The sequence below is a fragment of the Pseudomonas sp. Marseille-Q7302 genome (genome assembly GCF_965111925.1).
The window spans coordinates 3,146,820-3,259,113 of the sequence record NZ_CBCOPK010000001.1; the positions used below are offsets into that span (position 1 = coordinate 3,146,820).

Consider the following 112,294-nt stretch of genomic DNA (forward strand, 5'->3'; position numbering starts at 1 on the left):
TCAGTCGGCTCATGGGCGCAGGCTCCGGGTCTTGAGTTCGCATTCGAAGAGGAATTCGAAGGCTTCCACATGGCGCAAGGCATCGGCCATGCGCGGGCCCCAAGTATAGAGGCCGTGTCCGCGGATCAGGTACCCCACGCAGTCGGGGTGCACGTCCAGCCAGGTCTGCACCTGGTCGGCCAGGCGCGGGATGTCCTGGTCGTTATCGAACACCGGGATCTCCACCCTGACGTCATGGGTGGTGACGCCGTGCAGGGCTTTTTGCAGCTCATAGCCATCCAGCAGCAGACGATCGCCTTGGAGCTGGCGCGAGAGCACCGTCGAGTTCACCGAATGGGTATGCAGCACCGCGCCGATCTCCGGCTGCCAGCGGTAGAGCTGGGTATGCAGCGCCGTCTCCGCGGAAGGCTTCTTGTCCTCCAGCGGGGTACCGTCGAGATCCGTGGCGAGGATGTCGTCCAGCTCAAGTTGACCCTTGTGCTTGCCGGAGACGGTCAGCAGCAGGCGGCTGTCGGACAGCCGTACCGAGTAGTTGCTACTGGTGGCCGGCGACCAGCCGCGGCCATAGAGGAAGCGACCGGCGTCGATGATTTCCTGGGCCAGTTGCTCACGCTGCTGGATCATGGAGGGTTCTCCTAGGTTCTGTACGAAAAGTCGCCGAGCGACGGTCAGGCGAGGCGCAACGACCAACGGGAGTAACAGCCAACGGCTGGCCCAGAGGGTGAGCGCCAGCGAATCAAAACGCTGAGGAAGCGGAGTTTACGAGAGGTAAATGAGCATTGCGACCGGGCTGGCGATCCAGGTGTTTTTCAACGAAGCATCACCGAGCGCAGGCACTTTTCGTACTGGACCTAACGGACAAGAGGATGAGGAAGGCCCCTGCCAATGCCGCCAAGGAGGCACCGGCAAAGGCGGCAAGGGCGCCGGATACCTGCCAGGCATAGCCAGCATACAGCGCGCCCAGCGCACCGCCAGCCCCGGAAAGTGCCGCGTAGAGCGATTGGGCCTGGCCCTGGCGGCGGCGGTCGAAATGGGATTGGACGAACTGAATGGCGGCGGCGTGAAAGCAGGCGAAGGTGGCCGCATGCAGGAGCTGGGCGAACAATAGCACTGGCAACTGGTCCGCCAGGGCGCCCAGCAGCAGCCAGCGCCCGGCAGCGATCAGGAAGGCGCCGACCAGCAGGGTGGTCAGGGCGATCCGCGCCAGCAGCTGGGGCATGAACAGGAAGATCAGCACCTCGGTGATCACCCCCAGGGACCAGAGCTGGCCAATGACGCCGCGGCCATAGCCAAGGGCTTCCAGGTGCAGGGTGAAGACCGTGTAGTAGGGCCCGTGGGACAGCTGCATCAGCGCCGCGGCAGCGAAGAAGGCCAGTACCCGTGGTTGCCGCAGGGTGGTCAGGAAGGGCTCGGCCGGCGCCTCGGGGCGCTGGCCGGGATCCACCGCCACCCCGGGCACCGCCAGCGAGGCGAGCAGGATGATCGCCATCACCAGCAGCAGATAGGCCGGATAGAGATCCAGGCTGACGTATTCGAAGGCCCAGCCGAGTCCGGCCACGGCAGCGATGAAACCCACCGAGCCCCAGAGGCGGATAAGCGCATAGCGCTGGGGCTGGTCACGCAGATGGGCCAGGGTGATGGCTTCGAACTGGGGCAGCATGGCGTGCCAGAAGAAGGCATGGCCCGCCATGATCAGCGCCAGCCAGGCGAACCCCTGGCCCAGGTAGATGCCGGAGAAACACAGCAGGGTACAGGCGGCGCCCAGGCGGACGATGCTCAACCGGCGCCCGGTACGATCGGCCAGCCAGCCCCAGAGATTAGGCGCCAGCACCCGCATCAGCATGGGAATGGCCACCAATTGGCCGATGGCGGTGCCGGAAAAGCCCAGGTGGTGGAAGTACAGCCCCAGGTAGGGCGCCGTGGCACCCAACAAGGCGAAGTAGGCAAAGTAGAAGCCTGACAGTCGCCAATAGGGAACCGGCATCATCTGCCCGGTGCCTGGCGCGCGTTCAGGATCTCGCGAGCTAGAGGCAAACAAGGCGAAAATGCCTGAGGAAGCGGAGTTTACAAAAGGTAAATGAGCATTCCGAAGGCATTTTCAACGCCGTTTGGCCGACGCGCAGCTGATCATGAACAGGTGCTCAGAGCTGGGGCAGGACGGGCGTGGAGACCCGCACCTCGGCGTTCTGCGCGCGATGGCGCAGGAGGTGATCCATCAACACCAGGGCCATCATGGCTTCGGCGATGGGAGTGGCGCGGATGCCCACACAGGGATCGTGGCGACCCTTGGTGATGAGTTCGACCGGATTGCCGTGGACGTCTATGGAGCGTCCTGAAGTGGTGATACTGGAGGTGGGCTTGAGCGCCAGATGGGCAACGATGGGCTGGCCGGACGAGATGCCGCCCAGCACGCCACCGGCGTTGTTGGACAGGAAGCCTTCCGGGGTCAGCTCATCACGGTGCTCGGTACCGCGTTGGGCGACGCTGGCGAAGCCGGCGCCGATTTCCACGCCCTTGACCGCGTTGACGCTCATCAGCGCATAGGCCAGTTCGGCGTCGAGGCGGTCGAAGATGGGCTCGCCCAGACCGGGTGGCACGCCGTCGGCGACCACGGTGATGCGCGCACCCACCGAGTCCTGGTCGCGACGCAGCTGGTCCATGTAGGCCTCCAGCTCCGGCACCTTGGCGGGGTCGGGGCTGAAGAAGGCGTTCTCTTCCACGCTATCCCAGGTCTTGAAGGGGATCTTGATCGGACCCAGCTGGCTCATGTAGCCGCGCACCCGGATGCCCTGGGTCGCCAGGTACTTCTTGGCGATGGCACCGGCCGCCACACGCATGGCGGTTTCCCGCGCCGAGCTGCGACCGCCGCCGCGGTAGTCGCGCAGGCCATATTTATGGTGGTAGGCGTAATCGGCGTGGGCCGGGCGGAACAGGTCCTTGATCGCCGAGTAGTCCTTGGACTTCTGGTCGGTGTTGCGGATCAGCAGACCAATCGGCGTGCCGGTAGTGACCCCTTCGAAGACCCCGGACAGGATCTCCACCTCGTCCGCTTCCTGGCGCTGGGTGGTGTGGCGGCTGGTGCCGGGCTTGCGCCGATCCAGGTCGCGCTGCAGGTCGGCGGTATCCAGGGGCAGTCCGGGTGGGCAACCGTCGACGATGGCGACCAGTGCCGGGCCATGGCTTTCGCCGGCGGTGGTGACGGTAAACAGCGTGCCGAGGGTATTGCCGGACATGCGAGGGCTCCGCGCTACGGGTGAAAGGTATAGATTCAAAATGGGAATGGGCGATTTTACACGCGCCGTGGTCTTTTACACGGATTGTGTGCGGGATAGGCCCCCACACCCCAGCCCTCGGTGCCCTCCTCGTCATGCGTCTGCTGTTCTCCCTGCTGCTGTGCCTCGCCCTGCCCGCCCTGGCCAAGGCCGCCGATCCCGTGCTCTTTCGTCCCCTCCAGCTCGACACCGGCAGCGGCGTGCTCAAGGGCAGCCTGATCCTGCCCCGCAGCGAGCGTCCGCAACCGGTGGTGCTCTTCGTTTCCGGCTCGGGCCCCCTCGACCGCAATGGCAACGCCCCCGGCGCCCGCAATGCCGCCCTGCAGCGCCTGGCCGAGGCCCTCGGCAAGCGGCGGATCGCCAGCGTGCGCTTCGACAAGCGCGGCGTGGCGGAGAGCCGCAGCGCCGAGCCGGACGAGAGCCATTTGAGCGTAGAGCGCTATGTCGACGATCTGGTCGGCTGGATCCGGCTGCTGCGCGCCGATCCGCGCTTTTCCCAGGTGATCCTGCTCGGTCACAGCGAAGGCGCCCTGATCGCCAGCCTGGCCGCCGACCGGGTGCCGGTCGCGGGCGTGGTGACCCTGGCCGGCAGCGGCCGCCCGATCGACGTGGTGCTGCGCGAGCAGCTGGCGGGCAAGCTGTCGCCCGCGGCCCTGGCCAGCGCCCAGTGGATCATCGACCAGTTGCTGCGTGGCACGCCGGTACCCGAGGTGCCGAAGGAGCTGCTGGTGCTGTTCCGCCCCAGCGTCCAGCCCTATCTGATCTCGCTGTTCCGCCAGGATCCGGCCAAGGCCTTTGCCGGCATCCAGGCACCGGCGCTGATCATCCAGGGCACCCACGATGTCCAGGTGGAGGTCGATGACGCCCGGGCGCTGCACCGGGCCAAGCCGGATGCCGAACTGGCGATCATTCCCGGGATGAACCACGTGCTGCGCATCGCCCCGGCGGACTTCCAGGCGCAACTGCCCACCTATGACAATCCCAACCTGCCCCTGGCCCGCGAGTTGATCGAGCGCGTAGCCGCCTTTGTCCAGCGCTCAGGTTCCCCGCACACCGGCCGATAAGCCGTAAAGGCGCCCAGGAGGCGCGCCAGCTGGAGCCTGCCCGTGGAAACCCCTGACCAAGAATCGCCGGCCGTCGAGGCTGCCCCCCATGAGCCCCATCCCTGGGCCAGCCTGCCGCCCGAGCGTTTCCAGCTGCTGCGGCTGATGCCCCAGCCGGCGGATCGCCGGGTTGGGTCACGCCCCCTGCGCTTCGTGCAACTCGGCCTCGTCGAGCGCCATGGCGAGGAGGAAAGCCTGCTGCGGCTGACGGTGCAGATTCCCGGGCAACTGTTGCACCGGGAGGTCAACGTGCTGGAGGTCTGGGTCGACCATCGCCTCGGCGAAATCCGCCTGGGCCCCGAGCGGGGTCTGCAAGTCGAGCCGGAAGAACGCGGCCTGGGACGCTTCCTGCTGGCCCGAGCGGCCGCCTGGGCGCGCCTGCGCTGGAACCACTACCGGGTACAGGACCTGCCCCTGGCGCGCCGCGACACCCTCGACGAAGACAGCCGCAAGCGCCGTGACCACGTGCTCAGTGCCCAGGGCTTCACCGTCGAGACGGCCGCGGACGACGAGCGCCAGCAGCTCTGCCGGGCGGCACGGGTCAGCCAGCTGCGCGAGGACTGGAATGCCGACAAGGTGCAGCTGCTGTCGCTACTGGACGGCGCTACCCTGCTGGAACAGTGCGATCGGGTGATCGACGAGCGTGACGCCAGCCTGAGGCAGCTGGAGGACCGCATCGCCCTCTATCGCCGCGATGACATCTCGCTGCGTTTCGCCATCGGCTGCCTGGCGGTGTTCTGCCTGTTCCAGGCCGCGCTGCTGATCTGGATGGCCCTGCGCTAGGTGGCAGGCCCGGACGACCTGTCGGCAGCGCCCAGGCGCCACCCCTCGCCAGAGGCTTGCTCCCCCCGTGGACCCTGCTAACGTAGCCACCCGTTTGCATCCATCCGCTCGGAGTGCCCGCTGTTCATGGTCTCGTCTCTTCTGTTTCGCCAGCGCGCGCCTCTGCGCCTCGCCACCCTCGGCCTGCTGACCGCCCTCGCCGGTTGCCAGTACTTCGCCGAGGAGCAGCCGACACGCAGCCAGCCGCAACTCAAGGGCAGCCTGCCCCTGCGCGGCCTGGCGCAGACCGCTTCGGTGCGCCGTAACGCCGATGGCCAGCCGTTGATCGAGACCACCACCTTCCACGACGCCCTCTTCGCCCTCGGCTATGTTCACGCCAGCGAACGCTTGGCGCAGATGGTCGAGCTGCGCCTGCTGGCCCAGGGCCGATTGGCCGAAGCCTATGGTGACAGCCGGCTGGATACCGACCGTTTCATGCGCGCGGTCGATCTGCGCAAGGCTGCCCAGGTGGCTTACAACAACGCCTCGCCGCGCATGAAGACCTTTTTCGAGGTCTATGCCCGAGGCGTCAATGCCTACCTCTATCGCGCCGGCGAACGAGTCGAGCTGGATGGCAACGAGTACCGCGCCGAGTACTGGAAGCCGGAAGACAGTGCCCTGCTCTTCGAACTGCTGAACTTCGCCCAGGCAGTGGACCTGCGCAAGGAGACCGCCGCGCTGGCACTGGCCGCCCAGGTCGGCCCCGAGCGCCTCGCCTGGCTGCTGCCCACCTATCCGGACGAACCCCTGCCCGAGGAGGAGACGGCCAAGCTGCGTGGCTTGAATCTGCGGGGCCAGTTGCCCGGCCTCGACGCCCTGCTGGACGTCCAGCGCCAGCTGGCTCAACTGGCGCCCTTCGGTGGCCCGACCGGTACCGCCTGGGCGGCCACTCCGGGCCACACCCGCAGCGGCCGCAGCCTGCTCGGGGTGGACAAGGTCAGCGCCTTCAATGGCCAGTCGCCCTTCACCCTGGTGACCCTAAGAGCGCCCCGTTTCGAAGCCGTGGGCACCACCCTGCCCGGCCTGCCGCTGCTGCTCGATGGCTACAACGGCAAGCTGGCCTGGGGCGCCGCGACCCTGATGGGCGACAGCCAGGACCTCTACCTCGAGCGCCTGCAACGCCAGAGCGGTCGCCTGCAGGTGCAGAGCGGCGGCCAGTGGCAACCCGCCGGCGAACGGGTGGAAACCTTCTTCGTGCGCGGCGAGAAACCGCGTCGCGAAACCCTTTACACCAGCCCGCGCGGCCCCCTGCTGAATCTGGCGCTGGCGCCGGACGCCAACGGCTATGGCCTGGCCTTGCGTAGCAGCCGTCTGGAAGACGACAAGAGCCTGGACGCGCTCTTCGACCTGTCCCGCGCCAAGGACGTGGAACGCGCCTTCGAACTGGCCCGCGAGCTGCGCGCCAGTGACTGGAACCTGGTGTTCGCCGATGCCGAGCACGTCGGCTGGCAGGTGACCGGGCGCTATCCCAATCGCCGCAGCGGTTTGGGGCTGCTGCCCTCGCCTGGCTGGGACGAGCGTTACGCCTGGGACGGCTACGCCGATCCCATGCTGCACCCCTATGATCAGGACCCGGCCCAGGGCTGGCTGGGCGCCGCCAACCAGCGTGTGGTGCCGCGCGGCTACGGCATGCAGCTGTCCAGCAACTGGTCGGGCCCCGAGCGCCAGGAGCGCCTGGCGCAACTCGCCGGGCGCTCGGCGCGCCTGGACAGCCGCGACGCCATGGCCCTGCAGCAGGACCAGACCACGACTCTCGCCGCCAAGCTGAAGACGCAACTCGATGCCCCCGGCTTCGCCGCCCCGCTGCGCCAGGCCATCGCGGCGCTACCCGCTGCCCAGCGCCAGGCGGCGGAAGAAGCCCTGCGGCGTCTGCAGAACTTCGACGGTCGCCTGGCCGCCGGCTCAGCCGATGCGGCGCTCTACGAGGCCTTCTTGCAGGCCTTGGCCGAACAGACCTTCGCCGATGAACTGGGTGGCACCAGGAGCAAGGCCTGGCAGGCCTTCACCACCCTTAGCGACACCGGCTACAACGCCATCGTCGATCACCTCCTGGCCCGCGACGATAGCCCCTATTGGGATGACGTCAGCACGCCCACCCGCGAAGACAAGCCGGCGATCTTCGCCCGCGCCCTGGCCGGGGCCATCGCGACCTGCGAGGCCAAACTCGGCAGCGATCGCGCCGCCTGGCAGTGGGGCCGCCTGCATCGTCTGGACGGCAATGCGAGCGGTGGTGACGGCTCGACCCTGGACCTGACCGCCAGCCACTGGGGCGGTAACGATCAGGTCTGGCTGGCGCCTGCACTGCGCCTGGTGGTGGACTTCGGCCTGGCCGAACCCCTGCAGGCGAGTCAGGCCGGCACCCCGGGCAAGGGGTGGGCCCAAGGGCAGTACCGGAGCCTGCCGCTGCAGCCGCAGAATCTGGAGCGCGTCTATGGGCGCGACCGCCTGCTGTTGATCCCGCAGAAGTAGACTTCTCCGCCGGCAACCCGCGACTTGGCGCGGGTTTTGCCCCTGCTCTGGCAGACCTCAGCCGGCGTCATCTCCTTCCGCTGCGCCGCGGACCGCTGTAGAGGCGCGGTCCCGCAGGTGCCTGGCAATGGAAGCGCCCGGTGATGGTGCCGTGCCTGTCACCACAATGGTGCAGGCCCTAGTCGAGACGTCCATAGCGGTGCACAGAAAGGTGCCCTGGCGTCCGTCAGCTGCCGGAGACACCATGCCTGCCCAGTTTCCTCCTCACGCCGCGCATCTCTGGGTCGCGGGTTCGGATGCCCCGGAAAAGCCCGAGCTCAATCTGGGCTTTCTCCCGCTGAGCGACGCCGCCTCGCTAATCGTGGCGGCGACCCAGGGCTTTGGCGAGCCACACGGCCTGACCCTGAACCTGCACCGCCAGCCATCCTGGTCGGCCCTGCGCGACAACCTGCTCAACGGCCACCTCGACGCCGCCCACTGCCTCTATGGCCTGGTCTATGGCATGCACCTGGGACTGGGCGGCACTCCCGCCACCGACATGGCGGTGCTGATGGGTCTCGCGCAGAATGGCCAGAGCCTCAACCTGGCGCGCAGCCTGACCCGGGAAGGGGTCCAGGACACGGCCTCGCTGGTCGAGCGGATCCGCCAGCCGGGCACCAGCCCCCTGACCCTGGCGCACACCTTTCCCACCGGCACCCACATTTTCTGGCTCTACTACTGGCTGGCTGCCCAGGGCATTCATCCGCTACGGGACGTGCGCACCGCGTTGGTACCGCCACCGCAGATGCCCGAGCACCTGGCCGCCGGCCGGGTCGATGGCTTCTGCGTCGGCGAGCCCTGGGGCGCCGCCGCCGTCGCACGCGGCCAGGGTTTCACCCTGACCACCACCCAGGCGATCTGGCCGGACCATCCGGAAAAGGTGCTGGCCTGCACCGGCCGCTTCGCCGAGCGCTATCCCAATACGGCCCGGGCGCTGATCCGCACCCTGCTCGATGCCAGCCGCTTCATCGAGGAAAGTCGTGAGAACCGCCTCGGCACCGCCCAGCTGATCAGCGATGCCGCCTACGTGAACGCCGATCCGGCGTTGCTGGCCGGACGCTTCCTCGGCCACTACGAAGATGGCCTCGACCGCCGCTGGGAGGACGAACATCCCCTGGCCTTCCATCGCCAGGGCGCGGTCAACCCGCCCTATCTCTCCGACGGCCTCTGGTTTCTCACCCAGTTCCGCCGCTGGGGCCTGCTGCGCGAGGACCCGGACTACTTGGCCATCGCCGAGGCCGTGCAATGCACCGAGCTGTACCGCGAGGCTGCCACCGAGCTCGGTCTGGCGGTACCGCCGCCCCGGCGCAGCAGCACCCTGTTCGACGGTCGCACCTGGGACGGCAGCGATCCAGCCGGTTACGCCCGCAGCTTCGCCATCCACGCGCTCAGCGATCACTAGGGAGAACGACCTTGCGCATTCTGCTCATCGACGACACCCCCAAGCAGGTCGGCCGCCTGAAGAGCGCGCTGATCGAAGCCGGTTTCGAGGTCATCGAGGAATCCGGCCTGACCATCGACCTGCCGGCGCGCATCGAGACGCTACGGCCGGACGTCATCCTGTTCGACACCCAGTCACCCGGTCGCGACGTCATGGAACAGGTCTGTCTGGTGACCCGCGACCAGCCGCGCCCCATCGTCATGTTCACCGACGAACACGACCCGGCGGTGATGCGCCGGGCCATCCAGTCCGGGGTGAGTGCCTATATCGTGGAGGGCATCCAGACCAGTCGCCTGCAGGCCATCATCGACGTCGCCCGCGCCCGCTTCGAGACCGACCAGGCACTGCGCGCCGAACTCCAGGCCCGCGAGCAGCAATTGCTGGAGCGTAAGAAGGTCGACCAGGCCAAGGGCCTGCTGATGAAGATGCGCGGCTGCAGCGAGGACGAGGCCTATACCCTGATGCGCCGCCAGGCCATGAGCAAGCAACAGAAGCTGATCCAGGTGGCTGACCAGATCATCGCCATGAGCGAATTGCTGGGCTGAAATACTCTGTAACATTCTGGCAATCCGCGTGGCGGAAAGTGAAGCTTTCTCGTCATGGAAAGCTCTAGCATGCGCCTTGCAGTTTTCAGCCTTACCTGCTTCTTGCTCACGCCTATGGCCCAGGCGGCCAGTTCGTCGCCCCAGACCTTTCTCGCCGAGCTGGAGCAGGCTGGCAAGAGCGGGCCCTTTGCCCAGTTGCAGCAGCGTCAGCGCGAGCTGCTGGTGCAGCGCCTGCATCGGTCCGCCCAGCCTTTCGACCAGAGTGGCATCGAGCACGTCCGCCAAGGTGCGCCCCTGGCGGACGAGACCTGGCTGGCCGCTCAGGGTTACGACTTCGCCAAGGCGCAGTTGCAGCAGGCCGACATCCAGCTACTGGAAGGCTTCCGCACCTTGCCCGCCAGCCTGCTGGCAGCCAGTACCGCCACCGTTGCCCAGATCAACCACGGCGCCACACCAGCGCTGCAGGACCGGGCGGTGCTGGACGCCGAGGGCATCGCCTATCTTTACTACCTGGCCGATGCCCTCGGGCCGCGCCTGGGCAGTGCCTTTCTCAAGGCCTACGAAGAGGGCAAGCTGGGCAAGGCCGCAGCCCTGATCAAGGCCTCGGAGGTCAGCACTGCGCCGGCCAAGCAGCATTTCGATTATCCACGGCCTTTCCTGCGCCTGGAAAAACCGGTGATCCTAGTGGCGGATCGCGTGGTGGTGGCCAATGGCAAACCCTACACCGCGTCGGCGGGCGCCTTCCCCAGCGGCCATACCACCGTGGGCTATACCGACAGTCTGCTGCTCGCCGCCATGCTCCCCGAGCGTGCAACGACGCTGCTCGCCCGCGCCGCCGGCTATGGCTACTCGCGCCAGGTGCTGGGGGTGCACTATCCGCTGGATATCATTGGCGGACGCATGATCGCCCAGTACAACGTCGCCCATTACCTAACCGATCCCGCCTATCGCCGGCTGTTCGACGAGGCCCGCGACCAACTGCGCACCGCTTTGACCGAGACCTGCGGCGTGGCCCTGGTGCAGTGCGCCGCGGAGGCTGGTGGCGCAGACCCCTGGAGCAGCGCTCCTGCCCGTACGTTCGCACGCTACACCCTGGACTATGGCCTCCCCGCCACTCGGGCTGGCGGTTATCCCGTCACCGTACCCCAGAACGCCCCGGTACTCGCCGAACCGCTACTACCGCAGCTGTCACCGGTACAGCGCCAGGAGCGCCTGAGCCAGGCCGACAGCGCGGCCGAACTGGGACTGGATACCGGCGCGGAAGGCCAATGGCAGCGCCTGGATCTGGTCGGCGCCCTCGCGCACCCGTAGGCCCCGGCCAACCGCAGTAAAAATCCTCGACAAGCGCAGCGGCCTGCGGCTAATGTCCGCTGCAGGTCACCTCCTGTGACCCACGTCGCTCGGACGGTTCCGGGCGCTTACGTACTTCGAGGAACGCATGACTGATTCCAGTCCCGTGCGCCGCTTTGCGCGCATCGATCGCCTGCCCCCCTACGTCTTCAACATCACCGCCGAACTCAAGATGGCCGCGCGCCGTCGGGGTGAGGACATCATCGACCTGTCCATGGGCAATCCCGACGGCCCTACCCCGCCGCACATCGTCGAGAAGCTCTGCCAGGTCGCCCAGCGCGAAGACACTCACGGCTATTCCAGCTCCAAGGGCATTCCCCGCCTGCGTCGCGCCATCTCCCACTGGTATCGCGACCGCTATCAGGTGGAAATCGACGCCGACAGCGAAGCCATCGTCACCATTGGCTCCAAGGAAGGCCTGGCGCACCTGATGCTGGCGACCCTGGATGCCGGCGACACCGTACTGGTGCCCAACCCCAGCTACCCGATCCACATCTATGGCGCGGTGATCGCCGGGGCCCAGGTGCGCTCGGTGCCCCTGGTGCAGGGCATGGACTTCTTCGCCGAACTGGAAAGAGCCATCCGCGAGAGCATTCCCAAGCCGAAGATGATGATCCTCGGTTTCCCTTCCAACCCCACCGCCCAATGCGTGGAGCTGGACTTCTTCGAGCGCGTGGTGGAATTGGCCAAGCGCTACAACGTGCTGGTGGTGCACGACCTGGCCTATGCCGACATCGTCTTCGACGGTTGGCAGGCGCCCTCCATCATGCAGGTGCCCGGGGCCAAGGACATCGCGGTGGAATTCTTCACCTTGTCCAAGAGCTACAACATGGCCGGCTGGCGGATCGGCTTCATGGTCGGCAATCCCGAGCTGGTCGCCGCCCTGGCGCGCATCAAGAGCTATCACGACTACGGCACCTTCACCCCGCTGCAGGTAGCGGCCATCGCCGCCCTGGAAGGCGACCAGCAGTGCGTGCGCGACATCGCCCAGCAGTACCAGCAGCGGCGTGACGTGCTGGTGCGTGGCCTGCACGAAGCCGGCTGGATGGTGGAGATCCCCAAGGCCTCCATGTACGTCTGGGCCAAGATTCCCGAGCCCTACGCCCAGCTGGGCTCGCTGGAGTTCGCCAAGAAGCTGCTCGCCGAGGCCAAGGTCTGCGTCTCGCCAGGTCTGGGCTTCGGGGACTATGGCGACGACCACGTGCGCTTCGCGCTGATCGAGAACCAGGACCGCATCCGCCAGGCGGTGCGCGGCATCAAGCAGATGTTCCGCGCCGATGGCCTGCTGCCCAAGGTTGCCTCGCGTAAAACGGGGGTCGAACCGGCCTGAGTCCTCGCCGCGCCCTCGACCGGCGGCGCGGCGAATCCTTGCCGGTTCTGGTGTTCCAAGCTATAAGCGCCTAGTGCACCCTCGGGATATCGTCATGCTGAAAGGCCTGTTCAACCTGCTCAAATCGCCCTCCGCGGACGACCTCAAGCTGGCCGCGAGCATCAACAACTCCTACAAGTCCATGCGCGTGGTCGGCCGCGGCACCCTGCGCATCGACCCGGCGGAGGTCTTCGACTCCCCCGAATTCAAGGAAGACCTGGACCGCGCCCGGCGGCTCATCAACCGCTGATGTTCCTGCTGCTGCTCCTGCCGATCCTGGTCAGCGGTTTTCTCGTCTGCCACAAGCATCCGCTGTACTTCTATCGCCTGCATCGCTACGAGGGCCAGTACCTCTATCTGCAGAGCGCCCGCTTCGGTCTGTTCTGCACCCTGCTCGCCGTGAGCCTGCACCTGGGCATCGCCCAATTGCTGCAGGGGCGCAGCTGGTCATGGGGTGATCGGACCTTTTCCTTCGACTATTTCGCCGGTCTCGCCGAGTTGTTGCGCCGTACCGGTACCCTGGACGATCCGCTGCAGGCCGCCTGGATCCTGCTGGTGACAGTGACCGCCTTGCTGATCCCCACGGCCTGGGCAGCACTGGCTCGCGCGACCATCAAGCGCAAGTACGGCCTCACCGAGGACAACTACCGCACCTTCATCCTGGCCGGCATCCTCAAGGACAGTCCGCTGGACGATCTGCTGATGACCGCCTCGATCAACCGGGAGACGCTGATGCTGACCCTGGAAGAGCGCAAGGTGTATGTCGGTCGCATTACCACCCTGGGCGAGCCGAGCGAAACGGAAGGGGCCGACCAGGACGTCTGCATCAAGCCGATCATGAGCGGCTACCGCGACAAGGACAAACTCTGGGTGACCTTCACCACCCATTATGCGGACAAGGGCAAGGACATCTACCTGACGCTGAAACAGAGCCAGATCGTCTCGGCGACGCGCTTCGATTTCGACGCCTATGAAGCGTTTCGCTCAAGCGTGAGCCGCAATTGATAGGGTTTGGCGACGCTTTCGCAGGGAACGTATGACTTTTTAGGCAGGTCCCATTTTGCAGGCGCATTCACTGCCACGCGGTGACGCCCTTTCCTAACTGCCTAAGAAATCAGGAGCACGTCCATGACGCCCATGCTGAAGAAAGCCTCCAGCCTGTCCCTCGCCATCCTGCTGGCTGCCGGTGCCGGTCTGGCCCAGGCCGCTGACAAGCTGTCTCCGGCCGAATTCGTCGACGACGCCTCGGCCAAGGGCATCGCTGAGATCGAAGCAGGCAAGCTGGCCCTGGAAAAGAGCAAGTCCCAGGACATCAAGACCTTCGCCCAGAGCATGATCGACGACCACACCAAGGCCAACGAGCAGCTCAAGAGCCTGGCCCAGGAGAAGAAGCTGAAAGTCTCCACAGACGCAGAGCTGATGGACAAGGCCAAGGCCATGATCCTGCAGGTGCGTGACGATTCCTTCGATCGCTCCTACGCCAACAACCAGGTCGTCGCCCACGAGCAGACCATCGAGATCTTCCGCACCGAAGCCAAGAACAGCGATGACGCCGCGCTGAAGGCTTTCGCCGAGAAGACTCTGCCGAAGCTGGAACACCACCTGCAGGAAGCCAAGGCGCTGCAGACCAAGTACGCCAAGTAATAGCGTTATCCCGATAGAAAAGGCCGTGGCGAGTGATCGCCACGGCCTTTTTTTGCAGCCTATCGCGGCCAAAGGTCGCTCCTACAGGGGGTTGATGCCCTTGGAGGAGCGGCCGCATCGGGGGACCACCATGGTTGCGATTGTTTGGGCGCAAAAAATCTCAGTCTAAATTCGATAGTCCGCGCGATCTGAGGCGTCGTACACCGAGCGCCAATAGAGGGCGACCTCTCGGACCACCGCCCAATCCTTGGGCGCTGGCTTGCCCCGATACCCATTCCGAATCCCGTCAAGGCCCGTGACTACCGGGCTCGCACGACTTGGCGTCGCTCTTGCAAAGACCTGGGCAGCGGTGGCCAACGGCGGTCACCCCAATCGACAAAGGCGTCAGTTCACCTCCCGGCAACGGGTCAGGGTGACTGGCGCCTTTTTCATGCCCGTGACGTGCCCGAGGTGCCTCCATGAGTCCCAGTTTCTGGAAAGCCGGCCATGCGCCGACCCTGTTCGCCGCCTTCCTCTACTTCGACCTCAGCTTCATGGTCTGGTACGTGCTCGGCCCCATGGCCGTGCAGATCGCCACCGACCTGCAATTGACCACCCAGCAGCGCAGCCTGATGGTGGCGACGCCCATCCTCGCCGGGGCGGTCCTGCGCCTGATCCTGGGCTTCGTCGCTGATCGACTGTCGCCGAAGACCGCCGGCATCATCGGCCAGGTGGTGGTGATCCTGGCGCTGCTGGTGGCCTGGCAGCACGGCGTGCACAGCTATGAGCAAACCCTGGTGCTGGGCCTGTTCCTCGGCTTCGCCGGGGCCTCCTTCGCCGTGGCCCTGCCGCTGGCCTCCCAGTGGTATCCGCCGCAGCACCAGGGCAAGGCCCTGGGCATCGCCGGCGCCGGCAATTCCGGCACCGTGTTCGCCGCTCTCTTCGCCCCGGCGCTGGCCAAGGCCTTTGGCTGGACCAACGTGTTCGGCTTCGCGCTGATCCCGTTGATCCTGACCCTGGTGGTCTTCGTGCTCTGTGCGCGCAACGCACCGGAACGCCCGGCCCCGAAGAAGCTGGCGGACTACGCCCGTGCCCTGGGCGACCAGGACAGCTGGTGGTTCATGTTCTTCTACAGCGTGACCTTTGGTGGCTTCCTGGGTCTGGCCAGCACCCTGCCCGGCTACTTCCATGACCAGTACGCCCTGGAACCGGTGATCGCCGGCTACTACACCGCCGCCTGCGTCTTCGCTGGCAGCCTGATGCGGCCCCTGGGCGGCGCCCTGGCCGACCGCATCGGTGGTATCCGTGCCTTGCTGGGCATGTACACCGTGGCGGCCATCTGCATCGCCGCCGTGGGCTTCCACCTGCCCAGCGCCATGGCCGCCCTGGCGCTGTTCGTGGTCGCCATGCTCAGCCTGGGCGCCGGCAACGGCGCGGTGTTCCAGCTGGTGCCCCAGCGCTTTCGCAAGGAGATCGGCGTCATGACCGGACTGATCGGCATGGCGGGCGGCATCGGCGGCTTCGCCCTCACCGCGGGCCTGGGCACGATCAAGCAGGCCACGGGTGACTACCAGCTCGGCCTCTGGCTGTTCGCCGGCCTGGGCGTGCTCGCCTGGTTCGGCCTGCTGAGCGTCAAGCGCCGCTGGCGCACCACGTGGGGCTCGGCCGCGGTCACGGCGGCACGCGTCTGAGCCAGGACCCGGCGGATCAACCTCGCCGGGTTTCGTCCTTCAAGGGGCGGGACGGACGTAGCTGGTCAGCACATGGTCCCGCCAGACGCCGTCGATTTGCAGATAACGGCGGGCCAGGCCCTCGCGTTCGAAGCCCAGGCTCTGGAGCAAATGAGCGCTGCGCAGGTTGTCCGGCAGATGGTTGGCCATGATGCGATTGAGGCCCAACTCGCCGATGACGAAATCGCGGCCCAACCGTACGGCATTGCGCATCAGGCCGCGCCCCTGCCAGGCCTCATCCAGGCCATAGCCCAAAAAGCAGGCCTGGAAGCCGCCGCGAAAGATCTGGCTGAAATTTACCGTGCCTATCACCAGGGGCCCTGCCCGCAGGACCAGGCGTACTTCACTCACGCCCGGTCCGCCCGCCCGATAGGCCGCTACCTGCCCCTGCCATTGGGCCTGGGTGTAGAAGGCGTCGGAGCGCCGGGGCATCGACTGCGCCAGATGCTGGCGATTGCGCCGATAGTAGTCGGCTACCGCGGCGGCGTCGGCCAGGGTCAGATCGATCAGTTCCACCGCGTCGGTCACGGTGAAGCGGGGTAGATACTGCAGCGGAATGCTCAGAGCGGTCATCACTTCGTCTCCGGCGGCAACTCGTAGACCCAGGTGGCGCAGCGTCCGCCCTCGGGTCCCTCACGATCGTTCTCCAGCACCCGGATGCGGCAAAAGCCGACCCGCTCGGCCAGCCGCTGGCTGGCGGCATTGGCCGCCGAGGTGGTGAGATAGAGCCCCGCGGCGCCGCGCCCTTCGACGAAGTGGCGCAGCGCCGCGGTCATATGGCCCTGCCCCGCGTGACGGCTGTGCGTCCAGTAGCCGATCTCGTAGCGGCGGCCGCCCTCCAGCGGGGTGAGTCCCAGGCAGCCGAGCATCTCGTCACCGCGCACCAGGAAGTAGCGCTTCTCGCCCTGGGCCAGGGTGAAGGCGCCGCGGGCCGCGAGCAGGCTGTCGCGTGCCTGGGCGACCGTGGTGTGCTCCCGGGCCCAGCCGAGGAAGCGGCGATGCTCGGCATAGCTCCAGTTCAGCGCCTCGGCGAAAGCCTCTGCCAGGCGCGGTTGCGGCCACACCAGCTCGAAGTCGGCCAGGGCGATACGGGGCGGAAAGTTCATGGCGCGGGTCCGAAATCCAGCCGCGGTACCGCGGCCAGCAAGCGTTGGGTCATGGCGTGAGCGGGCGCGCGCAGCACCTGCTCGGCGCTGCCCTGTTCGACGATACGGCCGCCGTCCATGACCGCGATGCGATCGGCCAGGTACTCGACCACGCCGAAGTTATGGGTGATGAAGAGATAGGCCAGGCCCATCTCCGCCTGCAGTTCGCGCAAGAGATCGAGGATCTGCGCCTGCACCGAGACGTCCAGCGCCGAGGTGGGTTCGTCGCAGACCAGTACCTGAGGTTCGACGATCAGCGCCCGGGCGATGGCGATGCGCTGGCGCTGGCCGCCGGAAAACTCATGGGGGAAACGCTGCAGGGTATCGCCGGGCAGGCCGACCCGCTTCACCAGGGCCGCGGCGCGGCGCTGGCGCTCGCTGGCGTCCAGCTCCGGCCGCAGGGCCAAAAGCCCCTGCTCCAGGGTGGCGCCGATGCGCATGCGCGGATCCAGGGAGGCGAAGGGATCCTGGAAGACGATCTGGATCTGCCGGCGCAGCCGTTGCAGGGTACGTCTATCGGCGGTGAGGAGGTCGTCGCCGCCCAGGCGCGCGCTACCTTGGATGCGTGGGCCGTCGAGCAGCCGCAGCAGGGCCTTGCCGGTAGTGGTCTTGCCGCAGCCCGATTCGCCCAGCAATGCCAGGGTCTCGCCGGCGTGCAGGTCGAAAGTCACGCCATCCACCGCCTTGACCCAGTCGCGGGTGCGGCCCCAGGCACCGCGGCGGATGGGATAGTGCACGGCCAGGTCCTGCACCTCCAGCAGTCGCTCACCTGGGTGGCGCGCGGGCAAGGCCCGAGGTGTGCCCGCCAGGGTCTGACCGCGTTTGGCGAAGGTGGGGATGGCGGCGAACAGCTCGCGAGCATAGGGATGCCGGGGCACCTGGAAGAAGTCCTCCGCCGGGGCGCTTTCGACGATCTCGCCGTGGCGCATCAGGGCCACGTGATGGGCCACCTGGCGCACCACCGCCAGGTCATGGGTGATGAGCAGGATGGCCATGCCCAGCTCGCGCTGGATGTCGGCCAGCAGGGTCAGGATCTGCGCCTGGACGGTGACGTCCAGCGCCGTGGTGGGCTCGTCGGCGATCAGCAGGTCGGGCTCGGCCGCCAGCGCCAGGGCGATCATGATGCGCTGCTTCTGGCCACCGGAGAACTGGAAGGGATAGTCGTCGATCCGCCGCTCCGGCTCGGGAATGCCGACCCGGCGCAGCCAGTCCACCACCCGGGCTCTCGCGGCAGCGCCGCGCAGCGGGGTATGGGCGCGCAGGGTTTCCTCGATCTGCTCGCCGATGCGCATCACCGGATTCAGGCTGGTGGCGGGTTCCTGGAAGATGGTGCCGATGCGCCCGCCGCGCAATTCGCGCAGGCGGCGCTCCGGCAGGCGATGCAGGTCGGTACCGGCCAGCAGCGCCGCGCCGCGGGTGATACCCAGCGAGGGGGGCAGCAACCGCAGCAGGGAGAGCGCCGTGACGCTCTTGCCGCTGCCGGACTCACCCACCAGGGCAAAGGTCTGGCCACGGGCGATAGCCAGCCCCAGCTGCTTGACCGCCTGGCGCGTGCCCTCCTCGCCTTCGATCAGGATCTCCAGGTCACGAATTTCCAGCACTGGATTCATGGCTGCACCTCACCCTGGCCAGGCCTTCTTCTGAGCCAGGCGGACCTCAATCGGCGACTGCGCGGATCGAAGGCGTCGCGCACGGCATCGGCGAAGAGATTGGCAGCCAGCACCAGCGTCAGCATGAAGGCGAAGGCGCTCAGCAGATTCCACCAGATCATGGGGCTGCGGGACATCTCGGTGCGGGCGTCGTTGATCATGGAACCGAAGGAATTCATGGTCGGATCGACCCCGATACCCAGGTACGACAGCACCGCCTCGTAGAGCACCAGGCTGGAGAACTCCAGAGTCAGGGTGATGAGCACCAGGTAGAAGACATTGGGCAGCAGGTGCCGGCGCAGGATGGTGAAGTGGGAGACGCCAAAGGCACGCGCCGCCTGGACGTATTCCAGCTCGCGCAGCTTGAGCGCCTCGGCGCGCAGCAGACGGCACAGCCCGGCCCAGCCGGTAAGGCCGAGGATCAGGCAGAGCATGAACAACCGCAGGTCGGCGCGCGCCGCGCCGGTGTCGAACAGCTCCGGGTGACGGTCGATGAACACCTGCATCATCAGCACGCAGGCCGCCACCAGCAGCACCCCGGGGATGGAGGTCAGGGTGGTGTAGAGATAGGTGATGATGTCGTCCACCCGGCCCTTGAAGTAGCCGGCGGCCAGGCCGAAGCCGATGGCCGGCGGCAGCATGGCCAGGGTGGTCAGACTGCCGATCACGAAGGCGGTGCGGATGCTCTTGAGCGACTGGTAGAGAACATCGTTGCCGGTGCTGTCGGTCCCCAGCACGTGATAGCCGCTGGCCAGGGCGGTCACGCTGCCGGCCACCAGGCAGACGCCCAGCCAGGCCAGCAGGATGGCGCGCCAGGGGGTGGTGGTATGACCGCGAAGGATCAGCAGGCAGCGCGCACCCAGGCCGCCCGCCTCGCGCAACCGCGCCGCCGCCAGCACAGCGGCCACCAAGGCCACTGCCAGACCGCCGAGAAGCCCCACCAGCAACCGCTGGAACACATCGCCGCGCCACTCTCTAGCAGGATCGGCCAAGGTCGTACCGGCATGCTTGAGGCGTGGGAAGTCGCGTAGCGGCTGGCCATCGGCGGTGGTGCCCAGGGTCTCCTTGGAGAACTGGTGGGTGGCCAGCGGTGCGGAGTAGGTTTTCTCGCGCTGGGTAAGACTGGTCCCGGCCAGCAGGCCGTCGAGGGCCGAGAGCACCGTGGGTGAATAGATAGGCGCCGTCGCGCCAGGCGCGGCCGGCAGTTGCGGACGGTAGTGCACGGAATCCAGCAGGGCGATGGCGACGAAGCTGGCCAGCACCACGGCCGCGCTCATCGCTGGCGCGTCCTGCAGCACCCGTCGCCAACTGGCGCGCAGGGCCGGCTGACGACGGGCACGCCAGGCGTAAAACAGGCTACCGGCCACCAGCAGGTAGAGGGCGATATCGGTCCAGAGCAAGACGAATTTCGGCATGGCGGCTACCTGAAGCGAACGCGCGGATCAGCGAGGGTGTAGGACAGGTCCGCCAGGATCAGCCCAACGATGTAGAGCACCGAACCCAGGAACACCATGGTGCGGACCACGGCGAAGTCCTGGCCGTTGATGGCATCGATGGTGTAGCTGCCCAGGCCCGGGATGCCAAAGAAGGACTCGGCGATCAGGCTGCCCATGATCAGCAGCGGGATGGCCGAGACCACGCCGGTGAGAATCGGCAGCGCGGCATTGCGCAGCACGTGGCGCAGCAGTACCTGGCGCTCGGCCAGGCCCTTGGCGCGGGCGGTGCGCACATAGTCCTTGCCGATCTCTTCGAGAAACAGCGCGCGGTAGAAGCGCGCCTGGCTGCCAAGGCCGGAGATCACCGCCACCACCACCGGCAGCAGCAGGAAGCGCAGCAGATTCCAGCCTTCCTCGTAGCCCGAATAGGGCACCAGCCGCAGGATCTTCGCGAACAGCCACTGACCGGCGATGATGTAGAACAGCGAGGAGATCGACAGCAGCACCACACAGAGCACCACGCCCCAGAAGTCCAGGCGGGTGGCGCGAAAGAACACCAGCAGCAGGGCGAAGCCCACGCTGGCAACCAGGCCGAGCACGAAAGTCGGCAGCGCCAGCGCCAGGCTGGGCCCGGCGCGCTCGCCGATCTCCCGGGCGATACTGCGACCGCTGTCGGAGGCGCCGAAATCGAAGGCCAGCAGCTTCACCGAGCGCTCGAAGAAGAGCGTATCGGTGAATCGCCCCACCCCTTCACGGGTGGTATTAATAAGCAGCGGCTTGTCGTAGCCGTGCTCCGCCTTCCAGTCCTCGATGGCGTCGGCGGTGACGTACTTGCCGCCAATCGCCAGGCGCGCCATGTCGTCCGGGGTGTTGACGGCAAAGAACAGCACGAAGGTCAGCAGGTTCACCCCGATGAGGATGAGCACGCCATAGGCCAGGCGCCGCAGCAGATAGCCGATCATGGCCGCTTCTCCCCTGCCGAATCGCCAAAGGCGGTCTGGCGTTCACGACGCCGGAGGATGCGCCAGGCCGGCCACACCAGCAGCAGCGCGAGCCCCAGCAGCAGCCACAGTGGCCAGAGCACCGGTTGGTTCCACTCCTGGACCTTGCGCTCACGCAGGGCCGGATCCAGGCGCAGGTAGCGCAGTTGGTCGCGCACCATCTGGGTCGGCTTGGCGTTATACACCCACTGCTGATAGGCACCCGCCGACAGGGGATTCCAGCCGAACAGCCAGGGCGCATCCTGTTGCACGATGGCAACCATGCGCCGGATCAGCGCCACCTTTTCGGGACCGTCGTCGAGACTCTTCATCTGCTCGAACAGCCGGTCGTACTCGGGATTGCTGTAGTTGCCGGCATTCTCGCCACCATGCTTGGCCTTGCCCTGGGGGCCGTAGAAAAGGAACAGGAAGTTCTCGGCGTCGGGATAGTCGGCGTTCCAGCCCCAGAAGAAGATCTGCGCCGCGCCCTTGCGCATCTTGTCCTGGAATCGGTTGTAGTCCGAACCGCGCAACTCCAGCTGGATGCCCAGCTTGGCGGTCTGCTGGCGCATCCAATCGAACATGGCGCTGTCGCCACTGCTCTGGGCGTCGTACTGCAGGATCAGCGGCCGCCCGCTCTTGGCATCGCGGCCATCGGGATAGCCGGCTTCGGCCAGCAGCTGCCGCGCGTCTTCGATGGGCCGCCGTTCGGGCTTGCCGTCCACCAACCGGTAGACCACCGGGTTGGTACCGGCCGGCGACGCCTCATAGCCCAGCACACCGGGCGGCAGCGGGCCATTGGCGACCAGGCCGTTGCCGTTGAGGAAGACGGTGATGTAGCTCTCCCAGTCGAAGGCGATGGACAGCGCCTGGCGCAGCTTGCGATTACGCACCTGCTGCTCGGGGGTCGCGCCCTGCCCTACCACCGGATCCAGCCAGTTGAAGCCCAGGTACCAGTTGGAGGCTTCCACCGCGGTGGGTAACTTGAGGCCGCGCTCGCGATAGAGTTCGGCGGAGTCGGCCGAGTCGCCCGCCTTGGTGCGCAGCGCCACGCCATACTCGCCGCGCTCGACCTGCGGGGTGTCGTAGTAGCCCTGGATGAACTTGCCCATCAACGGCACGCCTTCCTTTTCCAGGCTGAATACCGCGCGGTCGATCAGCGGCATGGGCTTGCCGCAGTCGTCCAGCCGACCCTCCTCGCGATCACCAGGCTCACCTTCGCAGGGATAGGGATCGGCGCGGTAGTTGGGATTGCGCTCCAGCACATGGCGGCGATTGGGAATGGATTCGGCCAGGCGATAGGGCCCGGTACCCACCGGCCAGCTGTTGAAGCTGAGGTTGTGCTCGGCCATGCCCGGCTGGCTGTAGAAGCGATCCGCCTCCCAGGGCACCGGCGCGGCAAAGGTCGTGGCCAGCCAGTAGCTGAACTGGGGGTATTTGCCGATCACCCGCAACCTCAGGGTGTGGTCATCCAGCACCTCTATCCCGGGCAACTCGCCCTGGTGCAGGTCCAGCCAGGGCAGCGGCGCGCCCTTGGGCAGGCCCGCGCGCAGGGCTTTGTCGGCGGCCCGCAGGCCATCGCCAAATGCCTGCATGCCCACCAGGTGCTCGGCGAAGATGGCGTAGCTGGGCGAGACCAGCCGCGGACTGGCCAGGCGGCGAAGGCCGTAGGCATAGTCGGCGGCAGTCAGGGCGCGGCTGTCGGTCTCGGGGAAGTCGGGGATCTGGTAGCGATCGGCCAGATCGTCCGGCTTGATTGGGAAGTAACGGTAATTGCCCTGGGCATCGCGGGCAAAGGCCGGATGCGGCGCATAGCGGGCATCACGGCGGATGGGAATGTCGTAGACGCTCTCGGCGATCTGCGCCGGCGGCGCATCGTCCGGCAGTCGTCGGCCCTGGGCATCCAGGTAATAGGGTGCGACCACTCGCTCCGCGCCACGGGCGATCAGCTCATAGGGCCGCTTGAGATAGTGATAGCCATAGAGCGGCTCATAGATGTTGTAGGTGAAGTTGGTCTCGTCGCCGGAATAGGAACTGGCCGGATCCAGGTACTTCGGCGAACGGGTGGTAAAGGCGGTATAGAGGGTATTCTGGCCTTCGGCTCCGGCGCGGTAGGGGCTGTTGATCGGCGTATCGTCGGGTGAACAGCCACCGAGCAGCACCAGGGTCAGCAGTGCGAGGAGTTGTCTGGACAGTCTGGGCATCGCGTTCCTGCACCGAAAGAGACCTGAGGCGGCAGCGCCGGCCTAAACGACTAAGCTTGAGCTATTTTCCCGCGAGGCGCAGCACCCCATGCAATCCCGGAAAGATTTCGACAAGATCGTACACTGGTCCCAGCTCCAGGCCCCCGATGGCCCCGGTTATCCCGACAGTGACGAGCGCTTTTCCCTGGGCGCCGCCTTCGGCCGCCACTTCGGCTTCGCCCGCCTGGGCATCCACCATGAACTGCTGCCACCTGGCCGGCGTACCTCAAGGCCCCATGCCGAGGCCACCGAGGACGAATTCATCTATGTGATCGCAGGCCACCCCACGGCCTGGATCGACGGCCACGCCCACCGACTCGATCCGGGCGATGGCGTAGGCTTCAAGGCCGGCGACGGCGTCGCCCACACCTTCATCAACGAGACCACGGAGCCGGTGGAGCTGCTGGTGGTGGGCGATACCAGCCGGGCGGACAATCGGCTGCACTATCCGCTGCATCCGGAATACACCGCAGGTCTTGGGGACAAGCAGTGGCGGGAGTGTCCCAAGCGAGAATTGGGGCCGCATTCGGGTGAGGCACTGTCGCCACGAGAGGACGACGAATGCCCGTGAATCCGTTGCGACTCCCCGCCTCCATTCGCGCCAACGCAGGACTTCTCACCCAGCTGCAATTGGCGCCCGATACCCGCCTGACCTACGGTGAGCATGAGGTGGCGATCCGCACACCGGATTGCCCCGACTACTACTTCGGCAACTACCTGCTGCTGGACCAGCGCCCGACCGCCCAGCAGGTATTGGCCTGGTACGCGGACTTCGAGCAGCTGCTTGGCAGCCCACAGCCCCTAGGGCATCGTGCTTTCGTCTGGCCAGAGCCGCAGGCCAAGGCGCCACCGGCGGACCTGCCTTGCGGCTACGATTATCAGCGCCTGGTCTGGATGCGTCTGGCCGCCGATGCCCTGCAACCCGCCCCGGTCCTGCCTGAGGGGCTCCACATCAGAACCTTCCAACAGCCTACCGATTGGCAACAGTGGCGTGAGCTCCAGGCAGAGGTGACTCCGGGCGCGGAACATCCAGAAGCGCACCGGCGCTATCTGGATTACCAGGCGCGACGCTATCGATCACTGAGCGACAGCGGCCTGGGCGACTGGTGGGGTGTATTCGATGGCAAGGAGCGGCTGCTGGCCTATCTTGGCCTCTATCGCCTGGGCCGACTGGGCCGTTTCCAAGCGGTTACCACGCGGGTGGACTGGCGTCGGCGCGGACTCTGCCAGGCCTTGCTCGGCACGGTGCTTCGGCACCAACGACATCGCGTGGACGCCTTCGTGATCGTGGCGGAAAGCGAACATCACGCCCAACGGCTCTATGCCAAGGCGGGGTTCGCCGTAGAGGGCGGCATAGGAACCCTGCTGTGGGCAGGTGCCGGCAGAGGATAGCAATCTAGCTCTCATGCCGAGGTAAGCGTGTGCTTCCCTACCCTGATCTATCGCGGCCATGGGCCGCTCCTACAGTGTAGGAGCGGCCCATGGCCGCGATGGCCTACGCACGACTTCTTACCCGGCCGTTGGGCTTCGGCGATGGAGCCGCCTCAACCCAACCTACGAAACCCTACCGTAGGTTGGGTTGAGCGCAGCGAAGCCCAACATGACCTCGGCCAACACCTTTGCGCGTGGAAAACGCTGCGCGGTTTTCCACTCTACACGGGATCTGTGGGAGCACCCCCTCTCCATGTGGGAGAGGGTCGGGGTGAGGGTCGGCGACTCAGGCTTTACGCGCCTGGGCCGCGCTCACCGCCGCACGCAGCGCCAATAGATAGCTGTCCACCCCGAAGCCGGCGATCTGGCCCAGCACGATCTCGGCGAACACCGAGTGATGCCGGAAGCTTTCCCGCGCATGGATGTTGGACATGTGCAGCTCCACCACCGGCACGGTGAGGATCGCCAGGGCGTCGCGGATGCCGTAGCTGTAGTGGGTCCAGGCGCCAGCGTTGATCAGTACCGCGTCGACGCCCTCCTCATAGCCACGATGGATGCGCTCCACCATTGCCCCTTCGTGGTTGCTCTGGAAGCTTTCTACCTCAACACCCAGTTCAGCACCCAGCGCCGTTAGCCTGGCGTCGATCTCGGCCAGCGTCACGGTGCCGTACTGCACCGGGTCGCGCTTGCCAAACATATTGTGGTTGATACCGTGCAACATCAGGATCTTCATGGGTTTGCTCACTGCAGCGGAATGGTCAGCTGGTCGATGACCGGCCGGGTCTCGGGGCGCACGCCGCGCCACCAGGCGAAGGCTTCGGCAGCCTGCTCCACCAGCATGCCCACGCCGTCCGCCAACTGAGGCACGCCCTGCTCCCGAGCCAGACGCAGGAAGGGGGTCAGACCCTTGCCGTAGGCCAGTTCGTAGGCCAGCGCGGCCTGGGCGAAGACCCCGGCCGGCACCGGCGGCAATTCGCCGACCAGACTGGCCGAGGTGGCATTGATCACCAGATCGAATGTCTCCCCTTCCAACACCGCGTAGCTCTTTAGGCTGAGCAGCGGATGGTCGATCTCCTGGGCGAGCGCCGTCGCCTTTTGCCCGTCGCGATTGACCAGCACCAGCTCCGTCGGCCTCGCCGCGAGCAAGGGCAACAAGGCGCCGCGCACCGCACCACCGGCGCCCAGCAACCGCACCCGCTTGCCAGCCAGGGGCTGGCCGAGGTTGACCTCGATGTCGCGCAGCAGGCCGATGCCGTCGAAGTTCTCCGCTAGCACCCGCTCGCCGTCGAACTTCAGGGCGTTGGCCGCCCGGGCCAGACGCGCCCTTTCGCTGGACTCGGTGGCCAGCTGGAAGGCCTGCAGCTTGAACGGCGCGGTCACGTTCAGGCCCTGCCCGCCTTGGGCGCGAAAGCGCTGTACGTCGCCGGCGAAGTCCTCAGGCGAGCCCTCGATGGCGCCGTATTCCAGGTCTTGCCCGGTGGTGGCGGCGAACAGGCCATGGATCAGCGGCGACTTGGTGTGGTTGATCGGGCGGCCAATCACCGCGTAGTGGTCGGTCATGCGCAGGGCTCCTGGCTGAAGAGCACGCCCTCGGCCTGCAGCTGGGCAATCTCTTCCGCGCTGTAGCCCAGGCTCTGGGCCACCACGGCATTGTGCTCGCCGAGATCCGGCGCCACCTGCTGGATGGTGGTGTCGCACTCGGAAAAGCGGAATGGCAGATTGGGCATACGCAAGGTGCCAAAGCGTGGGTGCTGTTGCTCCTGGATCATGCCGCGCGCCTTGATCTGGGGATCCTCGATCACCTCGTCGATGCGCTGCACCTTGGCGCAGGGCACGTCGATCTCATCGAGCAGCGCCAACAGCCGCGCCACCGGATTGGCTCCCACCCAGGCCTTGACGATGGGCAGGATGGCTTCGCGATGGGCGTTGCGGCCGGTGGAGGTGTGGAAGCGAAGGTCACTGCCAAAGCCCGGCTGGCCCGCGTCCTGCTCCACTAGGGCAGCGAAGCGCTTCCAGGAGTCGTCCACCTGGGCGGCGATGACCAGGTCGCCGTCCTGGGCGCGAAACACGCCATAGAGGGTCGAGGTGGGCATGTCATGACCGGTCTGCTGCGGCAGGATCTCGCCGTCGGACAGGGTGTAGCACTGCACCGCGTATTCGTGCATCGATACCAGGGTGTCGTACAGCGCCATGTCGATGTGCTGGCCGCGCCCGCTGGTGACCCGTCCCAGCAGCGCCGCATTGATGGCGGCCACCGCGTGGGCGCCGGTGTACATGTCGCCCAGGGAGATGCGCAGCAGCGGCGGCGCCTCGCCCGGCGTGCCAACCATCTGCATGATGCCGCTCTTGGCCTCGGCGATCAGCCCGAAGCCGGCGCGATGGGCGTCAGTTCCGGTGTGGCCGTAGGCGGAAATCGAGCAATACACCAACCGCGGATTGCGCGCCGAAAGCTCCGCGTAACCCAGGCCGAGCCTGTCCAAGGCGCCGGGTCGATAGTTCTCGATGAAGACGTCGGCGCTGTCGCAGAGCTGCTGCATGAAGGCCTTGCCGCGCGGGTCCTTCATGTTGACGCTGACGCCCTGCTTGCCCATGTTGAGTTGCAGGAAGTAGCCGCTCTGCTGGTCATCCAGGACGAAGGCGTGCTGGCGACCGGCATCGCCGCTGCCCGGGCGCTCGACCTTGATCACCTCGGCGCCCAGCGCCGCCAGGCAGCGCCCCACATAGGGGCCGGCGAGGAAGTGGCTGTAGTCGATGACCCTCAAGCCCTGCAGCGGCAGTGGCTGGTTCATAGCACCCCCTCCCGCCGCGGCACCATCAGCCGGTGCTCGCCGCGCTGGACGACCTCGCCCTTCTGGTTGATCAGTTCCGACGGCAGCACCACGATGCCCCAGCCCGGCTTGCTCTTGCTCGGGCGCATGGACCCCACGCGCAGCCTGACGTGCAATTCGTCGCCGACGCGGATCGGCAGGAGGAAATCCCAGGTCCAGCCCAGCGACATCCCTGGCAGGAAGCGGTACTCGCACTGGGTCTTGAGGCCGTCGGCGATGGACAACCCCATCAGGCCATGGGCGACCAGGCCGCCGAAGTGACTGGCGTTGGCATAGGCCTCGTCGACATGGACCGGGGTATGGTCACCGGTGAGGTCGGCGTAGGCCAGGATGCGCTCCCTGGTGACCTGGTAGCTCGGCGTGAGCGCCTCGTCGCCCTCGCGGGCATCCTCGAAATATTTTTCTGTTACGGTCATGGTCGCTGTCACTCGGATTGGCGGGCGTTGACGGCCAGGGCGTCGTGCACGGCGCGGGCCGGCACGGCCTGGATGAATTCCAGCGCCAGGCCGTCAGGCAGGCGCAGCCAGTTGTGGCCCTGGGGCAGTTGCTCCACCCCCTCGAAGCGCCGGGCGGCGGCCAGGGCGGCATCGAGGTCCTCGCACATCAGCCCCAGATGACCCAAGCGCCCCTCGGGGCCTTCGAAGTCAGGCTTGCTCATGAATTGCATCCCGCCTAGCGTCCAGTACTGACTGGGCTCCTCGACCGTGCCCTGCACCTCGCGCAGGGTCATGCCGAACACCTCGTGGAAGAAGCGGATGTGCCAGTGGATGTCCTTGACCCAGATGGCCACGTGTTCCAGATAGGCCTTGGGAATGCTCATGCTGTCGCGTCCTCTCGTTGTCGGTCGGCCAGGGCGCGCTCGATGCCCTTGATGCAGGCGACCAGGGTGGCGTTGACCGGTGTGGGCACGCGGTACTGCTGGCCGAGCCGCACCACCGCGCCGTTGATGAAGTCGATTTCGGTGATGGAGCCCTTCTGCAAGCTCTGCAGCAGGGACGTCTTGAAGGACGTCGGCAACCCTTCGCGCGCCAGCTCCCAGGCAGCCTGCGGCTCCCGCAGGCCGAGCTCGACGCCGGCCGCGCGCGCCACCGCAATGGCCTCACCCACCGCCTGCAGCGCCACATCGCGCAGCAGCGGCTCGCTGTAGAGCTGGCCATAGGTGAGCTGGGTGATGCCGGTGAGGGCGCCGGTGGCGACGTTGACCAGCAGCTTGTCCCAGAGGGTGCCGAGGATGTTGCCGCTGACGGTGGTGGCCAGTCCCGCGTTGTCGAAGACGGCGGCGACGGCCTGGACGCGCGCCGAGAGCTGGCCATCGAGCTCACCGACGATCGTGCGCTTGCCCACGACCCCGCTGCGGATCCGACCGGGTCCGAGCAGCACGCCGCCGACATAGGTCTTGCCGGCGATCACCCGCTCCTGCCCGACGATCTCCGCCAGCAGTTCTTCGTGACCGAGACCGTTCTGCAGCGACAGCACCAGGGTATGGGGACCGACCAGCGCCCGGGCCTGGCTCATGGCCGCGGTGGTGGCGAAGGACTTGACCAGCACCACCACCAGATCGACCACGCCGACCGCTTCGGCATCCACTGCGGTCCGCACCTGAAGCCGGCGCGTGCCGTCGGCAGTCGTGACTTCCAGGCCATCGTGCGCTATCGCGTCGAGATGGGCATTGGGCCGGTTGAGCAGCCAGGTGTCATGCCCGGCCTCGCTCAGCCAGGCACCAAAGGTGCTGCCCAGGGCACCAGCCCCGAGGATGCAGATTTTCATGGCAGAGGCTCCTGATTAGCGCCCTACCCTAGGCCTGGGGATCCTATTGAGCTATACAAAGACCTCAATCCGCCTATCAGGAAAGCTGATAATGCTCCCCACGGACGGCCTGCCCGAACCCAAGTTGCTGATGCTGTTCGAGGTGCTCTATCGCACCGGCAGCGTTACCCGCGCCGCCGAGCAACTGGGCCAGAGCCAGCCCACCATCAGCCTCTGGCTCGGCAAGCTGCGCCGCCAGCTGCGCGACCCGCTGTTCGTGCGCACCCCGGGCGGCATGAAGCCCACGCCCCAGGCCGAAGCCCTGATCACGCCCTGTCGCGAAGTCCTCGAATCCCTGCGCCGCCTGGTCGCCTGGGAGGTCGCCTTCGAGCCCGCCACCGCCCAGCGGCTGTTTCGCCTCTGCCTGAGCGATGCCAGCCACATCACCCTGCTGCCACAGATACTGGCGCACCTGCGCGAGGTGGCACCCGGCGTACGCCTGGAGGTCGCACGGATCGATGGCAATACCGAACAGGCGCTGGAGATCGGCGAAGCCGACCTGGCAATCGGCTTCATCCCCTGGTTGGGTGGCAGTCTCTATCAGCAGGTGCTCTTTCCCCAGGATTGGGTCTGCCTGGTCAGCGCCAGCCATCCCCGGCTTGGAGCGCGCCTGACGGCGGCGGCCTATGCCCGGGAGGGTCATGTACTGGTGAGTGCCGGAACCGGCCAGAAGCTATTGGAAGCCGGCCTGGTCAGAGCCGAGGTGCAGCGCCGGATCGTGCTGGAATTACCCGGCTTTCTCGGCGTCGGCGCGGTGGTGGGTAGCTCCGATCTCATCGTCACCCTGCCCCGGCATATCGGCACCATCCTCGCGGCCACCTACGGTCTCAAGGTCCATGAGTGCCCGGTGCCGATCGAGGGCTTCGCGGTCAGGCAGCACTGGCATGCGCGCTATCACCAGGATGCCGGCAATCGCTGGCTACGTGGGGTACTGATGGAGCTCTTCGGCCACGGGCGTTAGCGCAGCGGCCGGAAACGAAAAAGCCCCAGCTCAGGGCTGGGGCTTGGGGCAGGACGCCTGGACGATCAGTTGTCCAGGGCCGGGCGCTGGCCGGAGATGGCGATGCGCTTGGGCTTGGCTTCTTCCGGGATCACCCGCACCAGCTCGATGCTCAGCAGGCCATGCTTGAGATCGGCGCCCTGCACCTCGATATGGTCGGCGAGGCGGAAGGACAGCTTGAAGGCGCGTTGGGCGATGCCCTGATGCAGGAAGGTCACGCTCTCGGCGCTGTTTTCGCGCCGGCCGCCCTTGACGGTGAGAACGCCACGCTCGACTTCGATGTCCAGGTCATCTTCCTGGAGACCGGCGGCGGCGATCACGATGCGATACTGGTCGTCACCGTGCTTCTCGACGTTGTAGGGCGGATAGGAGCTGCCAGCGTCGTTGCGCAGGGCGGATTCGAACAGGTCGTTGAACCGGTCGAAGCCAACGGAATGACGGAACAGCGGGGCCAGGGACAGTACGTTGCTCATGGTGAATCTCCTGATAGGTTCAGCAAGTTTCGGTATTGCCTGCGGGACCCGACTTCGGCATCCCGCACGAACCTAGATAGGAATTCCCCAACAAATTTCAAGGCCCAATCCCGACGAACGGTAGTGACGCTATTTCTTCTTCGGCTTGCGCTTTTTCTTCTTGGCTGCAGCCAGCGGCAGTGCCTGCTCGAAGGCCGAGCGCACCTCCTGCAGACGGCGCTCCTTGAGGTCGTGGATGCGCTTGCCGCGCTCGGTAGTGAAGTCGATGAGGTTGCTGTCGTCGCTCATGTGGCTATCCGGCGAAAGGTGAGATTCAGCCGTACCCCGCTGGCTTTGCGGGTCTTGGCGATCTGATGCTGCCAATGATGCTGGGTCGCGCCGCCCATGACCAGCAGGCTGCCGTGACCGAGTTCCAGGGAATGGCCGATGCGGCTGCTGCCCTTGCGGCGAAAATCAAAACGTCGCGCGGCGCCCAGGTTGAGCGAGGCGATCAGCGGATTGAGGCCGAGACTGGCTTCGTCGTCGCTGTGCCAGCCCATGGAGTCCTGGCCGTCCCGATAGCGGTTGAGCAGCACGCCATTGAAGCCGTGGCCACAAGCCGCCTCGACGGCTTCACGAATCCGCTGCAGCAGTGGCGTCCAGGGCAAGGCGACATGATCCAGGCCGGCATAGCCATAGACGACCCCTGCATCGGCGTACCAGGCGACCTGTCGCGGCACCGGATGCCAGCGGTCGAACACCCGCACCTGCGGTTGGCTCCAGGGCGTCTCGGCGTCGAGTTGCCGCAGCCAGGCGTCGGCGGTGTCCGCCGGCAGCCAGTGCGGATGAAAATCCAGCTCGGCATCGGCCAGGTGCAGGACATCGGCCATGGCTAGACGCGCAAATCCACCTGGACGCCCACCTGCTCCGGCTCCTCCAGGACCTGGGCCCGTTCGGCGCCGAGCCCCTGGCGCAGGGCTTCGCGCCGACGGCGCCGGCGGCGGGCTTCGCGATCCAGGGTGGCCTCGTCTTCCAAGGGGGTCTGCCCGGTCTGCGCGGCCGATTCCACCGGCGCCACGGGGGCGACCGGCGGTCGTAACGGCGCCGGGTCCAGCTGGTTGGGCGGGGTTACGCCCACAGGCGGAACGATGGGAATCATGACGGGGACCTCGAATTTGGAGCGGCGCCTGACGGACTGCGGCAAAGAGCACCGCCCTGGGGTTGGGCTTATGACTCCGCTTTCGCTAAAATAGCCGGCTTTTTGATAGCTGGGGAGAAGCTTCTACATGGCGTCACATCAACCGGGACAACGCTGGATCAGTGACAGCGAGGCCGAACTGGGCCTGGGAACCATCCTGGCCCTGGACGGCCGCCTGCTCACGGTGCTCTATCCAGCCACCGGTGAGACGCGCCAGTATGCCCAGCGCAATGCGCCCCTGACCCGGGTGCGCTTCGCCCCGGGCGACGAGGTGACGCATTTCGAGGGCTGGAAGCTCACCGTGCGGGAGGTTTCCGAAGAGGATGGCCTGCTGACCTATCACGGCTTCACCGCGGAGCGCGAGGCACGCAGCGTGCCCGAGGCCCAGCTGTCGAACTTCATCCAGTTCCGCCTGGCCAGCGATCGCTTGTTCGCCGGGCAGATCGATCCCCTGCCCTGGTTCGGCCTGCGCTACCACACCCACGAGCACCGCAACCGCCTGCTGCAGTCCAGCCTCTGGGGCCTGGGCGGTGTCCGCGCCCAACCGATCCCGCACCAGCTGCACATCGCCCGCAGCGTGGCCGACCGCGTCGCGCCACGCGTCCTGCTGGCCGATGAAGTAGGCCTGGGCAAGACCATCGAGGCCGGTCTGGTGATCCATCGCCAGCTCCTCAGCGGTCGCGCCAGCCGGGTGCTGATCCTGGTCCCGGAAAATCTCCAGCACCAGTGGCTGGTGGAGATGCGCCGCCGCTTCAACCTGGAAGTCGCGCTGTTCGACGCCGAGCGCTTCATGGCCAGCGAAGACGGCAATCCCTTCGAGGATGCCCAGCTCGCCCTGGTCTCCCTGGACTGGCTGGTGCGCGACGAGAAGGCCCAGGATGCCGCCTTCGCCGCCGGTTGGGACCTGCTGGTGGTCGACGAAGCCCACCACCTGGTCTGGCACCCCGAGGGCGCCAGCCGCGAATACAGTCTGGTCGAACAACTGGGTGAGGTCATCCCCGGAGTACTGCTGCTCACCGCGACCCCCGAGCAGCTGGGCCAGGACAGCCACTTCGCTCGTCTGCGCCTGCTCGATCCCAGTCGCTTCCATGACTTCGCTGCCTTCCAGCAGGAGTCCCAGCACTACCGCCCGGTCGCCGAAGCCGTGCAGGAACTGCTCGATGCCGGCGCCCTGAGCCCGGCAGCCCAGGACGCCATCGGTGGCTTCCTCGGCCAGGAAGGCGAGACCCTGCTGGCCGCTGCGGCCGCCGGTGATGCCGATGCCCGTGCCCGCCTGGTCCGCGAACTGCTGGATCGCCACGGCACCGGCCGCGTGCTGTTCCGCAACACCCGCGCCGCGGTCAAGGGCTTTCCCGAGCGCGAATTGCATGCCCATGCCCTGCCCTTCCCGGATGCCTATCTGGACGAAGGCGTCATGCCCGGCCAGTCGCTGCAACCGGAAACCGAATTCGCGCCGGAAGACGACAACGATCGCTGGTGGCGCCACGACGGCCGCGTCGAATGGCTGATCGACACCCTCAAGGCGATCAAGCCGCACAAGGTGCTGGTCATCTGCGCGCGCATGGAAACCGCCCTGGATCTGGAAGATGCCCTGCGCCTGAAGTCCGGCATCCCGACCACGGTGTTCCACGAGGGCATGAGCATCCTCGAACGCGACCGCGCCGCCGCCTACTTCGCCGATGAGGAATTCGGCGCCCAGGTGCTGATCTGCTCCGAGATCGGCAGTGAAGGCCGCAACTTCCAGTTCGCCCATCACCTGGTGCTGTTCGACCTGCCGGCCCACCCGGACCTGCTGGAGCAGCGCATCGGCCGTCTGGACCGGATCGGCCAGCGCCACACCATCCAGCTGCACGTGCCCTACCTCGAAGGCAGCCGCCAGGAGCGGCAGTTCCAGTGGTACCACCAGGCGCTCAACGCCTTCCTGGCCACCTCGCCCACCGGCAGTGCCCTGCAGGCGCGCTTCGCCAGCGAGCTGGACGAACAACTGGCCGGTGGCGACGACGCCGCCTGGCAGACCCTGCTGGAACAGGGCGCCGAGGCCCGTGCCACCCTGGAAACCGAGCTGCACAACGGCCGTGACCGCTTGCTGGAACTCAACTCCTCCGGCGCCGGTGCCGGCGAGCAACTGGTCGAGGACATCCTCGAACAGGACGACCAGTTCGCCCTGCCGATGTACATGGAAGAGCTGTTCAACGCCTTCGGCATCGACAGCGAGGACCACTCCGACAACGCCCTGATCCTCAAGCCCAGCGAGAAGATGCTCGACGCCGGCTTCCCCCTCGGCGACGACGAAGGCGTGACCATCACCTACGACCGTAACGTGGCTCTGGTCCGCGAGGACATGCAGTTCCTGACCTGGGAACACCCCATGGCCCAGGGCGGCATGGATCTGGTGATGTCCGGCTCCATGGGCAACACCGCCGTGGCGCTGATCAAGAACAAGGCGCTCAAGCCGGGCACCGTGCTGCTGGAGTTGATCTACATCAGCGAGGCGGTGGCGCCGCGCGCCCTGCAGCTGGGTCGCTACCTGCCACCGCTGGCGATTCGCTGCCTGCTGGACGCCAACGGCAACGACCTGGCCGCCCGGGTGGCCTTCGAGACCCTCAACGATCAACTGGAAAGCGTGCCGCGCACCAGCGCCAACAAGTTCGTCCAGGCCCAGCGCGACTCCCTGGCCAAGCTGATCGGCGGCGGCGAAGGCAAGGCCCTGCCCCGCCACGAGGAACGCGTCGCCAAGGCGCGCCAGGCGTACCTCTCGGGCATGGACGAGGAGATCGCCCGCCTGGAGGCCCTGCGCGCGGTCAACTCCAGCGTCCGCCAGGACGAGATCGACCGGCTGCGCCAGCAGCGCGAAGAAGGCCTGACCTACCTGGACAAGGCTTCGCTGCGCCTGGAAGCCATTCGGGTGCTGGTGGCGGGTTGAGTGGAAGGGCTTCGTTAACGAAGCCCTTTAGCGATACCTGTCGCGGCCATGGGCCGCTCCTACAGAACTGTAGGAGCGGCCCATGGCCGCGAGTGCTTTAACTGGGAATCAATGCTGGGCTTCGCTGGCGCTCAACCCAACCTACGGAACCGCTCAGTCCCGTAGCGTGGAAAACGGCGTAGCCTTTTCCACTGGGCGTCCTAGCCAAGGGCGCCCTCACCCCAACCCTCTCCCGAGGGGAGAGGGAGCTGTCTGAGCGAGCGTTCCGCTTCATCAGCTCCGGTAGGCTCGTGAGTTGCGACGGCCTTATCGTCGAAGCCCAACGGACGGACTCGAACACGCCGCGCTAACGCTCGGCCCAACCTACGAAACGCCTCACGTCGCCAGCCCCGTAGCCAGGAGCCCCCTCACCCCAATCCTCTCCCAAGGGGGGGGGGAGCTATACGAGCAGGCGCTCAGCTGCATCAGCCCCGGCAAGCTCGTGATCGGTCGCCGCGCCTAGCCGTAGGTTGGGCTGAGACGGCCCCACCGTCGAAGCCCAACACACCGCGATCGCCGGATAACTCCTGTTGGGCTTCGCTAGCGCTCAACCCAACCTACGAATCTGCTTCACGCCGCCAGGGTCGCGCCGCCGTCCACCACGATGTCCTGCATGGTGATATGGCTTGCCAGGTCCGAGGCGAGGAACAGCACGGTGTTGGCGATCTCGTCGGGCTGGGCGATCTTGCGCAGCGGGATGCCGAGCTTGAAGTCCTCCGGCAGGCCGTCCACCAGGCGCTGGTAGCCTTCGGGCGAGCCGAGCATGCCGGCCAGCATGGGGGTCGCCGTGGAGCCGGGCGAAACCACGTTGCAGCGCACGCCCGAGCCCGCCAGTTCCAGGGCCACGCAGTGGCTCAAGGACACCAGCGCCGCCTTGGAGGTGCAATAGCCGGCCATCTGCAGGCGCGGCACATGGGCGGCGTTGGAGGCGATGTTGACGATGGCGCCGCGGCCCTGGGCCTTGAACAGCGGCACCAGCTGGCGGAACAGGTAGAAGGGGCCGGAGACGTTAACGTCCAGCAGCGCCTGCCAGTCGTCCAGGCTCAGGCTGTCGCTGGTGCCCAGGCGCAGCACACCGGCGCCATTGACCAGCACGTCCAGGCGCCGCTCTTCGGCCAGCAGGGCCTGGCAGACGTCCTCGACCTGAGCCGCGTCGGCAACATCCAGCAGTTGGGTGCGAAAGGGATAGCTGCTCTCGGCGAATTGCCGGTCGAGGCCGATCACCTCGGCGCCGGCCGCCTGGAAGCGGCGTGCCACCTGCAGGCCGATGCCCTGCCCTGCGCCGGTCACCCAGACGCGCTTGCCGGTGAAATCCAGTTGCGTCATCAAGGGCTCCCTAGGCGCGAGCGCGCAGCAGATCCAGCCAGCCCTGCAGGGTCGGCTGGGCGGCAAGATCGGCGAAGGTGACCGGCAGGCCCCGCTTCTGCCATTCCCCCACCAGGGTCATGACCTGCACCGAATCCAGACCGAAGTCGGTGAGGTTGTCGTCCAGCGCCGGCTCCTCGTCGTCGGCATCCAGCAGCGGCTGGACCTGGGCACGCAGCCAGGCTTCGTCGAGCACCGCCGCACCCGCGCCGGTGACCTGGGCGGTGCTGAGGGTGCTGCCGCAGCGGGTAGCCACGTAGCGCAGCGCCATGCGGTGCTCTTCCTCGCTGAAATCGGCGACGGCGTCGCCGATCAGGAAGGCCTGGATATCCCGCATGAAGGCGTCGGTACAGGTGGTCAGGCAGCCGATGTGGGCATAGACGCCGCAGACGATCAGCTGGTCGCGGCGCCACTCGGTCATCAGGTCCTGCAGGTTGGAGCGGTGAAAGGCGCTGTAGCGCCACTTGGTCAGGACCACGTCATCGCCCTTGGGGGCCAGCTCCTCTACCACCTGCTGCAGCGCAGGATCGGCCTGGGTCAGGCCAGGGCCCCACATGTCGTTGAGCAGGGCACGGTCGGCTGGCGGCTGGTCCGTGGGCTGGGCGGTGTAGACCACCGGCACGCCCTGGGCATCGGCCCAGGCACGCAGCGCGGCGATGTTGGCCACCACCTGGGCGATCAGCGGGCTGTTGTCGCCATAGAACTCGACGAAATAGCGCTGCATGTCGTGGATCAGCAGCACGGCGCGATCGGCCACAGGCGTCCAGGCAACCTTGTTGGCGGGAAAGCCGGCGGGCTGGGGCAAGGGATAGGACGCAAGACGGGGAATAGCCATGGGAAACCTTAGGAACGTTCGGTGGAGGGGGTCTGCAGCTGCTCGCGCAGGCGGCGCTTGTCGATCTTGCCGACTGCGGTGAGCGGCAGCTGGTCGAGGAACTGGAAACGGTCGGGCAGCTTGTATTCGGCCACGCCCTGCTCGCGCAGATAGCGGCGCAGCGCTACCGGCTTGAGTGCCGGATCACTCACCACCAGGCAGGCGCAGCTCTTCTCGCCCATCAGCTCATCGGCGATGGCCACCAGGGCCGCATGGGTGATACCGGGATGACGCAGCAGCAGGCCCTCGATCTCGGCCGCGGCGATCTTTTCGCCCCCGCGGTTGATCTGGTCCTTCACCCGGCCGACCACCTTGAGGTAGCCGTCGGCATCGCGCTGGACCACGTCGCCGGAAAAGTAGAAACCCTCGGCGTCGAACACCTGGGCATTATGCTCGGGGCTGCGGTAGTAGCCGCGGAAGGTATAGGGGCCACGGGTGGACAGCAGACCGGGTTGGCCATCGGGCACCGGCTGGCCGTCTTCGTCGGTGATGCGCACCTCGTCATCCGGGCTCATGGGGCAGCCCTGGGTGGTGAAGATGCGCTCGGGTTCGTCGTCCAGGCGGGTGTAGTTGACCAGGCCTTCGGCCATGCCGAATACCTGCTGCAGCTGGCAACCCAGCTCCGCCGGCACCCGTCGGGCCTGGGCCTCGGCGAAGCTGGCACCGCCCACCTGCACCATGCGCAGGCTGGCCAGGCGGGCACGCTGCTCGGGTGCGGCAGCGGCCTGCAGCCAGAGCGCCACCGCCGGGGGCACCAGGGCCACCCAGTCCACCTGATGGCGCTCGATCAGTTCGAAGCAGCGCAGCGGCTCGGGATCGCGGGCCATGACCACGCAGCCGCCAGCGATGAACACGCCCAGGGCGCCAGGCGAGCTGAGGGTATAGTTGTGCCCCGCCGGCAGGGCGCAGAGAAAGCGCGTCGCGGGGCTCAGCTGGCAGATTTCGACGCTGCGCCTGAGGCTGTAGTAGTAGTCGTTGTGGGTACGCGGGATCAGCTTGGGCGTACCGGTGCTGCCACCGGAGAGCTGGAAGAAGGCCACCTCGCCACCCGCGGTGGGCGTCAACTGATAGCCGGACAGCGGGGTGTCCAGGCGTTGCTGCAGGCTGCGTGCGTCGTCCGCGCCATCCAGCAGCACCTCGCCGAGGCCCGGTGCCACGTCACGCAGCTCACCGAGGAAGCTGTCGTCGCGGAACAGGTTGTGCTCGCGGGAAGCGATCAGCAACCTGGGCTGGATCTGCTGCGCATAGGCCAGCAGTTCCAGCTTCTGGTGACTGAACAGGGCGTTGACCGGCGCGATGCCGGCCTTGAGCAGCGCGAAGAAGACCACATAGAACTCGGCCACGTTGGGCAGCTGCACCAGCGCCGTGTCGTGGCGGCGCAGACCGGCGGCCTGCAGGTGGGCGGCTAGGCGGCTGGAGCGCTCGTCCAGCTCGGCGTAGCTCAGCTGCCGCTCGCCGCAGAGGATCGCCGGCGCCTCGGGCAGCGCCGCGCGGCTGCGGGCCAGGATCTCGGTCATGGGCAGGTCGAGCCAGTAGCCGAGGGCGCGATAGCGGGCGGCCAGATCGTCCGGCCAGGAGGTGAATTCCAGACTCACGTAGGGCTCTCCTCGTCGAGCAAACCACAGGCGGCACGCATGGTGCCCAGTTTGGCGGTGACCTCGGCCCATTCCGCCGCGGGGTCGGATGCCTCGACGATGCCGGCGCCGGCGAACAGCCGCAGCCAGTCGTCCTGCACCGTACCGCAGCGGATGGTGACAACCCACTCGCCATTGCCCTGGGCATCGCACCACCCCACCATGCCGGTGAACAGGCCGCGGTCGAAGGGTTCGATGCGCTCGATCAGCTGGCGCGCCGCGGCCGTGGGATAGCCGCAGACGGCCGGCGTCGGATGCAGGCGGCAGGCGAGTTGCAGCGCCGAGGTGCGACTGTCGGCCAGTTCGCCGTCGATGGCGGTGGACAGGTGCCACATGGCATTGGTGCTGAGCAGCGACGGCGCTTCGGGGACGTCCAGCCGGCTGCACAACGGTGCCAGCTGCTGGCGGATGTCCTCGATCACCAGGCGGTGCTCGTAGTGGTCCTTGCTGGAATCCAGCAGGTCGCGGGCCACCCGCTGGTCTTCCACCGGATCGGCCTGGCGCTTGGCGGAGCCCGCCAGGGGATTGGTGTATACCCGAGCGCCCTGCTTGCGTACTAGCAACTCGGGGCTGACCCCGACCAGCTCACCGCCCTCGGCGGTCGGGATGCGGAATTGATAGCCAGTGGGATTCTGCCGCGCCAGGTTCGCCAGAATGACGTCCACATCGGCGGGTTCGGCCAGACGAATCTCCTGAATCCGCGACAGCACCGCCTTGCTCAGTTCACCGCGACGGAAGGCCTCGATGGCCTCCTCCACCGCCAGGCAGAAGCCGTCCGCGCTGGGCAGGTTGCGCACCTCACGCACCTGCGCCGGTGTGATCGGCGCAGGGCTGACCGGCGCCGAGCGGGCCACCCAGGCATGCTCCCGAGGGACATAGAGGCAAGAGGGCCTGGTGGTATCGAAGGGAATGGCGCCCATGATCACCGGCTCGGCGATGCCGGCCTGGCGGGCACGGGCGAAGGCCTCTTCCACGGCGTGCAGGAACAGGCTGTCCCGGTGCGCGCCGCCGCTGGCCGGTGTCTCGACCCGGGCGCAGATGCCCTGTCCCTGCAGGACGCGATCACCCGACTGGAACAGGAACGCGGCCTGTTCCCGACGATCGGCAGCTACCTGCTCGACCCTCTCAGCCCTCTTGCTCGTCATTTCGATGAACCTCTACACGAATGATAATTCTTATCAATAATCGGAAGCTAACTTTTGTCTGACGAAAAGTCAATTCGTTAGGGACCAAACGATTTTCTCGATGGGCATGCAAGCCCTTGATATAGCTCGTTTATTGCCATCCGGCGATGACTACATAAGCTAGATCCAGTCCGATAGCGGCTGCCCTCTCGGTACCTGATCACTGGAATGGCTTGCCGGCTCCGGGTGCTTCTTTGAAAATGAGAGTGATTATCTTACAACTGGAAGGCGTTCATGTTCAGCTTGTCGTCATTGTTTCGCATTCTCACCACCCTGGCTGTCGCCACCCTGGCGCTGGGTGGTACCACTCAGGCGGCGGACTGGCCGCGAGAGATCAGCGCCGATGGCAGCCAGGTGACCCTGCCCGCCAAGCCACAGCGCATCGTCTCCACCAGCGTCACCCTTACCGGTTCCCTGCTGGCCATCGGCGCCCCAGTGGTAGCCAGTGGCGCCACCTCGCCCAACAACAGATTCGCCGATGACCAGGGCTTCCTCCGCCAATGGGGCGAGGTCGCCAAGGAGCGCGACGTGAAGCGGCTGTACATCGGCGAAGCCAATGCCGAGGCAGTGGCCGCCGAGGCCCCTGATCTGATTCTGGTCAGCGCCGCCGGCAACGACTCGGCCCTGCGTCTGGTCGATCAACTCAAGGCCATCGCTCCGGTGCTGGTGGTGGGTTACGACAATCGCAGCTGGCAACAGGTGGTGGAGCTGCTGGGCCAGGCTACCGGTCGCGAGGACGCCGCCGCCAAGGTGGTCAACGACTTCGCCGGGCGCGTCACCGACCTCAAGGCGCGCCTGCAACTGCCGCCGCAACCGGTATCCGCCTTCGTCTACAGCCCGGCGACGCGGCAGGCCAATCTCTGGACCGCCGCCTCCTCCCAGGGTCAGTTGCTGGAAAGCCTGGGCTTCAAACTCGCCGCGCTGCCAGTCGGTCTCGCCACGGGCCACAGCCAGGGTCAGCGCCATGACATCCTGCAGCTGGCCGGCGAGAACGTCGCCACCGGTCTCAACGGCCAGACCTTCCTGCTGTTCGCTGCGGACGCCAAGGAGGCCGAGGCGGTGCGCAGCAATCCGCTGCTGGCACACCTGCCGGCGGTCAAGGAGAACCGCGTGGAGGCGCTGGGCGCCGAGACCTTCCGCCTCGATCCCTACAGCGCCAACCTGCTGCTGGATCGACTGGAAAAGCGCTACGCCAAGCCCTGAACCGGGCAATCGCGGAAAACGCTACGCCAAACCTTTAGCTATCCGTAGGGTGGACAACGGCGCAGCCTTGTCCACCACTCCCTGCCGTGAACCCCAGTGGAAAACGCTGTGCGGTTTTCCACGCTACGCCAGGCGCACCGGAGCGGATCAGGCGCCGAGGCTTTCAGCTCGACGCAGACCGCTGGCCAGCGCCCAGCACAGGGCAGCCACCAGCATGGCGACCAGACCGAAGACGAACGCTGCCTGCGCCGGCAACATCAGGCTGGCCAGGCCGCCGAACAGCGCCGCGCCGATGGCCTCGCCACCAATATTTTGTGCCGTCCACAGGGCATTGATCCGCCCCAGCAGGCGATCCGGGGTCAGGCGCTGGATCAGCGCGTACTGCACCAGCGAATTGAGGGCGCCCAGGTAGCCGAACAGCACCAGGCACAGCGCGGATAGCCAGAAGCCAGGTAACAGCGCGAAGACCGCTACCGCCAGAAAGGTGGCCACCGCACTCATCAGCAGGGTACGCCCAGGGCGTGGCGCCTGGTTCAGTCGACCACTGGTGAGGGCGCCGAGGGCAGCACCCAGGGGGGCGGCGGCATAGAGCCAGCCCAGGTGACCGGTATCCAGCCCCCAGCTCTCCCCCAGCGCGGGATAGAGCACCCGCACCGCATTGGCCATGGTCACCAGGGCGCCGACCAGGGCCACGGCACCCAGCAGCCGGTTCTCGAACAGAAAGGCAATGCCGCCACCCAGGGCCTGCCAGGGCGATTCGCGCGGCTGCTCCGGCGGCGGCAGCGGCGGTAGGCGCAGCAGCACCAGCAGGGTGATCAGGGTACCGAAGGCCGTCAGCCCGTAATTCCAGACGACACCGCTCTGGGCGATCAGCAGCGTCCCCAGTGGCGGCGCGATGATGGCGGCCACCCGCACGCTGAGCATGTTCAAGGCGCCGGCCTGCACCATGGATTCCCGGCCGACCAGGATCGGTGTCACCGCCAGCAGCGCGGTGACGCCCAGGGCGCCGAAGAAGCCATCCCACAGCGCCAGCAGGTAGATGGCCGTCAACGATGGCTCGGGCAGGCTGGCGTTGATGGCCAGGCCGATGAAGCCCAGGCCGCAAATGGAGCGGGCGGCGAGGATCAGCCGGCGCCGCTCCAGGCGGTCGGCCAGCACCCCGCCGGTGAGCAGGCCAACGAACATGCCGATGCCGGCCATGCTCAGTGCCAGGCCTACCTTGAGCGGCGAGTCGGTCAGGGCCTGGACCTGGATGGGCACCGCCACGGCGAGCAGCCCGAGAGAGAGTACGGACACCAGACGGGCGATGAACAGGGTACGAAAGGCGGCGTGGGACCTGAGCAGGCCGAAGTCGAGCAGAAAGGACGTCTTGGACATGAATCACCGGAAAAACACAGGGGACGCTATCGAGCCGCCGAGGCAAGGCTGTTAGCATGTAATACAGACTATCATGTGTTAATACGCCTTGTTCTCATCCACTCCCTCTCCTGCCTGCCGTCGCGGATGATCATGCGCCGCTTCCTTATCCTCGGCTGTGCGGGTCTGTCGCTGCTCCTGGTGATGGCCGCGAGCCTGGCGCTCGGCTCCACCGCCATACCGCTGGCCGACGTCTGGCAGGCGCTGGGCCACGGCTGCAGCGATCCCGCCTGCCTCATCGTGCGCGAGGCGCGCCTGCCGCGAACGCTTGCCGGCCTGCTCGCCGGCGCGGCGCTGGGCGTGGCCGGCACCCTGATGCAGGCGCTGACGCGCAACCCGCTGGCCGACCCGGGCATCCTCGGCGTCAATGCCGGTGCCAGTTTCGCCGTGGTGCTGGGCATCGCCCTGTTCGGCGCCAGCGGTCCCGAGCATTACCTGGGCTATGCCTTCGGCGGCGCCCTGCTCGCCAGCCTGGTGGTTCTGCTGGCCGGCATCGCCGGTGGCGGCGGCTTCAACCCCATGCGCCTGGTGCTGGTGGGGGTGGCTCTAGGGGCCATGCTCGAAGGCGTCAGCTCCGGTATCGCCCTGCTCGATCCTCTGGTGTACGACCAACTGAGATTCTGGCAATTCGGCTCCCTGGACGTGCGCCAGTTCGAGCTGCTGCGCAGTGCCAGCCTGCCGGTACTGGGGGGGGTGGCTATCGCCCTGCTGCTGGCTCCGGCACTGAATGCCCTGAGTTTGGGCACCGATCTGGCCGTAGCCCTCGGCACCCGGGTCCGCCAGACCCAACTGCTCGGCCTGCTGGCCATCACCCTGCTCTGCGGCGCGGCAGCCGCGGCAGTGGGTCCCATCGCCTTCGTTGGCCTGATGGTGCCGCATCTGGGCCGCTGGGCCATCGGCGAAGACCATCGCTGGCTGCTGCCCTTCGTCCTGCTATTCACCCCCAGCCTGCTGCTGACCGCCGACATCGTCGGTCGCCTGCTGGTGACCAATGAGCTGCGCGTCTCGGTGGTGACCGCCTTCCTCGGCGCACCGCTGCTGATCTGGCTGGCGCGCCGCCAGCGCCAGGGAGGTCGAACATGAACCGCCCTGATCGCCTGCGCCTGCCCGGGGTGCTGCTCGCCCTATTTGGCGGCGCCCTGCTGCTGGCGACGTTCGCCCTGGGCAGCGGCAGCCTGACCCTGAGTCCTTCCCAGGTACTGGCCGCCTTGTTCGGCGAGGCTCCGCGCGGCATCGAGCTGGTGGTCACCCAGTGGCGCCTGCCGCGGGTGGCCCTGGCGCTGCTGATCGGCGCCGCCCTGGGCCTGAGCGGCGCGCTGTTCCAGTCGCTGCTGCGCAATCCCCTGGGCAGCCCGGACATCATGGGCTTCAACACCGGCGCCTACAGCGGGGTGCTGGTCGCGCTGGTGCTGTTCCAGGCCAGCATCCTCTGGAGCACCACCGCCGCCCTGATCGGCGGCCTGGCCAGCGCCGCCCTGGTCTATGCCCTCACCTGGCGCGGCAGCGGCGTGGATACCCTGAGACTCATCATCGTCGGCATCGGCGTGCGCGCCTTGCTGATGGCGCTCAACACCTGGCTGATCGTGCATGCCTCCCTGGAAGCCGCCTTCAGCGCGGGCCTGTGGAGCGCCGGCTCACTCAACGGGGTGACCTGGGCCAAGGCCTGGCCGGCGGTGATCTTCATCCTGCTGGCGGGTGCGGCCAGCCTGGCGCTGAGTCGGCGGCTGTTCCTGCTGGAGATGGGCGACGACACCGCCTGCGCCCTGGGCGTCCCGGTGGAGCGCACCCGGCTGTCGCTGCTGGGCCTCGGCGTGGTGCTCACCGCCGCCGGTACCGCGGTGGCCGGGCCGATCTCCTTCATCGCCCTGGCCGCACCCCAGATCGCCCGCCGCCTGACCGGTACCCAGCGCCTGGCGCTTCCCGCCGCCGCCCTCACCGGCGCGGTCCTGTTGCTGGGCGCGGACCTCATCGCCCAGCGCCTGTTCCTGCCCTATGTCCTGCCGGTGGGCCTGGTCACGGTGAGCCTGGGTGGGCTCTACCTGATCGGCCTGCTCATCTGGGAGTCCCGCCGCTCATGAACGACGCCCCTTGCTCGCGCCTGCACGCCGAGCGCCTGACCCTGGGCTATGGCCGCAAGCTGATCGCCGAAGACCTCTCACTGACCATTCCCGATGGCGAACTGACGGTCATCATCGGTCCCAACGGCTGCGGCAAGTCGACCCTGCTGCGCACCTTGAGCCGGCTACTGGCGCCCAGCCAGGGCCAGGTCTGGCTGGACGGCCAGGCGATCCAGAGCTATCGCACCAAGGAGGTCGCGCGCCGCCTGGGCCTTCTGCCACAGAGCTCCCAGGCGCCGGGGGACATCTCGGTGCGCGACCTGGTAGCCCGCGGACGCTATCCGCACCAGACACTGTTCGGTGGCGTGCGCGCCGACGACGAGCGCGCGGTGACCCACGCCATGCAGGCCACCGGCGTCTTCGAACTGGCCGACCGGGCGGTGGACACCCTGTCCGGTGGCCAGCGCCAGCGGGTATGGATCGCCATGGCCCTGGCCCAGGAGACCCCGCTGCTGCTGCTCGACGAGCCCACCACCTGGCTCGACATCACCCACCAGATCGACCTCTTGGAGTTGCTGGAAGACCTCAACCGCCAGCAGGGCCATACCCTGGTGATGGTGCTGCACGACCTCAACCACGCCTGTCGCTACGCCACCCACCTGGTGGCCATGCGCGACGGCAAGGTACTGGCCACCGGCCGCCCGCGCGACGTGGTCACCCCCGAATTGATCAAGGCGGTCTATGACCTGGACTGCCTGATCATCGACGACCCGGTGGCCGGGACGCCCATGGTGGTGCCCCTGGCGCGGCGTTCGGCCAGCTAGAGCCCTTTCAGCGCCCGATTGAGCACCGGACCGATCTGCGCCAGCTGGGCCGGGGCGATGATGTCGACGTGGGCGCAGTCCACCTCGTGGGCCTGCAGGCGGGTGATCCAGGGCGCCCAGGTAGCCTTGACGTCCATTCCCACCGGCAGGGTGCGCCGGGCGACGAACATCAGCGCCTCGCCGTCGAAGCAAGCGCTGTGCGCCGTGGCCAGCAGGCGTACCGAGTCGGCGTAGTTGCCTTCGATGGTGGCGAACAACTCGGCCCCCTCGCCCAGCGCCGGGTCGGCGAGGCCCTGCTGGGCGGCGAGGAAGGCCTCGCGCTCGCGGTTCACCTCGGCCAGCACCTCCGGGTCCAGCTCGCGCTGGCCCTCGCGCTCCTGCCAGTTCTGGGTTTCCGGCGGATAGGTGTCGAGCAGGCCCAGGAAGGCGACCTCCTCTCCGGCCGCCTGCAACCGCGCCGCCAGCCCCTGGGCCAGGGTGCCGCCCAGGGAGTAGCCGAGCAGATGATAAGGCCCCTGCGGCTGCACCTCGCGCAGGGTGTCCAGATGGCGCTGGATGACGGCGTCCAGATCGGCGCCCTGGACCAGGGCGCCGTCCGGACGCGGCGACTGGATGCCGAGCAGCGACCAGCGCGGATCCAGATGCCGTTGCAGCACGCTGAATTGCCAGGCGAAGCCCGAGGCCGGATGGAAGCAGAACAAGGTGGGGCCGTCGCCCGGGCGCAGCGGCAGCAGGGTCTCGAAGCCGGCGCGGGTCTCGCGGGCAGCGTCCTGCTCCAGCTGCCTTGCCAGGCGGGCGACGCTGGAGGCCACCATGATCTGGCCGATGGACACCGGTTGCGCCAGGCGTCGCCGCAGGTTGGCCGCCAGGGTCATGGCCAGCAAAGAATGGCCACCAAGGGCGAAGAAGTCGTCATCCGCGCCCACGATGGCGCAACCGAGCACCTCGGAGAAGGCCGCCGCCAGCTCGCTTTCCAACCCCGGCGCCAGCGGTCGACTCGCGGCCCTGGCCGCGCCCTGGGGCGCCGGTAGCGCCTTGCGATCCAGCTTGCCGGTGGCACCCAGGGGAAATTCCTCCAGCTCCACCAGGGCCACGGGCACCAGATGTGGCGGCAGCTGATCCGCGAGGCGGGCGCGCAGGCGCTCCAGGTCCAGCACCGCACCCGGCTGGGCGAGCAGATAGCCCACCAGTTGGCGGGCATCGCCCCCGGCGCCATTGGCCGCCTCGCCCAGCACCCGGGCATGGGTGACGGCCTGGGCGACGCCTGGCAGCGCGAGCAGGGCATGATCGATTTCCGCCAGTTCGATGCGCTGGCCACGGATCTTGACCTGGTCATCGCTACGGCCCAGGTAGTCGACCACGCCTTCGGGCAGCCAGCGGGCGACGTCGCCGGTGCGATAGAGGCGCTCGCCCTGTCCATCGGGCGCGGCGATGAAGCGTGCGGCGGTCAGGTCCGGGCGCCCCAGGTAGCCATCGGCGAGCTGCACCCCGCTCAGATAGAGCTCCCCCGCCACACCTGGCGGTACTGGCCGCAGGCGTTCATCGAGGATGTGCAGCCCGGTGTTCCACACCGGCTTGCCGATGGGCACGCTGCTGCCGGTGACGGCCGCCAGGGCAGCACCATGGGCCGGATGGTAGGAAACGTCCACCGCCGCCTCGGTGGGGCCATAGAGATTGTGCAGGGGCGCGCCGACCCGGCGCTCCCAGGTGCGGGCCAGCTCGGTGGGCAGGGCCTCGCCGCTGCAGAAGACGTGGCGCAGGCTGGCGCACCGGGCGGCGGCCGCGGGCTCGTCCAGGGCGGCGACGAAGGCCGCCAGCATCGAGGGCACGAAGTGCACCGTGGTCACCTGCTCCCGGGCGAACAGCTCCTGCAGCGCCTCGGGATCGCGGTGGGCCTCGGGCGGGGCCAGGTACAGGCGAGCCCCCACCAAGAGCGGCCAGAAGAACTCCCAGACCGAGACATCGAAGCTGCTTGGCGTCTTCTGCAAGACGGTGTCGCCAGCGCCGATCGGATAGCTGTCCTGCATCCACAGCAGGCGATTGACGATGGCGGCATGACCTACCACCACGCCCTTGGGCCGGCCCGTGGAACCGGAGGTGTAGAGCACATAGGCCGGATCGATGGGCCGCGGCCCCTCGAACACCGGATCTCGATCCAGCACCGCCTGGGGCGCATCGAGGATCAGCACCTGGCCCTCGCTCAGCACCGGGAAGCGCCCGCGCTGGCTGGCATCGGTCACCAGCACCCGTGGTCTGGCGTCGTCGAGCATCAGTTGCAGGCGCTCGTCAGGATAGCCGCTATCGAGTGGCAAATAGGCGGCGCCCAGTTCGACGGTGGCCAGCAGCGCCAGGGACAGGAACACCGAGCGCGGCAGCGCCACCGCGACGATGTCGCCCCGCCCTACCCCGGCCGCGCTCAGGCGCTGGGCCAGGGCCAGCACCTGCTGGCGGGTCTCGGCATAGCTGAAGGCATACTGCAGATCGGCCAACGCCGGTGCCAGGGGGGTTCGCGCGGCCTGGTCGGCCAGCAGGGTCGCCAGGGTGGCCACTGGCAGCGGGCGTTCGGTGGCGTTGATTTCGGCCAGCCAACTGCGGTCCATCGGCGCCAGCAGGTCGGCATCGCCCAGAGGGAGCCCGGGCTGCCCGGCGAATTGCTCCGCCAGCAGCCCGAAGCGGTCGGCGTGGCCCTGCAGTAGGTCGGCGGCGTAGCGCTCGGCGTTGCCGAGCAGCTTGATGTCCAGGGCGCCGCTGGCCTCCAGGTAGAGGGCGATCTCCAGGTCGCGCACCGGCCCCGAGGCCAGTTCGTGGGTGATGCCCGGCACCCCGGCGAAATCCAGGGCGAAATCGAACAGCTTGAGGTTGATGACCGGCCCGGTCAGGGGCTCGGCATCGCCCGGCCGGCCGAGATCGCGGGCGATCTGCTCGGCGTCGTAGCGCTGGTGACGACGTACCTTCTTGAGCTCGGCGGCCAGCACCGCGGCCAGCTCCGGCAGCGTCTGGCCGGTAGTCGTGCGCACGCCCAGGGGCAGAACGTTGAGCGTCGCCCCACCCGACTTGAGCGCCACCGAGCCCATGCGCCGCATGAAAATGAAACCGGCGCTGAAGGCCGGCTGGCCACTGAGGCGGGCGAACCAGGTCGCAGCAAGGGCCACGGCTAGATCGGCCGGCGTCACCCCCCGGGCCTTGCCCTGCTCGGCCAGCTTCGCGAATACCTCGGCAGCTACGCGGGCACGGGCTTCCACCACCCGCGGCGTCGGCACCTGCCCGGCCAGCCCCCCGGGCGCCAGGGACGCGGCCGGCGGCAGCGCAGCCCCCCGCTCGCGCCAGAAGGCTTCGTCGCGCTCGCGGACGGCCGACTGCTGATAGTCCTGATATTCCCGCACCACCTCGGCAAAGGAGACGAAGGGCGAGGCCTCGGCCGTCTCACCGCGCACCGCGGCGCTGTACAGGGCGGCCACCCGCTTGGCCAGGGCGGCGAAGCCATAGCCATCGATCAGCAGGTGGTGATAGCGCTGGTACCAGAACAGGTGATCGTCACCCAGCTGGTAAATCCGATTGAGCCACAGGGGACCGCCGCTGGTGGCCCTCAGGTCGCCATCGAGATCGGCGCGAATGGATGCCCGCGCCGTACCTTCCGGATCGGCTGCCCCGCGCAGGTCCAGCCACTCGGGTGTGGGGATCGCCGCGTCGGTATCTATCCACTGCACCAGCTCGCCCTCGCGTTCAGCGAAGTTGAGCCGCAGGCTGTCCAGCTCGCCCAGGCCCTGGACGATGGCCGCCACCAACGCCTCGGCCTTGAGCGGACCGCGCAGTTCGACCAGATGGGCCACGGCGAAGGCATTGGCATGGGGCGACAGCTGATCGGCCAGCCAGATGCCGGGTTGGGCGGCGACCAGGGGCAGTTCGGAAAAGGCGCAAGAGGGCGTAGAGGACACAGGAACTCCAGTCAGGAAAGCAGAGAGGCGGCCGGGCGGATATCGCGCCAGTGGCTGGCCAGCCAATCGTCACAAGCCGCGCGCAGCGCGGGCCCGAACACCGGCTCCCAGCCGGCGGGAACGGTCATGGCCTCCGGCCAGAGGCTGCACTGGCCCCGGGCATTGCGCAGAATCAGCAGCACCTGCGCGGGATCGTCGAAGGGATTGAGAGCGTCCATCGGACCTCCTGGCAGTAGGGATTAGCGGTGGGCGTCGGCGGCGACCAGGGGTTGCCAGAGCCGGACCAGGCCATCGAGCAGGCCCCCGCGCCACCAGAGGGCATCATGGCCCCCATCGATCTCGCGATAGTCGAGGTCATGACCCTGCTCGCGCAGGCGCTCGACCAAGGCGCGGGAAGCTTCGAGGATGGTCGGTTCGCGCAGTCCCGCCTCGATGAACAGCCGCAAGGAATGCCTGCTCCCCTGCCCGCTTTCCAGCGCCTCGAACAGCCGTCCCGGCGCGCCGCGCTGCGGCCACCAGAAGGAGCCGGACTGGCTCAGGGCGCAACCGAAGCGCTCCGGCCAGTGCAGCGCCGCATAGAGCGCGGCCAATCCGCCAAAACTTTGCCCGGCGACGACAGTGGAGGACGCTGACTGGGCATGGGGCGCCCAGTCGCGCACCTGAGGCAGCAACTCTTCATGGACCGCCTGCCAGAACGCGGGATTGCAGGGCAGCTCGCTGCCGCGTAGGGCACGGTCACTGTTGTCGATCAGCAAATAAACCGCCTCCGGGAGCTGACCGGCATCGGTGAGCTGCTGCAGCGGCGTACCTATGGGCATTGCCTCCGCCCAGAACTGACCATCCAGCAGGATGGCCAGCGGTCGCTCCATAGGGGTGGTATTACCGGTCGTGAAGACCCAGACCGGGCGACTGTTACCCAACTGGATGCTGTCCCACTGATACTGCTGCATTCTTGACGGGGCAGCCGGAGACAGACTGCGGTCATCGAAGGACGCCCAGGCTGGCTGCGCTGGTGCGCCTGGCAGATGCACGCCAGATACCGCCAGTCCTCGGCCACCCTGCCAGGCGCGGCGGGGATTGAGCCGGTCGGCCTGGGCCAGGGGAAAGACGCTGCGCCACCACAGGCGGATACCCTGGAGGTCAGGTTGGGACTCGTCTTCGAAAGCGGCCGGCTCCCCGGTAGGGATGAGGCAGTAGCTGCCGCGCCAGCCTCCGTCCAGCTCGGTCTCCCAGGCCCAGACATCGGTGCCCGGCAAGCGAATGAGGCTCTGCGGCAAGCCCGGCTGGTGATGGTCGGTGACGCCGGTAATGTTGAGCCAGACCCGCTGGGTATTGGAGTGCTCGGCCGTGCCCTGGGGATCACGCCAGAGAAAGGTCAGGCGATAGCGCCTGCCGTCGACGGGTTCGATCAACGGCGTGCCGCGACAGGCCACGGCGTGCCACCAGGGTTCGCTGCCCAGGTCGTCACGTTGGAGAAGAGAGTCTTTCATTGCGTCAGGGTACATCGTCGGAGAATTCGTTATGGCCCGGCGCGCGCCGTCTTACGGCGGCGTCGCGACCCGAGCGTGGCCCGGGTCAGCCAAGGGCTTAGAAGTCGTAACGCGCCCCGACCATCACGCTGCGCGAGGGGCCCTGGAAGTTGAAGGTGGAGACCGAACCTACGCGCGACCAGTATTCCTTGTCGAGGAGGTTGTTCACGTCCAGGGTCGCGGTGAGCTGCTTGGTGACCGGATAGGAGAACTTGGCATCCACCGTGGCATAGCCGGGGGCGGAGACCGTTACGTTGTTGACGGTCTGAGAGAAATCGCTCATGGCGGTCACCCCACCCCCAATGCTCAGCCCCGTCAGCAGCCCGCCCGCCAGGGTGTACTTGGTCCACAGCGAGGCCATGTGCTTGGGCATGGCTTCGAACAGGGTGTTGCCGTCGCCGCTGAGGTTCTGGGTATCCATGTAGGTGTAGCCGGCAAGCATCTCCCACTGCTCGGTGAGCTTGCCGCTGATCTCGATCTCAGCGCCCTTCACCCGAGTCTTGCCGGAGGCCTCAGAATAGGTAGTGATGGGTATGTTGTTAGCATCGAAAGGGCGAGTTACCCGATTTTCATCGGTAAGTTGGAAGATCGACAGCCGTGCGTTCATGTCGCCGTTGAAATAGCTGCCCTTTATCCCGACCTCGTACTGGTCGCCCTCGCGCGGATCCAGCGCTTTGTTTTGGGCGTCTAGCGCGCTTTGCGGCTTATAGACCTTGGAATAGCTGGCATAGAGGGAATGGTAGTCGTCCAAGTCGTAGACGGTGCCCAGATAGGGTGTAACGAAGCCACTGTGCTTCTGGCTCTCCCCCGCCTCGGCGCCGCTGGCCAGGGTGGTGGTATAAGCCTCGCCCTTGTACCAGGAGACGCGCGCACCGCCGATCAGCGCCAGGCGCTCGATGGGGCGGAAGGTGACCTTGGAATAAAGGCCGAACTCACGATCCTCGCCACTGAAATCGGTCTGATAGGCACGGGCCGGCTTGGCGAAGCGGGTCGGCGAATAGCTGTTCACATTGACCGTACCCAGGACGCTGTTGCCGTTCTGGTAGTCGGTGTCGTAGTGCTTGTAGTCCGTCCCGACGACGAATTCGCTGACCTGCCCCAGCGCCTCGAACGGCTGGCTGTAGCTGGCGTCGAGGGAGTAGGCATCCTGCTCGAAGTCCCGGGTACTGGCGCGAATGCTCGTGTTGCCGTTGGCCTGCACCGCCCCGCCGGTGAAGGCATAGAGATAATCCGCCTCCCGATGCGAGGCCCGGGCGGCGATGCGCCCATAGCCGCCGTTATCGAACCTGTGGGTCAGCTCGAAGATGCCGTCGGTGGTCTTGCCATCGAAGTAGTTCCAATCCGCCCCGAGGAAGCGCGACTGGCTGAAGTCCAGCAGATTGCCCTGGGCGTCGGTGGGATAGCCATTGTGCGGGGTGAGGTTCTTGACCTGATGGATCAGACCGAAGGAAAGCTGGGTGGCGTCCGACAGATCGATGTCCAGGTCGCCGTAGTAGCTCTGGTCGGTATTGGCGTTGTAGTCCACCTCGCCATTGCTGTCGGCACGCGAGGCGACGAAACGACCGCGAACGTTCTTGCTCGCGGTGAGCGGGCCGGCCAGGTCGATTTCCTGGTAGTTGGTGTCCCAGGAGCCGTAGCGCCCGGTGATATGGCCCTGAAAATCCTCGGTGCCGCGCTTGCGCACCATGTTGACGATACCGCCCAGCTCGCTGGTGCTGTTGAACAGCCCCGAGGGGCCACGCATGATCTCGACCCGGTCGAAGGGCGACAGGATGGGCACGGTGCCGAAGATGCTGGTCATGGGCGCCGGCAGCCCGTCGACGTTGTATTCGTCGTATTCGTAACCACGCGAATAGATGGAGGAACGCCCGCTGTCGTTGGTGAGCACCCGCAGCCCGGCGGTGGACTTGGCCAGCTCGTCCAGGGTGTTGAAGTTGCGATCCTTGATGTACTCGCTGGTGTAGGAGGTGATCGACTGGGGAATGTCGCGCAGTGCCGCCGGCGTCTTGGTGCCCACGGTCGCCGAATCCACGGTATAGCCACCGGTCTGCTCCGAGGGCGCCATGTCATAGAGGCGATTGCCTTCGATGGTCAGGGTGTCCAGCTCCGTGGCGCTCTGCTCCGCGACCGAGGCGGCGAGCACCGTCAGGGGAAAGGGAATCAGGGCGCCGATCAGGAGTAGCTGACGAAGCGCTCCACGTGGTTGGCGGACGGGCTGGCAGAGGGTTCCTTGGGTGTTCATGGTGATCCTTGTGACCGTGGCGTTGCAGCCGACGCCGTGCACTTGAAGGCTGCTCTTCGCGGCATCGCGCGAGGGCCAGCACTTTAAATGATAAAAACTCTCATTATCAAATGTTACGTTAAGCAATAGTCGTTTGCATCGCAGCGCACAGGCAGCCGTGATCCGCGCCCAGAGGCCGGGGCGGAATCAGGAAGAAGACTAGGAACGTATCGAGCGGACCAGATCGGTCCGGCGGGAAGGGGTCAGGCGACGTCCCGACAGGGCGCGCCGCAGCCGACTGGTGGCGCGTTAGAGACCGGAAACCGCGGGCGTCTTGGCGGCCATCTGGCCAATCACCGGGCTGGGCAGCCGGCAGACGATCTCGCCGATGGCATTCATCCGTGCGAGGCCACCGTCACCCTTGCAGGCGTGGTAGTCGGCAAGGTGTTCGGAAGGCGAATTGCGCAGCCCCTGATCGACCGCGACTACCAGGGCGATGATGCCCAGGCCCAGAGCAACGATTTCGAGCGTGCTGCGGGTACGATACCAATGGATCGGTCGCGAAAGGCTCATGGTGGCTCCAGAAAGGGGACGAGCGTCGGCTGCAGGGCTTCCTACTCTAATCGCCCTGCCATGAATGTAAACAGCCATTACTCGGTGGAGGCCTGAGCGTCGCGGTTCACCTGCTGGCGCTTACACCGGCGCTCGGTGGAGACAAACCCTGCGTCCAATCGCCCTGCCCTATTGGACAAGCCAGAGCGCGGGCTTTCAGACCCGAGCATCCTTGGGTAGAAAGGCGCGATCAAGCTCTGCGCCACGGTCATTCCGCGCCCAGCCGATCTGCCTGGTCGCTATCCAGGAGCTCAGACCGGCAGTCGCCTCTCCTCAGGGATTTTCTTTGGCAGGGGTCTTGATGTAGCCGGGTACCGCGGAATCCGGCGGCGTATGGCGCCCTTCGGTAGCCGCGGCCCCATTGGCCTGGGCGCGATCCTCCGCCGCCTTGGCCTGTTCCTGGGAGGCACGATCGACCTTGCCCTCGGCGGCCTTTTCCTGGGCATGCTGGGCATGCGTCTGGGCGTCCCGGGCATGGTCTTCGGAGGTCTTGTCACAGGCCGCCAGGGTGACGGCGCTGACCAGTACGAGGGACGACAACAGAGCTTTCGACATTGGGTATTCCTGACAATGGAGACTTCTCAGAGACCCGGCCGGGTGCACGTTGGTTTCTGGTCGGCCCTGCCCGCCTTGTGACTTGAGGTGTGCCTCTCAGGTCGAGCCTGCCGCACACCGCTGTCTTGGTGTTCAGCCAAGAACTCCATCCAGGCAATTCGTCTTCCTGCGCAGTAGGCGCACGTCACACCACAGGTGCACCTTTGAGACGAAGGTGTCCCCTACTGCCACCGCCATCGGCTCCACGCCAAAGGTCAGGAAACCCGCCCGCTCATACAGCGCCTGGGCAGCCTGATTACCCTCGGTCACCGTCAGCTGAACGACCTTGAGCGTGGCAATATCCTTCGCATACGTCAGCAGCTCGGCCAGCAAGGCTCCGCCTATTCCCAGCCGTCCATGCCGATCAGGTACGTACAGACCGAACAGCGTCGCCTTGTGCCGCACCTTCTCCCGCGTTTCGAGCCGGAGCCCGGCCACGCCCAGCAAGGTCTTTCCTTCCGTCGCTCCCCAGATCAGCTCCCGCACCTGATCGCCGACCTGCAGCCGACGCTCCCACCAATCGAGTGGCAGCCCTTCTCGTTCCTGCACGCTGGACGTAAAGGCCTCCGGGTACCTGGCGTAGGCTTCCAGCATCAGTTGCCTATAGGCCGGCGCGAATTCAGGTCCCAGACGGTGAATCTTTGCGTTCTGTATCACGGGCGAGGTTTCCCTTGGTGTTTACCCAATACCTGACTCTGGCCCAACTACGCGGCCGCTACAGTAGTGCAACCGCGATATCAGCTTGTGAGCACACTAGCAGTAGATTTGCCGATGTGATCGCTCAGGTGTCAATCCAACTTAGAGGTCAGTAGTGGCTCCGCTGGCTCGTTAGTCCTCTACCGCACCCGATACCGGCGTCGATTGTCGTGGCTGAAGCCTCTCGGCTCGCGAAAACATCGGCACTGTCGCCAGCGCGCAGCTGGCTGCGGCAAGCCACACCCCGCACCAGGAGGCCTGGCTCAGCAGCACTGAAACGGTGACAGGTGTGAGAAACAGTGCCACGAATACCGCAGTGTTACCCATGGCCAGGGCTGTACCAGCGCGGCTGGCGCCGGCCAGGCTTGCCAATTCGGTGTATGCGACCCCGTGCCAGACAGAGACACAGATACCCGCCGCCACCATCACCAGAATGATGAGCGCCATCGCATAGGCGGAGGTATTCAATCCGCTTGCGTTGATAGCGCTCACAGTCAGGCCAAGGGTTAGGAAGCTCAAAGCGCTTAGCCATGCACACATCGTCAAATAGGAAAGACGGTTCCTGTGCCTGTCTGTCCAGCGTCCGCTCCAGATACGACCGATGATCGCGCCCACCTGGATGATCGCCAGCACGGCCGAAACCACGGCAATGTCGACCGGACCAACGTCATGAAAGAACACTGCGGCGTAAGTCAGAATGGTGAACTGCGGGACGCAGAGCAGGCTGATAGCCAGGACCATCCGCCAGACCCCGGGGTCTCGTAACGGGCTAGGGTCCGGCCCGCTGGTCATGGGAAACGCGGCGAGTCCTGACTCAAGCAACCAGGCCCAGGCAAACAATCCTGCCAGTACACAGCCTGTAGCGGCCACGGCGAACACCTGGACAAAGCCGTAAGCATGGGCCAACCAGGGTAAGACGATGGCTCCCAAGGCATAGCCACCTGGCACCGCAGTCTGGCGAATGCTCATGGCGAACCCCCGTTCACGCTCGCTGAACCAGACCATGATTGCCCGGCCACTAGCCCCGTTGACGCTGCTGCCTAGCAAGCCCACTGCAAATAAACCCATCGCCAGCACCAAGGCGGTAGGTACCAGAGCGCTCAACAGAGCTAGCCCGATCAAGGCCATGGCTGAACTAAACAACCCTGTCAGCAGTATTCGACGGTCGCCCCAGCGATCGGTGAGTAGGCCCCATGGAATCTCACTGACCGCAATACCCAGTCCCAATACGCCCAACACCACTCCCAACTGTGCAGTATCCAAGTGATAGGTATCCCGCATGTACACCGCCGCCGCTGGCAGACCGCCTACAACACTGGAGAAGCTGACATTGGCAGCGACTCCCACAGCTAGAACTTTCCAACGATGATTTGGGTTAATCGCCATCAGGTGCTCGCTATTCAAGAAAAGACGAGCATTAGCCTGTCATGAGAGAATTGTTTCGAATATTAGATTGTTTCGGACATACATCCTGAAAAGCAGGACGATCATGCGACCAACAACTTTCGATCTCGAGGCCTTGCGCAGCTTTGTTACCGGTATGGAATCAGGCAGCTTCGCCAAGGCATCGATCCAACTGGCGCGGTCCACCTCGGCTGTTAGTGCGCAGCTGAAAAAGCTCGAAACCCAGGCTGGCTCTCCCCTCTTCAAAAGGGCAGGTCGTAAGCTGGCACTGACTGAGACGGGAGAGGCCCTGCTCAGCTATTCGCGCAGATTGCTCAGCCTGAACGACGAGGCAGTCGCCGCGATCGCCGATCTCAAGCTGAAGGGCTGGGTGCGGCTAGGCCTGCAGGAAGATCTAGGAGACTTCTTGCCGATGGTGCTTGGCCGCTTCGTACGTGCTCATCCGGACGTACGGGTGGAGGCCTGCATAGCGCGCAATGCCGATCTCTTGAGCCGTATGGACAACGGCTCGCTAGACCTGGCCATTGCCTGGGCTGGAACAGGTTGCTCTGGCTACCATGAAACGGTGGCAGAGCTCCCTATGCGCTGGATCGGCTCGTCCAATCACCCGTTGTCATGGAAACCAGATGGTCAGCTGTCATTACCGATCATTGCTTTCGAAGTGTCCTGTCCATTCTTCGCTAAGGCTGTCGAAGCCTTGGATCGCGTTGGCCTGCCATGGCATCAGTCGTTCACGAGCTCTAGCCTCAGCGGTCTCGTAGCCGCTACCGAGGCAGGGCTGGGTTACAGCATTCGTACTAGCCTGGGCATGCAGCGAGGCACCGAGCTATTACCTGTAGGCGCCAGAGGTCTGCCACCGCTCCCCTCGATTGCCTTGACGCTGCACCGCCGCAGTCACGTTTCCGAGCCACTTATCGAGCGACTGTCAGCCATATTGCTGCAGGCCATTCGTGGCAAATTAGCCGAGTAATAAAACAAGCCAAGTAAAATCAAAGAGGTGCAATGCCTGGGACGAGGCCCTTTCCCTCCAACGAAAACCGGTGATTCCACTCGTCAAAAGCCGCCAGGCTCTCCAACTCAACCGCCGGTCATTCCGGGTGAATCCTGATGCGGCTGGCAGGTCACTAAGTGCCATTATATTGATACTACAACGTCAGTCGTCAGACGTTGATATCCACCCTGTCAGCAGTCTGGGCCCCCTATGAAAACCTCTCCAGAGCTTGGTCGGCTTGTCGATCAGACGCTTGCCGTGCCCGTGGGGCCCTTTTCCTTCGCGCCGGTGCTGGAGCGCCTGTTTCATCAGGACATCCATGAACAGCGCAGCCGCCATCTCACCCGCTGCCTCCTCATCGGGACCTTGAGCTACAACAGCTTCCTGCTCTGGTGGTGGCTGCTGATGGAAGATGCCCTGCCGTGGGCAGCCGGCCAGATGCTGGGAATAGCCACCCCCTTCACGCTGCTGGTCATCTGCCTGCTGCGGGTGGCCCCCATTCGTTGGCGCGAAGCCCTGGCCCTGCTGCCGTTCTACGTCGGCCTGCTGGTGGTCTACAACCTGGTGATCAACGGCCCGGCCGGCAAGGAAATGAACCAGACGCTGTTCATTTTCACCTGGCCGCTGATGCTCACCTTCGTCAACACCTGCATGAAGAGCGCTCTGCCGCCTGCCCTTGCGTTCAACGGCTTCGCGCTAACAGTCATCTGCATCGCCGTTCACGAGGCCCCCGTGTCGACCATCGTGGGCGGTTTGATGATCACTAATGCCGTCGTGATGGCGTTCTTTTCCCTCCTGGCCAGTTACTGGCTCAATGTCGAGGGTCGTCGCACCTATCTGTACAAGTTGCGCGAAGAAGTCCGCCTGGCTTCCTTGAATTCGGCCAACCAAGACCTGCAGATCCTCTCGGAAACGGACTCGCTCACTGGCCTCGCCAATCGCCGTCAGCTGCGTCCGCTGCTCGAAGCCTTCTGGCAATCGCGCCTGGCAGGTGAGCAAGGCGCCGTGCTCCTGATCGATGTGGATCATTTCAAGCGCTACAACGATCACTATGGTCACCTCGCCGGCGACGAATGCCTACGCACCGTGGCTACCACCCTGGCAGTCGGCCTGGGCACTGGCGACCTGGTTGGCCGGTACGGTGGCGAAGAGTTTGTCGTCATCCTCAGGCACGTCGGTCCGGCCCAGGCACTCGCTGCGGCGGAAACCATCCTGCAGCGCATTCGTGACCTGCAGATTCCGCATCAGGGGCGTCAGGACGACAAGACCTATGTCACCGTCAGCATAGGCATCGCGCGCAGCGGCATCGTCGGCTTGAGTACTGCGGACGATCTGCTGGATTGCGCGGATCGAGCCCTCTACCGCGCCAAACGCGATGGCCGTGATCGGGTGTTCGAAGGTGGGGTCGAGGCCGTCCTGGGTGCGCCTCTGGAGCATGCGGATCTGCTCACGCCGGACGATGTCCGCAAGGGACTCGCCAGTAATGAATTCCTGTTGCACTACCAACCCATCTACCGCGTTCAGCCGCAGCAGGTGATCGGCTACGAGGCGCTGCTGCGCTGGAAGCACCCTACCCTCGGCATGGTATCGCCGGACATCTTCATTCCGCTGGCCGAACAGGGCAACTTCATCATCGCCCTGGGCGAATGGGTGGTGAAGGAGGCCTGCCTGGCAGCCAGCCAGTGGCCGCCTCACCTGAGCGTCTCCATCAATCTTTCACCGTTGCAGTTTGCCGACCCCATGCTGCACGAACGGGTATCCGCGGCGCTCAGGCTCTCCCGTCTCGCCCCCAGTCGGCTGGTCCTGGAAGTCACCGAAGGCGTGGAACTGGTCATCGATACCAAGACCCGCCAATCCTTTGCCCTCCTCCAGCTGCTGGGCATCCGCATGGCCCTGGATGATTTCGGCAGTGGCTATGCCGGGCTGGGCCCCATCCTGGAGCTACCCTTCCAGCTGATCAAGCTTGATCGCCGGATCCTGGCCATCCAGGACGAGGAGCAACGCGGGCAGGTCCTGACCTCGTTGCTGTTATTGGGCAAGGCGATGAAGCTGGAAGTACTTTGCGAAGGCGTGGAAAACGCGGCGCAGCTGGCGCTGCTGCAACAGTTGGGCGTTCGGCTCGCACAGGGCTACCTGCTCGGCAGACCCGAGGCAGATCCCGTTTCCCAGGAAAGATTGCCCCTGGAAATCGAGAATTACTAAGGCACTTGCCTTTCGTTCTAGGCACGTCCCGAAAGCGCTCAGATAGGGCCCGGCTAGAGGCCGGCTAGCCCGTCTAGCACCGCCGTGCAGATAGCGGTACCATAGGTCAGTACGCCCAGCGGTACCCCAACCGCTGCGCCCAGGATCAAGGCGCACCCCAAGACGGCCAAGAGCGGTACCCCGAACACCCGCTGTCCCAGAAAAGAGCCAGAGCCGTTGTCCTCGAGCACGTCGCTCCTGGAGGTATTCGAAGGACTCCCGGTGTCGGCCTTGGCGCGTGAGGATTGAATGCCCTGGCCACGCGAGGGGGTGGCCCTGCCTTCCATCTCGATGAGGCCGGCGATGTCGGCGAGAGTGCCGCTGTTGCGGGTGATCTGCTCATGAGCAGCGCGGAGCGAATCGGGCTTGGCTGTGCGGCCTGCGCCGCGAGGAGGTCTTCGTGAGGCAGTCATACGGATGGAGAATGGCCGAGATAAGACGAGAGTGGCAGAAAGCTTATTAACATTACCTGTATAGCTAGCTAATTGCCATTACCTCTCCAAGACGGGACGCCCAAGCGCCCAAACTGGAGCCATCCAGTTTCATCAGGCGCGATAGGCGCCCTCTTCTTCTGAAGGCCTATTGCCTTTCAGTTGCCCCGCCCTTCTGCGTTCCTTAGGTGCCATACCAAACACGCGTTTGACACACCCTACCTTCATCCGTGGCGAAGCGACCGGCAGCCATCTCCAGGCTATCTATGTTTCTACCGAGCCCAGCCTGTCGCAACCTGCTGCCTGCGCCCTCCACGCTATCGACGCCTGCATCCGGGGGCGTCACCAAGGTTCTGCCGGGGCGCCGTCATTGTTGAAAAGCCGAGTTTTGCACTGCGCTCAATTGATACATCTAGATACATCCGAGTGAAAGCCCTCTAGAAATCCAGTTACGTTGTCTTGGGCGCTACTGGCGAACACAGGTAATACCGCCAACAGCCCTACAGCAGTAACACAGCTACGAAAAGGCATGATTTCGCTCCTTGAAATATTTATCTTGAACAAGGTTTCGTTAAGATTCCTGGGGACTCAGCCTGGGTGTTTCTTGAGTTACGACGAAGGGTTTTCGAAGTCTGTAAACGCCCCACAGAAGCAGTATCCAGACCGGCATTATGAATACCGAAACGCGCACCCCGGGAATCATGAGCATGATCACGATGATCGCTCCCAGGAATGCCAGACAAAGGACATTACCGAGGGGATACCAGAGTGCTTTGAAAAACAGTGTTTCTCCAGCCGACTGCTTTGCCAACCGGAAACGCCAATGCGTCAAAGTAATCATTACCCAGTTGATCAGCAAGGCGGCAACGGCCAATGCCATCATTAGTTCGAAGGCACGGCCGGGCAACAGGTAATTTATAATCAGGCACAGCCCAGTAATGGCGGCAGACGCCTGTACCGCTCGGACCGGTACACCGCGACGATTCACCCTCAGAAACACCTTGGGCGCGCTTCCCTGCTCGGCCATGCCATACAGCATACGACTCATGCAGTACGCGCCACTGTTATATACCGATAAGGCGGCGGTCAGAATCACGAAATTAAGCACATTGGCAGCCGTGTCGCTGCCGATCAGCGAAAATATCTTGACGAACGGACTGGCACCATAAGCATCTTGCGACGCCGTTAGGCTGACCAGCAACTGGTCCCACGGATACAGGGACAAGAGCAGTGTCAAGGAGCCAATGTAGAAGAGCAGGATGCGCCACACGACCTGGTTTACTGCCTTGGGAATTACACGCCTGGGATCATCGGATTCCGCCGCCGTCAGGCCAATCATTTCCATCCCGCCAAAAGCAAACAGGATGAACACCATGGCCATCAGCATTCCGGCCAATCCATGAGGAAAGAAGCCGCCATGCGACCAGAGATTGCTGATTGAGGCCTGGGGCCCACCGGTACCGCTTGCCAGCAGATAGCTGGCAAGAATAATCATGCCGATGATCGCGCCTACCTTGATGATCGAGAGCCAGAACTCGCTTTCACCAAAGACTTTGACGTGTATCAGATTGATGGCGTTCACCAGCAGGAAGAACACGCCAGCACTGACCCAGATAGGAATTTCCGGCCACCAGAACTGTACATACTTGCCCACGGCGGTAAGCTCGGCCATACAAACCAGCGCATACATCGCCCAATAATTCCATCCTGACAAGAACCCGGCGAAGCGTCCCCAATAACGCGCAGCAAAATACCCGAAGGAGCCGGCTACTGGCTCTTGCACCACCATTTCCCCTAGTTGCCGCATAATCAGCAAGGCGATAAATCCGGCAATCCCATAGCCGAGGATCATTGCCGGCCCAGCACTTTTCAAGACACCTGCAGATCCAAGGAAAAGCCCGGTACCAATTGCACCGCCCAAGGCGATCAGTTGGATATGCCGACTACTAAGGCCGCGCTGGAGGCCTAGGTGCTGCTCTTTGTTCATGGTTTTATCCTCAACAAAGTGCGCTCGCAGGCAGAGGTCAACGCTCGCCAGCGAAACGCATTCGCTACGATGCACAGTTAGAAACTGTTCACTTAATTTTTTGGCAGCTAATGAAAAAAATAGCTATGAGGAGGGTATTGGTGTTGGCATGGCATACTCTTTTTTATTATTTTAGATAGTTTATTCTAGCGTACCGCGTCGGAGAGTTTTGGCACGGCGACCAAGGCCGCCGGCCAAACCATCGCTGTTCGAGTTAAAGGGTGGAACGCAAACCCCACAATTCAGGGAAAAGCTCGGTATCCAACATCTTGCGTAGATAGCCCACCCCTTCCGTACCGCCCGAACCACTTTTGAACCCGATAATGCGCTCAACCGTGGTCACGTGGCGGAAGCGCCACTGGCGGAAGGAGTCCTCCAGGTCAATGAGCTTCTCAGCAAGCTGATACAAGTCCCAGTAGGCCTGTGGCCTCTGGTAAACCATTTTCCAAGCGGCCTCGACCGACTCGTCATATGTCGTGGCAGTCCGCGCGACCGTCTCTAACCGCGCAGGATTGATAGGTAATCCTGCGTTAGCGAGTAGCCGAATGGACTCGTCATACAACGAGGGCTCGGACAACGTTTTATTGAGTTGTTCGAGCAGGTCGGGACGGTGTGCATGAGGTTGCAAGAGCGGCACGCTCTTGTTGCCAAGCAAGAATTCAATTTCGCGGTATTGAAATGACTGAAAGCCAGACGACTGACCTAATGACGGGCGGAATGCCACATATTCACTAGGCGTCATCGTCGCCAACACCGCCCAGGCATGCACCATCTGGTCAAAGATCCGGGATACCCGGGTCAGCATCTTGAACGCTGGCGGCAGGTCGTTGTGCATGATCTGTTCACGTGCCGCACGTAGCTCGTGCAGCATCAATTTCATCCACAACTCCGAGGTCTGATGCTGAATGATGAATAACAGCTCGTTATGATCACTGGACAGCGGATGCTGCGCAGTGAGCAGTTGCTTGAGACCTAGATAGTCACCATAGGTCATGTCGTTAGTGAAATCTAACTTCGCGTCATGCCATTGCTGAGTAGTATTAGCATGCGAAAACGGACACTGGCTCATGCGTCGCTCCTCAGGTCACCGAGTTTCGGATCTGATACTGCGGCTCGCGCCACGTTTGATCGTCAAGCACTTCCACAAGCGCTTGAACCGCCGCCGCTACGTCCTGGTATGAGGTATAGAGGGGAGTAAAGCCAAAACGCATTATCCGAGGCTCGCGGTAATCACCGATCACCCCCTTGTCAATCAGCGCCTGAACTACCGCGTACCCTTCCGGATGCTCGAAGCTCACGTGACTACCCCGCTGGGCATGTTCACGGGGCGTGATCAAGGTCAGCGGATGATCCTTGCAGCGTTCTTCCACCAACTGGATAAACAGGTCTGTCAGCGCTAGCGACTTTCGGCGCAGCGACTCCATATCCGTCTTGGCGAAAATATCCAGGCCGCACTCCACCAACGCCAATGACAACAATGGCTGGGTGCCGCACAGATAGCGGCTGATTCCGGCTGCGGGTTCGTAATACGGCTCCATGGCGAATTGCCGCGCATGGCCCCACCATCCGGATAATGGCTGCCATACCTGATCGCATAACGCTGGAGATACCCAGACAAACGCAGGCGAACCTGGACCTCCGTTCAAATACTTGTACGTACAGCCAATTGCATAGTCGGCTTTGGCCGCGGTTACATCAACGGGAACGGCACCTGCCGAATGAGCCAAATCCCAGAGCGCCAAGGCGCCATGACGATGAATTAGCTCAGTGGTCGCTGTCATGTCATACATATGGCCGCTCTTGTAGTTGACGTGCGTAAGCAATACCAGGGCTACGTCATCGCTGAGCTTTCCTTGCAACTCCTCGGGACGTTCGATCAGTTGCAGTTCATATCCCTGCTGCAAAAGATCGGTGAGGCCTTCGATGACATAGAGGTCAGCCGGAAAATTGTGGAGTTCGGAAACGATGACCTTGCGCTTTGGTGAGCGCTGGGCCTGTATTCGCAAACCCGCTGCTACGATCTTGAATAGATTCACGGTGGTGGTGTCGGTAATCACCACTTCATCTCGTCCCGCACCAATCAACTGAGCCAGCTTGTCACCCAGGCGAGTAGAAAGACTACCCCAATGCGCCGTGTTCCAACTGCGGATCAGGCCTTCGCCCCACTCTTTCTCGATCATCTGGGCAGCTCTCGCCAACGAGGCCTTTGGACGTGCCCCCAATGAGTTGCCGTCGAGATAAACGACGCCTTCTGGCAAGACGAACTCGTGGCGTAGCGAGGCCAGTGGATCCGCCAGATCCATTTCTTTCAACTGTTGGTCTATAGACATCTGGTCATCCTTTCAAAGGTCGCAATATGGCGCGCACGGGACTGGCATCTAGATGAGTGAAACGCAGTGGCAAGGCGATCAACTCGTAGTCACCCTCTGGCACCCTATCGAGGACGACACCTTCTAAAATCGCCATATCGGCACGCTTTACCGCACGATGCGCGTCTAGTGTTTTGGAGTCTTGAGGGTCAAGAGACGGTGTATCCACACCGATAAGGCGAACGCCTTTCGCAGCCAACAGCTCGATAGTTGAAGGCGCTATTGCCGTGAAAGCGTCATCCCAGTGATCAAGGGGCGCCTGAGCATAGGTTCGTAGCAGTACACGCTCTGGAGAGTCGTCGAGCTTATCTTCGATATCACCGGGCTTGACCAGGGCGTCGTCGTTCAAACAGTGAATGACTCTGCAGGGCCCCATATAGAAGTGCAGCGAAACCTCACCAATCGCTAATCCATCGGGACTGTAGTGCAGGGGGGCATCGACATGTGCGCCGGTGTGCGGCGACATCGTGATACGACCTACATTGACCGGACAGTGGGAACCATAGGTCCACACGCGCTCCTCATGCAAGGGCGTGTCGCCAGGCCAGGTCGGAGTTTGCATATTCAAAGGTGGACTGATGTCCCACCAGGATTGCTGACGTTTCATTGTTGTATTACTCCCGCTCAGCTCAAATCGAATTTTATCGACGACTCAGCAGAATTTTCTTGCCAATCGCGTTCCAATACCGCCATCCATGCGTGGATAATTCGAAGAACGACTTGAAAAGCGAAGGATCCTGCACCTCATGAAAATGGATAGCACTGACCTAAGAATCCTTTCCTGTCTCATGCAGGACGGACGCATCAGTAACCAGCAGTTGGCGGAACGAGTTTCTCTATCCCCTTCGGCATGCCTGCGTCGGCTACGAGGTCTTGAAACCGAGGGGATAATCGCGGGCTATGGCGTACGCCTTGACGCGGCCAAGCTGGGCATCGAGGTCCAGGCCATGGTCAACGTCAATGTGCGGCAAGACGTTGACGGTTGGCACGCGCGCTTCATCAGTGCCATGCAACAGTGGCCCGAGGTGGTCGAAGCGTTCATCGTCACGGGGGCAAGCAATTACCTATTGCGCGTGAGAGCCCGCAATCTGGCGCATTACACTGACTTCATCGTCAATCGTTTACATGCGACGTCAGGCGTAACGGACATCCGCTCAGACATCATCCTGCAGAGCCTTAAAGCCAAGGACAATCTTTTGGAGCTGATACACCCTACGCACCTCTAGCAGGAATCAGCGCCTTTCAGCCTCCTGGCAAGGTTGGCTAAGCGGACGGCCGCCTTTTGCTCCCCCGTAGATCAGGAACACTGCATGCCCAACGCCATAGTCGCCAGCGATGCTCTCGGCATGGCGCTCTCCAGCAGAAGTGTCGCCCCGCATTCGAATCAGGAAGGCTCGCGGCAGCAGCTCCTGTTTCGTCCGAGCCACCGGCGTTAGCGTGCAGGCTATTACCGAGCAGCTCTGGGTCGCCCAGGTGGCATCTACAAGCCTCCGGCGCGCCGGCTGACGCGTAAACCACATCGCCTACCTGGGTGGGCACTCGGTGTATCAGGTCAAGCGGGGAACCAGGCCCAATGCCCAGTGCGTTATCGCAACGCCGAGCGGCTCGGCAAGCGGTCCGCCTGGGATGACACCATGGTGGTGTACTGAGAAGGCGACAGCGGCGGGGTACTGCAAGCATGACCAGACCTCCCTGGCTCAAACGCCTGCTGGATGCCACCGCCTGACCATTGGCATGCCCTTCGTCTGGCGCTCGGCGAAACAGTGCGACTGGAAGCTACCGTCGACCGGCAACAGGCGTTGAATCAGGAGGTTGGTCCGATCAAATGGCGTTAACTAGGCAACCGCTTAACGGATGACAATAGCCCTTCTTTGGAGAGGCCATTGTCATCCAGGTGTCAACCGTGACAAGCGACTTCCCACAAGTACAGATCAGGTTGAAGCACAGCCATGATCACGCCCTATGCAGGTAGCCATATGGCATTCAGCTACCCTGCTACAGCGTCGGATCAGTCAGCGAGCAATAGCCATCCAACCAGCGCAGCCAGTCATCACGCATGCGGATGTCCTGTTCAGCCGCTTCATAGCAGCCTTCGACTGAATAGCGCGCTTGATCCTTGCGGCTGTGATTAAGTAGGCCCCCTGGATGGCCAGATCGATACCTATACCAATCGCCCCAATGATTGCGACTTCCGACCAAGACAGTGCGGTGAGGTCGAAAGCATGCGGTAGAACAGCACCAAAAAATACGACTGCTTTCGGGTTGCTTAATGTCAAAACGGCACCGGACAGTAAACCGCGGTTAGCTGAGCGCGCGGACACCTCTTTCGATTGCTCTGGATTCTTAGTCCAAAGTTTCCATGCAATGAAAAGGATAAAGGCTACGCCTAGCCACTTGATCGCGATGAACAGCTGCTCGAACTGCAAGGCAAGTGCAGACAGGCCTAAGGTTGCAACCATTAGCCAGACGGCGTTACCGAGAACCATGCCACCGATAAAGGGCACAGTGGACCGAGCTCCACGTGAGACGACCTGTCCTAATAAGGCCCCCTGTGCTGGTCCAGGTATCGCGGCTGCAACGGCAAAAGGAATGATGAAAAACCAGATGGATGAGGTGGTGATCAAAATCTCGGCTCCAAGATCCTTATAAGAGGTACCGTATCTATACACGGTGCTTGTCGAAGCCTGCAACGGCTTCGCACTCGCATTAATCTATCGGTAACGCAGCGACGCGCCTGTCGAACTGCTGTGCTTTGTATATGAGGTGGCGGCTCGTAACATCACGCTTCCCGTTGCAGCAGCGATCACCACGCAACGTGCTGCTGGCCTGGCCGGACTATTGTTTCCGGTCGGAAGTGCTGAAACACACTCGGACTCGAGACACCTAGGCCAGGGTCGATGCGATCTTCGACGAAGACCAGGCCAGCCCCAAGGAGGAGGCGCTGGGCCGCAAGGTGCTGGCCTACACCGTTTACAGCGGTACCCGGGACACGACCAGCCGGCTCAAGCGACTGTTGGAGCAGGCCGGTCTGAAGGTAGCGGTATTGCGTGCCTCGGTGGACACGGCTCGGCGCAAGGATTGGATCCTCGACCAGGTCGACCGCGGCGTCGACGTGCTGATCACCAACCCGGAGCTGGTGAAGACCGGACTGGATCTGCTGGACTTCCCGACCATCGTCTTCCTGCAGACGGGCTACAACGTCTACACCCTGCAGCAGGCAGCGCGCCGGTCGTGGCGCATCGGTCAGAAGCAGGCCAGGCAGCGAGCGTAGGGGGCAGGCCACCCGGTTTCAGCTAGTAGGTACGAAACTCGTAGAGGCCGCCATAGGCGCGAGGATCGATAGCCGGCAGAAAGTCGAAATCACGGTAGCTCTCCTGCCGCACGGATCGGATAAGGCGCTCGCCCCTGAATAGATGAGGGCTTTGGTTGTAGTGCTGGCGTTCCCCGGCCAACTCGTCATGGCTGGCGAAGCTACGCAGGATCAGACCCCTACCGAGCTCGCCGATTTCGGAATGCGAATAGCCCAGAACTTGCCGGCGTTGGCGCCTGCCGTCCAGTCCAGGGCCACCGTCGAGATCGTTTGCAGTTCGAGTAGTGGGCCTGGCAGCTCGGTCCGCTCATAGATAATATCGACGTCTCCCTGGACGAATTAATGTCGACAGCCGGGCGTACTTTCATGCAGCCAACTGCGAGCTGCCCTTACAACGGCACTGAGAGGGGAAGCACCTTTTTGACCGGTCACAGCGTCAGCTGCTCTACCCCGGATGGCGTCTAGCGGCTCGAGCAACCTCGCCCGCATCCGCTAACTGCTCCACCTTCCAGCAGGTTTCCATCAGTACCTGGGTCTGCTGCCGCGGCAAAATACCCACGGCGAGGTCACTGAATTTGGCTTCGAGCTGCTCGTCGGTCATGGGCACCTCCACGCTGCCGATCGCGTGCTGAATGTATTTATGCAGTTCACGGCCATCCTTGAGCACAACAGTCATGTCGACCTGCTGCGGCTTGATCGCAGGATCGACCGTGGCCATCACCTTGCCCCGCAGGGCAACCACTGCGGGATCCTGCACGGCCTGATCACTGTATTGCCGTTCCCCGGCGGCGCCTTGGATCAGCGCGATGGCGACCGAATGGTAGATGCTGAACTTGCCTTCCAGTCCAGTGGTAGGAGTTTTCTTGCCGGTCAGTTCCAGCACCAGCGGGTGGACGCGCAGGCGAACCTCCGCGATCTGTTCGGGCTTGAGCTGGTATTGGTTGCGCAGCTGGATGGCCGCATCCAGCGCCGGATGAATGACAATGCCGCAGGCGAAGGGCTTATAGGTGTTGAGGGCCGCTTCGTAGCGGGTACCCAGACCCTCGGTGATCTGGGCGAAGTCCTGCTTGGTGCTGATGGTGTGGGCCCAGCCCCGTTTGGCTTCGAGCATGCCCTGGGAGCTGGTGAAATCCTGCGCTGCCAGCAACGCGGCGAAGAGGCCGTTGCTGGCCGCCCGACCGGGATTGAAGCTCTTGTTCATTGAGCCGAAGGATTCTCGCAGGCCTACCGGCTGGGAGGCGGCCAGACCCAGCGCCCAGACCATCTGCTGCTCAGTGAGCCCTAGCAACTTGCCCGCTGCCGCCGCAGCGCCAAATACCCCTGCGGTGCCGGTGATATGCCAACCTACGTCGTAATGGTTCGGGTAGACGGCGTTGCCGATACGGCACTCGGTTTCCACCCCCAGGACCAAGGCATTCAGGAAATCCGTTCCCTTTACCGGACGGTATTCGGCCAGCGCCAGAATGGCCGACACCACAGGTCCCGCAGGATGAATGATCGTTTTCAGATGGGTGTCATCGTAGTCAAAGATATGACTGGATACCCCGTTGAGAAAGGCCGAATTCATGATGTCCAGCCGCTCGTTCCGCCCGAGCAGACTGGCTTGCTCAGGCCCGGAGAACGGCTGCAGCGCTCGCAGGGCCCGAGCGACGGTTTCATGTTGCGAACCACCCACGGCGACGCCCACCCAGTTGAGCAAGGTGCGTACCCCTTCCTTGCGCACGTTAGCCGGCAACTCTTCATAGCGAGCCTTGACCAAGTAGGCCGCCAGGATACGTGTGGTGTCCTCGCCTTCCTCGGCAGCCGGCGCTGATGCGACGGCTGGGGCAGCCTCGGCTGCCAAGGCAAAGCGGGGCGCGGCAGCGGCCGCCGAGGCGACGGCGCTGATCTTGAGCAAGCTGCGACGGTTCAAGGGAATCATGCAAGGCTCCAGTGTTGTGATTTTGATGGGAGTTGCGCGCCCTTACAGCATGAGGCCGTACACAGCTAAACTTAACTGCATTTATCAAATGGACCCATGCATGAAAAACATGAATGTCGAGATGGGGGATCTGCGTGCTTTCGTCGCCGTGGCGGACCTGGGCAGCTTCGCAGCCGCCGCCCGGGAGCTCCACCTGTCCCAGCCTGCGCTGTCCCGACGCATCATCAAATTGGAGACTAGCCTCGGCGTCCGCCTGCTCAATCGCACCACGCGGCGTATCGAGCTCAGTGCACCTGGCCGAGCCTTTCTCGGACGCGCTCGGCAGGTCCTCAACGACTTCGATGAATCGCTATTGGACGTAACGGACGCAGCGAATCGGCTGACGGGTGAGGTCACCCTTGCCTGCGTGCCGACAGTCGTCAACCAACTCATGCCCCAGGTGCTTGAGCAGTATCACCAGCTGTACCCGCGCATTCTGGTGCGGCTCCTGGACGAAGGTGCCAGCGATGTACTGACCCGAGTGACGCGCGGCGAGGCAGACTTTGGCATCAACTATCTAGGCGCCCAGGAAGGCAATGTGGTGTTCGAACCTTTGCATGAGGATGACTTCGTGCTGGTCTGCCCGAGAACTCACCCGTTGGCCGAGCGCCCTGCAGTACGATGGGTAGAGCTGAATGGCCATAGGTACATCGCCGCCAACAAGGCCAGTGGCAACCGCATGCTGCTGGATCTGGCCCTGGCCAGAATTCCCAACCTGCCAAAACCGGTCCTGGAAGCGCGGCATGTCAGGACTGTGATCGATCTGGTAGCCGCGGGGCTGGGCGTGGCCACGGTACCGCGTCTGGCCATTCCAAGCAGTGCGCTCGACACCTGCCTAGTGGCCGTGCCTCTGATCGAACCGTCAATCACCCGCTCACTGGGGCTCGTCACCCGGTATGGACAATTGCTCAGCCCGCCGGCTCAGCGGCTCTGCGATATGCTCAGGCAGTATGCGCTAAAGGCATGATGTGCCAGTCATATCACCACGCCCCTGGCAGTCAGCAACCGTCATCTAGCCGGTTGCCTAAAGCCGCGAGGCTAGATTCCGCCACAGACGGCTGCTTGTCTGAGCTGAGGAAACGCAAAAACCCTCCATTGCGGAGGGTTTCTGGTGAAGATGGTGGGTCGTGTGGGATTCGAACCTACGACCAATTGGTTAAAAGCCAACTGCTCTACCGACTGAGCTAACGACCCGTTAGTGGCCGCCATTCTAGCGATTTTCTCTGGATAATCAACACCCTAGATAAACTTTTTTTACTGGTAGCGGGTGGGGTCGGAAATTCCGGCTGCCTTGAAGCCGTCGGCACGCAGGCGGCAGCTGTCGCAACGGCCGCAGGCCTCCCCTTCGCTGTTGGCCTGATAGCAGGACACGGTCAGCCCGTAGTCCACACCCAGGTCGGTGCCGGCCTGGACGATCTGCGCCTTGGACAGGAACTGCAACGGGGCTTCTATCTTGAAGGTATCCCCTTCCACGCCGGCCTTGGTGGCGAGATTGGCCAGGCGCTCGAAGGCCTCGACGAATTCCGGCCGGCAATCCGGATAGCCGGAATAGTCCACCGCGTTCACCCCAATGAAGAGATGACGAGCACCAAGCACCTCGGCCCAACCCAGGGCCAGCGACAGGAACACGGTGTTGCGCGCTGGTACATAGGTAACGGGAATGCCCTCGCCAGGCGTTTCCGGCACGGCGATGTCCGGATCGGTGAGCGCTGAGCCGCCGATGCCATTGAGGTCCAGGCCGATCACCTTGTGTTCGACCACGCCAAGCTGGCGAGCTACGCGCTCGGCCGCCTGCAGTTCGGCTCTATGCCGCTGGCCGTAGTCGAAGCTCATGCTGTAGCAGGCGAAGCCTTGAGCCTTGGCCATGGCGACGATGGTGGCGGAATCGAGGCCGCCGGAGAGAAGGATGACCGCTTTAGGCTGACTCATGCTTAGTGTCCCGGCTCGTCGTTCCAGAGAATCTTGTGCAGTTGCAGTTGAAAACGCACGGGAAGGTTATCCGCCACAATCCACTCCGCCAGTTCGCGGGGCACCACCTGGCCGTGGCTGGGCGAAAACCACACTTCCCCCACTCGCTGGTCCAGGCGGTACTCGATCAGCTTGGAAACGGCCCAGTCGTAGTCTTCACGCGAGCAGATGACGAATTTCACCTGATCGTTCGGTGTGAGCTGAGCGATGTTGGCGTAAAGGTTGCGCCCGACTTCGCCCGATGCCGGGGTCTTGAGGTCCATCACCTTGCTGACGCGGACGTCTACCCCACTGACATCCAGGGCACCGCTGGTTTCCAGGGACACCTCGTAGCCTGCATCGCAGAGTTGCTCAAGTAGTTTGAGGCAATTGGGCTGGGCCAGTGGCTCGCCGCCCGTTACGCAGATATGTCGCGGGCGGTAGCTGGCGACCTGCTCGAGGATGGCATCGAGGTGATGGATCTCGCCACCGGTGAACGCATAGGCCGTGTCGCAGTACTGACAGCGCAGTGGGCAGCCGGTGAGGCGGACGAAGACCGTGGGAAGGCCGGCAGTGCGGGCTTCACCCTGGAGCGAATAGAAGATTTCGGTAAGACGTAAGGTATCTTTTTGCATAGAAGCCACGGGCGTGACGGCTACACAGGCCATCCGCCTCCGTTGCGGTAGATAGAAGAAAAAAGCCTGCGCTAGGGCAGGCTTTTCAGGTCCCGCTGCGCCAGCTGCGCAGCGGAGGTTCCGGGATATTGGCTGATGACCTGCTGGTACATGCCCTTGGCCCGGTCGGTGCGGCCGAGCTTCTGCTCGACGCCACCCAGTTTGTACAGCGAATCCGGCACCTTGTTACTGGTGGGATAGGCCTGGCTGACCTTGGCGAAGGCCTGACCCGCAGCCTGCAGATCACCCTTGGCCAGATTCACCTCACCCAGCCAGTACTGAGCGTTGCCCGCGTACTGGCTGTTGGGATACTTGCGCAGAAACGCATTGAACGCCTGGCTGGCCTTGTCGAAATCCTTGGCTTTGATCAGATCGAAGGCAGCGTCGTAGTACAGCTTTTCCTTCGCCGGATCTCCCGGTTCGCTACTGGCAGCCGGTGCACCTGCGGAGGCAGGCGGAGTCGGCGTATTGTTGGCCGCAATGGCACCACCCTGGGCGGCACCTCCAGCGGCTCCGGCACCTGCGTTGGCAGGGGCGGAAGAAAGCTGGGAAATTCGGCCATCCAGATCCTGGTAACGATCCAATCCTTCCTGCTTGAGCTGGCGGATCTCGTTTTCCTGAACCTCGACCTGGCCACGCAGGCGAGCGATATCGTCCTGCATCTGTTGCAACTGCATGAACAGTTGACCCATACCGGAAACGGGAGCCCCGTTTCCGGCACTGGTCGCGCCTGCACCGCCATAAGCCTGCCCAGCGGACTGGGCAGTGCCATAGCTACCATCCTGTACGGGAACCTGAGCCCCGGCGACAACCGGTACACCGAGGGTCAGGGCGATCAAGAACTGCAGGCGCTTGGACATCGTTTATTACTTCTTCAGCTCAACGCGACGGTTCTGAGCCCAGGAAGCTTCGTCGTGACCGACGGCAACCGGACGCTCTTTACCGTAGGAAACCAGTTCCAGCTGAGCCGGGGACACGCCCTGCAGTACCAGGTAGCGCTGAACGGCCTTGGCACGACGCTCGCCCAGTGCCAGGTTGTACTCGCGGGTACCGCGCTCGTCGGTGTGACCTTCCAGAACGACGCGCTGGCCGCTGGCCTTCAGGTCGCGAGCGTGAACGTCCAGAGCGCGCATGGCTTCCGGCTTCAGGTCGGAGCTGTCGTACTCGAAGTAGAAGGTGGTGATGGCGCGCAGAGCGGCTTCGTCGCCCATGCTGCCGTCAACGGCACCGGCGTTGGCGCCGTAGCCAGCGTTCGGGTCGACAGCACCGGCGCCAGCGCCAGCACCAGCGCCTTCACCGGAGGCGTCGCCGCCCTTGGAGGAACAGCCCACGGCGACGGCCATGGCCAGAGCCAGTGCAGCGAACTTGCCGAATTTCAGCATTTCCATCATGTAACTCCTAAAAGAACCGCAATGTTGGTGTATCTAAGGACTTTTCTAATTAGCCGTCAGTTCAGGTAAGGAGACCAGGAAGGCTCGCGCACATCACCCTGGGCGGTGGGAAGAGGAATCCGGACGCGACCATTGATGGATACAAGCATCAGTACGCCTCGGTCCTGCTGGCGGGTGGCGTAGATTAGCATGGTGCCATTGGGCGCAACAGTGGGCGAGTCGTTCAGGCTGGTGTTGGAAAGTACCCGAACAGAGCCGCGTTGAAGGTCCTGAGCAGCGATCTGGAAGTTGGTGAAACCTTCCTGACGATGCACCATGACCAGGGTCTTTTCGTCCGCCGAAAGTTTCGGGTTGGCGTTGTAGTTGCCGACGAAAGTCACGCGCTCAGCGCCTCCGCCATTAACGCCGGTTTTGTAGATCTGCGGCTTGCCGGAGCGGTCGGAGGTGAAGTAGATGGTCTGGCCATCCTTGCCCCAGAACGGCTCGGTATCAATGGAGGAGTCATTCGTCACACGACGGATGGCACGGGATCCCAGGTCCATCACGTAGATCTCGGGGTTGCCATCCTTGGACAGCACGAATGCCAGGCGATTGCCATCAGGCGAAAACGCCGGGGCACCGTTGAGGCCTTCGAAGTTGGTCAGCTGCTCGCGACGACCCGTATCGATGTATTGCATGAAGATGCGCGGGCGTTGCTGCTCGAAGGAGACATAGGCGATGCGCTTGCCATCCGGCGCGAAGCGCGGCGACAGGATCGGCTCGCGAGACTGCAGCAGGGTTACCGAGCGAGCACCGTCGTAGTCGGCGCGCTGCAGGGTGTAGCGGGTATTGGTCGCGGAGAAGCGCTCGGCGGTGACATAGAGGATGCGCGTCGAGAAGGCGCCCTTCACGCCGGTCAGCTTTTCATAGGCCTGGTCGGAGATGAAATGCGCCATGTCGCGCAGCTGATCGGTGCTGCCACCGACATTGCCGGTGAGGACCTGCTGCTCGGTGGAGACGTTGAACAGCGCGTACTGGATCTGCAGCCGACCGCCATTGGGCACGACGCTGCCGACCAGCACGTAGTTGGCGCCCAGGGCTTTCCAGTCACGGAAGATGACTTCGCTGGCCTGGGTCGGTTGACTCAGCATGTTCTGGCGCGGAATCGGCGAGAACACGCCCGAGTTACGCATGTCATCGCTGACGATATTGGCCAGGTCCTCGGGCAGCGGCTGACCACCCTGCCACCCGAAGGGCACGACGGCGATCGGGATGGCGCGATCACTACCGCTGGAAATCACCAGCGGATCGGCCGCCTGGGCGGAGCCCACCACCAGGACCAGGCCCAGCAGAATGTAACGGATCAGGGTGTTCACAGACTCAGGTCCTCCGGTTTGAAGATCATGCGGCGCTGACGGTACAGCTGGTCGAAGGTCTTGCGATCCAGCTGCTGCAGCTCACGGATACGACCGACGTTACGCACGGCCGACACCGCTGAATTATCGAATTCCTTGTTGCCACTGGAGCGGGTCACCGTCGCGCTGGTAATGGTGCCATCCGGCAGCATGTTGATCTGCACCTCGACGCTCATGCCATTGCGCGCCGACTGCGGACGCGTCCACTGCTCGCTGACCAGACGCACGATCAGATCATCGAAGCTCGATGCCACTTCGTCGCCCTGCTCTTCGGCCAGTGCCTGCTGCCGCTGGGTATCATCGGACAACAGCTCGGCCAGTGCTTGCGCCTTCTTGTCTTCCGCTGCCTTGCGAGCAGCCGCCTGGGCGGCCTTCTTCTTGGCGTCGTCAGCCGCTTTCTTCTTCGCCGCTTCCGCTGCCGCTTCCTTCTTGGCAGCTTCGGCCGCAGCTTTCTGTTTGGCTTCTTCCGCCGACTTCTGCTTGGCCGCTTCTGCTGCGGCTTTCTTCGCCGCTTCCTCGGCTGCCTTCTGTTTGGCAGCTTCGTCGGCCTTCTTCTTGGCGATGTCCGCCTGCTTCTTCTGCTCGGCGGCCTGCTTGGCCTCTGCGGCCGCCTTGGCGGCTTCGGACTGTTTCTCAGCCTCAGCTTTGGCTTCGGCGGCCTTGGCCGCCGCTTCCGCTTGCTGCGCCTTTCGAGCGTCGTCGGCTTTCTTTTGTTCCGCGGCCTGTTGCTGGGCTTCCTTCTGTTGCTGAGCCGCCTTGGCCGCCGCCGCTTCACGCTGGGCTTCCTGTTGCTGGCGACGCTGCTCCAGTTGTTCCTGCTCGTACTGTTTGGCCGCGGTCTTCTTCGCCTCACCGGCCAGCTTCTGCTCCGTCTGGACCTGGGCCGAGCTCTTGGATTTGAGCTGGACCAGGGTCGCCTGGACGACCGGGCGCGACTGGGGCAATTCAGGCGTGAAGGCGAAGCTGACGAACAGCAGGCCGAAGATCAGCACATGCAGGGCGACTGCCCAGATGGCCGGCCAGAAATAACTTTCGGACGACGAACGCTCGCGGTGTCGCATCAAGGCGCCTCGGTAATCAACCCGACGTTGGGCACGCCGGCCTGCTGCAAGGCACCCATGGCGCCAGCGACGACGCCATAGTTGGCGGCCTTGTCACCCCGGATGAACACCTGGGTGTCCGCACGCTGACGCATGATGGCACCGACCTGCTGACTCAGTTGTGGGAGGGACACCGCCGTAGAGGACTTGGCCTTCTGATCGGTATCCACCTCGGAACCGACGTTCCAATAGTAGGTGCCGTCGGCCTTCACCGAGACGGTGAGGATCTGCTTGTCGTTGTCCTGCGGCAGGGCCTGGCTGTCGACCTTGGGCAGGTCGACCTTGACGCCCTGGTTGAGCATGGGCGCCGTCACCATGAAAATGACGAGGAGCACCAACATCACGTCGATGTAGGGCACAACGTTCATCTCGGCGACGGGCTTGCGTTTCTTGCGGCGAGGGACCATGGGATACCTCTTTATTCGTCGCTGGTGTGGACTTTGCGGTGCAGGATGGCCTGGAATTCGTCCGCAAAGGTGTAGTAGCGGTTGATCAGCATTTCCGAACGGGCGGCGAAGCGGTTGTAGGCCACGACGGCGGGAATGGCAGCGAACAGACCGATGGCGGTGGCGATCAGGGCTTCGGCGATGCCGGGCGCTACGGTGGCCAGGGTCGCCTGCTGCGCAGTGGACAGGCCGCGGAAGGAGTTCATGATGCCCCAGACGGTACCGAACAGACCGACATAGGGGCTGGTGGAACCGACGGTGGCCAGGAACGGCAGGGCTTGCTCGAGCTTTTCTTCCTCACGGGAGATGGCCACGCGCATGGCGCGCGAGACACCTTCCATCACGGCATCGGGATCCACACCGGGCTGCTGACGCAGACGGGAGAACTCCTTGAAACCGGCGCGGAAGATCTGCTCGACGCCGGAATCCGGATCGGGGTTGCTGCCGGCCTGGCGGTACAGCTTGGACAGATCGATGCCCGACCAGAATTTCTCTTCGAAGGTATCCAGGGAACGCTTGGCGGCGCGCATGGCATTGCTACGCTGGATGATCATGATCCAGGACGTGACAGAGGCTGCGACCAGGATGAGCATCACCAATTGCACCACCAGACTGGCGTTGGCGATGAGGCTCCACATGGACGTATGGTCGACGTTGGGTTGCACGCTTAATCTCCTGATTGAATTGACGCCGGATTTCCGGCAAGAACCGTTCGCATGGCCTCGGGCATGGCCCTGGGCCTGAAGCTGTCGGCACGCACACAGGCGACCGTCACCCACCCTTCACAGAGCAGGACATCATCCTTAGCTCGCCGAACCTCCTGGTGAAACCTGAGGCTGGCACGCTTCGCTTCGACCACCTCGGCACCGATCAACAATTCGTCATCCAGGCGCGCGGGCGCATGGTAGCGCGCTTCGCTGCTGTGGACGACGAAGAGCAGATTGTCCCGAGCGAGTTCGGACTGGGCATAGCCCAGCGCGCGCAGTCGCTCGGTGCGGGCGCGTTCCATGAACTTGAGGTAGTTGACGTAGTAGACGATGCCGCCGGCATCGGTATCTTCGTAGTAGACACGACACCTGAGGACGGACGGCGACGGGCTCCGCGATTGCGCGTGCATACTCTAGAACCTAGCCTCGCCGTTGCCAATCAGAAATGTTCGCAACTGCATTTAGTTACCATTGAGCTCGAACAGATCGGGCGTACCACCCTGGACCAGACGAGAGGGCAGATTGAGCCCGAAATGCAGATAGGCATGTCGGGTCACCACCCGCCCGCGCGGCGTGCGCATGATATAGCCTTGCTGGATCAGATAGGGTTCCAACACGTCTTCGATGGTGTGACGCTCTTCGCTGATGGCAGCGGCAAGGCTGTCGACCCCGACCGGACCGCCATCGAACTTGTCGATCATGGTCAGCAACAGGCGGCGATCCTGATGATCGAAGCCTTGGGCATCGACATCCAGCAGATCAAGCGCGCGACTGGCGATGTCGTGGCTGATATGGCCCTGCCCGCGTACTTCGGCGAAGTCCCGCACCCGGCGCAGCAGACGGTTGGCGATCCGTGGCGTACCGCGCGCGCGGCGGGCGATTTCCAGGGCGCCTTCGGCTTCGATGGCGAGACCGAGGATGCCGGCCGAACGGCTAACGATGGTAGCCAGGTCCGCCGTGCCGTAAAACTCCAAGCGCTGGACGATCCCGAAGCGGTCACGCAGGGGATTGGTCAGCATCCCGGCGCGGGTGGTCGCGCCCACCAGGGTGAAAGGCGGCAGATCCAGCTTGATGGAGCGCGCGGCCGGGCCCTCGCCGATCATGATGTCGAGCTGGTAGTCCTCCATCGCCGGATAGAGTACCTCCTCGACGATGGGCGACAGCCGATGGATCTCGTCGATGAACAGCACGTCGCCCGCTTCCAGATTGGTCAGCAAGGCGGCGAGATCGCCCGGGCGCTCTAGCACGGGACCAGAGGTGCTTTTCAGGGAAACGCCCATTTCCTGGGCGATGATATTGGCCAGGGTGGTCTTGCCCAGACCGGGCGGACCAAAGATCAGGGTGTGGTCGAGTGCCTCTCCCCTGCCCTTCGCCGCCTGGATGAACAGACCCATCTGGTCGCGCACCACGGGCTGGCCGATATAGTCCGCCAGGCGCACTGGACGGATAGCGCGATCCTGGACCTCCTCGCGGTCGCGGCCACCGGCCGAGATGATTCGATCGGTTTCTATCATGGGATCAGACCATGCCCTTCAGGGCGCGACGGATGAGTTCCTCGCTGGAAAGGTCTTCCCCTTCCACGGCGGCGACGGCGCGACTGGCTTCCTGGGGCTTGAAGCCCAGGGAGACCAGGGCGCTGACCGCATCAGCCTCGGCACTGGCCGCGACGGAGGCCTGGTTCGGTAGCACCAGGGGAGCGATCGCGGGCAGATTTTCCCAGGCCTTGAAACGGTCCTTCAGCTCGACCAGCAGGCGCTCGGCGGTCTTCTTGCCCACCCCGGGCACCTTGACCAGGGCGGCCGTGTCCTGGGCTTGCACACAGCGAACCAATTCATCCACCTCGAGACTGGACATCAACGCCAGGGCCAGCTTGGGACCGACACCGTTGAGCCGGATCAGCTCGCGAAACAGCTCACGCTCGCGTTTTTCACCGAACCCGTACAGCAGGTGCGCATCTTCCCGTACCACGAGGTGGGTATGCAATGTGACGACCTCGCCCTGGGCCGGCAGCCGATAAAGGGTCGTCATGGGCACTTCGACCTCGTAGCCGACTCCGCCCACGTCGAGCAGGAGATGGGGCGGCTGCTTTTCCGCCAGGGTGCCACGTAGACGACCGATCACAGGGATACCTTCCTACTTCTGGAGCGAGATGTTTGAACGGATGAAGCTAGAGACGCAGCCGGCCGCCGCGTCGACGGGTCGCCAACAGGCCATGGGGCACCAGACTCTGCCGGGTATGGGCATGGCACAGGGCGATGGCCAGGGCGTCGGAGGCGTCGATCTGCGGCTTTTCGGTCAGCCGCAGCAGGTGCATGACCATCAGCATCACCTGCTGCTTGTCCGCCCCGCCGTTGCCAACCACGGCCTGCTTGACCTGGCTCGCGGTGTACTCGGAGATCTCCAGGCCACCCTCGGCGCCGGCCACGATGGCCGCGCCGCGGGCCTGACCCAGCTTGAGCGCCGAATCGGCATTGCGCGCCATGAACACCTGCTCGATACCCATGGTGACCGGCCCGTACTGGGCGATGACGTCGCGCACCCCGCGATAGACGATCTGCAACCGTTCCGGCAACGGACCGTTACCGGTACGGATGCAGCCCGAGGCCACGTATTCGCAGCCGCGCCCGGTGTCGCGCACCACGCCAAAGCCGGTCAGCCGGGAGCCCGGATCGATACCCAGGACCAGGGTGCCCGGAGCATCTGGCGGCAGGCGCTCGTAAAGGGACATCAGCCGAGCTGCGCCATGACGTCGTCGGGGATTTCGGCGTTGGAATAGACGTTCTGCACGTCGTCCAGGTCTTCGAGCATGTCGATCAGCTTGAGCACCTTTTGCGCGGTGTCCAGGTCCAGGGTCGCGGAAGTCGAGGGGATCATGGTCACCTCGGCTTCGTCGGCCTTGTAGCCGGCAGCGGTCAGGGCTTCGTTGACGGCGATGAAGTCGGCGAAGCTGGTGAAGACGTCGATGGAGCCATCATCGTTGGCCACCACGTCATCGGCACCCGCTTCCAGAGCGGCTTCCATCAGGGCGTCTTCGTCCAGGCCGGGGGCGTAGCTGATCTGGCCCTTGCGCTCGAACAGATAGGCGACCGAACCATCGGTGCCCAGGTTGCCACCGCACTTGTTGAAGGCATGCCGGACTTCGGCCGCGGTGCGGTTGCGGTTGTCGGTCATGGCCTCGACGATGATGGCGACGCCACTCGGGGCGTAGCCTTCATAGGTCAGTTCCTCGACGTTCTCACCTTCGCCGGCGCCCACGCCACGGGCGATGGCCCGGTCGATGGTGTCGCGGGTCATGTTGGCGGTGAGCGCCTTGTCCACCGCCAGACGCAGACGGGGGTTGTCGGCCGGAACGCCACCGCCCTGGCGCGCGGCCACGGTCAGCTCACGGATGATCTTGGTGAAGATCTTGCCTTTCTTGGCATCCTGGCGTTCTTTGCGATGCTTGATGTTGGCCCATTTGGAATGACCGGCCATAAGCTACTCCAATGTCTTGACAAAGACTGCGCCGGCCGCGATGGCCGCGACGCAATGAAAAAGGGAAACGGAGGGCGCCGACTTGGGCGCCCTCCTCCGGTAAGGCTTATTCCGCCTTGGGCTGCTCGCGCAGGCGGATGTGCAGCTCGCGCAGGGCCTTGGCGTCGACGGCGCCGGGCGCCTGGGTCATGACGTCGGCCGCGCTCTGGGTCTTCGGGAAGGCGATGACTTCACGAATCGACGAGGCGCCGGTCATCAGCATCACCAGGCGATCCAGGCCGAAGGCCAGGCCACCATGGGGCGGCGCGCCAAACTTCAGGGCGTCCAGCAGGAAGCCGAACTTCTCTTCCTGTTCCTCTTCGCTGATACCCAATACCTCGAAGACGGCTTGCTGCATCTTCTTGTCATGGATACGAATGGAGCCGCCGCCCAGTTCGGTGCCGTTAAGCACCATGTCGTAGGCACGCGACAGCGCGGCACCGGGGTTGGCCTGGAGCTCCTGGGGACTGCACTTGGGCGACGTGAAAGGGTGGTGCATGGCGGTCAGGCTGCCATCGTCGTTTTCCTCGAACATCGGGAAGTCGACCACCCACAGCGGCGCCCACTGACAGGTCAGCAGGTTCAGGTCGTGACCGAGCTTGATGCGCAGGGCACCCAGGGCTTCGGACACGATCTTGGCCTTGTCCGCACCAAAGAACACGATGTCGCCATCCACCGCACCAACGCGGTCCAGGATGACATTGATGTTGTCCAGCGGGATGTTCTTGACGATGGGCGACTGCAGGCCTTCGACGCCAGCGGCGCGCTCGTTGACCTTGATGTAGGCCAGGCCCTTGGCGCCGTAGATGCCGACAAACTTGGTGTAGTCGTCGATCTGCTTGCGCGGCATGCTCGCCCCGCCCGGTACGCGCAGGGCAGTGACGCGGCACTTGGGATCGTTGGCCGGGCCGGCGAAGACCTTGAAGTCGACGGCCTTGAGCTGGTCTTCCACGTCCACCAGTTCCAGCGGAATGCGCAGGTCCGGCTTGTCCGAACCGAAGCGACGCATGGCTTCGGCCAGGGTCATGTGCGGAAGCGTACCGAATTCGACGTCCAGCACTTCCTTGAACAGGTTGCGCACCATGGTCTCGGTGATGTCCATGATGTCTTTTTCATCGAGGAAGCTGGTCTCGATGTCGATCTGGGTGAATTCCGGCTGGCGGTCGGCGCGCAGGTCTTCGTCACGGAAGCACTTGGCGATCTGGTAGTAGCGGTCGAAGCCGGCGACCATCAGCAGCTGCTTGAACAGCTGGGGCGACTGCGGCAGGGCGAAGAAGCTGCCGGGATGGGTGCGGCTGGGCACCAGATAGTCGCGAGCACCCTCGGGGGTGGCCCGGGTCAGGATCGGGGTTTCCACGTCGAGGAAACCGTTTTCGTCCAGGTAGCGGCGGATGCTGGAGGTGATGCGCGAACGCAGCTTCAGCTTCTCGGCCATCTCCGGACGACGCAGGTCGATGAACCGATAGCGCAGGCGAGTCTCTTCACCCACATCGGTGTACTCGTTGAGCGGGAACGGCGGGGTCTCCGCTTCGTTGAGCACTTCCAGCTCATAGCCCAGCACCTCGATGGCACCGGAGGCCATGTTGGCATTGCGGGCACCTTCGGGACGCAGGCGCACCTTGCCGGTGAGCTTGACCACGTATTCACTGCGCACGCGGTCGGCCTTGGCGAAGGTTTCGGCGCGATCCGGATCGAACACCACCTGGGCCAGGCCTTCGCGATCGCGGATGTCGAGGAAGATGACCCCGCCGTGGTCACGGCGGCGGTGGACCCAACCGCAGAGGGTGATTTCCTGGCCGTCCAGGCTCTCGTTCAACTGGCCGCAATAGTGGCTGCGCATCATGGTCGTGTTTTCGCTTCTCTAGAACAGGCTGAATGCGTGGAGGCGCCGGGCCAGCAGGACCGGGCGCTCGACTGAGCGGGAGATTCTATATCATCCGTCACGATTTTACCGTAGCCGGGCACGCAGCTCGACATGCCAACACTGGCTAAACGGCCAGCGGTTCTGTGATAGCCTCGAAGCCCTTCGCAACCGACGCACAGGAGCCGTCAGCATGGAAATCAACATCGGAATCGCCGAACAGGATCGCGCCGAGATCGCCGAGGGCCTGTCGCGCCTCCTGGCCGACACCTACACCCTCTATCTGAAGACCCACAACTTCCACTGGAACGTCACCGGGCCGATGTTCAACACCCTGCACCTGATGTTCGAGACCCAGTACACCGAGCTGGCGGTCGCGGTGGACGACATCGCCGAGCGTATCCGCGCCCTGGGCTTCCCGGCACCGGGCACCTACGCTGCCTATGCGCGCCTGTCGAGCATCAAGGAGGAAGCAGGGGTACCGGACGCCCAGGAGATGATCCGCCTGCTGGTGCAGGGTCAGGAAGCCGTGGTGCGTACTGCGCGGGGCATCTTCCCGCTGCTGGACAAGGTCAATGACGAGCCCACCGCCGATCTGCTGACCCAGCGCATGCAGACCCACGAGAAGACCGCCTGGATGCTGCGCAGCCTGCTCGCCGCCTGAGTCAGAGCACCGTCGCCGGCCACGACCGGCGACGGTGCCACGATTGAGCAGCCCTCACCTTTTGGGTTTAATAAGGATGCGCGTTTTGCGCCGGGTCACTCCGCTGTCGGGCAACGTACCGGCAGTTTCGGCAGACCCGTGTTCTTGAACCCAAGGTGATTTCACATTGAACACGTTATCTACTGTCCATGTCGTGGTGGGCGCTGCCGCGCTCCTGTTATCGGCTATTCCCGGACTGCAGTCCGACACCTCGTCCTTCGATCAACCCGAGTCCATCCATCTGGCCCTGCTGGGTCTTGCCACCCTTCTCTTCACGCCCTTCTCCCGCAGCCGCAGCAGTGGCGCCCAGAAACTCGCCAGCGCCCTGTTGGTGATCGCCGTCGTGGCCCAGACCTTCATCCTGCTGGCGCCCCTCGAGCAGATCGGCGGCCTGCCGGCTGAACTGCTGCCGCTGGGGCTGACCCTGGTCGCCGCCCTGGCCAGCCTGCCGGAAAAGTTTCGTGGGCCGGCCGGCAGTGCTCTCACGGCCGATGCCGAGGCGCGTCCACGCCCGGTGGCACGCGCGGCTGCAGCCCCCGCCCCGGCACGTCCGCTGGCCGATGACCGCGAGCATGGCACGGTGAAGTGGTTCAACACCTCCAAGGGCTTCGGCTTCATCTCCCGCGATACCGGCGACGACATCTTCGTGCACTTCCGCGCGATCCGTGGCGAAGGTCATCGGGTGCTGATGGAAGGCCAGCGCGTGGAGTTCTCGGTGATCCAGCGGGACAAGGGCCTGCAAGCCGAGGACGTGGTCATCGCGGCCTGATCTCTGTCAGCAAAAAGAAAGGCCGCCCTCGGGCGGCCTTTCTTTTTAGACGAGCGTCACTGCCGCTGGGCGGCGGCGGCCTTGCTGTCGTTCATGCCGGTGGTGTTGCCGAGCAGGCTGGCCGTGGCGGTCTGGATGAAGGCTTCAAGGCGTTTCTGCAACTCGGGCGCATTGGCGTCACCCTTGATCACCTCGCCGCCGGCCTGGGTACCCAGGTGATAGCGATAGAGCACGGCGTCCCGGTCACGCGGCTTGACCAGGATGTGATCGCCGGTCACCAGGGCCACGGTCTGGTCGCTGCCCGACGGCTTGATCACGGCCACGCCCTGATCGCCCTGGGGCAGGCCCAGCAGGTCACGGCCCCAGCACTGGTGCTGAGTCGGCTTGCCGAAGCGCGCCAGCACGGTGGGCACCACGTCGATCTGGCTGCCCACGGTATCGCGACGGGCGCCAAAGGTTTCCTGCACGCCCGGACCGATCAGCAGCAGCGGTACGTTGAAGCGCGACAGGTCCATCTCGGTGATCTGCTCGTTGTTGCCGAAGCCGTGGTCGCCAAGGATCACGAACAGGGTGTCCTGGTACCAGGGCTCGTGCTTGACCTTGGCGAAGAACTGGCCCAGCGACCAGTCGGCGTAGCGCATGGCGGTGAGGTGTTCGTCGAGCGAGCCATGGCCGGTGACCGGCGCGACCGGCAGGTCCTTGGGCAGCGCATAGGGGGTGTGGTTGGACAGGGTCTGCAAGAGCGCATAGAAAGGCTTGCCGTCCGGCGCCTTGGCCAGTTTGTCCAGCTCCTGCACCGAGCGGTCGAACATGTCCTGGTCGGACACGCCCCAGGTCGGATCCATGAACACCGGATTCACGAAGTCCTCACGCCCGACGAAGCTGGTCATGCCCTGGTTGCTGAAGAAGCCGGACTGGTTGTCCCACTGGAAGTTGCCGTTGTAGACATAGACGTCGTCGAAGCCACGGGTGCTGAGCAGCTGCGGCAGGCCGGAGAACTGGTGGGCACCCTCGGGCATGCGCATCAGGTACTCGAAGGCCGGCAGGTTGGGGAAGCAGGCCATGGTGGCGAACATGCCCTGGTGGGTATGGGTGCCGTTGGAGAAGAAGCGGGTGAACAGGGTGCCCTGCTTGGCCAGGGCGTCGAAGTTCGGGGTGATGCCGTCTCCGTTGCCCAGGGCGCCGATGTACCGCCCGGCCATGCTTTCCATGAGGATGACCACCACGTTACGCACCTTGGGCAACTGGCCGTCGGCAGGCGGGGTGTAGATCCGGCGAATGGCAGCCTTGTCGGCGTCGATCAGCTCATCGCGCGGGGTCAGCAGCATCTGCCGGGTAACCGCCAGCGCATCGGCGGCGGGCATGGTCGCCTTCCAGCTGTTGTCGCGGTGATCGGAGAAGCTGTTCTCGGCCGCATCGATCAGCGTCAGGGTGCCGTTCAGGCCGAGGTGGTTGGCGAACATGGAGTCCGTGGTATAGGCATCGCCCCAGCGCAGCGGCGGACCGGATCTCAGGGTGCCACGCGCGGCGATGACGGCCACCACCAGGCAGAGCATGAATACCGCACCCCGGCGATACCAGGCCGCAGGCTTTGGCGCGGCATGGCGGCGGGTAGCCCGCTCGATACCAAAGAACACCAGTCCCAGCAGCAGGGTCGCTACGGCCCAGGCCAGCAGTAGGCGTACCACCGGGAAGCCGTTCCAGATCATGCTGGTGACGGTGTGCAGGTCTTCCTGCAGGTACTGGAAGACCAGGCTGTTCAACCGCTGGTGGAATTCCCGATAGAAATTCAGCTCGCCGACGCCCAGCAACAGACAGAGGCTGGCGGCCAGGGTGAACCAGCTGGCCTGCAGCCGGCGTGCGGCCATGGCTCTCAGGCTGAACAGGCAGAACAGCGAGGGCGCACAGATATAGACCACCAGGCGCAGGTCGAAGCGGGCGCCGTTGAAGAAGGCTTCGGCAAAGGTCGCGAAGGGCGACTCACCGATCAGATCGGTGTTGTAGCCCAGCATCGCCAGGCGCAGCAGGGTGAACATGACCATCAGCGCCAGGCCGCAGCCCAAGACGAAACTCAGGTGGCTGCCCAGCGTTGGCACCGGCCGGACGCCAGCGGCGCGTGGGGATTGGGGGACTTCCGTTTGCGACATGAAAACACCTTGTCAAAAGCAGCAGGGATTCGCGACGAATGGCCAGCGGCACGAGATCGGCCACACAGAGGCCTCGAGCGCGGTCGGCAGGCGTGGGAGTTTAACCCTCCGGCGCGATCACGCCAGTCTTGGCACGCACTGGTTGAGCGAAGCGAGACCTTGGCCGCGCCGACAGCCGCCCAGCCTGACCAGACCCGCGTCAAAATTTCGTCAAAAACTGCTCTGAATGCGACGCCAGCGCAGGCATGGGCGGCAGCCGCCACTTGCAGTAAAATTGCGCACCTTTGACCGCTCCAGCGCCGTATTCAGGATGCCCCATGGCTCACCGTGACGCTCTGCAGGTGCTTCGCACCTACCTGACCAGCCAGATCCTTGGCCAGGAAACCCTGGTGGAGCGCCTGCTCATCGCCGTGCTGGCGGATGGTCACCTGCTGGTGGAAGGCGCCCCGGGGCTGGCCAAGACCAAGGCCATCAAGGACCTGGCCGAAGGCCTGGAGGCAGACTTCCACCGCATCCAGTTCACCCCCGACCTGCTGCCCGCCGACATCACCGGCACCGAGATCTATCGCCCGGACACGGCGACCTTCTCCTTCCAGCAGGGGCCGATCTTCCACAACCTGGTCCTGGCCGACGAGATCAACCGGGCACCAGCCAAGGTGCAGTCGGCGCTACTGGAGGCCATGGCCGAGCGCCAGGTGAGCATCGGCCGCACCTCCTATCCCCTGCCCGACCTCTTCCTGGTGATGGCCACCCAGAATCCCATCGAGCAGGAAGGCACCTATCCCCTGCCCGAGGCCCAGCTCGACCGTTTCCTGATGCACGTCAAGATCGGCTATCCGGACGCCTCGGTGGAGCGCCGCATCCTGGCGCAGGCCCGTGGCGAGGCCCTGGACGGCGAGACCCTGCCGACCGAGCGCGTCACCCAGGCGGCCATCAACGCCGCGCGCCGCGAGGTGCTCGGGCTGTACATGGCCGACGCCGTGGAGGAGTACCTGGTCCAGCTGATCATGGCGACCCGTACCCCGGGCCGTTTCGACCAGGACCTGGCGCACTGGATCACCTATGGCGCCAGTCCGCGCGGCTCCATCGCCCTGGATCGCTGCGCTCGCGCCCATGCCTGGCTGGCGGGGCGGGACTTCGTCAGCCCGGAAGACATCCAGGCGGTGGTCTTCGACGTCCTCCGTCATCGCGTCATCCTGTCCTTCGAGGCGGAGGCCGCCGGTATCGACCATGACCGGGTGGTGCAGCGCATCCTCGATCTGGTGGCCGTGGCCTGAGATGGCCGAGCGCGACGGCGTGACCCTGGGCCTGGCCGAGCTCATCGAGATGCGCCACCGGGTAGTCGAGGTGCAGCTGTTTTCCGCTGCCGGACGGCGCAGCCCGCTGATCGGCCTGCACCATTCGCGCCTGCGCGGTCGCGGCGTGGACTTCGACCAGGTACGGGCCTATCAGCCCGGTGACGACGTACGGGCCATCGACTGGCGCGTCACCGCCCGCACCCGCGAGCCCCACACCAAGCTGTTCCACGAAGAACGCGAGCGGCCGGTCTATCTGCTGCTGGAGCAGAGTCCGCGCACCTTCTTCGGCACCTGCCAGCAATTCAAGTCAGTGCTGGCCGGACGCCTGGCCGCGCTGATCGGCTGGGCGGTGCTGGAGCACAACGACCGCATCGGCGGCATGATCTTTGGTGGCGAGCGCCTGCACGAGGTGCGGCCGCGGCGCAGCAAGCAGAATCTGCTGCGCTTCTTCGATCACCTGGTCAATGCCAACCGGGCGCTGCGGGATCCGGCATTGGCTCAGGTGCCGCGTATCAGCTTCAACCAGGTATTGCGCCGCGCCCGCGAAGTGCTGCGTCCGGGCAGCCTGGCGCTGGTGATCTGCGACGAGCGCAGTCTGGACGTGGCCACCGAACAGCACCTCACGCTGCTCTCGCGGCACAGCGACCTGGTCCTGCTACCGCTTTCCGATCCGCTCGATCACGAATTGCCCCAGGCCGGCCTGTTGCGCTTCACCAGCGGCCAGGCCGAAGTGGAACTGGATACCGACCGCAGCGACGTGCGTCAGGGCTATGCCGAACAGGCTGCGCAACGCCGCGAGCGCTGGACGGAACTCAGCCTGCGCCTGGGCATTCCGCTGCTGCCGCTGTCCACGGCGGACGACCTGGTCGAGCAGTTGCGGCATCTCTTGCGGCAACATCGCCCAGGGTATGCCTCGTGAGCCCCGGCGCACCCAACCTGGAGCCGCTGCGGCTGCCCCCGGAACCCGTCTGGTGGCCGCCGGCGCCGGGCTGGTGGCTGCTGGCGCTGATCCTGGTGGCGCTGGCCTTCTTTCTCCGTCATCGCCGCGGCCGGCGACCGCTGACCCGCATCACCGTGGCGGAACCGACCACCGAAGAGGATCTGCGCACCACCGCGCTGGCCGAACTGGCCCAGCTACCCCGCCCCTACGGCGGCCCGGCCGGTCCCTGGCTGCAGGCGCTGAACGCCCTGCTCAAGCGGCTCAGCCGCGCCAGCTATCCGGATCAGCTCAGCCAGACCCTGAGCGGGCGGGACTGGCTGGCCTTTCTCGATTCCCGCTGCCCTGCCGCCGGCCTGACGCGCTACATGATCCTGGTCGACGGCGGCTATCGCCCGGACTGTCGGCTGGACGACCGCACCATCGACGGCCTGCAGGATGCCGTCGCCACCTGGATCCGCAAGCATGTTTGAATTCGCCTGGCCCTGGCTGTGGCTGCTGGCGCCCCTGCCCTGGCTGCTGCGCCTGCTGCTGCCGGCCGCCGACAGCGGCCAGGCAGCCCTGCGGGTCGACTTCCTCAGCGAACTCGAACACCTGGGCGGACGCACCAGTCGCGCCGGCGGCCTGGTCGGGGCCCGACGCCTGCTGCCCTATCTGCTGGGTTGGTTGCTGCTGCTGGCCGCCGCCGCCCGCCCGCAGTGGGTGGGGCCGCCCCAGCCATTGGACGTGAGCGGGCGCGACCTGCTGCTGGCGGTGGACGTCTCCGGCTCCATGGATACCCAGGACATGCAGCTGGGCGACGAAAGCGTCAGCCGCCTGACCCTGGTCAAGCAGCTGCTGGGGCGCTTCATCGACAGCCGCCAGGGTGATCGCGTCGGGCTGATCCTGTTCGGCTCCCAGGCCTATCTCCAGGCGCCCCTGACCGCCGATCGGCGTACCGTGCATGCCCTGCTGGAGGAAGCCCAGATTGGCCTGGCCGGGCGCAATACGGCGGTGGGTGACGCGGTGGGCCTGGCGGTCAAGCACCTGCGCAAGCGCCCGGACAACAGTCGGACCCTGATCCTGGTCACCGATGGTGCCAGCAATGGCGGCGTGGTGACACCCGAGGTCGCGGCGACCCTGGCCGCGAGTGAGCGGGTGCGCGTCTATACCTTGGGGATCGGCGCCGAACCGGATGCCCTGGGTGTCGGCGCAACGCCCAGCGATCTCGATGAACCCATGCTGCGGCATCTCGCCGACCTCACCAACGGCGCCTACTTCCGGGTGAGATCCAGCGCCGAACTGGCGGCCGTGTCGCGGCAACTCGACCGCCTCGAACCCATCCGTCAGCAACCCGACCAGGCCCGTCCCACTCGCGAGCTCTATGCCTGGCCCCTGGCCGCGGCGCTGCTGCTCGGCCTGACCCTAGCGCTCGGGCGCCTGCCGTGGCCCCGCCGCTGGCGGCGCGGAGGCAAGGCCACATGAGCGATTGGCTACCGCTGTTCCTGCGTCCCTACTGGCTGCTGGCCCTGCTGCCAGTCGCCCTGGTGATCTGGTCGTTGCGCCAGCGTCGCCATCGTCACGGTCGCTGGGAGGCGCTGCTGCCGCCAGCGCTGCATCCCTGGCTGCTCGCCGACAGCGAACGCCAGCGCTCCCCCCTCGGACTGATCCTGCTGGGCCTGGCGGGCTTGCTGGCCTGCCTGGCTCTGGCCGGCCCCAGCTGGCAGCAGGGCGAACCCCAGAACTTCCGGCGCAACGATCCCCTGGTGGTGGTCCTGGCCCTGACGCCGGACCTGCTCGCCACCGATGTCGTCCCCAACCGCCTGCTGGCCGTGCAGCGCAAGCTGCAGGACCTGCTCAAGGCGCGCCAGGACGGTGAGACCGCCATCGTCGTCTATGCCGGTAGCGCCCATACCCTGGTGCCCCTGACCGACGACCTGCCGACCATGGACAACCTGCTCAAGGCGCTGCGCCCCTCGATCATGCCGGTGCTCGGCCAGCGCGCCGATCTGGGGATCGCCAAGGCGCTGGAGCTGCTCGGTCCTGCGCCCAGTGCCAGCGCCCGGCTGCTGCTCATCACCAGCGAGCTGGACGACCGTGAGCGCCTGGGTATCGAACGCCAGCTGGAAGGCCGTCTGCGTCAACTGGCCATCCTTGGACCAGGTACGCCCCAGGGTGCCCCGGTGGCCGCCGAGACAGGCAATTATCTGAGCGATGCCGCAGGCGGCATCCGCATCGCGCGACTGGACGAGGGTCGCCTGCAAGGCATCGCCCGCGAACTGGGCGGACGCTATCAGCGTCTGCAGCGCGATGACGGCGATCTGCGCCGGCTCGGGCTGCTGGAGCGGCCCGATGATGTCCGCGCCAGCGCTGGCCAGGGGCCTTCCGACTGGCGCGACCAGGGTTACCTGCTGCTCCTGCCCCTGTTGGTACTGGTGGCCTGCGGCGCACGCCGCGGCTGGCTGCTGTGCCTGCCCTTCTGCCTGCTGTTGACGCCACCTCCGGTCCACGCGGGTAGCTGGGACGATCTCTGGCTGCGCCGTGACCAGCAGGGCTTGCAGCTGCTCAGCGACGACCAGGCCGGTGCGGCCGCCGAGCGGTTTACCGACGAGCGCTGGCGCGGTATGGCGCTCTACCGGGCCGGTGACTTCACTGGCGCCGCCGCGGCTTTCGCCCGGGATCCCTCGGCGGACGGCCACTACAATCGTGGTAATGCGCTGGCCATGGCCGGTCGCCTGGAAGAAGCCCTGCTCGCCTATCGTGCGGCATTGGTGCTGCGTCCGGATCTGACCGCGGCGCTGCGCAATCGCAACCGCCTCGAGCGTCTGCTTGCCCAGCGCGCCGCCGCGGCGCAGGCCGACGCCGCCGCACGTAGCCGCAAGGCCCAAGCTGCCAACCAGAGCAGCGCCCAAGCCGACGAACCTGCCAGCGCCAGCACCGCCACCCCGGACGCCACTGCTGCGGCCAACCCGCAGCAGCAGGCCCAGGCCGGTGCGGACTGGCTCGTCAGCCCGTCCGTGCCCGACAACTCCCTGGCGGAAGAACAGCACCAGGCCGCCGAACAGTGGCTGCGGGAAATCCCCGACAATCCGGCCGAGCTGCTGCGCCGCAAGTTCTGGTATCAGCAGCAACAACGCGAGGAGAACGCGCTGCAATGAAGTCCTATCCATTGCTGCTGCCCCTGGCGCTGCTCGCGCCACTCGTCCAGGCGGCGGATCTCAGCGCTCGCCTGGAACGCAGTCAGCTCAGCCAGAACGAGACCCTGGAGCTCATTCTCGAGACCACCGATCCCGCCCAGTTCGGCAAACCCGATCTCGCCCCGCTGGAGCAGGACTTCAAGGTGCTCGGGGTGCGCCAGAACAGCCTGCCGCCGGGCGAGCAGGTAACCACCCGCTGGAACGTGACCCTGCAACCCAAGGCCAGCGGCGCCCTCATCATTCCCGCACTCAGCCTGGGCGGTGCCCACAGTCAGCCGCTGACCGTCACCGTGGCGGCCCCCGCCACCAAGCGCCAGACGCGGGAGCCAGTCTATCTGGAAGCCGCGGTGGATCGCCCCAGGCTCTATGTGCAGGCGGAAACCATCCTGACCATCCGCCTCTACCACGCGGTAGCGCTCTACGACGACCATGTGCTCACCCCACCCAATCCCAGCGACGCGCGGGTCGACCTGCTGGGTACGCCAAACGTCTATGAGCGCGACGTCGATGGCGTCCGTCATGGCGTGATCGAATGGCGCTACGCCATCCATCCGCTGCAGAGCGGCACCCTGGTCCTGCCGCCCCAGACCTTCAGCGCCACCCTCGCCGGTGGCCTCGACGACAGCTCGCGCGCTGGCCAGCCGATCCAGCTGCGCACTCCGGCGCTGACCCTGGAGGTTCTGCCACAACCGGCCAGTTATCCGCCGCAGACCCCCTGGGTTCCGGCGCGCAGCCTGACCCTGACGCAGCAGTGGAATCCCGCCCCGGAAAATGCCCGGGAAGGCAGCGCCCTGACCCGTACCCTGCAGGTACGTGCCGAAGGCCTGGCACCGGGTCAGCTGCCGCCGCTGGTATTGCCCGAGATAGAAGGCGTGAAACGCTATGCCGAGCAGCCGCGGCTGTCCCTGCAAACCCAGGCGCGTGGCCTGGTCGGGCAACGCGAAGAACGCGTCGCCCTGATTCCCACCAGCAGCGGCGACAAGTTGCTGCCACCGGTGGAAGTGGTCTGGTGGAATACCGAAACCGATACCCTGGAGCGCGCTACCCTGCCCGCCCAGCCCCTGGTGGTGGCCGAAGATCCGACGCTGCAGCCAACCGCCACGCCGACGGTGGTCAAGGTCACCACGGGCGACCGCGGACTCTGGCGCTGGCAGCTGGCGACCGCCTTCTTCGCGCTCACCACGCTGCTTGGCTTCGGCCTCTGGTGGCGCGCCCGGCGCCAACCGGCGGTACTCCCGGCCGTGCCGGACGTGGACAGCCGCGTGCAGCGCGAAGAGCTGCGCCGCGCCTGCCAGAGCAATGATCCCCATGCGACGCGCCACGCCCTGGATGCCTGGGCCCGGCAACAACCGGAAACCCTGGCAGCCATGGGCGCCCGCTTCGAACCCCTGGCGGCCGCCCTCGACGACCTCAACGGCGCCCTGTACAGCGAAGCCGGTCAGCGCTGGCAGGGCGAGACCCTGTGGCAGGCGATCAACGCCCTGCCGCCGCTGACACCGGCGGCGGTACACGACACCCTGCCGCCGCTCTATCCGCGCTGAGCACTCTCTTCCAAGCGCGCCAGGCGCTCTTCGAGGGCGGCGATCCGGGCTTCCAGGACCTCCAGCCGGCCTTCGCGTCCGCCCACGGACGGACCGCCATCGGAGGTACTGCCGAGTTGCGCGACCTGGGCATCGCGTTCAGCCGCGTTGCCGAACAGATGCAGGTAGCGTTCTTCCCGCTGACCCGGCTGGCGCCCAAGCCCGGTGGCCAGGCCGCGAGCGATCAGCCGCTCCAGGTGATGGCGCACCTGCTCGGTATCGTCGAAGGCATGCATCCGGGTACTGCGCGCGAGCAATTCGCCCAGGGTCTGGGGACCGCGCAGGAACAGCAGCGCGCAGAGGACCCACTGCGGCGGCGGCAGCTCCAGTGCCTTGTCGAGGCGCTGTTCCCAGCGGTCCGCACGACTGCCCATGACCAGACGCGCCAGGCCACGCTCCTCCAACCGTCGCAGCCCCTGCCCCACTTCGCCTGGGGTGAGGTTCAGTACCGGTTCGCGACTGGTCTTCTGGTTGCAGGCCAGCACCAGCGCGTTGAGGGTCAGGGGATAGCTTTCCGGCGTGGTCAGCTGCTTTTCGATCAGACTGCCGAGGACACGGATCTCGGTGGCTTCGAGCGGCTCTTCGGCGAAGGCGGGGGTGACTGCTTGGCTCATGGAGAACTCCGCTTGGATGACGCGCCAGCCTAGCCTGCCGTCAGCGGCGTCGCCACTGCGGCAAGCCGATCAGCACCACCGCGCCCACGATGACCAGCATGGCCAGCATTTCCGCCGGACCGATCCGTTCACCGACGAACAGGGTACCCAGCAGCACCGCCACCACCGGATTCACATAGGCATAGCTGGTAGCCGCCGCCGGCCGTACCCGGCCCAGCAGGTAGAGATAAGCACTGAAGGCGATCAGGGAGCCGAACACCACCAGATAGCCTAGCGCCAACCAACCGCCCAGAGCTGGCCAATGCTGCAGCCGCTCGCCACTGAGGTAGCTGGCGCTGAGCAATACAGCGCCAGCTACCAACATTTCCACCGCACTGGCCATAGCCCCGCGTGGCAACGGCAGGTAGCGACTCCAGATCGAGCCGAAGGCCCAGGCCGCCGCGGCGAGCAGGATCACCGCTGCCCCGAGCGGCGTGGCGCTCATCGTATCGCCCAGATTGAGCAGCGCGATCCCTACCAGCCCCAAGGCGATACCGGCCCATTCCAGCAGGGTATTGCGCTGCCCCCAGAGCAGGCCGAACAACAGGGTGAACAGCGGGACCGTGGCGATCGACAAGGCCGCGATGCCGGAGGTCACACCCCAATGCTCGGCCAGGGTCACACCGCCATTGCCGATGCCCAGCAACAGAATGCCGATCACCGCGGCAGCCGCGGTCTCGCGCGCTGTCGGCCAGGGCGCTCCCCGCAGGCGCAGCCAGCCGAGCAGCAGACTCCCGGCGATGAGGAATCGCAGCCCTGCCATCAGCAGCGGTGGCCAATGGGCCACGCCGATACGGATCACCAGATAGGTGGAACCCCAGACCACATAGAGGGCGAAAAAGGCCGCTAACAGTGGCAGCCAACTGGGTAGGCGCGGCGCGATGCACGGCGAGGCGGAGGTGTCCATGCGCGAGAGGTTCCTGGTAGGTCAGGCTGACATTGTAGGAGCGAGTGCCAGGACGGCTAAGATACAGTCAGGAGAGAAAAGGCCTGATCAGGCTTTGATTCGGCAGACTTTAAGGACAACGACCTTCGATTCGAAGGCAGGTAATGGGACATGGACCATATCGATCGACGCCTCATCGACCTGCTGCTGGTGGAGGGCCGCGCCAGCTACGCCGAACTGGGCCGCCGCCTGGGTCTCTCCGCGCCGGCCATCGCCGAGCGCATCGCCAAGCTTGAGGACGCCGGCGTCATCACCGGCTATGGCGCCCGTATCGACCGCCGCGCCCTGGGCTACGGCACCGAATGCCTGATCTCGCTGCGCTTCTTCAGCACCAGCCAGGGGCCGTTGCTGAAGAAGCTGGAAGCCCTGCCCCAGCTCCTCGCCTGTCACCGGGTCACGGGCGAGGACTGCCTGATGCTGCGCGCCGCCGTGCGCGACATGGCCGAGCTGGAAGCCCTCATCGACACCCTTACCACATTCGGCATGAGCCGTACCGTGGTGGTGCTATCGACGCCCTTCGAGCGGCCGCTGCCGCTCATCTCCACCTAAAGCCGCGCACAAAAAAGCCCTGGAGCCTTGCGGCGCCAGGGCTGGCTGGGCGCGAAGAGCTAGATGAAAGAGTCGTCGTCGCCACCGTCGTCGAAGAAGCCACCACCGCTGGTATCGCCATAGTCGGCGGCATCCTGGAAGCCTCCGTTATCCTGATAGCCCCCGGCGTCCTGGAAACCGCCGCCATTGTCGTAGCTGGCGTTATCCGCCCAGCCACCCTGGGAGCCGGCGTCGGCCAGGCCCTGGTCGGTCGCTGGTGTCTCATTGATGACGTTGACGATCTCCTCGGGCTGCGAATGATGGAACAACCCCGAGATCGCCTGGGCGGCGAGCATCCCCCCGGCTACCCCGGCGGCAGTCTGCAAGGCGCCGCCCATGAAACCACCCATGCGCGACGGTGCGGCCTGAGGCGCACCATAGCCCGGTGCAGGCTGGGCGTAGCCCGGATTGGGCTGACCGTAGCCCTGACGCGGCGCCGCCGGACCGGGATCGTTCCAGCCGCGAGAAGGCGCCGCATTGGCAGGTGCCGGGCCACTGGCTGGCTGATTGCTGCTGCCGCCGAACAGGCTGGAGAGAAAGCCGCCACTGCCAGGGCGATTCTGCTGAACCTGGGCCATCTGGCTTTCCAGCTCCTTGACGCGCTGGTCCAGCCGCTTGATGGCGGCTTCCTGGATCAACATCGCCTGAGCCATGTAATAGGGCGCCGCGGGCTGGTCGCGCAGACGCTGCTGGATCAGCGCCTCGGCTTCCCGGTCGCGGGGCGCGGTTTGCGCTTCGGTGGTCTTGAGACGGTCGAACAGACCCTCGATCAGCTGGCTTTCTTCGCGTTGCATGATGACCCTCCCGCAGACGGTCTACTGACGGCGTTCCCCCGGGAACAGCCTGGATACTGAAAGGCGCAAGCGATGCGCTACTAGCCAGATAATGACGAAGGGTCGCCATTTCAAGATGGATCCGCACGGCGTTCAGCGTGGATTCAGCCAGATACCACACGTCATCCCTCCCTATCTGAAGAGACGTCTCGCCATCGAGTTCCGAACCGCTGCCCGCAACTGGACAATCGGCGGGTGCTACGGGAGTCTGGTCATTTTTCAAAGAGACTCGGTCATGACTCCACTGCTCATTTTGATCGACCAGCAACAGGGCATCCGCGCCCCGCACCTGGGGCCACGCAACCATCCCGATGCCGAGCGGCGGATAGCTGAACTGCTGGCGGCCTGGCGCCAGGCCCGGGCCCCGTTGTTACATGTCCGCCATCTGTCGCGCGATCCGCGCTCGGTGTTCTGGCCAGGGCAGCCCGGGGTGGAGTTCCAGCCGGCCCTGGCGCCGCTGCACGGCGAGCCGGTGTTCGACAAGCAGGTCCCTGACGCCTTCGCCAACAGTGGCCTGGAACGCTGGCTGCACCAGCGCGGTATCCACTCACTGCTGATCTGTGGCGTGGCCAGTGAGAATTCGGTGGAAGCCACGGCGCGCAGCGCCGGCAATCTGGATTTCACCACTTGGGTCGCCGAAGACGCCTGCTACACCTTCGCCAAGACCGACTTCTCCGGTCGGCCGCGCAGCGCCGAGGAGGTCCATGCGATGGCCATGGCCAATCTGCACCGCGAATACGCCACCGTCACCTCCAGCGCAGCCATGCTCGAACGTCTGCGGACGAACGGGTCGCCCTGCTAGACTGCCCTCCTGCCCGCCTGGAAGAGCTGCATGAACCCTGTCGATATCCTGCGCGACTCGCTGTCTTTCTTTGCCCGCAATCTGCGGCCCCTGGCCGTCCTCACCCTGCCCTGGCTGCTGCTCGAAGCCCTGCTGCGCTATCAGGTGCTGGAGCGGTTCGGCGTGACCAATGGGCTGTGGGACATGCTGGTCAGCCTGCTCTGCTATCCGCTGTACACCGCCGCCTTGCTGATCTTTCTGGAGGCACGTACGCAGGGCACCACACCGCGCCTGAGCGGTGCCTGGGGCGCGGCGCTGCTGCTCTGGCCACGCTTCGCCCTCCTCGCGGCCTTGACCTCGGGGCTGGTGATGCTGGGCTTTTCGCTGCTGATCGTGCCGGGCTTTCTGATCATGGCCAAGCTGGCCTTCGCCGAGAACCTGCTGGTGCTGGAGGGACGGGCGCCGCTGGATGCGCTGCGTGGCAGCCTGCGCCTGAGCCGTGGGCACTTCTTCACCCTGCTGGCATGCATCCTGGCCACGGTGCTGCCGGCCTGGCTGCTCGATGCCTGGATCACCCGGCATTTCGCCGAGGACGCAGCGCTGGAGATCGTACTGCAGACCCTTTCAGGCTTCCTGCAGCTGATCCCCAGCATCGCCGTCTATCGCATCTACATGCTGGTCAGGCAGGACGCCTGACCCGGCACTTCACCACATCAGGTCGTCCGGCACCTGGTAGGCGGCATAGGGATCGTCCGGATCCGGCTCGCCGCTCTGCACGTTGAGCAGTACCACCCGCTTGGGATCGCGCTCCTGGATACGTTCGGCGGTGGCGCGCGGCACCACCTCGTAGCGACCCTCGTAGCGCACGATGGCCAGACTGCCCTTGCTGAGCTTGTCTCTCATCATGACGTTGACCGACAGGCGCTTGACCTTCTTGTCGTCGACGAAGTTGTAGTAGTCCTCGGTGGTCAGCTTGGGCAGGCGGCTCGTTTCGATCAGCTGCTTGATCTGCGCCTGCTCGGCCTTGCGCCGCTTCTTGTCTTCCTGAGCACGATTGAGCTCCTGGTCCTTGGCCAGTTTTTCCGCCTGGGCCTGCTGGACGGCCAGCTCCTGGGAGCGGTCCTTTTCCGTCTGCCCGCGATGCTCCATGCGGCTCTGTTTCTGCTTCTGCTTGACGGCCTGCTTGGCCTGCTTTTCATTGACCAATCCGGCTTTCAGCAGCTGGTCGCGTAGGGACATGCTCATCGATACGACTCGTCTAGATCATCCAAGGGGGCACGGCTCGGGAGCGGCCGCGCGCCAGGGTGTCCATCCTGCGCAGCCGACGAAGCGAGTGCAAGCCTTTCCCGGGGGTGAAATAATGCAGTCATGACCTATCCGCCCCTGGTTCGGGCGCTGCCGATCAGAATTTGTCCATGATTACCTTCGCGATCGTCCTGCTCTTTGTCGCCAGCGTGCTCTTCGTCCACCTTCGCGGACGCGCTCGCCTGCCCTTCCTGCGCCAACTGGTCAACCACTCGGCGGTGTTCGCCCCCTACAACGCCCTGATGTACCTGTTCTCCAGCGTCCCGTCCAAGCCCTACCTCGATCGCAGCCGCTTTCCGGAGCTGGACGTACTCAAGGACAATTGGCAGGAGATTCGCGTCGAAGCCTTGCGGCTGTTCGACGAGGGCTACATTCGCGCCGCGGAAAAGGACAACGACGCCGGCTTCGGTTCCTTCTTCAAGAAGGGCTGGAAGCGCTTCTACCTGACCTGGTACGGCGAACCGCTGCCCTCCGCCCAGACCCTTTGCCCGCGCACCGTCGAACTGGTGCGGCAGATCCCCAACGTCAAGGGCGCCATGTTTGCCCTGCTACCAGGCGGCAGCCATCTGAATCCGCATCGCGATCCCTTCGGCGGCTCGCTGCGCTATCACCTGGGTCTGGCCACGCCCAACTCGGATGCCTGCCGCATCTATGTCGACGGCCAGCCCTATGCCTGGCGCGATGGCGAGGATGTGATGTTCGACGAAACCTATGTGCACTGGGTGAAGAACGAGACCGACCAGACCCGGGTCATCCTGTTCTGCGATGTGGAACGGCCATTGCGCAACCGTCTGCTGACGCGCATCAACCAGGCAGTCAGCCGCTTCCTGGGTAGTGCCACAGCGCCGCAGAACGTCGAAGGCGAACGCGTAGGCGGCATCAACCAGGCCTATGCCTTCAGCAAGAGATTCGGTGATCGTATCGGTGGCGGCGTGAAGAAATTCAAGCGGCGCCATCCCAAGGCCTATCGCATCGCCAAACCGGTGCTGGCCGTGCTGGTAGTGATCGCGCTCTACCACTGGATCGTCAGCTAAGGCGGCGATCCTGCGCAGGCGGCGTCAAAGGCAGATTAGCCGGAGCGCTGCTGGCGCTGCCGATGCAGCCGGGCTACCAGCTCGGCTTCGGCCTGGGAGAGGCCACAGGCCTGGGTGAGATCGTCGGCGCTGGCGCCCAATCCCACCAGGCGCGCAGCCTGGGAAAAGGACAGACTGGTAGGGTCGCTCTGCTCGATCTGGGTCAACCGATCAGGCAAGGGCGCCACCACCTTGGCCAGTCCCTGCACCTGCTCACCCATGCGCACCTGCCCGGCCTGGTAGGTTTCCAGGCGCTTGAGCAGAATCTGCATACGCTTGTCGACAAGGGCGTCCCGCTCAACCTGTTTCGCTACCTGCTGCTGCTGGCGTTGCCAGAGCAGCCAGCAGCAACCACCGAGGCCGGCACAGGCCAGCCCCAGCGCGACGCTGAGCAGGATCAGCCCGACGAGCATCAGATGCTTTCCAGCTCCGACCACTCTTCTTCGGTCATCAGCTTGTCGAGCTCGACCAGGATGAGCAGCTCGCCGTTCTTGTTGCACACGCCCTGGATGAACTTGGCGGATTCGTCATTGCCGACGTTCGGCGCGGTCTCGATCTCCGACTGCCGCAGGTAGACCACCTCGGCCACGCTGTCGACCAGGATACCGACGACCTGCTTGTCGGCCTCGATGATGACGATACGGGTGTTGTCGGTGACCTCGGTGGGCAGCAGTCCAAAGCGTTGACGGGTGTCGATCACCGTCACCACGTTGCCGCGCAGGTTGATGATACCCAGCACATAGCTCGGCGCACCCGGTACCGGAGCGATTTCGGTATAGCGCAGGACTTCCTGGACCTGCATCACGTTGATGCCGTAGGTCTCGTTATCCAGGCGGAAGGTAACCCATTGCAGGACCGGATCTTCGGAACCCTGTGCGGACGTTTTTTTCATGTTCCCTAGCCTCGTCAAATACCGCACGTGCGGCGAAGCGGGCGAACCCGCTGGTTAGTTGCGGCGGGCAGCCCTAGCGACGGCCACCCACCACCTGTTCAGCGAGCGCCGCCACATCCAGCAGCGCACACATCTGATCGATCACCGTACCGGCCAGCCAGGGCCGGGTAGCGCGCTGATTCCGCCATTTGACCTCGGCGGGATCCAGTCGTACCGAATGGCTGACGCCATGCACGGCCAGGCCCCAATCCAGACCTTGCAGCGATATCACGAATTTCAGGCCCTCACGGTAGTCGTCACGGTAACGTTCGGGCATCACCCAGCGCGCCGCATCGAGAACGCGCAGGTTACCTGCCTGGCAGGGTAGCAGGCCCAGGAACCAGTCTGGCTGACCGAACAGCGGCGTCAACTCTTCGTCGGCGAGTGGGTAGATGGAGCCCAAACAGACCAGAGGCGCAGCCAGGGTCAAACCGGCGACGTCGAACAACAGGCATTCGAAGGGTTCCTCGCCCCATTCGGGCCGGCCCTCCAGCGCTACGCCACCGGGCGGTGCGCCGCCGACCAGCAGTGATGGCGAAGGCACATTGCCTACGGCGATGCCTTCCACGATGGGACGCGGCGGCTCGGCGACCGGGGCCAGTTCAGGGACGCGCCAATCCAGCTCGATATCGGTGTCCGGCGCCGCCACGGGCAGGGTCACTGGCAACAGGACCTCCGCCGGGGAGCGCTCGGCCAGCGCAACGCCTGCGCGGCGCGCGGTCAACGGCACGACCCGGGGCTGTCGCGCGGCGTCGCGCTCGAGCTCTTCGCGCACGGCGGCGGCGAACTCGTCTTCGCTGACGCTGGCGATCGGCTCTGCGGGCACGACCACGGGCGCCACGGCAGGCGCGACTTCAGCGGTCGGCAGCTCCAGGAACGCATCCAGCAGCAGGGCATCGAGATAGCCCTGAAGGACACGCTGCGGACGATTGTCGAGGGACGTCGGTTGGCTCATGGCGATCTACGTGGGTGGGTTGTCCAGCCTATCGGCTGGAAGGATGGAAAACTTGAATCAGGCGACCTGGCTACTGGGCGCCCCTTCGAGCAGATGCCGTAGCAGCGCCCGGTAAGCGATGACACCGCGGCTGTTGAGCTCATAGCGCGACGGCACCTGCCCGGAGCGACTGGCATCGCGCAGCCGGGTATCGATGGGGATGAAGGCCTGCCACAACTGTGCAGGATAGGTATTGCGCAATACCTTCAACGTCCCGATGGAGGCCTGGGTACGGCGATCGAACAGAGTCGGCACTATGGTGTAGGGCAGCGCCTGCTTGCGCGAGCGGTTGATCATGGTCAGGGTGTTGACCATGCGCTCCAACCCCTTGAGTGCCAGGAATTCGGTCTGGGTGGGAATCACCAGATGCTGGCTGGCCGCCAGAGCGTTGACCATCAACACCCCAAGCAGCGGTGGGCTGTCGATCAGCACGTGGTCGAAGTCGTTCCACAGTTGCGCCAGGCTCTTGGAAATCACCAAGCCCAATCCGCTCTGCCCAGGCGACTGGCGTTCCAGGGTAGCCAGGGCGGTACTGGACGGCAGCATCGACAACTGCGGATGGCTGGTCGGCAGCAACAGACGCTTCGGCAGGCCTTCCGGGACCTGACCACCATGTTGGAACAGGTCGAACACGCTATGCTCGAGCCTGTCCGGATCCTGACCGAAATAGCTGGTCAGGGAACCATGGGGATCCAGGTCCACCAGCAAGACGCGCTTGCCTTCATCGCCTAGCAACCCGGCGAGGGCAACGGTGGTGGTGGTCTTGCCCACCCCACCCTTTTGATTGGCGACAGCCCAGACTCTCATGTGCAGACTTCCTCCCGACGACATGACCGACCGGGTCAAGGGGCCGGCACAGAGGCCGGCGACGAAGATTTGACAGGCGCCCCCTTGGGCGTCAGCTCTCCAGGCGATGCTGCAGATTGTGTGCCAGTCGACGAATTTTGCAAGGTGCTCTGTGGCCGGAACAAGTCTAGATTGCGCGAGATCAGCAGAACCACCCGCCGATTGCGGGCTCGGTTGACGTCACTGGTGTTGTCGACCACCGGCTGATAGGCGCCATAGCCCACCACGGCCAAGCGCTGCGGGGCGATGCCATTGCCAATCAGCAGCCGCACGATACTGGCGGCCCGGGCCGCTGATAGTTCCCAGTTGGTGGGATACAGCGCCGTGCTGATGGGACGGTCGTCCGTGTAGCCCTGTACCTGGATTGGATTTTTGAACGGCGCCAGAATCTTGGCCACCTTTTCCATGAGGCCAAAGGCGGGATTGCTCGGCAGAGAGTCACCGCTGGCAAAGAGCAGGTTGGAGCTGAGCTCGATTTCCAGCCACATCTCACTGGCCTTGATGTTCAGTTGGTCGCCGGCGATGAGATCGCCGAAGGTGGATCGCACACTGTCGGCGATCTGCTGCAGCGGATCGCTAGGCGTGCCCTTGGCGCTCTGGGCGGCGCTGGTGTCCATTACCGCAGGCGTCGTTCCCGCCGGACGCTGATCGCCAAGGGTGATAGGTTTGAGCGACCGCTCTGGCTGGCTGAAGATGCCTGACAGGCTGTCCGAGAGCACCTTGTACTTGCTCTCGTTCAACGAGGAAATGGAATACATGACCACGAAGAAGGCGAACAACAGGGTGATGAAGTCCGCGTAGGAGACCAGCCAGCGTTCGTGGTTCTCGTGCTCTTCGGGACGGCGGCGGCGAGGCATGCGGCGCTCTCCTAGTCCAGGAAACCTTGCAGCTTCATTTCGATGGACCGCGGATTCTCGCCTTCGCCGATGGACATCAGCCCTTCCAGCAGCATTTCCCGGTAGCGGGACTGCTGCTGGGCCAACGCCTTGAGCTTGTTGCCGATGGGCAATAGCAGCAGGTTGGCAAAGGCGACGCCATAGATGGTGGCGACGAAGGCCACCGCGATGCCGCTACCCAGCTGTGAGGGATCGGCGAGATTCTGCATGACGTGGATCAGGCCCATCACCGCACCGATGATGCCGACCGTGGGCGCATAGCCGCCCATGGCTTCATAGACCTTGGCGGCGGCGATGTCACGATCTTCCTGGCCGTAGAGGTCCACTTCCAGAATGCTGCGCAGGGTCTCGGGCTCAGTGCCGTCCACCAGCAGCTGCAGCCCCTTGGCGGCATAGGGATCGGCCTCGCGGGCGACCAGGGGCTCGAGACCCAACAGGCCTTCCTTGCGCGCCACGTTGCTCCAGTTGACCACCTTGCGAATGCCACCGGTGAGGTCCAGCGTTGGCGGCACGAACACCCACCCCAGCATGGTCAGGGCGCGGCGCAGCACCGGTAGCCGGGTCTGCAGCAGCACGGCACCGAGGGTCCCACCCACTACGATGAGCGCCGCCGGACCATTGGCCAGGGCGGCGAAGGAGCCGCCCTCCAGCAGATTGCCGCCCATGATGGCGGTGAATGCCAGCAGGATGCCGATAAGACTGAGGACGTCCACGCTCAATGCCCTTCTGGCGAATGAACGCCTGCCGTCACGAACAGGCCTCGGTCAGGTGCCTGCCGATGTCTTCCAGGCCGTAGATGGCGTCGGCCAAGTTGGCCTTGGCGATGGCCATCGGCATCCCATAGATGACGCAACTGGCTTCGTCCTGGGCCCACACCTGGCTACCGACCTGCTTGAGCATCCGCGCGCCTTCGCGACCGTCGGCGCCCATGCCGGTCAGGACCACCGCCAGCACCTTGTCGGCGTAGGCCTTGGCGGCGGAGCCGAAGGTCACATCGACACAAGGCTTGTAGTTGAGGCGTTCATCACCGGGCAGGATCTTCACCATGCCGCGGCCGTCCACCATCATCTGCTTGCCCCCGGGCGCCAGCAGCGCCAACCCCGGACGCAGCTGATCGCCGTCCTCGGCTTCCTTGACGCTGATACGGCAGAGCTTGTCCAGACGCTCGGCGAAGGCCTTGGTGAAGGCGGCGGGCATGTGCTGGATCAGCACCAGCGGCGCCGGGAAATTGGCTGGCAGTTGGGTCAGCACGCGCTGCAGGGCCACTGGGCCGCCGGTGGACGTACCGATGGCCACCAGGCGGTAGTGCTTGCGCTTGGGCGGCGGTGACGCCGGGGTACTGGGCGCGTGACTAGCCTGGGTCGCACTGGGCGCCGCCGGCCGGGTCACCGGCCGGGCACTTGCCGATGCAGCCGCCGGACTCGCGGACGCTGCCGGCGCGACACTGGGCGCCACCGCGAAGCGGCGATTGGAACGGGCGATATGGTGGATCTTCTCGCACAGCAGCTTCTGCACACTCGCCGGATTGCGCGAGATGTCCTCAAAATTCTTCGGCAAGTAGTCGACCGCGCCAGCATCCAGGGCATCCAGGGTGACCCGGGCGCCTTCATGGGTGAGCGAGGAGAACATCAGTACCGGAGTCGGGCACTTCTGCATGATATGGCGGACGGCAGTGATGCCGTCCATCATCGGCATCTCGTAATCCATGGTGATGACATCGGGCCGCAGTGCCAGGGCCTGATCGACCCCCTCACGCCCGTTGCTGGCCGTGCCCACCACCGAGATGTTGGGGTCGGCCGCCAGGATTTCCTTGAGCCGACGCCGGAAGAAGCCGGAATCGTCTACCACCAGTACTTTTACCGGCATACCTTGAAACTCCTAACCTGGGGCGGCTCAGGCCACCCGATGGCGCAGGGCACAGGACCCGACGCCGCTCGTACCTGGCCGACTCAGAGCCCGCGACGGGCGTAGCGCTTGAGCATGCTGGGTACATCGAGGATGAGCGCGATGCGGCCGTCGCCAGTGATGGTCGCCCCCGACATGCCGGGCGTGCCCTGCAGCATCTTGCCGAGTGGCTTGATGACCACCTCTTCCTGGCCCACCAGCTGATCGACCACGAAGCCGATACGCTGGGTGCCGACCGAGAGGATCACCACGTGCCCCTCGCCCTGCTCCACGTGGGCTGCACCAGGTACCAGCCAACGCTTGAGGTAGAAGAGCGGCAGTGCCTTGTCGCGCACCACCACCACTTCCTGGCCATCCACCACGTTGGTGCGGGACAGGTCGAGGTGGAAGATCTCGTTGACGTTGACCAGCGGGAAGGCGAAGGCCTGGTTGCCCAGCATCACCATCAGCGTCGGCATGATCGCCAGGGTCAGGGGTACCTTGATGACGATCTTGGAGCCCTGGCCCTTGGTCGAGAAGACGTTGAGGGTACCGTTGAGCTGGCTGATCTTGGTCTTGACCACGTCCATGCCCACGCCGCGGCCGGAGATGTCGGAGATCTCGGCCTTGGTGGAGAAACCCGGGGCAAAGATCAGGTTGAAGCACTCGGTCTCGGTCAGGCGATCGGCCGCGTCGCGGTCGAGCAGGCCCTTTTCCACCGCCTTGTTACGCAGCAGATCCGCGTCCATGCCCTTGCCGTCGTCGGAAATCGACAGCAGGATATGGTCGCCTTCCTGCTCGGCGGAAAGCACCACGCGTCCGGCGCGGGACTTGCCGTTGCCTTCACGCTCGGCCGGCCCCTCGATGCCATGGTCGACCGCATTGCGCACCAAGTGCACCAGCGGATCGGCCAGGGCCTCGACCAGGTTCTTGTCCAGGTCGGTTTCTTCACCGACCAGCTCCAGGTTGATCTCTTTCTTCAGGCTGCGCGCCAGATCGCGGACCAGGCGCGGGAAGCGGCCGAAGACTTTCTTGATCGGCTGCATTCGGGTCTTCATGACCGAGGTCTGCAGATCCGCGGTGACCACGTCGAGGTTGGACACGGCCTTGGCCATGGCCTCGTCGCCGCTGTTCAGGCCCAGGCGTACCAGGCGGTTACGCACCAGCACCAGTTCGCCGACCATGTTCATGATCTCGTCCAGCCGCGCGGTATCGACCCGCACGGTGGTCTCCGCCTCGCTGGTGGGACGCTCGCCTGCCGTGGCAGGTGCCGCCGGCTTAGGCGCAGCGACCTCGGCGGCCGGTTTCGGTGCCGGTGCTGGGGCCGGGGCCGGGGCCGGGGCCGGGGCCGGAACAGGCTGAGGCGCGGCGACCGGTGTCGGCGCAGCGGCAACCGGTGCAGCTACGGGCTCGGCGGGGCCACTGAACTTGCCCTTGCCATGGAGTTCATCGAGCAGGGATTCGAACTCGTCATCGGTGATCTCATCACCACTCGCCGCCGCCGGAGCAGCCGTGACGGGTGCCGATGCGGCCGGCGCAGGAGCCTCGTTCGCGACGAACTTGCCCTTGCCGTGCAGCTCGTCGAGCAGGGCTTCGAATTCGTCATCGGTGATCTCGTCGCCACCCGTGGCGGCTGGCGCAGGTGCCGTGGCAGCCACCGGAGCCGCCGCTGGCGCCTCGTTGAACTTGCCTTTGCCATGCAGCTGATCGAGCAAGGCCTCGAATTCGTCGTCGGTGATGTCCTCGCCACCGGCGGCACTGGCGGTTTCCGCAGTGGCCCCCTGGTCGGCACCCGGCTCGCTGCCCAGGGCATCGAGCAGGTTCTGGAAATCGGCATCGCTCAGTTCCGGCTCGGCAGCCGCCGCGGCAGTCGGAGCGGGCTCTGCGGCGGCGACCGGGGCAGCAGCCACGGGCGCAACCGGAACCGGCGCCGGCTCACTGCCGGCGGGTTCGGCCAGGCGGGCCAGGGCCGCCAGCAATTCAGGCGAGGCCGGGGTCGGCTCTTCGCGTTCACGGACCTGACCGAACATTTCGTTGACGGAATCCAGTGCCTGCAGCACCACATCCATCAGCTCGGCATCCACGCGGCGTTCGCCTTTGCGCAGGATGTCGAACACGTTTTCCGCGATATGGCAGCACTCGACCAGGGTATGGAGCTGCAGGAAACCGGCACCGCCCTTTACGGTATGGAAGCCACGGAAAATGGCATTCAGCAGATCCATGTCATCCGGGCGGCTTTCCAGCTCGACCAATTGTTCGGACAACTGTTCGAGAATCTCGCCGGCCTCTACCAGGAAATCCTGGAGGATTTCTTCATCGGCGTCGAAGCTCATTCCTGCACTCCCCAAGAGGGTCTGGGTCAAAAGCCCAGACTGGATAGAAGATCGTCGACGTCGACCTGAGCGGCCACGACGTCTTCACGCTTATCGGCATGAATCTGCGGACCTTCACCCTTCATCGTCTTTTCTTTTCGATTCTGTTCGATCAGCGCGGTGTGATCGTGACTGAAGCCGGTATAGCGATCGACCTGACTGGCCATCATCACCAGCTTGACGAGGTCTTTCTCGATCTGCCCGACGAGATTGACGACCCGCTTGATCACCTGACCGGTGAGATCCTGGTAGTCCTGCGCGAGGAGAATGTCGTTGAGCTTGGCCGACAGCTGTTCGGCACTGCTCTCGCTGTGGCTGAGGAAGGCGTCGACGCGCTTGGCCAGTTCGCGGAATTCGTCCGCGCCCATTTCCCGGCGCATGAATTTCTTCCAGTCGGCATGCACGGCACGGGCCTCGTCGCCGAAGTTGCCTACCAGCGGCGCGCTCTCCTCCACCAGATCCATGGTCCGGTTGGCGGCGTTCTCGGTCATCTTCACCACGTAGGAGAGACGATCGGTGGCATCGCTGATCTGGGAGACCTCTTCGCCGGCCATGCCGCGCGGATCGATCTCGAAGTTGACGATGGCATTGTGCAGCTCGCGGGTCAGCTTGCCGACTTCCTGGTAAAGACCCCGATCACGCAGTTGATTGAGCTCATTGATAACATGCACGGCCTGGGTGAAATCGCCGCTTTCCAGGCATTTCACCAGCTCTTGGGCGTGCTGTTTTAGATTCGACTCGAAGTCGCTGAAGCTGTTGGTGCCAAGCTGATCCATAACGTCCCCGCGGCTTTCTTCAGCCGTTCACCCGCTCGAAGATCTTGTCGATCTTTTCTTTCAGCACCTGGGCGGTGAAAGGCTTGACCACATAGCCATTCACGCCGGCCTGAGCGGCTTCGATGATCTGCTCACGCTTGGCCTCGGCGGTCACCATCAGCACCGGCAGGGTCTTCAGGCGCGCGTCGGCGCGGACCTGGCGCAGCAGGTCGATGCCGGTCATGCCAGGCATGTTCCAGTCGGTGACGAGAAAATCGAAGTTGCCGCTCTGCAGCATCGGCAGTGCGGTATTGCCGTCGTCTGCTTCGGCGGTATTGGTGAATCCCAGATCGCGCAGCAAATTCTTGATGATGCGTCTCATCGTGGAAAAATCGTCCACGATGAGGATTTTCATGTTCTTGTCCAAGTCGACCTCCGTCCTAATCCGCACACACGCCACAAGGCGCGTCTAAGCAATCGTAGTAGCCTGAGTACCAGCCGGTTAACGCGAACGCCATTCCGCCAGCCGCGCCCGCAGGCGTGCCGCGCATTGACTGTGAAGTTGGCAGACACGTGACTCGCTCACACCCAGCACCTCGCCGATTTCCTTGAGGTTGAGTTCCTCGTCGTAATACAGCGAGAGCACCAGACGTTCACGCTCCGGAAGATTGGCGATGGCCTCGGCCAGGGCCTTGCGGAAGCGCTCGTCTTCCAGACCGCGACCGGGCTCGAGTTCATGCGAACCGCTCTCCTCGAGCCCATGCTCACCACCCTCCATGAGGTCGTCGAAGCTGAACAGGCGACTCCCCATGGTGTCGCCAAGGATGCCGTAGTACTCATCCAGACTCAATTTAAGTTCGGCCGCGACTTCGGAATCTTTAGCGTCACGACCAGTGCGCGCTTCCACTGCCCGAATGGCGTCGGTGACCATGCGCGTGTTGCGGTGCACCGAGCGCGGCGCCCAGTCGCCCTTGCGGACCTCATCGAGCATGGCACCGCGGATGCGGATGCCAGCGTAGGTCTCGAAGCTGGCGCCCTTGCCGGCGTCGTATTTGCGCGAGGCCTCCAGCAGACCGATCATGCCGGCCTGCATCAGGTCTTCGACCTGTACGCTCGCCGGCAGGCGCGCCAGGAGATGGTAGGCGATGCGTTTCACCAACGGCGCGTAGCGGTTGATGAGCTGCTCCTGCTGGGTACGTTCCGAGGTTTTGCTGTACATGCGAAGCCCGCTGGATGCTGTCATGCGTGGGTACCGATGGCTGGTTGCACAAGGCGCTCGACAAAGAACTCGAGATGGCCGCGCGGATTGGCGGGCAGCGGCCAGCCATCGACTTTCTGAGCCACCGCACGAAAGGCCAGTGAGGCCTTGGCACGCGGAAAGGCTTCGTACACGGGGCGCTGTTTCTGTACCGCTTTGCGCACCGCTTCATCGAACGGAATGGCGCCCACGTATTGCAAGGCGACATCCAGGAATCTGTCGGTCACCTTGGTCAGCTTAGCAAAGAGATTGCGGCCTTCCTGGGGTGTCAGCGCCATATTCGCCAACACCCGGAAACGGGTGACGCCATGGTCGCGATTGAGCAGCTTGATCAGGGCGTAGGCATCGGTGATGGAGGTGGGCTCGTCGCACACCACGACCAGGACTTCCTGGGCGGCGCGGACGAAGCTGACCACCTGGTCGCCGATGCCGGCAGCGGTATCGACGATGAGCACGTCGAGGTTCTCGCTGATGTCGCTGAAGGCCTGGATCAGACCGGCATGCTGGGCCGGCGTCAGATTGACCATCGCCTGGGTGCCCGAGGCTGCCGGGACGATGCGGATGCCGCCCGGCCCGTGCAGCAGCACGTCGCGCAGCTCACATTCGCCGGAAATGACGTCGGCCAGGGTGCGCTTGGGCGACAGCCCGAGCAGAACGTCGATGTTGGCAAGGCCCAGGTCGGCGTCGAGCAGCATGACGCGCCGCCCGATATCGGCCAGGGCCAAGGCCAGGTTGACCGACACATTGGTCTTGCCGACACCGCCTTTACCGCCCGTGACCGCTATGACTTGGACGGGATGCATGCTACCCATTGCCTGATACCTTTGATTGAAATCCGTCACACTTTAGACCAAGTGCATTTGGCGTGCCCAGGCATGCGATGCACCACTACCGTTCGTCGGCGCTAACCGGCGCGGCGGGCATTGCTCTGATACAGGCCGGCGAACATGCCGGCCATGGTTTCTTCGCTCGGCTCTTCGGACGCCTGCAGGCTCACGGCGCGGCTCACCAGCTGGTGGCTGCGAGCCGGATGCAGATCGTCCGGGATGCGCGGACCGTCGGCGATGTAGGCCACCGGCAGGCGCTGGCTGATGGCCAGGCCCAGGGCTTCGCCGAGGCTGGCGGCCTCGTCCAGCTTGGTCAGCACGCAGCCGCTCAGGCCGCAGCGCCGATAGCTGTGATAGGCCGCCTTGAGCACCTGGCTCTGGCTGGTGACACCCAGCACCAGGTAATTGCGAATCTTCAGCTGGCGGTTCGCCAGGGCTTCGAGCTGCGCCTTGAGCGCCGGATCGTTGGCGGGCATGCCCGCGGTATCGATCAGCACCAGACGCTTGCGTGCCAGGGGCGCCAGGGCCTGCGCCAGGGACTGGCCCGGATCGACCAGGGTCACCGGTACGTCGAGGATGCGGCCCAGGGTCTTGATCTGCTCCTGGGCACCGATGCGGAAGCTGTCCATGCTGACCAGCGCCAGACTCTGGGGACCGTACTTGAGCACGTAGTTGGCGGCGAGCTTGGCCAGGGTGGTGGTCTTGCCCATGCCGGCCGGACCGACGAAGGCGACGATGCCGCCCTCCTCCAAAATCTTGGCGTCAGTGGTCTTGGCCAGCTGGGCGAAGTTGGCCAGCAGCATGCGCCAGGCATGGCGCGGGTCCTGGATCTTGGCCACGCTGTCGAGCAGGTGGCGGGCCAGGTCGGCCGGCAGCCCCATGCGTTGCAGACGGCGCCAGAGGCCGGCCTGCTCCGGACGGGTGGACTGCACCTGCGTCCAGGCCATGGAGCCCAGCTGGACTTCCAGCAGTTCACGCAGGCCACTGAGTTCGCTGCGCATGGCTTCCAGGGCGCGGCGGTCTTCCGGCGCGGCGCTGGCGGCAGCTGCTGCAGCAGCCGGTTGGGGGGCACGCGGCGGGGCGATCACCGGCTCGCGACGGCTGTCGGCGGCGCTGATGGCGCCGAGCAGCTGCTTGTCCTTGGGTGCGGCCGAGGGCACGCCCGGCGCACGAATGCTGAGGTCGGCATGGGCCTGGGCGATCTTCGCATGGGTCTTGCGCAACTCCGCCTGCAGCTCCGCGTTGGGCGCAGCCGGTGCCGGAGCCTGGTAGTCCAGCGCCGCGGTCAGCTCGACCCCGCCGGCGACCCGGCGGTTGCTGAGGATGGCGGCATCCGGGCCCAGCTCGTCGCGTACCAGCTTCATGGCTTGACGCATATCGGCAGCGAAGAAACGTTTGACTTGCATGATCTAGACCTCAGCCATTCTGGCCAACGGTAGCGACGATGGTGACCTGCTTGTTGTCCGGAATTTCCTGGTAGGCCAGTACACTCATGTTCGGCGCTGCCATCCGGGCGAAGCGGGACATCATCCCGCGGATCGCACCAGCTACCAGCAGCACCACTGGCTTACCCATCATTTCCTGACGCTGCGCTGCCTCGATAAGGGAACGCTGCAGTTTTTCAGCCATGCCAGGCTCAAGGAACATACCGTCCTCGGCGCCCTGACCGGCCTTCTGCATACTACTTAGCAACATCTGTTCCAACCTTGGCTCAAGGGTGATAACAGGCAGCTCAGGCTCCATTCCTACGATGTTCTGGACGATTGCGCGGGACAACGCGACCCGTACGGCACCGGCGATGGCGGCGGGATCTTGACTCCGCGGACCGACGTTGGCGATGGCTTCGGCGATGGTGCGGATGTCGCGGACCGGTACCTGCTCCTGCAGCAGCTGCTGGAGGATCTTGAGCAGGGTCGACAGGGAGACGATGCCGGGCACCA

107 protein-coding genes, 1 tRNA gene and 2 pseudogenes (2 of these 110 only partly in view) are annotated in these 112,294 nt (G+C 64.8%); 37 read left to right on the forward strand and 73 right to left on the reverse strand.

What is annotated here, in order from left to right:
* From ACWPW1_RS14645 to aroC, 4 genes are all read right to left on the reverse strand, one after another.
* On the reverse strand, nt 1-13 hold the 5' portion of the coding sequence (locus ACWPW1_RS14645) for a 1,2-dihydroxy-3-keto-5-methylthiopentene dioxygenase (protein ID WP_454253292.1). 539 nt of this gene lie to the left of the window's left edge; only the first 13 of its 552 coding nucleotides appear in the window; it begins with the start codon at nt 11-13; its stop codon lies off the left edge, out of view.
* Nucleotides 10-624: a methylthioribulose 1-phosphate dehydratase gene (locus ACWPW1_RS14650; RefSeq protein WP_059315433.1), complete on the reverse strand. Its 615-nt coding sequence runs from the start codon at nt 622-624 to the stop codon at nt 10-12. The genes ACWPW1_RS14645 and ACWPW1_RS14650 overlap by 4 nt, the downstream gene beginning before the upstream one ends.
* A 196-nt stretch (nt 625-820) precedes the next feature.
* Entirely contained in the window at nt 821-1,984 is a 1,164-nt protein-coding gene (locus tag ACWPW1_RS14655; RefSeq protein ID WP_454253927.1) for an MFS transporter, read from the reverse strand.
* Nucleotides 1,985-2,141: 157 nt separating this feature from the next.
* Nucleotides 2,142-3,233 carry a chorismate synthase gene (gene aroC / locus ACWPW1_RS14660; RefSeq protein WP_454253293.1) on the reverse strand — a complete coding sequence of 364 codons (1,092 nt, stop codon included), beginning with the start codon at nt 3,231-3,233 and terminating at the stop codon, nt 2,142-2,144.
* 134 nt (nt 3,234-3,367) lie between these two features.
* On the opposite strand from aroC, the gene ACWPW1_RS14665 reads away from it, so the two are divergent.
* The 11 genes from ACWPW1_RS14665 (at nt 3,368) to ACWPW1_RS14715 (ending at nt 15,724) form a co-directional block, all read left to right on the forward strand.
* Entirely contained in the window at nt 3,368-4,336 is a 969-nt protein-coding gene (locus ACWPW1_RS14665) for an alpha/beta fold hydrolase (RefSeq protein ID WP_313647521.1), read from the forward strand.
* Between the two features lie 42 nt (nt 4,337-4,378).
* A complete protein-coding gene (locus tag ACWPW1_RS14670; RefSeq protein ID WP_454253294.1) occupies nt 4,379-5,158 on the forward strand; it encodes a hypothetical protein in 780 nt (259 codons plus the stop codon).
* Between the two features lie 126 nt (nt 5,159-5,284).
* On the forward strand, nt 5,285-7,666 hold the full coding sequence (locus ACWPW1_RS14675) for a penicillin acylase family protein (RefSeq protein WP_454253295.1): 2,382 nt from the start codon (nt 5,285-5,287) through the stop codon (nt 7,664-7,666).
* A gap of 244 nt (nt 7,667-7,910) precedes the next feature.
* On the forward strand, nt 7,911-9,107 hold the full coding sequence (locus ACWPW1_RS14680) for a CmpA/NrtA family ABC transporter substrate-binding protein (RefSeq protein ID WP_313647518.1): 1,197 nt from the start codon (nt 7,911-7,913) through the stop codon (nt 9,105-9,107).
* 11 nt (nt 9,108-9,118) lie between these two features.
* Nucleotides 9,119-9,691 (forward strand): ANTAR domain-containing response regulator, encoded by a 573-nt coding sequence (locus ACWPW1_RS14685; RefSeq protein WP_059315440.1) that lies wholly within the window; start codon nt 9,119-9,121, stop codon nt 9,689-9,691.
* Between the two features lie 69 nt (nt 9,692-9,760).
* Nucleotides 9,761-11,002 (forward strand): acid phosphatase, encoded by a 1,242-nt coding sequence (locus tag ACWPW1_RS14690; RefSeq protein ID WP_323149949.1) that lies wholly within the window; start codon nt 9,761-9,763, stop codon nt 11,000-11,002.
* Between the two features lie 127 nt (nt 11,003-11,129).
* Nucleotides 11,130-12,371: an alanine transaminase gene (alaC, locus tag ACWPW1_RS14695; protein WP_059315441.1), complete on the forward strand. Its 1,242-nt coding sequence runs from the start codon at nt 11,130-11,132 to the stop codon at nt 12,369-12,371.
* Nucleotides 12,372-12,465: 94 nt separating this feature from the next.
* A complete protein-coding gene (locus ACWPW1_RS14700) occupies nt 12,466-12,660 on the forward strand; it encodes a hypothetical protein (protein ID WP_017642174.1) in 195 nt (64 codons plus the stop codon).
* Nucleotides 12,660-13,415: a hypothetical protein gene (locus ACWPW1_RS14705; RefSeq protein ID WP_454253296.1), complete on the forward strand. Its 756-nt coding sequence runs from the start codon at nt 12,660-12,662 to the stop codon at nt 13,413-13,415. The genes ACWPW1_RS14700 and ACWPW1_RS14705 overlap by 1 nt, the downstream gene beginning before the upstream one ends.
* Nucleotides 13,416-13,538: 123 nt before the next feature.
* Complete coding sequence (locus tag ACWPW1_RS14710) at nt 13,539-14,054, forward strand: DUF4142 domain-containing protein (protein WP_059315443.1); 516 nt, start codon at nt 13,539-13,541, stop codon at nt 14,052-14,054.
* 458 nt (nt 14,055-14,512) lie between these two features.
* Nucleotides 14,513-15,724, forward strand: a complete 1,212-nt coding sequence (locus ACWPW1_RS14715) for a nitrate/nitrite transporter (RefSeq protein WP_313647514.1) — start codon at nt 14,513-14,515, stop codon at nt 15,722-15,724.
* Between the two features lie 39 nt (nt 15,725-15,763).
* Here ACWPW1_RS14715 and ACWPW1_RS14720 read toward each other — a convergent pair whose 3' ends face one another.
* The 6 genes from ACWPW1_RS14720 to ACWPW1_RS14745 are packed head-to-tail and all read right to left on the reverse strand — an operon-like array spanning nt 15,764 to nt 23,177.
* On the reverse strand, nt 15,764-16,336 hold the full coding sequence (locus tag ACWPW1_RS14720; protein WP_454253297.1) for a GNAT family N-acetyltransferase: 573 nt from the start codon (nt 16,334-16,336) through the stop codon (nt 15,764-15,766).
* Nucleotides 16,336-16,869, reverse strand: a complete 534-nt coding sequence (locus tag ACWPW1_RS14725) for a GNAT family N-acetyltransferase (protein WP_454253298.1) — start codon at nt 16,867-16,869, stop codon at nt 16,336-16,338. Before ACWPW1_RS14725 ends, ACWPW1_RS14720 begins: the two co-directional genes overlap by 1 nt.
* Complete coding sequence (locus tag ACWPW1_RS14730; RefSeq protein ID WP_454253299.1) at nt 16,866-18,518, reverse strand: ABC transporter ATP-binding protein; 1,653 nt, start codon at nt 18,516-18,518, stop codon at nt 16,866-16,868. Before ACWPW1_RS14730 ends, ACWPW1_RS14725 begins: the two co-directional genes overlap by 4 nt.
* Nucleotides 18,515-19,972 carry an ABC transporter permease gene (locus tag ACWPW1_RS14735; protein ID WP_454253300.1) on the reverse strand — a complete coding sequence of 486 codons (1,458 nt, stop codon included), beginning with the start codon at nt 19,970-19,972 and terminating at the stop codon, nt 18,515-18,517. Before ACWPW1_RS14735 ends, ACWPW1_RS14730 begins: the two co-directional genes overlap by 4 nt.
* Nucleotides 19,973-19,977: 5 nt before the next feature.
* Nucleotides 19,978-20,955, reverse strand: coding sequence for an ABC transporter permease (locus tag ACWPW1_RS14740; protein ID WP_454253301.1), 978 nt, complete (start codon nt 20,953-20,955; stop codon nt 19,978-19,980).
* Nucleotides 20,952-23,177: an ABC transporter substrate-binding protein gene (locus tag ACWPW1_RS14745; protein ID WP_454253302.1), complete on the reverse strand. Its 2,226-nt coding sequence runs from the start codon at nt 23,175-23,177 to the stop codon at nt 20,952-20,954. The genes ACWPW1_RS14740 and ACWPW1_RS14745 overlap by 4 nt, the downstream gene beginning before the upstream one ends.
* A gap of 88 nt (nt 23,178-23,265) precedes the next feature.
* Here ACWPW1_RS14745 and ACWPW1_RS14750 point away from each other — a divergent pair, with 88 nt between their 5' ends.
* Entirely contained in the window at nt 23,266-23,787 is a 522-nt protein-coding gene (locus ACWPW1_RS14750; protein WP_454253303.1) for a cupin domain-containing protein, read from the forward strand.
* Complete coding sequence (locus tag ACWPW1_RS14755; RefSeq protein WP_454253304.1) at nt 23,778-24,608, forward strand: GNAT family N-acetyltransferase; 831 nt, start codon at nt 23,778-23,780, stop codon at nt 24,606-24,608. The genes ACWPW1_RS14750 and ACWPW1_RS14755 overlap by 10 nt, the downstream gene beginning before the upstream one ends.
* Before the next feature lie 325 nt (nt 24,609-24,933).
* Here ACWPW1_RS14755 and aroQ read toward each other — a convergent pair whose 3' ends face one another.
* The 6 genes from aroQ to ACWPW1_RS14785 are packed head-to-tail and all read right to left on the reverse strand — an operon-like array spanning nt 24,934 to nt 29,242.
* Nucleotides 24,934-25,380 carry a type II 3-dehydroquinate dehydratase gene (gene aroQ / locus ACWPW1_RS14760; protein WP_454253305.1) on the reverse strand — a complete coding sequence of 149 codons (447 nt, stop codon included), beginning with the start codon at nt 25,378-25,380 and terminating at the stop codon, nt 24,934-24,936.
* A gap of 8 nt (nt 25,381-25,388) precedes the next feature.
* On the reverse strand, nt 25,389-26,207 hold the full coding sequence (aroE, locus tag ACWPW1_RS14765) for a shikimate dehydrogenase (RefSeq protein WP_454253306.1): 819 nt from the start codon (nt 26,205-26,207) through the stop codon (nt 25,389-25,391).
* Nucleotides 26,204-27,436, reverse strand: a complete 1,233-nt coding sequence (locus ACWPW1_RS14770; protein ID WP_454253307.1) for a CaiB/BaiF CoA transferase family protein — start codon at nt 27,434-27,436, stop codon at nt 26,204-26,206. The genes aroE and ACWPW1_RS14770 overlap by 4 nt, the downstream gene beginning before the upstream one ends.
* Entirely contained in the window at nt 27,433-27,891 is a 459-nt protein-coding gene (locus tag ACWPW1_RS14775; protein WP_454253308.1) for a MaoC family dehydratase, read from the reverse strand. Before ACWPW1_RS14775 ends, ACWPW1_RS14770 begins: the two co-directional genes overlap by 4 nt.
* Nucleotides 27,892-27,899: 8 nt before the next feature.
* Nucleotides 27,900-28,295, reverse strand: a complete 396-nt coding sequence (locus ACWPW1_RS14780; protein ID WP_454253309.1) for a VOC family protein — start codon at nt 28,293-28,295, stop codon at nt 27,900-27,902.
* Entirely contained in the window at nt 28,292-29,242 is a 951-nt protein-coding gene (locus tag ACWPW1_RS14785) for a ketopantoate reductase family protein (RefSeq protein WP_454253310.1), read from the reverse strand. The genes ACWPW1_RS14780 and ACWPW1_RS14785 overlap by 4 nt, the downstream gene beginning before the upstream one ends.
* A 91-nt stretch (nt 29,243-29,333) precedes the next feature.
* Here ACWPW1_RS14785 and ACWPW1_RS14790 point away from each other — a divergent pair, with 91 nt between their 5' ends.
* The gene (locus ACWPW1_RS14790) at nt 29,334-30,242 is read left to right on the forward strand and encodes a LysR family transcriptional regulator (protein ID WP_454253311.1); all 909 of its coding nucleotides are present in this window, start codon (nt 29,334-29,336) and stop codon (nt 30,240-30,242) included.
* Nucleotides 30,243-30,307: 65 nt separating this feature from the next.
* Here ACWPW1_RS14790 and ACWPW1_RS14795 read toward each other — a convergent pair whose 3' ends face one another.
* From ACWPW1_RS14795 to ACWPW1_RS14810, 4 genes are all read right to left on the reverse strand, one after another.
* Nucleotides 30,308-30,754: an Hsp20 family protein gene (locus tag ACWPW1_RS14795; protein WP_323149325.1), complete on the reverse strand. Its 447-nt coding sequence runs from the start codon at nt 30,752-30,754 to the stop codon at nt 30,308-30,310.
* Nucleotides 30,755-30,883: 129 nt separating this feature from the next.
* Nucleotides 30,884-31,042 (reverse strand): hypothetical protein, encoded by a 159-nt coding sequence (locus ACWPW1_RS14800; RefSeq protein WP_017642154.1) that lies wholly within the window; start codon nt 31,040-31,042, stop codon nt 30,884-30,886.
* Nucleotides 31,039-31,623 (reverse strand): alpha-ketoglutarate-dependent dioxygenase AlkB family protein, encoded by a 585-nt coding sequence (locus ACWPW1_RS14805; protein WP_454253312.1) that lies wholly within the window; start codon nt 31,621-31,623, stop codon nt 31,039-31,041. Before ACWPW1_RS14805 ends, ACWPW1_RS14800 begins: the two co-directional genes overlap by 4 nt.
* Before the next feature lie 2 nt (nt 31,624-31,625).
* Nucleotides 31,626-31,892, reverse strand: a complete 267-nt coding sequence (locus tag ACWPW1_RS14810; RefSeq protein ID WP_059315461.1) for a hypothetical protein — start codon at nt 31,890-31,892, stop codon at nt 31,626-31,628.
* 127 nt (nt 31,893-32,019) lie between these two features.
* Between ACWPW1_RS14810 and rapA the strand changes: the two genes are divergently transcribed.
* On the forward strand, nt 32,020-34,854 hold the full coding sequence (gene rapA, locus ACWPW1_RS14815) for an RNA polymerase-associated protein RapA (protein ID WP_454253313.1): 2,835 nt from the start codon (nt 32,020-32,022) through the stop codon (nt 34,852-34,854).
* 609 nt (nt 34,855-35,463) lie between these two features.
* Here the strand turns inward: rapA and dhbA are convergent.
* The 4 genes from dhbA to ACWPW1_RS14835 are packed head-to-tail and all read right to left on the reverse strand — an operon-like array spanning nt 35,464 to nt 39,911.
* A complete protein-coding gene (dhbA, locus tag ACWPW1_RS14820) occupies nt 35,464-36,219 on the reverse strand; it encodes a 2,3-dihydro-2,3-dihydroxybenzoate dehydrogenase (protein ID WP_059315463.1) in 756 nt (251 codons plus the stop codon).
* A 10-nt stretch (nt 36,220-36,229) separates the two neighbouring features.
* Nucleotides 36,230-37,093, reverse strand: coding sequence for an isochorismatase family protein (locus ACWPW1_RS14825; protein ID WP_434774551.1), 864 nt, complete (start codon nt 37,091-37,093; stop codon nt 36,230-36,232).
* Nucleotides 37,094-37,101: 8 nt separating this feature from the next.
* Nucleotides 37,102-38,727 carry a (2,3-dihydroxybenzoyl)adenylate synthase gene (locus tag ACWPW1_RS14830; RefSeq protein ID WP_454253314.1) on the reverse strand — a complete coding sequence of 542 codons (1,626 nt, stop codon included), beginning with the start codon at nt 38,725-38,727 and terminating at the stop codon, nt 37,102-37,104.
* Nucleotides 38,724-39,911 (reverse strand): isochorismate synthase, encoded by a 1,188-nt coding sequence (locus ACWPW1_RS14835; RefSeq protein WP_454253315.1) that lies wholly within the window; start codon nt 39,909-39,911, stop codon nt 38,724-38,726. Before ACWPW1_RS14835 ends, ACWPW1_RS14830 begins: the two co-directional genes overlap by 4 nt.
* A 273-nt stretch (nt 39,912-40,184) precedes the next feature.
* On the opposite strand from ACWPW1_RS14835, the gene fepB reads away from it, so the two are divergent.
* Nucleotides 40,185-41,153: a Fe2+-enterobactin ABC transporter substrate-binding protein gene (gene fepB, locus ACWPW1_RS14840; RefSeq protein ID WP_454253316.1), complete on the forward strand. Its 969-nt coding sequence runs from the start codon at nt 40,185-40,187 to the stop codon at nt 41,151-41,153.
* Nucleotides 41,154-41,300: 147 nt separating this feature from the next.
* On the opposite strand, the gene entS is transcribed toward fepB, so the two are convergent.
* Nucleotides 41,301-42,530, reverse strand: coding sequence for an enterobactin transporter EntS (gene entS / locus ACWPW1_RS14845; protein WP_323149317.1), 1,230 nt, complete (start codon nt 42,528-42,530; stop codon nt 41,301-41,303).
* Nucleotides 42,531-42,656: 126 nt separating this feature from the next.
* Here entS and fepD point away from each other — a divergent pair, with 126 nt between their 5' ends.
* Genes fepD through ACWPW1_RS14860 form a run of 3 tightly spaced genes read left to right on the forward strand, consistent with a single transcriptional unit; the run spans nt 42,657 to nt 45,450 of the window.
* Nucleotides 42,657-43,652 carry a Fe(3+)-siderophore ABC transporter permease gene (gene fepD / locus ACWPW1_RS14850; RefSeq protein WP_454253317.1) on the forward strand — a complete coding sequence of 332 codons (996 nt, stop codon included), beginning with the start codon at nt 42,657-42,659 and terminating at the stop codon, nt 43,650-43,652.
* Entirely contained in the window at nt 43,649-44,647 is a 999-nt protein-coding gene (gene fepG / locus ACWPW1_RS14855) for an iron-enterobactin ABC transporter permease (RefSeq protein WP_323150219.1), read from the forward strand. Before fepD ends, fepG begins: the two co-directional genes overlap by 4 nt.
* A complete protein-coding gene (locus tag ACWPW1_RS14860) occupies nt 44,644-45,450 on the forward strand; it encodes an ATP-binding cassette domain-containing protein (RefSeq protein WP_323150218.1) in 807 nt (268 codons plus the stop codon). The genes fepG and ACWPW1_RS14860 overlap by 4 nt, the downstream gene beginning before the upstream one ends.
* On the opposite strand, the gene ACWPW1_RS14865 is transcribed toward ACWPW1_RS14860, so the two are convergent.
* The 8 genes from ACWPW1_RS14865 to ACWPW1_RS14900 all read right to left on the reverse strand — a co-directional run bounded on the left by ACWPW1_RS14865 (nt 45,447) and on the right by ACWPW1_RS14900 (nt 56,423).
* A complete protein-coding gene (locus tag ACWPW1_RS14865) occupies nt 45,447-49,385 on the reverse strand; it encodes an amino acid adenylation domain-containing protein (RefSeq protein ID WP_454253318.1) in 3,939 nt (1,312 codons plus the stop codon). The genes ACWPW1_RS14860 and ACWPW1_RS14865 overlap by 4 nt on opposite strands.
* Before the next feature lie 11 nt (nt 49,386-49,396).
* Nucleotides 49,397-49,603: an MbtH family protein gene (locus tag ACWPW1_RS14870; RefSeq protein WP_323148550.1), complete on the reverse strand. Its 207-nt coding sequence runs from the start codon at nt 49,601-49,603 to the stop codon at nt 49,397-49,399.
* 21 nt (nt 49,604-49,624) lie between these two features.
* Nucleotides 49,625-50,875 carry an enterochelin esterase gene (gene fes / locus ACWPW1_RS14875; protein WP_454253319.1) on the reverse strand — a complete coding sequence of 417 codons (1,251 nt, stop codon included), beginning with the start codon at nt 50,873-50,875 and terminating at the stop codon, nt 49,625-49,627.
* A 97-nt stretch (nt 50,876-50,972) separates the two neighbouring features.
* Nucleotides 50,973-53,156, reverse strand: coding sequence for a TonB-dependent siderophore receptor (locus tag ACWPW1_RS14880; RefSeq protein WP_454253320.1), 2,184 nt, complete (start codon nt 53,154-53,156; stop codon nt 50,973-50,975).
* A gap of 288 nt (nt 53,157-53,444) precedes the next feature.
* Nucleotides 53,445-53,708 (reverse strand): hypothetical protein, encoded by a 264-nt coding sequence (locus ACWPW1_RS14885; protein WP_434774563.1) that lies wholly within the window; start codon nt 53,706-53,708, stop codon nt 53,445-53,447.
* 312 nt (nt 53,709-54,020) lie between these two features.
* Nucleotides 54,021-54,302, reverse strand: coding sequence for a hypothetical protein (locus ACWPW1_RS14890; RefSeq protein WP_059315477.1), 282 nt, complete (start codon nt 54,300-54,302; stop codon nt 54,021-54,023).
* Nucleotides 54,303-54,434: 132 nt separating this feature from the next.
* Nucleotides 54,435-54,935, reverse strand: coding sequence for an N-acetyltransferase family protein (locus ACWPW1_RS14895; protein WP_454253928.1), 501 nt, complete (start codon nt 54,933-54,935; stop codon nt 54,435-54,437).
* A gap of 234 nt (nt 54,936-55,169) precedes the next feature.
* Complete coding sequence (locus ACWPW1_RS14900; RefSeq protein ID WP_454253321.1) at nt 55,170-56,423, reverse strand: MFS transporter; 1,254 nt, start codon at nt 56,421-56,423, stop codon at nt 55,170-55,172.
* A gap of 103 nt (nt 56,424-56,526) precedes the next feature.
* On the opposite strand from ACWPW1_RS14900, the gene ACWPW1_RS14905 reads away from it, so the two are divergent.
* Together ACWPW1_RS14905 and ACWPW1_RS14910 are read left to right on the forward strand one after the other, a co-directional pair.
* On the forward strand, nt 56,527-57,411 hold the full coding sequence (locus tag ACWPW1_RS14905) for a LysR substrate-binding domain-containing protein (protein ID WP_454253322.1): 885 nt from the start codon (nt 56,527-56,529) through the stop codon (nt 57,409-57,411).
* A gap of 231 nt (nt 57,412-57,642) precedes the next feature.
* A complete protein-coding gene (locus ACWPW1_RS14910) occupies nt 57,643-59,634 on the forward strand; it encodes a putative bifunctional diguanylate cyclase/phosphodiesterase (protein ID WP_454253323.1) in 1,992 nt (663 codons plus the stop codon).
* Nucleotides 59,635-60,675: 1,041 nt separating this feature from the next.
* On the opposite strand, the gene ACWPW1_RS14915 is transcribed toward ACWPW1_RS14910, so the two are convergent.
* The 4 genes from ACWPW1_RS14915 to kynB all read right to left on the reverse strand — a co-directional run bounded on the left by ACWPW1_RS14915 (nt 60,676) and on the right by kynB (nt 65,106).
* Nucleotides 60,676-62,091, reverse strand: a complete 1,416-nt coding sequence (locus ACWPW1_RS14915; RefSeq protein WP_454253324.1) for an amino acid permease — start codon at nt 62,089-62,091, stop codon at nt 60,676-60,678.
* Between the two features lie 253 nt (nt 62,092-62,344).
* Complete coding sequence (kynA, locus tag ACWPW1_RS14920; protein WP_454253325.1) at nt 62,345-63,199, reverse strand: tryptophan 2,3-dioxygenase; 855 nt, start codon at nt 63,197-63,199, stop codon at nt 62,345-62,347.
* Nucleotides 63,200-63,209: 10 nt separating this feature from the next.
* Nucleotides 63,210-64,460 (reverse strand): kynureninase, encoded by a 1,251-nt coding sequence (gene kynU / locus ACWPW1_RS14925; protein ID WP_454253326.1) that lies wholly within the window; start codon nt 64,458-64,460, stop codon nt 63,210-63,212.
* 4 nt (nt 64,461-64,464) lie between these two features.
* The gene (kynB, locus tag ACWPW1_RS14930; protein WP_454253327.1) at nt 64,465-65,106 is read right to left on the reverse strand and encodes an arylformamidase; all 642 of its coding nucleotides are present in this window, start codon (nt 65,104-65,106) and stop codon (nt 64,465-64,467) included.
* A gap of 139 nt (nt 65,107-65,245) precedes the next feature.
* On the opposite strand from kynB, the gene ACWPW1_RS14935 reads away from it, so the two are divergent.
* A complete protein-coding gene (locus tag ACWPW1_RS14935; protein WP_454253328.1) occupies nt 65,246-65,725 on the forward strand; it encodes an Lrp/AsnC family transcriptional regulator in 480 nt (159 codons plus the stop codon).
* A gap of 786 nt (nt 65,726-66,511) precedes the next feature.
* Here the strand turns inward: ACWPW1_RS14935 and ACWPW1_RS14940 are convergent.
* Entirely contained in the window at nt 66,512-67,123 is a 612-nt protein-coding gene (locus ACWPW1_RS14940; protein WP_454253329.1) for a LysE family translocator, read from the reverse strand.
* A 188-nt stretch (nt 67,124-67,311) separates the two neighbouring features.
* Between ACWPW1_RS14940 and ACWPW1_RS14945 the strand changes: the two are divergent.
* Nucleotides 67,312-67,752, forward strand: a pseudogene (locus ACWPW1_RS14945) (helicase-related protein); the annotation flags it as partial.
* 502 nt (nt 67,753-68,254) lie between these two features.
* Here ACWPW1_RS14945 and ACWPW1_RS14950 read toward each other — a convergent pair.
* Entirely contained in the window at nt 68,255-69,730 is a 1,476-nt protein-coding gene (locus ACWPW1_RS14950; RefSeq protein WP_454253330.1) for an MmgE/PrpD family protein, read from the reverse strand.
* A 109-nt stretch (nt 69,731-69,839) separates the two neighbouring features.
* On the opposite strand from ACWPW1_RS14950, the gene ACWPW1_RS14955 reads away from it, so the two are divergent.
* Nucleotides 69,840-70,736 carry a LysR family transcriptional regulator gene (locus tag ACWPW1_RS14955; RefSeq protein WP_454253929.1) on the forward strand — a complete coding sequence of 299 codons (897 nt, stop codon included), beginning with the start codon at nt 69,840-69,842 and terminating at the stop codon, nt 70,734-70,736.
* Between the two features lie 151 nt (nt 70,737-70,887).
* Here the strand turns inward: ACWPW1_RS14955 and ACWPW1_RS14960 are convergent.
* From ACWPW1_RS14960 to aspS, 15 genes are all read right to left on the reverse strand, one after another.
* Nucleotides 70,888-70,963, reverse strand: a tRNA-Lys gene (locus ACWPW1_RS14960).
* Nucleotides 70,964-71,023: 60 nt separating this feature from the next.
* Complete coding sequence (gene queC / locus ACWPW1_RS14965) at nt 71,024-71,698, reverse strand: 7-cyano-7-deazaguanine synthase QueC (protein ID WP_323147912.1); 675 nt, start codon at nt 71,696-71,698, stop codon at nt 71,024-71,026.
* 2 nt (nt 71,699-71,700) lie between these two features.
* Complete coding sequence (gene queE, locus ACWPW1_RS14970) at nt 71,701-72,351, reverse strand: 7-carboxy-7-deazaguanine synthase QueE (RefSeq protein ID WP_174523142.1); 651 nt, start codon at nt 72,349-72,351, stop codon at nt 71,701-71,703.
* 71 nt (nt 72,352-72,422) lie between these two features.
* Nucleotides 72,423-73,250, reverse strand: coding sequence for a tol-pal system protein YbgF (ybgF, locus tag ACWPW1_RS14975; protein ID WP_059315505.1), 828 nt, complete (start codon nt 73,248-73,250; stop codon nt 72,423-72,425).
* 6 nt (nt 73,251-73,256) lie between these two features.
* On the reverse strand, nt 73,257-73,778 hold the full coding sequence (gene pal, locus ACWPW1_RS14980) for a peptidoglycan-associated lipoprotein Pal (RefSeq protein WP_058791633.1): 522 nt from the start codon (nt 73,776-73,778) through the stop codon (nt 73,257-73,259).
* Between the two features lie 59 nt (nt 73,779-73,837).
* The gene (tolB, locus tag ACWPW1_RS14985) at nt 73,838-75,136 is read right to left on the reverse strand and encodes a Tol-Pal system beta propeller repeat protein TolB (RefSeq protein WP_059315506.1); all 1,299 of its coding nucleotides are present in this window, start codon (nt 75,134-75,136) and stop codon (nt 73,838-73,840) included.
* Nucleotides 75,133-76,236, reverse strand: a complete 1,104-nt coding sequence (gene tolA, locus ACWPW1_RS14990; protein WP_059315507.1) for a cell envelope integrity protein TolA — start codon at nt 76,234-76,236, stop codon at nt 75,133-75,135. The genes tolB and tolA overlap by 4 nt, the downstream gene beginning before the upstream one ends.
* Nucleotides 76,236-76,682 (reverse strand): protein TolR, encoded by a 447-nt coding sequence (tolR, locus tag ACWPW1_RS14995; protein WP_059315508.1) that lies wholly within the window; start codon nt 76,680-76,682, stop codon nt 76,236-76,238. Before tolR ends, tolA begins: the two co-directional genes overlap by 1 nt.
* An 11-nt stretch (nt 76,683-76,693) precedes the next feature.
* Nucleotides 76,694-77,386: a protein TolQ gene (gene tolQ, locus ACWPW1_RS15000; RefSeq protein WP_059315509.1), complete on the reverse strand. Its 693-nt coding sequence runs from the start codon at nt 77,384-77,386 to the stop codon at nt 76,694-76,696.
* A gap of 2 nt (nt 77,387-77,388) precedes the next feature.
* The gene (ybgC, locus tag ACWPW1_RS15005) at nt 77,389-77,838 is read right to left on the reverse strand and encodes a tol-pal system-associated acyl-CoA thioesterase (RefSeq protein WP_271655450.1); all 450 of its coding nucleotides are present in this window, start codon (nt 77,836-77,838) and stop codon (nt 77,389-77,391) included.
* Between the two features lie 51 nt (nt 77,839-77,889).
* On the reverse strand, nt 77,890-78,942 hold the full coding sequence (gene ruvB / locus ACWPW1_RS15010; protein ID WP_454253331.1) for a Holliday junction branch migration DNA helicase RuvB: 1,053 nt from the start codon (nt 78,940-78,942) through the stop codon (nt 77,890-77,892).
* Nucleotides 78,943-78,946: 4 nt separating this feature from the next.
* Entirely contained in the window at nt 78,947-79,549 is a 603-nt protein-coding gene (gene ruvA, locus ACWPW1_RS15015; RefSeq protein ID WP_271655452.1) for a Holliday junction branch migration protein RuvA, read from the reverse strand.
* 46 nt (nt 79,550-79,595) lie between these two features.
* Nucleotides 79,596-80,156 carry a crossover junction endodeoxyribonuclease RuvC gene (ruvC, locus tag ACWPW1_RS15020; protein ID WP_007160336.1) on the reverse strand — a complete coding sequence of 187 codons (561 nt, stop codon included), beginning with the start codon at nt 80,154-80,156 and terminating at the stop codon, nt 79,596-79,598.
* Nucleotides 80,156-80,902: a YebC/PmpR family DNA-binding transcriptional regulator gene (locus ACWPW1_RS15025; RefSeq protein WP_454253332.1), complete on the reverse strand. Its 747-nt coding sequence runs from the start codon at nt 80,900-80,902 to the stop codon at nt 80,156-80,158. The genes ruvC and ACWPW1_RS15025 overlap by 1 nt, the downstream gene beginning before the upstream one ends.
* 106 nt (nt 80,903-81,008) lie before the next feature.
* Nucleotides 81,009-82,784 (reverse strand): aspartate--tRNA ligase, encoded by a 1,776-nt coding sequence (gene aspS, locus ACWPW1_RS15030; protein ID WP_271655453.1) that lies wholly within the window; start codon nt 82,782-82,784, stop codon nt 81,009-81,011.
* Between the two features lie 211 nt (nt 82,785-82,995).
* Between aspS and ACWPW1_RS15035 the strand changes: the two genes are divergently transcribed.
* From ACWPW1_RS15035 to ACWPW1_RS15045, 3 genes and pseudogenes are all read left to right on the forward strand, one after another.
* The gene (locus ACWPW1_RS15035) at nt 82,996-83,466 is read left to right on the forward strand and encodes a Dps family protein (RefSeq protein ID WP_059315515.1); all 471 of its coding nucleotides are present in this window, start codon (nt 82,996-82,998) and stop codon (nt 83,464-83,466) included.
* A gap of 166 nt (nt 83,467-83,632) precedes the next feature.
* Nucleotides 83,633-83,941 (forward strand): annotated as a pseudogene (locus ACWPW1_RS15040) (cold shock domain-containing protein membrane protein); the annotation flags it as partial.
* A 117-nt stretch (nt 83,942-84,058) separates the two neighbouring features.
* Nucleotides 84,059-84,274: a cold-shock protein gene (locus tag ACWPW1_RS15045; RefSeq protein ID WP_454253930.1), complete on the forward strand. Its 216-nt coding sequence runs from the start codon at nt 84,059-84,061 to the stop codon at nt 84,272-84,274.
* A gap of 56 nt (nt 84,275-84,330) precedes the next feature.
* On the opposite strand, the gene ACWPW1_RS15050 is transcribed toward ACWPW1_RS15045, so the two are convergent.
* Nucleotides 84,331-86,421, reverse strand: a complete 2,091-nt coding sequence (locus ACWPW1_RS15050) for an LTA synthase family protein (RefSeq protein WP_454253333.1) — start codon at nt 86,419-86,421, stop codon at nt 84,331-84,333.
* A 317-nt stretch (nt 86,422-86,738) separates the two neighbouring features.
* Here ACWPW1_RS15050 and ACWPW1_RS15055 point away from each other — a divergent pair, with 317 nt between their 5' ends.
* Genes ACWPW1_RS15055 through ACWPW1_RS15080 form a run of 6 tightly spaced genes read left to right on the forward strand, consistent with a single transcriptional unit; the run spans nt 86,739 to nt 93,373 of the window.
* On the forward strand, nt 86,739-87,698 hold the full coding sequence (locus tag ACWPW1_RS15055) for an AAA family ATPase (RefSeq protein WP_059315518.1): 960 nt from the start codon (nt 86,739-86,741) through the stop codon (nt 87,696-87,698).
* Between the two features lies 1 nt (nt 87,699).
* Nucleotides 87,700-88,638, forward strand: a complete 939-nt coding sequence (locus tag ACWPW1_RS15060; protein ID WP_271655455.1) for a DUF58 domain-containing protein — start codon at nt 87,700-87,702, stop codon at nt 88,636-88,638.
* Nucleotides 88,635-89,129, forward strand: coding sequence for a DUF4381 domain-containing protein (locus tag ACWPW1_RS15065; protein WP_271655456.1), 495 nt, complete (start codon nt 88,635-88,637; stop codon nt 89,127-89,129). Before ACWPW1_RS15060 ends, ACWPW1_RS15065 begins: the two co-directional genes overlap by 4 nt.
* Nucleotides 89,122-90,120, forward strand: coding sequence for a VWA domain-containing protein (locus ACWPW1_RS15070; protein WP_059315521.1), 999 nt, complete (start codon nt 89,122-89,124; stop codon nt 90,118-90,120). The genes ACWPW1_RS15065 and ACWPW1_RS15070 overlap by 8 nt, the downstream gene beginning before the upstream one ends.
* Nucleotides 90,117-91,793 carry a tetratricopeptide repeat protein gene (locus tag ACWPW1_RS15075; RefSeq protein ID WP_454253334.1) on the forward strand — a complete coding sequence of 559 codons (1,677 nt, stop codon included), beginning with the start codon at nt 90,117-90,119 and terminating at the stop codon, nt 91,791-91,793. Before ACWPW1_RS15070 ends, ACWPW1_RS15075 begins: the two co-directional genes overlap by 4 nt.
* Nucleotides 91,790-93,373 (forward strand): BatD family protein, encoded by a 1,584-nt coding sequence (locus ACWPW1_RS15080; protein ID WP_454253335.1) that lies wholly within the window; start codon nt 91,790-91,792, stop codon nt 93,371-93,373. The genes ACWPW1_RS15075 and ACWPW1_RS15080 overlap by 4 nt, the downstream gene beginning before the upstream one ends.
* On the opposite strand, the gene ACWPW1_RS15085 is transcribed toward ACWPW1_RS15080, so the two are convergent.
* Together ACWPW1_RS15085 and yedA are read right to left on the reverse strand one after the other, a co-directional pair.
* Entirely contained in the window at nt 93,361-94,026 is a 666-nt protein-coding gene (locus tag ACWPW1_RS15085) for a YceH family protein (protein WP_454253336.1), read from the reverse strand. The two genes, ACWPW1_RS15080 and ACWPW1_RS15085, sit on opposite strands and share 13 nt — an antisense overlap.
* A 40-nt stretch (nt 94,027-94,066) precedes the next feature.
* Nucleotides 94,067-94,972: a drug/metabolite exporter YedA gene (gene yedA / locus ACWPW1_RS15090; protein WP_454253337.1), complete on the reverse strand. Its 906-nt coding sequence runs from the start codon at nt 94,970-94,972 to the stop codon at nt 94,067-94,069.
* A gap of 150 nt (nt 94,973-95,122) precedes the next feature.
* Between yedA and ACWPW1_RS15095 the strand changes: the two genes are divergently transcribed.
* Nucleotides 95,123-95,560 (forward strand): Lrp/AsnC family transcriptional regulator, encoded by a 438-nt coding sequence (locus ACWPW1_RS15095; RefSeq protein ID WP_454253338.1) that lies wholly within the window; start codon nt 95,123-95,125, stop codon nt 95,558-95,560.
* A 59-nt stretch (nt 95,561-95,619) separates the two neighbouring features.
* On the opposite strand, the gene ACWPW1_RS15100 is transcribed toward ACWPW1_RS15095, so the two are convergent.
* Nucleotides 95,620-96,393, reverse strand: coding sequence for a DUF2076 domain-containing protein (locus tag ACWPW1_RS15100; RefSeq protein ID WP_059315527.1), 774 nt, complete (start codon nt 96,391-96,393; stop codon nt 95,620-95,622).
* 274 nt (nt 96,394-96,667) lie between these two features.
* Here ACWPW1_RS15100 and ACWPW1_RS15105 point away from each other — a divergent pair, with 274 nt between their 5' ends.
* Both ACWPW1_RS15105 and ACWPW1_RS15110 read left to right on the forward strand, forming a co-directional pair.
* Nucleotides 96,668-97,234 carry a cysteine hydrolase family protein gene (locus tag ACWPW1_RS15105; RefSeq protein ID WP_454253339.1) on the forward strand — a complete coding sequence of 189 codons (567 nt, stop codon included), beginning with the start codon at nt 96,668-96,670 and terminating at the stop codon, nt 97,232-97,234.
* Nucleotides 97,235-97,264: 30 nt separating this feature from the next.
* Nucleotides 97,265-97,909, forward strand: a complete 645-nt coding sequence (locus tag ACWPW1_RS15110; protein ID WP_059315529.1) for a YciC family protein — start codon at nt 97,265-97,267, stop codon at nt 97,907-97,909.
* A gap of 9 nt (nt 97,910-97,918) precedes the next feature.
* Here the strand turns inward: ACWPW1_RS15110 and ACWPW1_RS15115 are convergent, their stop codons facing one another.
* Nucleotides 97,919-98,458 (reverse strand): DUF2058 domain-containing protein, encoded by a 540-nt coding sequence (locus ACWPW1_RS15115; RefSeq protein WP_059315530.1) that lies wholly within the window; start codon nt 98,456-98,458, stop codon nt 97,919-97,921.
* Between the two features lie 170 nt (nt 98,459-98,628).
* Here ACWPW1_RS15115 and ACWPW1_RS15120 point away from each other — a divergent pair, with 170 nt between their 5' ends.
* The gene (locus tag ACWPW1_RS15120) at nt 98,629-99,552 is read left to right on the forward strand and encodes an aspartyl/asparaginyl beta-hydroxylase domain-containing protein (protein ID WP_059315531.1); all 924 of its coding nucleotides are present in this window, start codon (nt 98,629-98,631) and stop codon (nt 99,550-99,552) included.
* 35 nt (nt 99,553-99,587) lie between these two features.
* Here the strand turns inward: ACWPW1_RS15120 and ACWPW1_RS15125 are convergent, their stop codons facing one another.
* The 14 genes from ACWPW1_RS15125 to flhA all read right to left on the reverse strand — a co-directional run.
* Nucleotides 99,588-100,004 carry a DUF2802 domain-containing protein gene (locus ACWPW1_RS15125; protein ID WP_059315532.1) on the reverse strand — a complete coding sequence of 139 codons (417 nt, stop codon included), beginning with the start codon at nt 100,002-100,004 and terminating at the stop codon, nt 99,588-99,590.
* Nucleotides 100,004-100,483, reverse strand: a complete 480-nt coding sequence (locus ACWPW1_RS15130; protein WP_007160357.1) for a chemotaxis protein CheW — start codon at nt 100,481-100,483, stop codon at nt 100,004-100,006. The genes ACWPW1_RS15125 and ACWPW1_RS15130 overlap by 1 nt, the downstream gene beginning before the upstream one ends.
* A 73-nt stretch (nt 100,484-100,556) precedes the next feature.
* Nucleotides 100,557-101,477, reverse strand: a complete 921-nt coding sequence (locus tag ACWPW1_RS15135) for a chemotaxis protein CheW (protein WP_059315533.1) — start codon at nt 101,475-101,477, stop codon at nt 100,557-100,559.
* 57 nt (nt 101,478-101,534) lie between these two features.
* A complete protein-coding gene (locus ACWPW1_RS15140) occupies nt 101,535-102,323 on the reverse strand; it encodes a ParA family protein (protein WP_454253340.1) in 789 nt (262 codons plus the stop codon).
* A gap of 35 nt (nt 102,324-102,358) precedes the next feature.
* Nucleotides 102,359-103,219, reverse strand: coding sequence for a flagellar motor protein MotD (gene motD, locus ACWPW1_RS15145; RefSeq protein WP_059315535.1), 861 nt, complete (start codon nt 103,217-103,219; stop codon nt 102,359-102,361).
* Nucleotides 103,220-103,230: 11 nt separating this feature from the next.
* Nucleotides 103,231-103,971: a flagellar motor protein gene (locus ACWPW1_RS15150; protein ID WP_059316913.1), complete on the reverse strand. Its 741-nt coding sequence runs from the start codon at nt 103,969-103,971 to the stop codon at nt 103,231-103,233.
* Between the two features lie 34 nt (nt 103,972-104,005).
* On the reverse strand, nt 104,006-105,124 hold the full coding sequence (locus ACWPW1_RS15155) for a protein-glutamate methylesterase/protein-glutamine glutaminase (RefSeq protein ID WP_454253341.1): 1,119 nt from the start codon (nt 105,122-105,124) through the stop codon (nt 104,006-104,008).
* 83 nt (nt 105,125-105,207) lie between these two features.
* Nucleotides 105,208-107,475, reverse strand: coding sequence for a chemotaxis protein CheA (locus tag ACWPW1_RS15160; protein ID WP_454253342.1), 2,268 nt, complete (start codon nt 107,473-107,475; stop codon nt 105,208-105,210).
* A 26-nt stretch (nt 107,476-107,501) separates the two neighbouring features.
* Nucleotides 107,502-108,290, reverse strand: a complete 789-nt coding sequence (locus ACWPW1_RS15165; RefSeq protein WP_059315538.1) for a protein phosphatase CheZ — start codon at nt 108,288-108,290, stop codon at nt 107,502-107,504.
* Between the two features lie 19 nt (nt 108,291-108,309).
* Nucleotides 108,310-108,684, reverse strand: a complete 375-nt coding sequence (locus ACWPW1_RS15170) for a chemotaxis response regulator CheY (protein WP_169853335.1) — start codon at nt 108,682-108,684, stop codon at nt 108,310-108,312.
* Between the two features lie 87 nt (nt 108,685-108,771).
* The gene (gene fliA / locus ACWPW1_RS15175) at nt 108,772-109,512 is read right to left on the reverse strand and encodes an RNA polymerase sigma factor FliA (RefSeq protein WP_156428962.1); all 741 of its coding nucleotides are present in this window, start codon (nt 109,510-109,512) and stop codon (nt 108,772-108,774) included.
* Nucleotides 109,509-110,339, reverse strand: a complete 831-nt coding sequence (fleN, locus tag ACWPW1_RS15180) for a flagellar synthesis regulator FleN (protein WP_059315540.1) — start codon at nt 110,337-110,339, stop codon at nt 109,509-109,511. The genes fliA and fleN overlap by 4 nt, the downstream gene beginning before the upstream one ends.
* 92 nt (nt 110,340-110,431) lie before the next feature.
* Nucleotides 110,432-111,760: a flagellar biosynthesis protein FlhF gene (gene flhF, locus ACWPW1_RS15185; protein ID WP_454253343.1), complete on the reverse strand. Its 1,329-nt coding sequence runs from the start codon at nt 111,758-111,760 to the stop codon at nt 110,432-110,434.
* A 10-nt stretch (nt 111,761-111,770) separates the two neighbouring features.
* On the reverse strand, nt 111,771-112,294 hold the 3' end of the coding sequence (gene flhA, locus ACWPW1_RS15190; protein WP_237140617.1) for a flagellar biosynthesis protein FlhA. It continues 1,576 nt past the right edge of the window; only the last 524 of its 2,100 coding nucleotides appear in the window; the start codon falls outside the window, past its right edge; it ends in the stop codon at nt 111,771-111,773.

Coding starts and splice junctions, on each gene's coding strand:
- ACWPW1_RS14775 (WP_454253308.1), bottom strand. CDS start 27,891: ATGACCGTAACAGAAAAATATTTCGAGGATGCCCGCGAGGGCGACGAG.
- ACWPW1_RS14715 (WP_313647514.1), top strand. CDS start 14,513: ATGAGTCCCAGTTTCTGGAAAGCCGGCCATGCGCCGACCCTGTTCGCC.
- ACWPW1_RS15130 (WP_007160357.1), bottom strand. CDS start 100,483: ATGAAAAAAACGTCCGCACAGGGTTCCGAAGATCCGGTCCTGCAATGG.
- ACWPW1_RS15100 (WP_059315527.1), bottom strand. CDS start 96,393: ATGCAACGCGAAGAAAGCCAGCTGATCGAGGGTCTGTTCGACCGTCTC.
- dhbA (WP_059315463.1), bottom strand. CDS start 36,219: ATGACGCAACTGGATTTCACCGGCAAGCGCGTCTGGGTGACCGGCGCA.
- ruvB (WP_454253331.1), bottom strand. CDS start 78,942: ATGATAGAAACCGATCGAATCATCTCGGCCGGTGGCCGCGACCGCGAG.
- ACWPW1_RS15135 (WP_059315533.1), bottom strand. CDS start 101,477: ATGAGCCAACCGACGTCCCTCGACAATCGTCCGCAGCGTGTCCTTCAG.
- ACWPW1_RS14835 (WP_454253315.1), bottom strand. CDS start 39,911: ATGACGAGCAAGAGGGCTGAGAGGGTCGAGCAGGTAGCTGCCGATCGT.
- aspS (WP_271655453.1), bottom strand. CDS start 82,784: ATGATGCGCAGCCACTATTGCGGCCAGTTGAACGAGAGCCTGGACGGC.
- ACWPW1_RS15070 (WP_059315521.1), top strand. CDS start 89,122: ATGTTTGAATTCGCCTGGCCCTGGCTGTGGCTGCTGGCGCCCCTGCCC.
- motD (WP_059315535.1), bottom strand. CDS start 103,219: ATGCCTCGCCGCCGCCGTCCCGAAGAGCACGAGAACCACGAACGCTGG.
- ACWPW1_RS15080 (WP_454253335.1), top strand. CDS start 91,790: ATGAAGTCCTATCCATTGCTGCTGCCCCTGGCGCTGCTCGCGCCACTC.
- kynA (WP_454253325.1), bottom strand. CDS start 63,199: ATGAGCCAGTGTCCGTTTTCGCATGCTAATACTACTCAGCAATGGCAT.
- ACWPW1_RS15025 (WP_454253332.1), bottom strand. CDS start 80,902: ATGGCCGGTCATTCCAAATGGGCCAACATCAAGCATCGCAAAGAACGC.
- yedA (WP_454253337.1), bottom strand. CDS start 94,972: ATGGACACCTCCGCCTCGCCGTGCATCGCGCCGCGCCTACCCAGTTGG.
- ybgC (WP_271655450.1), bottom strand. CDS start 77,838: ATGCACGCGCAATCGCGGAGCCCGTCGCCGTCCGTCCTCAGGTGTCGT.
- fliA (WP_156428962.1), bottom strand. CDS start 109,512: ATGACAGCATCCAGCGGGCTTCGCATGTACAGCAAAACCTCGGAACGT.
- ACWPW1_RS15170 (WP_169853335.1), bottom strand. CDS start 108,684: ATGAAAATCCTCATCGTGGACGATTTTTCCACGATGAGACGCATCATC.
- kynU (WP_454253326.1), bottom strand. CDS start 64,460: ATGTCTATAGACCAACAGTTGAAAGAAATGGATCTGGCGGATCCACTG.
- ACWPW1_RS15035 (WP_059315515.1), top strand. CDS start 82,996: ATGGAAATCAACATCGGAATCGCCGAACAGGATCGCGCCGAGATCGCC.
- ACWPW1_RS14735 (WP_454253300.1), bottom strand. CDS start 19,972: ATGCCGAAATTCGTCTTGCTCTGGACCGATATCGCCCTCTACCTGCTG.
- ACWPW1_RS14780 (WP_454253309.1), bottom strand. CDS start 28,295: ATGAGCATTCCCAAGGCCTATCTGGAACACGTGGCCATCTGGGTCAAG.
- ACWPW1_RS15085 (WP_454253336.1), bottom strand. CDS start 94,026: ATGAGCCAAGCAGTCACCCCCGCCTTCGCCGAAGAGCCGCTCGAAGCC.
- ACWPW1_RS14710 (WP_059315443.1), top strand. CDS start 13,539: ATGACGCCCATGCTGAAGAAAGCCTCCAGCCTGTCCCTCGCCATCCTG.
- queE (WP_174523142.1), bottom strand. CDS start 72,351: ATGCAAAAAGATACCTTACGTCTTACCGAAATCTTCTATTCGCTCCAG.
- aroQ (WP_454253305.1), bottom strand. CDS start 25,380: ATGAAGATCCTGATGTTGCACGGTATCAACCACAATATGTTTGGCAAG.
- ACWPW1_RS14725 (WP_454253298.1), bottom strand. CDS start 16,869: ATGAACTTTCCGCCCCGTATCGCCCTGGCCGACTTCGAGCTGGTGTGG.
- aroC (WP_454253293.1), bottom strand. CDS start 3,233: ATGTCCGGCAATACCCTCGGCACGCTGTTTACCGTCACCACCGCCGGC.
- ruvC (WP_007160336.1), bottom strand. CDS start 80,156: ATGTCCCTTTACGAGCGCCTGCCGCCAGATGCTCCGGGCACCCTGGTC.
- kynB (WP_454253327.1), bottom strand. CDS start 65,106: ATGAAACGTCAGCAATCCTGGTGGGACATCAGTCCACCTTTGAATATG.
- ACWPW1_RS14895 (WP_454253928.1), bottom strand. CDS start 54,935: ATGCTGGAAGCCTACGCCAGGTACCCGGAGGCCTTTACGTCCAGCGTG.
- fleN (WP_059315540.1), bottom strand. CDS start 110,339: ATGGGTAGCATGCATCCCGTCCAAGTCATAGCGGTCACGGGCGGTAAA.
- flhF (WP_454253343.1), bottom strand. CDS start 111,760: ATGCAAGTCAAACGTTTCTTCGCTGCCGATATGCGTCAAGCCATGAAG.
- ACWPW1_RS14730 (WP_454253299.1), bottom strand. CDS start 18,518: ATGAATCCAGTGCTGGAAATTCGTGACCTGGAGATCCTGATCGAAGGC.
- ACWPW1_RS14740 (WP_454253301.1), bottom strand. CDS start 20,955: ATGATCGGCTATCTGCTGCGGCGCCTGGCCTATGGCGTGCTCATCCTC.
- ACWPW1_RS15060 (WP_271655455.1), top strand. CDS start 87,700: ATGGCCGAGCGCGACGGCGTGACCCTGGGCCTGGCCGAGCTCATCGAG.
- ACWPW1_RS14880 (WP_454253320.1), bottom strand. CDS start 53,156: ATGAACACCCAAGGAACCCTCTGCCAGCCCGTCCGCCAACCACGTGGA.
- ACWPW1_RS14675 (WP_454253295.1), top strand. CDS start 5,285: ATGGTCTCGTCTCTTCTGTTTCGCCAGCGCGCGCCTCTGCGCCTCGCC.
- ACWPW1_RS15125 (WP_059315532.1), bottom strand. CDS start 100,004: ATGCTCGTCGGGCTGATCCTGCTCAGCGTCGCGCTGGGGCTGGCCTGT.
- ACWPW1_RS14650 (WP_059315433.1), bottom strand. CDS start 624: ATGATCCAGCAGCGTGAGCAACTGGCCCAGGAAATCATCGACGCCGGT.
- ACWPW1_RS14665 (WP_313647521.1), top strand. CDS start 3,368: ATGCGTCTGCTGTTCTCCCTGCTGCTGTGCCTCGCCCTGCCCGCCCTG.
- ACWPW1_RS15120 (WP_059315531.1), top strand. CDS start 98,629: ATGATTACCTTCGCGATCGTCCTGCTCTTTGTCGCCAGCGTGCTCTTC.
- ACWPW1_RS15075 (WP_454253334.1), top strand. CDS start 90,117: ATGAGCGATTGGCTACCGCTGTTCCTGCGTCCCTACTGGCTGCTGGCC.
- ACWPW1_RS14870 (WP_323148550.1), bottom strand. CDS start 49,603: ATGGACGCTCTCAATCCCTTCGACGATCCCGCGCAGGTGCTGCTGATT.
- ACWPW1_RS15105 (WP_454253339.1), top strand. CDS start 96,668: ATGACTCCACTGCTCATTTTGATCGACCAGCAACAGGGCATCCGCGCC.
- alaC (WP_059315441.1), top strand. CDS start 11,130: ATGACTGATTCCAGTCCCGTGCGCCGCTTTGCGCGCATCGATCGCCTG.
- ACWPW1_RS14910 (WP_454253323.1), top strand. CDS start 57,643: ATGAAAACCTCTCCAGAGCTTGGTCGGCTTGTCGATCAGACGCTTGCC.
- fepB (WP_454253316.1), top strand. CDS start 40,185: ATGTTCAGCTTGTCGTCATTGTTTCGCATTCTCACCACCCTGGCTGTC.
- ACWPW1_RS14860 (WP_323150218.1), top strand. CDS start 44,644: ATGAACGACGCCCCTTGCTCGCGCCTGCACGCCGAGCGCCTGACCCTG.
- ACWPW1_RS14755 (WP_454253304.1), top strand. CDS start 23,778: ATGCCCGTGAATCCGTTGCGACTCCCCGCCTCCATTCGCGCCAACGCA.
- fepD (WP_454253317.1), top strand. CDS start 42,657: ATGATCATGCGCCGCTTCCTTATCCTCGGCTGTGCGGGTCTGTCGCTG.
- ACWPW1_RS15110 (WP_059315529.1), top strand. CDS start 97,265: ATGAACCCTGTCGATATCCTGCGCGACTCGCTGTCTTTCTTTGCCCGC.
- ACWPW1_RS14800 (WP_017642154.1), bottom strand. CDS start 31,042: ATGAGCGACGACAGCAACCTCATCGACTTCACTACCGAGCGCGGCAAG.
- ACWPW1_RS14905 (WP_454253322.1), top strand. CDS start 56,527: ATGCGACCAACAACTTTCGATCTCGAGGCCTTGCGCAGCTTTGTTACC.
- ACWPW1_RS15050 (WP_454253333.1), bottom strand. CDS start 86,421: ATGTCGCAAACGGAAGTCCCCCAATCCCCACGCGCCGCTGGCGTCCGG.
- ACWPW1_RS14810 (WP_059315461.1), bottom strand. CDS start 31,892: ATGATTCCCATCGTTCCGCCTGTGGGCGTAACCCCGCCCAACCAGCTG.
- ACWPW1_RS14890 (WP_059315477.1), bottom strand. CDS start 54,302: ATGTCGAAAGCTCTGTTGTCGTCCCTCGTACTGGTCAGCGCCGTCACC.
- ACWPW1_RS14750 (WP_454253303.1), top strand. CDS start 23,266: ATGCAATCCCGGAAAGATTTCGACAAGATCGTACACTGGTCCCAGCTC.
- ACWPW1_RS15165 (WP_059315538.1), bottom strand. CDS start 108,290: ATGGATCAGCTTGGCACCAACAGCTTCAGCGACTTCGAGTCGAATCTA.
- aroE (WP_454253306.1), bottom strand. CDS start 26,207: ATGACCGACCACTACGCGGTGATTGGCCGCCCGATCAACCACACCAAG.
- ACWPW1_RS14825 (WP_434774551.1), bottom strand. CDS start 37,093: ATGGCTATTCCCCGTCTTGCGTCCTATCCCTTGCCCCAGCCCGCCGGC.
- ACWPW1_RS14915 (WP_454253324.1), bottom strand. CDS start 62,091: ATGAACAAAGAGCAGCACCTAGGCCTCCAGCGCGGCCTTAGTAGTCGG.
- ACWPW1_RS15055 (WP_059315518.1), top strand. CDS start 86,739: ATGGCTCACCGTGACGCTCTGCAGGTGCTTCGCACCTACCTGACCAGC.
- ACWPW1_RS15160 (WP_454253342.1), bottom strand. CDS start 107,475: ATGAGCTTCGACGCCGATGAAGAAATCCTCCAGGATTTCCTGGTAGAG.
- ACWPW1_RS14690 (WP_323149949.1), top strand. CDS start 9,761: ATGCGCCTTGCAGTTTTCAGCCTTACCTGCTTCTTGCTCACGCCTATG.
- pal (WP_058791633.1), bottom strand. CDS start 73,778: ATGGAAATGCTGAAATTCGGCAAGTTCGCTGCACTGGCTCTGGCCATG.
- ACWPW1_RS14745 (WP_454253302.1), bottom strand. CDS start 23,177: ATGCCCAGACTGTCCAGACAACTCCTCGCACTGCTGACCCTGGTGCTG.
- ACWPW1_RS14935 (WP_454253328.1), top strand. CDS start 65,246: ATGAAAATGGATAGCACTGACCTAAGAATCCTTTCCTGTCTCATGCAG.
- ACWPW1_RS14705 (WP_454253296.1), top strand. CDS start 12,660: ATGTTCCTGCTGCTGCTCCTGCCGATCCTGGTCAGCGGTTTTCTCGTC.
- ACWPW1_RS15095 (WP_454253338.1), top strand. CDS start 95,123: ATGGACCATATCGATCGACGCCTCATCGACCTGCTGCTGGTGGAGGGC.
- entS (WP_323149317.1), bottom strand. CDS start 42,530: ATGTCCAAGACGTCCTTTCTGCTCGACTTCGGCCTGCTCAGGTCCCAC.
- ACWPW1_RS15140 (WP_454253340.1), bottom strand. CDS start 102,323: ATGAGAGTCTGGGCTGTCGCCAATCAAAAGGGTGGGGTGGGCAAGACC.
- ACWPW1_RS15115 (WP_059315530.1), bottom strand. CDS start 98,458: ATGAGCATGTCCCTACGCGACCAGCTGCTGAAAGCCGGATTGGTCAAT.
- ACWPW1_RS14680 (WP_313647518.1), top strand. CDS start 7,911: ATGCCTGCCCAGTTTCCTCCTCACGCCGCGCATCTCTGGGTCGCGGGT.
- ACWPW1_RS14795 (WP_323149325.1), bottom strand. CDS start 30,754: ATGAGCAACGTACTGTCCCTGGCCCCGCTGTTCCGTCATTCCGTTGGC.
- ybgF (WP_059315505.1), bottom strand. CDS start 73,250: ATGTCCAAGCGCCTGCAGTTCTTGATCGCCCTGACCCTCGGTGTACCG.
- tolA (WP_059315507.1), bottom strand. CDS start 76,236: ATGCGACACCGCGAGCGTTCGTCGTCCGAAAGTTATTTCTGGCCGGCC.
- ACWPW1_RS14805 (WP_454253312.1), bottom strand. CDS start 31,623: ATGGCCGATGTCCTGCACCTGGCCGATGCCGAGCTGGATTTTCATCCG.
- ACWPW1_RS14790 (WP_454253311.1), top strand. CDS start 29,334: ATGCTCCCCACGGACGGCCTGCCCGAACCCAAGTTGCTGATGCTGTTC.
- ACWPW1_RS14785 (WP_454253310.1), bottom strand. CDS start 29,242: ATGAAAATCTGCATCCTCGGGGCTGGTGCCCTGGGCAGCACCTTTGGT.
- ACWPW1_RS14900 (WP_454253321.1), bottom strand. CDS start 56,423: ATGGCGATTAACCCAAATCATCGTTGGAAAGTTCTAGCTGTGGGAGTC.
- ACWPW1_RS15155 (WP_454253341.1), bottom strand. CDS start 105,124: ATGCCGGTAAAAGTACTGGTGGTAGACGATTCCGGCTTCTTCCGGCGT.
- ACWPW1_RS14885 (WP_434774563.1), bottom strand. CDS start 53,708: ATGAGCCTTTCGCGACCGATCCATTGGTATCGTACCCGCAGCACGCTC.
- ACWPW1_RS14720 (WP_454253297.1), bottom strand. CDS start 16,336: ATGACCGCTCTGAGCATTCCGCTGCAGTATCTACCCCGCTTCACCGTG.
- ACWPW1_RS14655 (WP_454253927.1), bottom strand. CDS start 1,984: ATGCCGGTTCCCTATTGGCGACTGTCAGGCTTCTACTTTGCCTACTTC.
- ACWPW1_RS14700 (WP_017642174.1), top strand. CDS start 12,466: ATGCTGAAAGGCCTGTTCAACCTGCTCAAATCGCCCTCCGCGGACGAC.
- fes (WP_454253319.1), bottom strand. CDS start 50,875: ATGAAAGACTCTCTTCTCCAACGTGACGACCTGGGCAGCGAACCCTGG.
- fepG (WP_323150219.1), top strand. CDS start 43,649: ATGAACCGCCCTGATCGCCTGCGCCTGCCCGGGGTGCTGCTCGCCCTA.
- ACWPW1_RS14950 (WP_454253330.1), bottom strand. CDS start 69,730: ATGATTCCCTTGAACCGTCGCAGCTTGCTCAAGATCAGCGCCGTCGCC.
- queC (WP_323147912.1), bottom strand. CDS start 71,698: ATGAGTCAGCCTAAAGCGGTCATCCTTCTCTCCGGCGGCCTCGATTCC.
- rapA (WP_454253313.1), top strand. CDS start 32,020: ATGGCGTCACATCAACCGGGACAACGCTGGATCAGTGACAGCGAGGCC.
- tolR (WP_059315508.1), bottom strand. CDS start 76,682: ATGGTCCCTCGCCGCAAGAAACGCAAGCCCGTCGCCGAGATGAACGTT.
- ACWPW1_RS14955 (WP_454253929.1), top strand. CDS start 69,840: ATGAATGTCGAGATGGGGGATCTGCGTGCTTTCGTCGCCGTGGCGGAC.
- ACWPW1_RS14770 (WP_454253307.1), bottom strand. CDS start 27,436: ATGAACCAGCCACTGCCGCTGCAGGGCTTGAGGGTCATCGACTACAGC.